The sequence below is a fragment of the Bacillota bacterium genome (assembly GCA_012842395.1).
Taxonomy (GTDB): Bacteria; Bacillota; SHA-98; order UBA4971; family UBA4971; genus UBA6256.
The window spans coordinates 1-84781 of the sequence record DUSX01000037.1; the positions used below are offsets into that span (position 1 = coordinate 1).

At 61.0% G+C, this 84781-nt stretch carries 64 protein-coding genes, 1 tRNA gene, 2 pseudogenes and 1 CRISPR repeat array; of the genes and pseudogenes, 44 read left to right on the plus strand and 23 right to left on the minus strand.

The genetic code is table 11. The features are described 5' to 3' along the window. The 9 genes and pseudogenes from GX515_12380 to GX515_12420 all read left to right on the plus strand — a co-directional run. Positions 1-197 (plus strand): CRISPR system precrRNA processing endoribonuclease RAMP protein Cas6 (locus GX515_12380; GenBank protein HHY33792.1); only part of this gene is annotated, 197 nt, incomplete at its 5' end. A 267-nt stretch (positions 198-464) separates the two neighbouring features. After that, positions 465-1490: a CRISPR-associated endonuclease Cas1 gene (cas1, locus tag GX515_12385; GenBank protein HHY33793.1), complete on the plus strand. Its 1026-nt coding sequence runs from the start codon at positions 465-467 to the stop codon at positions 1488-1490. Positions 1491-1533: 43 nt separating this feature from the next. Then, positions 1534-1857, plus strand: coding sequence for a CRISPR-associated endonuclease Cas2 (gene cas2 / locus GX515_12390; protein ID HHY33794.1), 324 nt, complete (start codon positions 1534-1536; stop codon positions 1855-1857). A 95-nt stretch (positions 1858-1952) separates the two neighbouring features. After that, positions 1953-2558: a CRISPR-associated protein Cas4 gene (gene cas4 / locus GX515_12395; protein ID HHY33795.1), complete on the plus strand. Its 606-nt coding sequence runs from the start codon at positions 1953-1955 to the stop codon at positions 2556-2558. Positions 2559-2574: 16 nt separating this feature from the next. Next, positions 2575-3491 (plus strand): annotated as a pseudogene (gene cas4a, locus GX515_12400) (type I-A CRISPR-associated protein Cas4/Csa1). Between the two features lie 703 nt (positions 3492-4194). Then, a CRISPR array of direct repeats spans positions 4195-5199; the repeat unit is 37 nt; unit sequence GTTGCACCGCTTGACTCGATGACGAGAGGACTGAAAG. Positions 5200-5494: 295 nt separating this feature from the next. Next, positions 5495-8182 carry a CRISPR-associated helicase Cas3' gene (cas3, locus tag GX515_12405; protein HHY33796.1) on the plus strand — a complete coding sequence of 896 codons (2688 nt, stop codon included), beginning with the start codon at positions 5495-5497 and terminating at the stop codon, positions 8180-8182. Between the two features lie 16 nt (positions 8183-8198). Beyond that, positions 8199-9989, plus strand: coding sequence for a hypothetical protein (locus GX515_12410; GenBank protein HHY33797.1), 1791 nt, complete (start codon positions 8199-8201; stop codon positions 9987-9989). Positions 9990-10037: 48 nt separating this feature from the next. Continuing rightward, entirely contained in the window at positions 10038-10967 is a 930-nt protein-coding gene (locus GX515_12415; GenBank protein ID HHY33798.1) for a DevR family CRISPR-associated autoregulator, read from the plus strand. An 11-nt stretch (positions 10968-10978) separates the two neighbouring features. Continuing rightward, positions 10979-11806 carry a hypothetical protein gene (locus GX515_12420; GenBank protein HHY33799.1) on the plus strand — a complete coding sequence of 276 codons (828 nt, stop codon included), beginning with the start codon at positions 10979-10981 and terminating at the stop codon, positions 11804-11806. Positions 11807-11895: 89 nt separating this feature from the next. On the opposite strand, the gene GX515_12425 is transcribed toward GX515_12420, so the two are convergent. Further along, positions 11896-11976 (minus strand): hypothetical protein, encoded by an 81-nt coding sequence (locus tag GX515_12425; protein ID HHY33800.1) that lies wholly within the window; start codon positions 11974-11976, stop codon positions 11896-11898. A 1598-nt stretch (positions 11977-13574) separates the two neighbouring features. On the opposite strand from GX515_12425, the gene GX515_12430 reads away from it, so the two are divergent. From GX515_12430 to GX515_12480, 11 genes are all read left to right on the plus strand, one after another. Continuing rightward, positions 13575-13814 carry a hypothetical protein gene (locus GX515_12430; protein ID HHY33801.1) on the plus strand — a complete coding sequence of 80 codons (240 nt, stop codon included), beginning with the start codon at positions 13575-13577 and terminating at the stop codon, positions 13812-13814. A gap of 1539 nt (positions 13815-15353) precedes the next feature. Then, a complete protein-coding gene (locus GX515_12435; GenBank protein HHY33802.1) occupies positions 15354-16394 on the plus strand; it encodes a LacI family transcriptional regulator in 1041 nt (346 codons plus the stop codon). Between the two features lie 253 nt (positions 16395-16647). Next, positions 16648-18021 carry an FAD-dependent oxidoreductase gene (locus tag GX515_12440; GenBank protein ID HHY33803.1) on the plus strand — a complete coding sequence of 458 codons (1374 nt, stop codon included), beginning with the start codon at positions 16648-16650 and terminating at the stop codon, positions 18019-18021. 70 nt (positions 18022-18091) lie between these two features. Beyond that, positions 18092-19339: a sugar ABC transporter substrate-binding protein gene (locus tag GX515_12445; protein HHY33804.1), complete on the plus strand. Its 1248-nt coding sequence runs from the start codon at positions 18092-18094 to the stop codon at positions 19337-19339. A gap of 76 nt (positions 19340-19415) precedes the next feature. After that, the gene (locus GX515_12450; protein ID HHY33805.1) at positions 19416-20300 is read left to right on the plus strand and encodes a sugar ABC transporter permease; all 885 of its coding nucleotides are present in this window, start codon (positions 19416-19418) and stop codon (positions 20298-20300) included. A gap of 1 nt (position 20301) precedes the next feature. Then, positions 20302-21147, plus strand: a complete 846-nt coding sequence (locus tag GX515_12455) for a carbohydrate ABC transporter permease (protein HHY33806.1) — start codon at positions 20302-20304, stop codon at positions 21145-21147. Between the two features lie 149 nt (positions 21148-21296). Then, positions 21297-22547, plus strand: a complete 1251-nt coding sequence (locus GX515_12460; protein HHY33807.1) for a zinc-binding dehydrogenase — start codon at positions 21297-21299, stop codon at positions 22545-22547. A 328-nt stretch (positions 22548-22875) separates the two neighbouring features. Continuing rightward, the gene (locus GX515_12465) at positions 22876-24126 is read left to right on the plus strand and encodes a hypothetical protein (protein ID HHY33808.1); all 1251 of its coding nucleotides are present in this window, start codon (positions 22876-22878) and stop codon (positions 24124-24126) included. A 28-nt stretch (positions 24127-24154) separates the two neighbouring features. After that, on the plus strand, positions 24155-25180 hold the full coding sequence (locus GX515_12470) for a zinc-dependent alcohol dehydrogenase family protein (protein ID HHY33809.1): 1026 nt from the start codon (positions 24155-24157) through the stop codon (positions 25178-25180). 180 nt (positions 25181-25360) lie between these two features. After that, positions 25361-25717 (plus strand): ferrous iron transport protein A, encoded by a 357-nt coding sequence (locus GX515_12475; GenBank protein HHY33810.1) that lies wholly within the window; start codon positions 25361-25363, stop codon positions 25715-25717. Between the two features lie 49 nt (positions 25718-25766). Continuing rightward, positions 25767-27605 carry a ferrous iron transporter B gene (locus GX515_12480; GenBank protein HHY33811.1) on the plus strand — a complete coding sequence of 613 codons (1839 nt, stop codon included), beginning with the start codon at positions 25767-25769 and terminating at the stop codon, positions 27603-27605. 114 nt (positions 27606-27719) lie between these two features. Here GX515_12480 and proC read toward each other — a convergent pair whose 3' ends face one another. From proC to GX515_12515, 7 genes are all read right to left on the minus strand, one after another. Beyond that, positions 27720-28583, minus strand: coding sequence for a pyrroline-5-carboxylate reductase (gene proC / locus GX515_12485; protein ID HHY33812.1), 864 nt, complete (start codon positions 28581-28583; stop codon positions 27720-27722). Between the two features lie 100 nt (positions 28584-28683). Continuing rightward, entirely contained in the window at positions 28684-29616 is a 933-nt protein-coding gene (locus tag GX515_12490; protein HHY33813.1) for a branched-chain amino acid transaminase, read from the minus strand. A gap of 80 nt (positions 29617-29696) precedes the next feature. Then, positions 29697-30794 carry a 3-isopropylmalate dehydrogenase gene (gene leuB, locus GX515_12495; GenBank protein ID HHY33814.1) on the minus strand — a complete coding sequence of 366 codons (1098 nt, stop codon included), beginning with the start codon at positions 30792-30794 and terminating at the stop codon, positions 29697-29699. Positions 30795-30961: 167 nt separating this feature from the next. Continuing rightward, positions 30962-31480 (minus strand): 3-isopropylmalate dehydratase small subunit, encoded by a 519-nt coding sequence (gene leuD, locus GX515_12500; GenBank protein ID HHY33815.1) that lies wholly within the window; start codon positions 31478-31480, stop codon positions 30962-30964. Positions 31481-31714: 234 nt separating this feature from the next. Further along, positions 31715-32974, minus strand: a complete 1260-nt coding sequence (gene leuC / locus GX515_12505; GenBank protein ID HHY33816.1) for a 3-isopropylmalate dehydratase large subunit — start codon at positions 32972-32974, stop codon at positions 31715-31717. An 18-nt stretch (positions 32975-32992) separates the two neighbouring features. Continuing rightward, complete coding sequence (locus GX515_12510; GenBank protein ID HHY33817.1) at positions 32993-34582, minus strand: 2-isopropylmalate synthase; 1590 nt, start codon at positions 34580-34582, stop codon at positions 32993-32995. A 949-nt stretch (positions 34583-35531) separates the two neighbouring features. Then, entirely contained in the window at positions 35532-35870 is a 339-nt protein-coding gene (locus GX515_12515) for a tRNA-binding protein (protein HHY33818.1), read from the minus strand. Between the two features lie 271 nt (positions 35871-36141). Between GX515_12515 and GX515_12520 the strand changes: the two genes are divergently transcribed. Continuing rightward, complete coding sequence (locus GX515_12520; protein HHY33819.1) at positions 36142-37590, plus strand: carbon starvation protein A; 1449 nt, start codon at positions 36142-36144, stop codon at positions 37588-37590. A gap of 404 nt (positions 37591-37994) precedes the next feature. Here GX515_12520 and GX515_12525 read toward each other — a convergent pair whose 3' ends face one another. From GX515_12525 to GX515_12560, 8 genes are all read right to left on the minus strand, one after another. Next, a complete protein-coding gene (locus tag GX515_12525) occupies positions 37995-38879 on the minus strand; it encodes a response regulator transcription factor (protein HHY33820.1) in 885 nt (294 codons plus the stop codon). Beyond that, positions 38785-40494: a sensor histidine kinase gene (locus tag GX515_12530; GenBank protein HHY33821.1), complete on the minus strand. Its 1710-nt coding sequence runs from the start codon at positions 40492-40494 to the stop codon at positions 38785-38787. Before GX515_12530 ends, GX515_12525 begins: the two co-directional genes overlap by 95 nt. Positions 40495-40830: 336 nt before the next feature. Next, positions 40831-43959 (minus strand): hypothetical protein, encoded by a 3129-nt coding sequence (locus tag GX515_12535; GenBank protein ID HHY33822.1) that lies wholly within the window; start codon positions 43957-43959, stop codon positions 40831-40833. Positions 43960-44011: 52 nt separating this feature from the next. Next, entirely contained in the window at positions 44012-44908 is an 897-nt protein-coding gene (locus GX515_12540; GenBank protein ID HHY33823.1) for a carbohydrate ABC transporter permease, read from the minus strand. After that, positions 44905-45831, minus strand: coding sequence for a sugar ABC transporter permease (locus tag GX515_12545; GenBank protein ID HHY33824.1), 927 nt, complete (start codon positions 45829-45831; stop codon positions 44905-44907). The genes GX515_12540 and GX515_12545 overlap by 4 nt, the downstream gene beginning before the upstream one ends. Positions 45832-46061: 230 nt before the next feature. Then, a complete protein-coding gene (locus GX515_12550; protein HHY33825.1) occupies positions 46062-47330 on the minus strand; it encodes an ABC transporter substrate-binding protein in 1269 nt (422 codons plus the stop codon). Between the two features lie 218 nt (positions 47331-47548). After that, complete coding sequence (locus tag GX515_12555) at positions 47549-48577, minus strand: Gfo/Idh/MocA family oxidoreductase (protein ID HHY33826.1); 1029 nt, start codon at positions 48575-48577, stop codon at positions 47549-47551. Continuing rightward, entirely contained in the window at positions 48574-49653 is a 1080-nt protein-coding gene (locus GX515_12560; GenBank protein HHY33827.1) for a Gfo/Idh/MocA family oxidoreductase, read from the minus strand. Before GX515_12560 ends, GX515_12555 begins: the two co-directional genes overlap by 4 nt. A 407-nt stretch (positions 49654-50060) precedes the next feature. Between GX515_12560 and GX515_12565 the strand changes: the two genes are divergently transcribed. The 8 genes from GX515_12565 to GX515_12600 all read left to right on the plus strand — a co-directional run bounded on the left by GX515_12565 (position 50061) and on the right by GX515_12600 (position 60240). Continuing rightward, the gene (locus tag GX515_12565) at positions 50061-51218 is read left to right on the plus strand and encodes an ROK family transcriptional regulator (protein HHY33828.1); all 1158 of its coding nucleotides are present in this window, start codon (positions 50061-50063) and stop codon (positions 51216-51218) included. A gap of 202 nt (positions 51219-51420) precedes the next feature. Beyond that, the gene (locus GX515_12570) at positions 51421-53064 is read left to right on the plus strand and encodes a hypothetical protein (protein ID HHY33829.1); all 1644 of its coding nucleotides are present in this window, start codon (positions 51421-51423) and stop codon (positions 53062-53064) included. Between the two features lie 64 nt (positions 53065-53128). After that, on the plus strand, positions 53129-54775 hold the full coding sequence (locus GX515_12575; GenBank protein HHY33830.1) for a hypothetical protein: 1647 nt from the start codon (positions 53129-53131) through the stop codon (positions 54773-54775). Positions 54776-54876: 101 nt separating this feature from the next. Next, a complete protein-coding gene (locus GX515_12580; GenBank protein HHY33831.1) occupies positions 54877-55908 on the plus strand; it encodes a hypothetical protein in 1032 nt (343 codons plus the stop codon). 4 nt (positions 55909-55912) lie between these two features. Beyond that, the gene (locus GX515_12585) at positions 55913-56797 is read left to right on the plus strand and encodes a phosphatidylserine decarboxylase (GenBank protein ID HHY33832.1); all 885 of its coding nucleotides are present in this window, start codon (positions 55913-55915) and stop codon (positions 56795-56797) included. Positions 56798-56928: 131 nt separating this feature from the next. Continuing rightward, positions 56929-57774, plus strand: coding sequence for a hypothetical protein (locus tag GX515_12590; GenBank protein HHY33833.1), 846 nt, complete (start codon positions 56929-56931; stop codon positions 57772-57774). 194 nt (positions 57775-57968) lie between these two features. Beyond that, positions 57969-58466, plus strand: coding sequence for a 4Fe-4S binding protein (locus GX515_12595; protein ID HHY33834.1), 498 nt, complete (start codon positions 57969-57971; stop codon positions 58464-58466). Next, entirely contained in the window at positions 58459-60240 is a 1782-nt protein-coding gene (locus GX515_12600) for an aldehyde ferredoxin oxidoreductase family protein (protein HHY33835.1), read from the plus strand. The genes GX515_12595 and GX515_12600 overlap by 8 nt, the downstream gene beginning before the upstream one ends. A gap of 387 nt (positions 60241-60627) precedes the next feature. Here the strand turns inward: GX515_12600 and GX515_12605 are convergent, their stop codons facing one another. Together GX515_12605 and GX515_12610 are read right to left on the minus strand one after the other, a co-directional pair. Then, complete coding sequence (locus GX515_12605) at positions 60628-60861, minus strand: hypothetical protein (GenBank protein HHY33836.1); 234 nt, start codon at positions 60859-60861, stop codon at positions 60628-60630. Positions 60862-60995: 134 nt separating this feature from the next. Further along, positions 60996-62111 (minus strand): hypothetical protein, encoded by a 1116-nt coding sequence (locus GX515_12610; protein HHY33837.1) that lies wholly within the window; start codon positions 62109-62111, stop codon positions 60996-60998. A 1471-nt stretch (positions 62112-63582) separates the two neighbouring features. On the opposite strand from GX515_12610, the gene GX515_12615 reads away from it, so the two are divergent. The 3 genes from GX515_12615 (at position 63583) to GX515_12625 (ending at position 66696) form a co-directional block, all read left to right on the plus strand. After that, on the plus strand, positions 63583-64653 hold the full coding sequence (locus tag GX515_12615; protein ID HHY33838.1) for an ATP-binding cassette domain-containing protein: 1071 nt from the start codon (positions 63583-63585) through the stop codon (positions 64651-64653). Between the two features lie 162 nt (positions 64654-64815). Continuing rightward, positions 64816-65661 (plus strand): ABC transporter permease, encoded by an 846-nt coding sequence (locus tag GX515_12620; protein ID HHY33839.1) that lies wholly within the window; start codon positions 64816-64818, stop codon positions 65659-65661. 159 nt (positions 65662-65820) lie between these two features. Continuing rightward, entirely contained in the window at positions 65821-66696 is an 876-nt protein-coding gene (locus GX515_12625; GenBank protein HHY33840.1) for an ABC transporter permease, read from the plus strand. Between the two features lie 89 nt (positions 66697-66785). On the opposite strand, the gene GX515_12630 is transcribed toward GX515_12625, so the two are convergent. After that, complete coding sequence (locus tag GX515_12630) at positions 66786-67622, minus strand: cyclase family protein (protein HHY33841.1); 837 nt, start codon at positions 67620-67622, stop codon at positions 66786-66788. Between the two features lie 689 nt (positions 67623-68311). Between GX515_12630 and GX515_12635 the strand changes: the two genes are divergently transcribed. From GX515_12635 to GX515_12655, 5 genes are all read left to right on the plus strand, one after another. Further along, complete coding sequence (locus GX515_12635; GenBank protein ID HHY33842.1) at positions 68312-69331, plus strand: molybdopterin-binding protein; 1020 nt, start codon at positions 68312-68314, stop codon at positions 69329-69331. A gap of 122 nt (positions 69332-69453) precedes the next feature. Next, positions 69454-70146, plus strand: coding sequence for a molybdate ABC transporter permease subunit (modB, locus tag GX515_12640; GenBank protein HHY33843.1), 693 nt, complete (start codon positions 69454-69456; stop codon positions 70144-70146). 207 nt (positions 70147-70353) lie between these two features. Further along, on the plus strand, positions 70354-71271 hold the full coding sequence (locus GX515_12645) for an ATP-binding cassette domain-containing protein (protein HHY33844.1): 918 nt from the start codon (positions 70354-70356) through the stop codon (positions 71269-71271). A gap of 26 nt (positions 71272-71297) precedes the next feature. Then, positions 71298-72080 carry a molybdate ABC transporter substrate-binding protein gene (gene modA, locus GX515_12650; GenBank protein HHY33845.1) on the plus strand — a complete coding sequence of 261 codons (783 nt, stop codon included), beginning with the start codon at positions 71298-71300 and terminating at the stop codon, positions 72078-72080. A gap of 409 nt (positions 72081-72489) precedes the next feature. After that, positions 72490-73338 (plus strand): hypothetical protein, encoded by an 849-nt coding sequence (locus GX515_12655; GenBank protein ID HHY33846.1) that lies wholly within the window; start codon positions 72490-72492, stop codon positions 73336-73338. Positions 73339-73466: 128 nt separating this feature from the next. On the opposite strand, the gene GX515_12660 is transcribed toward GX515_12655, so the two are convergent. The 3 genes from GX515_12660 to GX515_12670 all read right to left on the minus strand — a co-directional run bounded on the left by GX515_12660 (position 73467) and on the right by GX515_12670 (position 74931). Next, positions 73467-73919: a PIN domain-containing protein gene (locus GX515_12660; GenBank protein HHY33847.1), complete on the minus strand. Its 453-nt coding sequence runs from the start codon at positions 73917-73919 to the stop codon at positions 73467-73469. Beyond that, positions 73909-74253: a ribbon-helix-helix domain-containing protein gene (locus GX515_12665; protein ID HHY33848.1), complete on the minus strand. Its 345-nt coding sequence runs from the start codon at positions 74251-74253 to the stop codon at positions 73909-73911. The genes GX515_12660 and GX515_12665 overlap by 11 nt, the downstream gene beginning before the upstream one ends. Positions 74254-74475: 222 nt before the next feature. Next, positions 74476-74931, minus strand: coding sequence for a Uma2 family endonuclease (locus GX515_12670; GenBank protein ID HHY33849.1), 456 nt, complete (start codon positions 74929-74931; stop codon positions 74476-74478). A gap of 582 nt (positions 74932-75513) precedes the next feature. On the opposite strand from GX515_12670, the gene GX515_12675 reads away from it, so the two are divergent. The 7 genes from GX515_12675 (at position 75514) to GX515_12705 (ending at position 84289) form a co-directional block, all read left to right on the plus strand. Next, complete coding sequence (locus tag GX515_12675; GenBank protein ID HHY33850.1) at positions 75514-75936, plus strand: Rrf2 family transcriptional regulator; 423 nt, start codon at positions 75514-75516, stop codon at positions 75934-75936. A gap of 262 nt (positions 75937-76198) precedes the next feature. Next, the gene (cooS, locus tag GX515_12680) at positions 76199-78070 is read left to right on the plus strand and encodes an anaerobic carbon-monoxide dehydrogenase catalytic subunit (GenBank protein HHY33851.1); all 1872 of its coding nucleotides are present in this window, start codon (positions 76199-76201) and stop codon (positions 78068-78070) included. 366 nt (positions 78071-78436) lie between these two features. After that, entirely contained in the window at positions 78437-78823 is a 387-nt protein-coding gene (locus GX515_12685) for a 4Fe-4S binding protein (protein ID HHY33852.1), read from the plus strand. 588 nt (positions 78824-79411) lie between these two features. Further along, complete coding sequence (locus GX515_12690) at positions 79412-81340, plus strand: FAD-dependent oxidoreductase (GenBank protein ID HHY33853.1); 1929 nt, start codon at positions 79412-79414, stop codon at positions 81338-81340. 448 nt (positions 81341-81788) lie between these two features. After that, positions 81789-82616, plus strand: coding sequence for a glycerophosphodiester phosphodiesterase (locus tag GX515_12695; protein HHY33854.1), 828 nt, complete (start codon positions 81789-81791; stop codon positions 82614-82616). Between the two features lie 149 nt (positions 82617-82765). Next, complete coding sequence (locus tag GX515_12700) at positions 82766-84046, plus strand: SLC45 family MFS transporter (GenBank protein HHY33855.1); 1281 nt, start codon at positions 82766-82768, stop codon at positions 84044-84046. A gap of 168 nt (positions 84047-84214) precedes the next feature. After that, positions 84215-84289: transfer RNA gene (locus GX515_12705), tRNA-Thr, on the plus strand. Positions 84290-84393: 104 nt separating this feature from the next. Here GX515_12705 and GX515_12710 read toward each other — a convergent pair. Further along, positions 84394-84651: pseudogene (locus GX515_12710) on the minus strand (tyrosine-type recombinase/integrase). Positions 84652-84781: the final 130 nt, after the last annotated feature.

Consider the following 84781-nt stretch of genomic DNA (forward strand, 5'->3'; position numbering starts at 1 on the left):
ACTGGGAGAGGTACTCGAGCCGCCAGGATACCCGGATGAAGTTGGGTGGACTTGTGGGCACCGCGACTTACGAGTTCCACGACGCCAGCCTGGCCGAATTCTTTCTGCCGTGGCTGGTTCTCGGAGAGTACATCCATGTTGGCAAGGGGTGCACCTTCGGACTTGGGTGGCTGAACGTGACGTTTGATTCGAAGTAACCGTGCGGCAGGTGGTTCAGGTGGTGAGAGTGCAGCGTAGCGGGGCCTCGCATGTCACGCTGTCGCGGCTGATATCGCACTATCGTGATGCTGCATCGTTTCAGGCATTCTCCTCAGGCGGTACCGCTCTTGGTGACCCGGTCGTGCCAGAGTTGTACCTGGCTGCGACGCCTTTCCCGCGTGATCTATGGGAAGAGTGAAGGCCTGAACGCTGCCGGCAATCCGAGCAGCTCGCGACGGAGCTCTTCGAGAGGGGTCGAAGACTGCATGGGTGGACCAGAAGAGGGGCAGATCATCGTCTCCGAGTTCGGTGCCTTCATTGGGAAAAAGAGCGAGAGGCTCGTGATTAGGCAGGGCAAGGACGTCGTCCAACAGGTCCCGTTCCACGAGGTCCAATCGATCATAATCACGGGCCCAGGAGTCTCCATCTCCACCGACGTCATCCAGGAATGTATGGAGCACGGCATCCAGATCGATTTCCTGACGTTCTCGGGGAAACCTTACGCTAAGCTGACTTCGCCGTACCTGTCCGGAACCGTGATCACGCGTCGCGAGCAGCTCCTCGCCTACCACGAGAAGCGCGGGCTGAAGCTGGCCTGCGCCTTCATCGAAGGCAAGCTGCGGAATCAGCACGGTCTGCTTCACTACTTCGCGAGATATCGGAAGAGCGAAGATCCTGCCGCCTTCGAGGCGATCACCGAGATGGAAAGCAAGATACTCGAGATTGCGGGCGAGCTTGCAACGATCGAAGGCAACTGTGTGGACGACGTTAGAGAACAGCTCCTGTCTATCGAGGGCAGAGCCGGTGCTGTCTACTGGGAAGGCATACGGAAGCTCCTGGCCGGCAAGATCGACTTCGAGATCCGCGAGCACCGTGGTGCAAGTGATCCCTTCAATTCGCTCCTCAACTACGGGTATGGGATCCTTTATTCGACTGTATGGGGTGCCGTCGTGCTTGCGGGCCTCGAACCATTTGCCGGGTTCATCCACACCGACCGACCTGGTAAGCCGAGCCTCTGCCTCGACCTGGTCGAGGAGTTCCGTCAACGCGTTGTCGACCGCACCGTTGTGAGCCTTGTAAGCAAGGGAACTGCGATCAAGCTTCAGGACGGGATGTTGACCGTCCAAACCAGACGCAGACTCATCGGTAGCATTCAAGAGCGGCTCGAATCGCGCGAGACCTATCACGGCAAGCAGCAAAAGCTCAGGACCATTATCCAGCTTCAGGCTCGGCAGATCGCGAGTTTCCTGAGGGGTGAGACAAGCTACAAGCCGTTTATCGGGCGTTGGTAGGCGGCGACATTCTGCGCGGCCCGCAGGGGAGGGTGGACCGGCCGTGCACACTTTGGTCATTTATGATATTCCGAGCACCAAAATCCGAGGTAAGATCGCCGAGGCCTGCATGGACTACGGCCTCGACAGGATCCAGTGGAGCGCGTTTCTCGGGGACATCAACCATAACCGCCGTGAAGAACTTGAAGCCAGGCTTAGGAAGGTGCTCGGCAGGCGTGCGGGCACCATACAGCTGTTCCCAGTGTGCGAGAAGGATCTGAGCCTGCGGATCATCATTGAAGTCCGAAAGGAAGATGAAAAGAAAGACGACGGCGATGAACCCAAGAAACGGCAAAGGCGCAAGAGGAAACAAGAGGCAAAGGGATGAGGTTACACAGACAACTCGGAAGGCAGAAAGGTCAGGCACCATTCAACCGAGAGCGAGCCACCAGGGGGAGAACAGCGAGGAGGCGACTTCGCTCAATGCTGGCCGAGCTAGAGAGACCCGCACTACTTGAACTGCGCGTGACTGATGTAAAGCAGTTTGTTTACTGCCCGCGGGTCGTTTACTTCACATACCTGATGCCCATCGAGAAGAAGGTCACCCGGAAGATGGAGTACGGCAAAGAGGAGCACGTCCAACTCGATCAACTCGAGAAGCGGCGTACATTCCGCGCGTACGGGCTCACAGATGACACTGAGCGGAGGTTCCACGTTCACCTACGCTCGGAAAGGCTCGCACTCTCTGGGGTGCTCGATATGCTGCTTGTGCAGAGAGATATCTACTACCCCGTGGAGTTCAAGTACACTCGTCGCCCGCCCGAGTTGAACCATAAGTACCAACTCATGGCCTACGCCATGCTCCTTGAAGATACCATAGGCAAGCCCGTGAGGGCGGGCTTTGTGTATGTGACGGGGGACAGGAATGCCTATCACGTGGAGTTTACGCAGAACATGCGCGACTTCGTTCGCGCGACCCTCGCTTCGATCCGCGACATGATTCGGCGTGAGAGCATGCCACGGCCGACTCGGCAGAAAGGGAAATGCGTTGATTGTGAGTTCCGCCGATTCTGCAATGATCTCGCGTGAACAGGAGGTGCTCATGATGTATTTCCTGACCGATGAGGAGCGTCAGAGGCTTCTTAAGGGTATCCTCCCGAAATCGCGATCTATCGAAGTGGCCCCTGAGCTTCGCGGCTGGAACTGGCACCAGCCACCGCTCGAGCCCGTGTACGAGGCCAGACTGGCGGTCTACGAAGTCGCGGGCAAATACTGCTCAACCGGCCGCGACGTCTACCTTCGTCGCGTTCAGCGTGTGCGTGGGACGCCGAACAAGGATATGATCATGGGTTCGGCCTTCCATGAGACTCTGGCGAACATTCTAGTGAGGGCAAAGCGCCTTGTATACACCTACGGTGTGGATCATCTGTGCGATATACTCAAAGGGCTACAAGAGCCTGCAGAGGCGATCGTCGAGAAGCGAAAGTGTGATCTTTCGACCGAGGATTATGTCGAGCTTGTCCGGCGTGTCAACGCCGTGCATGGGTTCGAGACTGCGCGGCTCGCCACTCGGATCCAGGAGGCAGTGGCTAAACAGCCGTACATCAGAGAGGACTCTCTTGTCAGCACGGCCATCCCAGTCATGGTAGAGCAGAGACTCGACGGGTCGTTCCTGGGCCTTAGCCAGATGCTGAGCGTGGACGCGTTCGTTCTTCCGGAGCCGATGATTATGGACCTCAAGTACGGCGAGCCGCGGAAGTTCCACCGGCTCGGGACCACTGGCTACGCTCTGGTAATGGAGTCGCTCTACGAGTACCCGGTCAACCTCGGCTGTATTGTTTACCTCACGTTCAATGGTGACCGCATCACCATCTCAAAGGACATCCACATTGTCGATGACGAGCTCCGGCAGTGGTTCATAGAGGAGCGTGATCAGAGGCACGCATGATCTACGAAGAAATTGATCCCGGCATCGCGGGGGATTGCTATCCCACGTGCCCGTTCAGGAAACATTGCGCATAGACGGTTGGCTTAGCGCACGAAGCTTTGCTGCAAAACTGCCCGTGGTGCGTCCACGGGACAATCGGTACGCTGTCCAGGTGCGGATTTGTTGCGTAGTCCTTTAGTGTTGGAGTTCTGTGAGTTTCAGACCACGCTTCTAGTAGGGGTTCGTGTAGAATCTAATGGGGCGGGAGACCGGGGTCTTGGGGTAGCAATGTAGAGGGCTCGAACTTCCCTGTAAGAAGGCGAGGTCTCTATGCCAGCAAGTACCGGTAAAGCCAGCCTTGAGGCAATTGTACGTATATTGGATGGTACCCGCGATTTCAAGGCCCTTGAGCAGAAGTGCTTTGCTCTGGGGATGGCGCCTGGCGGCTCAGATACTCGAGGGTGTGCTTACGTGTCTTCTAGATAGGACGAGGCGTTGGCATTGCAGGAAAACTATACACAAAGTAGAATACGTATGACGAACCGGGCAGGTGGCAGGATTTGTCTCTTGAATCCCCCGGTTTTTGCACGAAACGACTGTCCGAATGCTCTTGGGAGTATATGGCAGAGTGGCCCTAAACCCTTGTGGGACAATGGGAAGAGGCTCTGAACCGACATGTTAGAATCCCCGGGGTTTTCGCGCACAGACGTGATTTTAACATGGAGGAGGTAATTGCAGATGTCTGGACGAACGCAAAACCCAATAGCGACGCGGGGTGGGCTCGCGCGCCGGGGTCGGGTTGCACCGCTTGACTCGATGACGAGAGGACTGAAAGTCTATAGGTATAGTACCACTGACCAGAACAGCGCGGGTTGCACCGCTTGACTCGATGACGAGAGGACTGAAAGGATTAGGGGAGCTTCGGTCAACGACCTTGCTGTTACGGTTGCACCGCTTGACTCGATGACGAGAGGACTGAAAGAACGTGGTGCATGCTGCCCTGCAGAGGCACGGACTGGTTGCACCGCTTGACTCGATGACGAGAGGACTGAAAGGATCGTCAGCGATAGCATACAGCGCAGTTAGGCATGCTGTTGCACCGCTTGACTCGATGACGAGAGGACTGAAAGCGCCTTGATCCGCGCGATCTCGGCCTCCGCAAGCTCGTTGCACCGCTTGACTCGATGACGAGAGGACTGAAAGTCCACGCCCCGAAGTGCCCGGCCCAGCCAAGTTCAAGGTTGCACCGCTTGACTCGATGACGAGAGGACTGAAAGCTGTCAGCGTGTCATCTCGCCACGCCGCCGCCCCTGGTTGCACCGCTTGACTCGATGACGAGAGGACTGAAAGTGTACAATCCTTGTGCCTTCGGTCCGCAGATTTTGGAGTTGCACCGCTTGACTCGATGACGAGAGGACTGAAAGGCCGTAGTGGGCGATCTGCTCTACGCCACGCGCTACGCGTTGCACCGCTTGACTCGATGACGAGAGGACTGAAAGACGTCTCACTTATCAACCCTGTGAGCTAGGGTCTGCAGGTTGCACCGCTTGACTCGATGACGAGAGGACTGAAAGGGCCTTGTGACCCAATCTTTCATTAAGGGTGACTCGATCAGTTGCACCGCTTGACTCGATGACGAGAGGACTGAAAGATTTGCTGAGAATGGCTGAGACCCGCGCTAAGGCACGAGGTTGCACCGCTTGACTCGATGACGAGAGGACTGTAAGCCTTGGTTACCTCATTGCGGTTTCCGGCTCCCTCGTCGGGTTGCACCGCTTGACTCGATGAGAATGGGCCTCAAAGAGGACCTAGACGGTATGACTATCAGCGCGTTAGTGGCCGCATGTTGTCCCTTAGCGCCCTGACTCCCCAGGCCCCCAGGACTTCCACTTGCCCCGTGGTGGATTCGTGCTGGATCCAGAAGGAAATCTAGTTCGGCTTAAGAACCTTCAGTCCAAGAGTGATCTACGACCTGTGTGCGGGTGCGGCACGTCCTGAACGTGAACGCCGCGCGCACGACTAGAGATGTCGGACGCTGCGGGCGCAGGTTGGAGCGCGTTGCATTCCGCTGGCTAGGAACGTAAGGTCGGCACAGCAAGTGGGCAGCGAGGAGCGGGTAGACGATCCAAAGATGCGACTAGCAGGGGATGCGTTCAGCAGAATGGGCCTCGGATTTGAGCCCTATGCTTTCCAGGAGAAAGTGGCCGAGCTCTTGGCCGCCGGCCGCAACGTCCTCCTCACGGCTCCGACAGGTTCAGGGAAGACCTTGACGGCGCTTGCTCCGGTGATTGCCGCGCGCAGCCACGGGAATAGATGGATCGACCGGGTTATTTACGCGCTTCCGCTTCGAACCCTTGTCTCAAGCATCGCAGAGGACGCACGCGGATATCTTGAGCCCTTGGGGCTCAAGGTAACCGTGCAGATGGGCTCTCAGCCGGACGACCCTCTGTTCGACGACGGCGACGTCATTTTCACGACCATCGATCAAGTCCTGAGTTCATACATCGGCCAAGCCTGCTCGGTAGCTCGTGGGCAGAGAAACATGGTGCCGGGTGCCCTTCTCGGGGCGCTCGTGGTATTCGACGAGTTTCACTTGATGGATGCAGCAGGATCTCTGTCCACTGCAGTCGACCTGGCGATCCGGCTATCAGCGGTTACACAGGTCTTGCTTATGACTGCTACCTGCCCATACGAGGTTGCCTGTGAACTTGCGCGACGTACCGCTAGCGACATCGTCCGTGTAGGGCCTCAGGAGCTGGCAAGGATACCCTCACAGGCCAACAAGGTGAGGAGTGTTCATACTTGCGACCGCGCGCTTACGGCGGAGGATGTCATCCGGTGCCATCGAGGCAGGAGCCTTGCGGTGGTCAACTCGGTGAAAAGGGCTCAGGAACTATACCAGGGTCTCAAGGATTGGGCAACCGGAAACGGAATACATCTTAGTCTAATCCATTCCAGGTTCTTGCCGAGAGACCGCATCACCAAGGAACGTGAGCTCAGGGAGTTCTTTGGCCGTGGCCGTTCCGGCAGAGGTGTAGTTATTGCGACTCAAGTGGTGGAAGCCGGGATGGATGTCTCGTTCGACACCCTTCATACTGAGATCGCACCAGCAAACTCGATCGTTCAGAGGATTGGTAGATGCGCGAGGTATGCCGGCGAAACCGGCACGGTCTATGTGTACCCGCTTACCACAGACGAAAACGGTCGGCCGCAATATGGGCCCTACGCTGACCTGAGAATCGAAGTAGATACCACCTTCAAGGCCCTTTGCGCTCTCCAAGGCTCGTCCATCGACTACGTCGCGGAATGCAACCTCGTTGACATCGTTCATACGCAAAGGGGACTGTCAGACCTGCACAGCATCCGCACAGAGGACTGGTCTACCCGCGTGAGGGCATCAATTGAGAATTCAACTGCCGGCGCAACAAGCGAGCTGGTTAGGGGCGCCTGGTCGGTGGCGTTCATCCTGTCAGATGACCCGTCTCGGATTCGAGACCCTTACGCGGTAGATCGTTTTTCTGTAGACCATGTGGTCTTGCGTGGTCTTTTGAGTGCCCTGGATCTGGCTGGTGACCATGCAAAGATGGTATGGTACCCTGAGGAGATCCCCGAAGAGAGCCAGGGCACGGAAGGGCCCGCGATACGGTGGAGGGCTGCAACCAGTGTGGCTGAGGCCCTTGTCCATCCGTTTCTGGCGGTGTCGCCGCGCATCGCCCGGTATGACCCTGACTTGGGTTTAGTTCTCGGGGTGCCAGGGGCATACGAATCCCAGCCGGACCCCGCAAGGGTAAGGACGCAGAAAACCTGGCGGTATATCAAGGAGTCCTACATGGAGCACGTGGACCGGAGTCTTCGGTGCTTTTGGCTAAGAAGTGCCAGACACCAGGTTGCCTTTGAGAAGGTCGCGTTCCTCGCTGCCTCCGACCCTTGGAAACTGAAGCTTTTGATGTCTTTTGCCGTAGCCCTCCATGATGTGGGTAAGCTTGACGAGTCCTGGCAGAGGGTAATATGGGCATGGCAGCGCGCGAAAGAGCGTGCGAAAGATCGACAGCTTGCGTCGGGCGAGGGGGAGTTGTCGGGTGCCGTGGCGGGTACTTTGGAAGACAGGTCGCCGGGTACTACCGAGCTAAGCACCGCGCCGCCCGTGAGACCGGCGGTTTTTGAGCCGCTGGCCCATGCCGACTATTTCTCCGATGCCGATGAGAACGAGGCTCGCAAGACAGAATACCGCAGGCCGCCGCACGCTGCAGAGGGGGCCTACATTGCTGCCGCGTTTTTCGAAGAGATGATCCGAGCCCTCACAACGGAACCTACGGCCGGTGGCTGCCGAGATGCAAGTGAGGACCTATGCGATGAGGTGCTACTTGGGGTACTGGCCGCTATCGCACATCATCACGGCGGTCGGGGGCGACCGGGGCAATTCAAGCTCGTGAGATCTGCCATCGACGTTGCAAGAAGATCTCTTAAGAAGGCCTTGCAAGTCTACACCGCCACGTATGCGAGCGCATATACTCACGGGTCTGCGGGCCCTACTTCGGCCGGATGTGCCCTTCCTGCTGGAGACGGCAGCGATCGTTCAGCGATGACTCCCCTGTCCGAGATTCGGAGCGTTGTCCGGGAGTTCCGGCTGAACGAGGTCCCGCCGGACGCCATTGCAGCTGCGGACTTCGCCGAAGACCTGTCTAGTGTTGCCCGGACCAGAGTGAGACTCATGGTGTATTGGCTTACGTCGAGACTGCTGCGCCTCGCAGACCATGAGGCGACGGCATGGGCGAACATGTTGTGAAAGGAGGGGTGCTGGTGTGTCGGGAACCGCGCTGATCTGGGAGAAACGTACGGGCACGTACGCTGATACCCTGGCGGCAATAGGACTAGCAGTGACGTTGAACACGCTGACAGGTGAGGATGTCGAGATCGGCGACCGTGGGCACGCCTTTTCGCTCCAGCTTGAAAGGGCGATCGACTTCGACCGGCTGGACTATCGGGTTCTTCAGCGAGCTCCGGGTTTCAGGTTCATCAAGACGCCCAAGTGGGAGGCCGATGCCCCGCCCGACTCGGTCGACTATGCGCGCGAGCGAGAGAGGCTTCTTGCTTATCGAAAGATGCGGGAGGGCCTCAGGAAGAATCCCGGTGCCGATGACGAGGTCCGCAGAATGGTCGAGGAAGCCGCCCCGCTCGGAGGCCGGTTGGGCCGTTGGTACACGATTCAAAACATTAACGTGCTTGGGGCCATAGACGGAGTTAACAAGCTACACAGGGCTATCCGGCAGGCTGATCCAGGCGAGTTTGCCCGCTATGTCACAGACCGGCTGAAGAGGCTTGCTGCATGCGGGCTTGAGCCAGGCCTGGCTGATCATGCAGCCTCACGGGGACGAGGGGGTCTTGACCTCGATGCTTCGTCACTTCAGGTTTTCAACCCAACTGTAGGCAAGGGTGTCTCCAGACCAAAGGCTGCTGCAGCGTCGCCGTCTTCGCTTCCAGGCTATTTCGTTGACTGGTTCGAGGAATGGATGAAGTACGTCGGGATGGAGAACGCTGGAAGGCTTCTCGGAATCGGCAAGGACGTAAAGGCGGCTGTGATCTCCCCCATGAGGGTGCGGGTCAGGGAGTTGAAGGTTCAGGCAGAGAGCTGGCTCGACTTGATGCCACCGTGGAGTCCAATCAAGTTTGACATCTTCCTTGTAATTGGGTTGGCCCGCATACTGTTGGAGCAATCCGAGTTTGCAGCCCGGGACGGTGGTGGGTGGAGAAGGCGCAGCCCGAGGTCCATCGTTGCCGGAATGCACACGGCGCACTTCAAGTCCATGGGACCATCCAGGTCGCTGTTCAACACGTCGTTCATAGCGCTTCCCGGCTGGATTCCGGCGCCGGATAGGGAAAGCGTTGCGACTTGGCTTGAGGTCCTGGATGAACATTGGGCGGTTCTTAGGCCGCTGGACGAGGACAAGTCTGAGGACGCCGAAATTCTCAAGTCCTACCGTGACTTCCTTTCCGGCCCCACGACGGAGACGCTTTGCGGCTTTTCCTCCGACTTCGGCGTGTACGCCATGCGCAAGCTGGCCGCAGGCAAACCATGCAAGCGTTTTTCGACGGAATCGTTTGAAAGGGTGGTGGAGCAAGTGGACAGCACACTGGCGGATCTCGTGAAGGACCCGGCCTTCCAGGAGATAGCGGGAGCGATCAGGAAAGCCACTGTGACCGAACAAGCTTACAAGCGGATGGGCAACCAGGAGTTCGAGATCCACTATGGGCTTCTGCCAGAACTCAGAAGGAAGGCACAATTCCCAGAGCAATTCATCGCAGCGCTCTCGGATTTCATTGCGAAGTACAATGCTGAGACGGCGAGGCACTTCGAAAGCGGTAGAGGTAAACGGAGGAGGGCCAGGGTATCTGAGGAGGCGCTGGAAGGGATAGTCCCGCTGATTCTGGAACACGGGCGCCCGGCAGCTCTACTTCTCATCGCCTATGCGACATGCAAGGCCAAGCGAGAGGAACTGGATGAATCCACGGCGTCCTACGAAAGCGACAGCATGGGCGACGAATACGGCGACCAAGTTGACGAGGGCATCCACGATGATGGCGAAGAATTCTGACATCTCAGCAGCCAGGGAGGGATCGTGATCATGATGGCTAGCCCGACGATGATCAGCATCAGCGCAAGGCTGACCCTGAACCTTCACGACCTGAACAACGAGGCGTCCGAGGGTAATCAGGTGCAGACGAGGATGGTCCATGTTGTGGACGAGCACGGGGAGCTTGCCGTGGTAAATGCGGTGTCCGGCGACATGCTCAAGCATGTCCAGGCAGGTTACCTCCAAAGGGTGGCCCTCGAGGAGGGGCTCCCTCTCTGCACCGGGTGCAGGCTCTTCGATGCCAACCGGATCAACAGGGATGAAGAGTTCTTCAAAGAGCTCGGGGATGAAAAGGACGCGTCGAAGACCCTGGACAGAGTGATCCCTGCATGCGTGCTGGACGACGCAGAGGGATTCCTTATCACAGTCGGCAAACGTTCGGTGCCGAGAAAGTCCACGGTGGAGTTCGGGTGGCTCGTAGGTATCCCCAGCCGGACACAGACAGAATCCTATTTCCATGTGAAGTACGACCCATCGCGAGCCGCTGGATCCGGAGATGAGACAGGCGCAAATCTTGGACAAGCTATCTTCTATAGGCCAGCTAACTCCGGAGTCTATGCGCTTGTAGCCACGTTCGAGGCAGCTCGCATCGGGTTCAACGACATATCCCGGCAATATGTCTTGAGCGAGTCCGAGCGCGCTTCAAGGGTAAGGGCGGTCTTGAAGAGTCTCGTCTACACTCTGGTGAGGACCGAGGGTGCGCAGCGAAACGCTCAACACCCGCATATCTCGGCTGCCGAGGGCGTTATCGCCATTTCCAGGGACGTGCGGCCTGCCCCTACCGCAAGCCCGCTCAAGGACGGTTACCGGGAGGACGTGATCGCCACTTGTAAGCAGCTTGACCGAATGGGGGGCAAGCACGAATTCGAGACCAGGACGTTCGATTCCATGAGCGAGCTTGCCTCAATCGCAGCCGACCTCGTCGACACGTTGGCGTAGGGGGCCTTCACATGTGGTTGCTTGCGAAATTCGAGCCTTCGGGGCTTTTCACGCTGAGGTCATCGGCTACCACAAGCATGGGCGGGAAGACTCTCCTCGTGCCCACCATGTACGCGGTCAAGATGGCTCTGCTGTCCGCCGCCTTCGCATCAGGGCGAGATGTCGAGGCTTTGTTTCCGACGATACGAGGTCTTGTCATAAGATTTCTTCCCCCTCGAAAAGCGGTTGTAACTCATAGTTTGGTCCGAATGCTCAGAGAAGACCGAAGCGGCAAGGCTGAGTTCATCTCGGCGCCTGTGTACAGGGAATTCGTCTACTACGACGGGGAGCTCACAATCGCGTTCTCAGCACGCCCGTCAGCGGACGGTAGGGGCGGGCCACGACGGACGATAGGAGTGGGACGTTCGCACAGCGAAGGCAGGATAGGGCCCGCGCCGGCCGCCGCGGCCGCCGCGGCCGCTGCTGACGCTGCTGACGCCGTTGGTGCTGCAGGGGATCAGTGCTCGGTGTCAGCTCTGCGGTCAATCGAGGATCTCCTTCCGATGGTCAACTACTTCGGGAAAAGGGCGAGCTTCTTCCAGTTCAAGGGATGCGAGTGGCGGGAAGACCTAGACGAGGCCTTCTCGTTTGTGATCGAAGATAACAGGCCATGGTTACCGGGGGACCACATCATCCAGTACCTGGATGATATGGCGGCAGCGATGACGCTTGAAAGAGCGAATGCCTATACGGACGCCGAGGTGAAGCTCGGTAGAGACCGGGTCTTCGTGGCAATGGCCGTACCGTATAGGCTTGTAGCGTCAGGCCACGCGTACACTGCCTATGAGAGGACAGCATAGCAAGCAAGTGCCCCTCGACGGAGGGGACTACGCCTTGGTAGACTCGACCATGTCTTGCGTATCCTGAACGAGCTGAAGTATGGGGATCTTTATCTGTTTTTGAAAACGTCCTGGAATGCAAAGAAACCGAAGCCGGAGTGGTTGAACAAGGCGTCGAGAATGACTCGGATGCCTCTCGTATGGCACTCGTCCCCGAGGCGCGGCGCCGGATTTCTTCAGTGAATCATACATTCTCAGGGAGTCGGCGAGAGTTCCGTACACGAACGCATCGTTATAGACCGAGAATATGTCCGGTATCTGGACGCAATTGGGGCAAGGGATGCAATAGCGGCATTCGCTGCAGGTGACCTTGATCCTCCGCTTATAGATCTCGCGGGCCTGCGCAATCAGGTCTAGTTCAGCGGCGGTGAGAGAGAGGGGGAGGGCGTCCTCGGCGACGCGGACGTTCTCCCTGACCTGGTCCAAAGTGCTCATGCCGCTCAGGACGACGGTCACCTCGGGATGGTTCCAGACCCAGCGAAGGCCCCACTCGGCTGGTGTCCTCTTGACAGGCGCGCGGTCCCACACGCCCATCACGTCGTCCGGCACAACTTTGGTCAGCCGACCGCCTCGAAGAGGCTCCATGACGACCACGGCGAGCCCTTTCGCCGCTGCGTATTTCAGCCCTTCCGTGCCGGCCTGGTAGTTGTCGTCGACGTAGTTGTAGTGAATCTGCGCGAGACTCCAATCGTAGGAATCAACTATCTCCCGGAACAGGGCGAAGCTGTCATGGAAGGAGAAGCCCGCGTATTTGATGCGGCCATCGGCAAGCGCGCGATCAAGGAAAGCGAGGGCGCCGAGAGCCTTCGCCTTCGCCCAGTGGTCCCTCGTGAGCGAGTGTAGCAGATAGAAATCAATGTAGTCCGTCTCCAACTTCGAGAGCTGTTCATCGAGGTACCGCTCGAAGTCGCCTGGCTCCTTACAGACCCAGACTGGGGACTTGGTGGCGATCTTGACTTTCCCTCGAAGTCCGCCACGAAGCGCCTTGCCGACGAGGAGTTCCGACTGGCCATCGTGGTACCTGTATGCGGTGTCTATATAGTCCACGCCTTGAGCGATCGCATACCGGAGCATGGCTATGGCCTCATCCTCGTCGATCCTAGGCGCGCTGGCGTGTGAGGCGCTTCCGGAGAACCCAGCGTTGGGCGCATGCAGAGTGGGAAGCCTCATGCACCGGAAGCCTCATGCACCCGAAACCCAGGGCGGAAACGGCGAAACCGTGACATCCGAATTTCCTATATTGCACGCCAAGCCCTCTCCTTTCGGTTTCAGGCTGGGTTTATCTATAGCTGGCCAGCTTGTAGCCGGTTGCTCTGGCCCGAGCGGTCGCCCGCTTTCATGCCAAGGCGGGGGCGCTGGCGACCTGTCGACGGTGGTATCGGCGGCGTCATCCTGCTGTCTCCTTGTCTTGGTGTCATCCGTTGTGACGTCATCCCGTCGGCCCCGCCCGTGCGCGTTGGGATGTGCCGGGCTGTGTCGTGTCGCGGCAGAGCGCCGCCGCCTCGAGCTAGCTCGCGGCGGTCCTGGTCGCGCGACGGCGCTACGCACATGATACCACGGATCTCGCCCACATGACAAAGGCTGACAAGGGCGCAGGAAGCGCGGCTGCGCACGCCTGCGGCGACGCTCGCCGACGGAAAAGCGCATACTTGAGCCTAGGCAGGGCAAGACTGTGGACGAGGGCGCGCAGCTGCGCGCGAAACGCTGCACAACGGAGGCACATGAGGGCATGGTCACGGCGGAGGTATCGCTGTATCCTATGGAAACCCCGCGGTCCGACGACATCATAAACTCCTCGCTTACAGCACTTGCGGTGGGCGGGCTTTCATACGACGTGGGGCCTCTGAGCACTCGGATATCAGGGCCCGAGGACGAGGTCTGGACCGCCTTGCGGTCTATGTTCGAGCGCGCTTGTGGTCATGGCACGGAGGTGGCAATGGTCATCACCCTTGCGAACTCCTCCGTGTAACGCGGCGTGGCTCCGTGGCACTGCGTGCGGCCGGTGAGCAAGCTCAGTAAGCTGGCGCGCAACATGGCTTCGGCCCTCGCAGCCTGGCTTGCTGCGGCGCTCAGCAGGGTGCGACCAGCTAGGCTCGAGGCTGGCTGAGAGACTCTGGCGTGTCTGTCCACAGTTGTTCCATGCGCCACTCCACGAGCTACGAGGCCGGACGGTGATGTAGGACATAGGTTCCTCGGCAGGCGTTCTGCCCGTCAGCGGAGTGCGTCGACAATGCTCGCGCAGCCTTCCTTCAGAACCCGGATACCGGCGAGGCCCTCGAATATGACCGCTACTACCCTTCCCATAAAGTCGCATTCGAGTTCCAAGGGTTGCCGCATTTCGGGCCCACGAGATTCTATCCGAATCAGGATCAATTTAGGGAAACCAGGAAACGGGATGTGATAAAGCGCGGTTTGAGCAGCGAGAACGAGGTCGTACTCCTGACAGTTGCCTCCGACGACCTCACTCTCCAGAAGATGCTTGAGAAAATCCCACCGTGCTACCCAAAGCCGTCGTCGACCCCAAGAGTCCCTACGTAGAAGCACTCGAGAGATTGTTGGCGGAGTATCGAGCTGGGCTAAAAAGGGCCGTGTTGAAGGAAGGCGGCGACGAGCGGAAGCCAGCCCGCGGAGACGACGGTCGACTGAGGTAGCCGGAGGCGGCGCGTCGAGCGATAGCGATTGTGAACTGTGACCGGCTTGTGTTGACAATTGGCGGAGCAACTGCCGCGTCTGGCGAGCTATTCGGACGAGACAGAGCAGCGCGTGTGCTCTGACAGGTGATGGGTTGAACGGGTTGCAGGGGACGCGTGACCTGGGAAACAAGCGGCCAGGCGGCAATGACGGCCGTCGCGAGTCAAGCGGGCTTGCGTGACCCACGTCACATTTCACGGCAAGAAATGTCAACGAACGTGCGAAAAAGAAATCGTGTCGTCCTGAAGGAGATCCGGGAAGGACGTCGAAGAAGAAGATACCGGTTACGTAACCGGTTACGTAACCGGTAACGTCGAGCGAGCAAAGCGCTTTCGACCAGCAGGTCCGCCGCAGCAGTCCATCGCGCCGGTATGCGAATGCTCGCCCGCGACGGCTCTTGGGTGTTAAATAACCGCAGCATGCTGACCGCTCGCTGGCCGGTTGGTCGGTCGGCCGGCAGATGGTGCCACGGTCACGATGAGCAGGACGGGCATGTTGGGAGCGACGGGCCGCGGGCGGGCGTGGACGCGCAGGGCGATGCTGCTGCGTGAGGTTCCTCAATAAAGCAATGGACATGTAGGACAAGTGGATACGTAGGAGACTGGAGACCTGTGATTGGAGATGGAAGCCGCTGAACTTTCCTAGTGCCCACGAGATGGACCGAGCACTGCGACGACTCTGCTGGCGCTGGCCCCAATCGGGCGGAGGTGACATGGGGCGGCACAATGTGGGAAAGTTCAACGGCCTCACGCGGAAAGACGCACCAGAGATCCCACCGGAGAAGATCCGGAGACCAAATGCACCGAGGTGTGATGCAATGGCCAACATCCGCGAGGTGGCGCGGCTGGCCGGGGTGTCAACAGCCACCGTATCGCGAGTCATCAACGAGTCCGGGTTCGTCGCAGAGGAGCTGAAGGAGCGAGTCAGGCGGGCGATGGCGGAACTCAACTATCGCCCGAACAACCTCGCGCGTTCCTTCAGGCAGAACCGCAGTTTCATGATCGCCCTCATGATCTCGGACATCTCTAACCCGTTCTTCACGTCGCTCGTCCGTGGCGTTGAGGACGTGGTGAAAGAAGGCGGCCTCAACCTCCTCCTTTGTAACACCGACGAAGACCCTGAAAAAGAGCGCTCGTATGTGGAGGTCCTCATCGGTAACCGCATCGACGGCGTCATAATGGCCCCTACCGGGAAGGCCCAGGCGAGCGTGGAAGCGTTCGGGCGGCACGGCATTCCGGTGGTCTTCATAGACCGGCACCTGCCAGGGATGAAGGTGGACGCGGTGCTCATCGACAACGTGTCCGGGGCTTACGAGGCCACCACCCACCTCCTCCGCCTCGGACACCGGCGCGTCGGGATCATCACGGGTCTCGAGAACGTGTCGACCTCCCAGGAACGTGAGGAAGGCTACCGCAGGGCGCTCGCGGATTTCGGCGTTACGCCAGACGAGCGGCTCATCGCCCGCGGTAACTCGCGCATCGAGGGCGGTATACGGCAGACTCAGGCGCTCCTCTCGCTTCCGCCTGACGTGCGGCCGACAGCCCTCTTTACTAGCAACAACCTCCTCACCATCGGTGCCATGCTGGCGTTACGCGAGGCGGGGGTAAAGGTGCCTCACGACATGGCGGTGGTCGGCTTCGATGAGTTCGAATCTACGCCGATCATCGATCCGCCGCTCACGGTGGTGGCGCAGCCCACTTACGAGATCGGCATGCGCGCGGCCAAGAGGCTCTTCAAGCACCTGCGCGGCGAGGTCCGCGGCGATCACAGACCGGTGGTGGTGCGACTCAGGCCGCAGCTAATAGTCAGAGAGTCGTGCGGGGCACGCCGGAGTTCGAGTCTTCCCCCCGGGCTCTAACGTACGCATCATTATGTGGACCTACGTATGCAACCATGATTCCTGCAGCCCGGGGGGATTGAGACGTGCACATATGCGTCGGAGGGGGTGGTATGTGATCCGATCTTGTGCACGCGTGCGGATGCAGCCGTTGAGGTTTCCAGCAGAGAGACGTGGGCTTGACGCAGGAGAGACTGTCTATCGAATGCCAGCACCATAGAGGTTTGTCAGTCGTCGAATGGATTGTCAGAGAATCTCAGGGAGGGGGCAAAGAATGCGCACTTACACGTTCCAGAAGATGATTCCTGTTCGAGACGGGATCGATGTGCTAGTAGTCGGCGCGGGTCCAGCCGGATTTGCTGCAGCTATTGCCGCGAGCAGGAATGGCGCCAAGACCATGCTCATCGAGAAGTATGGGTGCATCGGAGGCATGGCCACCGTCGGGTTGGTGGGTCCTTTCATGACGAGTTTCGATGCCACAGGAGAAACCCAGATAATCAGAGGGTTGTTCGAGGAACTCGTCACGCGACTTGAGGAACGCGGGGGTGCGATTCATCCCTCGAAGGTCCGCTGTGGCACATCCTATTGTGCCTTTATTACACCTGGACATGACCATGTTACCCCCTTTGACCCTGAGTGGCTCAAGCTCATTGCGACGGAAATGGTCCTCGAGTCGGGTGTGGAATTGCTTCTTCACACCCAGTGTCTGGACGCCATCAAAGAAGGAGACAGAATCACTGGGATCGTCATCGCTAACAAGTCAGGCCTTCAGGCGATAAGGGCCTCGGTCATCATCGATTGTACTGGCGACGCTGACGTGGCGGAATGGGCCGGGGTTCCTACGGTGCTAGGTAGGCGAGACGACCACGGAATGCAACCGGCAACGATGTTCTTTAGGATTTGTAACGTGGATTCGGATAGGGTCAAAGAGTACATTGAACAGAACCGGCATCTGGTCGGAAGGCCATTCCACGGTCCGTTCAGCTGGATCGTCAAAGAAGCGCGGGAAAGAGGTGAGTGGGACATCCCCCGGGGCGAGATCAACATGTACGAGACTCCAAATCCGGGGGAGTGGAGGGTCAACACAACCAGGATTCTGAACGTCGACGGGACCAAGACACAAGACTTGACAAGGGCGGAGATCGAGGGCAGAAAGCAAGCAAGGAAGGTCTTCGAGTTTATAAGGTCCCACATACCGGGATGTGAACAAGCAAGGCTCATGGACACTGCCGCTGTTGTCGGAATACGCGAGACCAGACACATTGTCGGCGAGTACGTTGTAACCAAGGAAGATGTGCTGAGTGGCCGGGTATTTGATGACAGCATCCTGTTGGCTTCCAACTCGATCGACATTCACTCCAAGGATGCCGAAAGCGGAGAATACACTACCATTAGCGGAAAGTGGTACGGCATCCCCTACCGATCTCTAGTACCGCTGGCGGTTGACAATCTCTTGGTGGCAGGGCGACCCATCTCGGCTACGTCGGAGGCCTCGTCGGCGTTTCGGGTTATGCCATGTTGTGTCGGCACGGGGCAGGCAGCCGGCACAGCCGCTGCATTGGCGGTCAAGTTGGGCTTGACCCCGCGTAAGGTGGATGCGGGCAGGCTCCGGGATCTCCTCAGAACACAGGGAGTTTATCTTGGTTAGGACGTGTTCCATTAGGGCATGTCATATCAGCGAAGAGGCACAAAGATTGGAGAGACGGAGGCGGTTCATTATGTTGAGAGTTCGGAGGCATAGACCATCGCTACTGCTGGGGTTCATCGCTCTTGTGCTGCTATCTGCGGTTTCGTTTGCCCAAGCCCAAGAAAAGGTGAAAGTGACGTTTTGGACTTGGCTTAGTAACGAAGCCATGGTTGAGGAGTTTAACCGTCTTCACCCGAATATCCAGGTGGAACACGTAAAGATGGGTGCCTACGATGCGCAGAATAAGTTCCTCGTGGCTCTGTCCTCGGGCACAGGAGCTCCTGACGTCATACAACTCATGGCGAGACACTTTAGTCTCTTCTCGACGACCGGAAAGCTCGTCGATATCACAGACAAGGTCAAGGACATAAGAGACGGCTATCCCGCGAACCTCATAGAATCCGTGAGCTATAACTCCAAGATATATGGACTGCCAGCTGATGTCAGTCCGGGCGTGGTTTGGTACCGAAGGGATATCTTCAAGAAGTATGGGATCCAAGTACCTTTTGCTACGTGGGATGACTTCGTGAAAGCAGCCGAGGTTCTGAAGAAGAACGGCGTTACCATGATGCCGTTGTTCTATCCAGCCGGAAGCTGGGGCGCCAACGCGCTGGTGATGTACCTGCACTCTCGCGGAGGGAACATCTACACGCCTGATGGTAAAGTCATTCGGAACAACAAGGAGCTCGAGTATACACTACAGTGGCTCTACGACCTCTACAAGGCTGGCATGGCCGAGGGGATTACCTTCTTCACACCGGAGTTCTGGGGTGCACTGAAGTCAGGCCAGTTCGCGTGTTGGCCTATGAATGTGGCCGAGGGAGCCAACATCAGGCAATACATGCCGGAGCTCTCTGGAAACTGGGGTGTGATGCCATTCCCGAGATGGTCAGACAAGAAGGAACAGACCACCGGAATATGGGGAGGCACTGTTCTGGCCGTCCCAACGCAGTCCAAAGTGAGAGACGCTGCCCTGACCTTCGTTAAGTGGGTAGCGGGAACTGTACAGGGCCAGGTATGGGCGAGCAAGACATGGAACGCAGTGCCCGCGTACTCCCCGGCCTACAAAGACAGCTTCTATGCGCTCGGCGACCCATATTACGGTGGCGACAACGTCTACAAGATGATCAATCCTGTGAAGCCCTTCTACTATTTCGATTGGGCGATTACTGAGCGGATCATCGGCAAACAGCTTGACCTGATGTTTGCCGGAAAAGTGACACCTGCGGCAGCGAGAGCCGCAATAGAGGCCGAGCTCATCGATGAGACGAACCGGTAATGCCGCGAACGAGCAGGCACTGTCCCGGGCCCAGCGTGGCTCGGGCCCGGGACAGTGTGCAGCGGAGGCAGAGCTGATGAAGCAAGTATCACTGACTATCGACAAGCACTGGGCACCCTATGTATTTCTCCTTCCATTCCTGGTGTTCTTCGTCGCTTTTCGTGTCGGCCCAATCCTCTGGTCACTCCTCGTCAGTTTCACGAAATGGAGTGGCATGGATGACGCGGTGTTCGTGGGGTTCCAAAACTACTTGCGAATCTTCAAGGACGGCCGGTTTTGGACAGCGACCTACAACACGTTGTACTTTGTTGTGGTTTACAACGCCATCATGATATTCCTCGCGCTTGTGCTGGCTGTTCTGCTGAACTCGTCCCTATTGAGGGCCAGGGGATTCTACCGTTCAGCTTACTTCATGCCTATAACCATGTCCCTCCCGGTGGTCGCTATGGTCTTTGACTTGATCCTTGCACGGGGATCAGGGTTACTGGCCGTTTTGTTGAGATACTTGGGCGTCTCGCTCAATGTTCGTTGGTTCAGTGACACGTCCCTGGCTATGTGGGGCATAATCATGATGAGAGTCTGGAGAGGGACAGGATACTACTCTGCGTACTTCCTGGCCGGCCTGTCCAGCATCCCAAGTGAGATCTACGAATCAGCAAGGGTAGATGGCGCCTCAGCCTGGACGGTGTTTACCAGGATATCTTTACCTCTCTTGAAGCCAATGCTAGTGTTTGTTCTGATCATGTCCACCATCCTGTCCTTTCAGATTTTCGATGAACCGTGGATCCTCACACAGGGTGGCCCGGCCGATGCTACGCTGATGCTCCAGATATACCTGTACCAGACCAGCTTTCTTGAGGGAAACCTCGGACGGGGCTGTGCCATATCGTACATGATGACCATCTTAATGATGGGAGCATCCGTACTATACGTTAAGGGACTTGAGGAGAGAAATGGCTAGCATGACTGTGCGAAAACGCATACGCGAGAGCTATCTCAAAGTGTTCTTGCATGTTCTTATGCTGGTAGGAGCCGTGATTGTCCTTCTGCCGTTTTACTGGATGATCGTGAGCTCGCTCAAAGACATGGGAGAATTCTTCAGTCCAAAACCGTCTCTATTCCCCGACAAGGCAACTGTCGCTAACTACGTGAAGCTCTTCCGGGAGACGCAGTTCGTTCGGTGGCTTTTTAATAGCGGCATGGTGAGCGTCCTGTCGTTGGTTCTCGGCTTGGTTATATGCTCGCTTGCTGGCTTTGGTTTTGCTGTATATGACTTCAAGGGTAAAGCGATCTTGTTTTGGACGGTCTTGGTCTCTGTTGCGATTCCAGAGATCGTCACGATCATACCTGTTTTCAGGCTTATGGTCTTTACCCGGATGGTGGATACATACTCCTCTCTGGTTCTACCATACTCAATGAATGTGTTTGGCATCTTCCTGATGAAGCAGTATATTGCCTCGACTCTGCCCAAAGAGCTCTTGGAAGCAGCAAGGATCGACGGCTGTTCGGAATTCGGCATCTATCTGCGGATCGCAATGCCTCTGGTTAGGCCAGGCCTGGGGGTTCTCGGGATTTACTTGTGGCTGAACTCTTGGAGCGGGTATTTCTGGCCACTCATTATGGTCAAGTCGCGCGAGATGATGACGTTGCCGCTCGGCCTCGCGACGCTTTATGCTGACCCATGGAACTTGCAGTACGGCATGTTGATGGCGGGCGCGTTCCTGTCCACCCTGCCGATCGTCATCATATTCTTAACCGCTCAACGACAGTTTATTGCTGGCCTGACGGGAGGGGCTCTAAAGGCGTGAACTCGAAAGCCCCACCGCAGGGGTTGCGATACCTTGGAGTATCCCCGTTAGATTAACTCACGCAAGCTCTCACGCGGGAGTGTGGCCGTACAAAGGAGTCTGCCCCGGGTGGTATATGCCGAAGAGGCTCGTGGGGGGGTTCTGCGCGCTTGAGAAAAATCAGGCTGTCGGTGGCGCGGGAGGACACTAGGAGGAAGGTAGCGGTCATGAAGCGAATGAGCATGGTTGAGCCGGGGGTGCTGCGCCTCGAGGATGCGCCGGTGCCTGCGCCGGGAGAAGGGGAAGCCCTTGTCGAGGTCAAGGTGGTGGGCGTGTGCGGGTCCGACGTGCATGCGTTCCGCGGGAAACACCCGTTCATCTCGTGCCCGATCGTTCCCGGGCATGAGTTCTCGGGCGTTGTAAGGGGTGTTGGCCCTCTTGGACCTGCATCCGCTGCGATGAACGCACTCGAGCCCACCCACGCAGGGAGGACAGACCGGGTTCTGCATCCCCAGGTTGACGGCGTTGGTGGTTCTCGCGGGAATGCCGGGGCGGCTGCGGAGCAACCCGGCCCAGGGACAGAGCCGAAGGCGGGAGAGATGGGAGTCATGCGCGACGCCGCCCTCATCGGCAAGCGGGTCACAGGCCTACCATCGCTAGTATGCGGCACGTGCTATAACTGCAGGCACGGCAGGTATAACATATGCAACTCCTTACGTGTCGTGGGGTGCCAGGCGGACGGTGCGTTGGCCGAGCTTGTGCGCGTCCCGGCCGAATTCCTGGTGCCCCTTCCGGACGGCCTTACCTTTGAGGATGGCGCTATGGTGGAACCCGTAGCAGTCGGCGTACATGCTGTGAGGCGGGCCGGGGCGGGCGTAGGGGGAGCGCGCGTGATGGTTCTGGGCAGCGGGACCATCGGGCTGGTCGTCGTCCAGGTGTTGAAGGCATACGGCGCGCGCGAGGTCATAGTCACCGACCTCAACGAACGGAGGCTTGCGCTTGCCAGCGAGCTTGGCGCGGACTACACGATCAACGTGCGCGACGTGGACCCTGTGGCACGGGTCCACGAGTGGTTCGGGCGTGACGGCATCGACCTTTCGTTTGAGTGTGTCGGCATCGGTCCTACGGTTCGTCAAGCCATCCTGGCGAACCGGAAAGGCACAAAGGTCATCATAGTCGGGGTTTTCGAGGAAGAGGTGCCGGTCCCGATGGGCCTCGTGCAGGACAGGGAAATCGAGCTCGTGGGCACTCTCATGTATACCTTGGACGATTTCATCGAGGCCGCGCGGCTTGTCGCGAGGGGGCTGGTGCACGTGGCGCCGCTCGTGACCCACAGGTTCCGCCTCGAGGAGGCGCAGCAGGCGTTCGAGACGGCGGCGGACCCGGCGAGCGGGGCCATCAAAGTGCTCATTACAGTGTGAAGGATGCAGTGCGAAGGATGCAAAGGGACGGGTGCTCAACGCCGGAAGCCGAGGCTGAAGCGAAAGCAGAGGCAGAACCGGAACCGGAAGCGGAACCGGAAGCGCAGGCGGGGACGGAGATGGAGGGGGGAGGGGGGAGGGGGGAGCTAAAGCGGGAGCGGGAGGCAGGGCGTCCACCGGGAGATGGTGAGGGAAGCGGACGGCGCTGCGCCCAAACCAACCGAGAAACGGCGGCGGCAGTGCAGGTGTTGACAGGCGCGCGCCACGTGGTGGTTTTGGTTGAGTCGTGCTATCTCCGGGCGCGTTTTTGGGGGGAGTAGATGATGCGTTGATTGATGTAGTGGCCATGGGAGAGCTTCTCATAGACTTTGTCTCCGTTGCTACCGGGGTGTCCCTCAAGGACTCACCAGGGTTCACGAAAGCCCCTGGCGGCGCCCCCGCGAACGTCGCAGTGGGAGTGAGACGGCTGGGCCGCACGTCCGGTTTCATCGGCAAGGTAGGGAACGATGATTTCGGTGTTTTCTTGTGGGAGACCCTCGCCCGCGAGGGCGTTGACACGCGCGGCGTAAAGTACGAGGACAGGGCCAGGACGATGCTGGCCTTTGTCTCGCTCCGGGACGACGGTGAGCGGGAGTTCATGTTCTACAGGCATCCAAGCGCCGACATGCTTCTCGAGCCAAGCGAGGTGGACGTCGACCTCCTCACGGAGGCTCGGGTATTCCACCATGGGTCTATCTCACTCATCACTGAGCCCTCGCGGTCGGCGACCCTCGCCGCTGCAAGAGCGGCTAGAGCCGCCGGGGCCTTGATCTCCTATGACCCAAACATACGACTTCCGCTGTGGCCCGCGCCCGACGAGGCCCGGGCCGTTATCCTCGCCGCAGCCTCCTCGGCCGATATCATAAAGGTTAGTGAGGAAGAGCTGGCTTTTCTCACAGGCACGGACGACATCGCAGAGGGTGTCGGAAGGTTGCGCACTGCGGCAAGCAGTGCAGCAAGGCCCGCCAAGTGTGCCATCGTGGTAACCCGCGGCAGGAAGGGGTGTGTGCTCGCCTTGGACGACAGCGACCCTGTGAGCGCGCGCGACGTCACGCGGCAACGCGAGGTCACGCAGCAACACGACGATGCGAGGCGACGACGCCTCACTGAGCCACAGGTGCCGCAAGGCAATGGCGCGCAGCACGACGGGAGTGGCGGGCAGGGCGGCGGCAGCGAGCGACACGACAGTGGGCGGCGAGGCCGCGGTGAGCTTTGGCTGGAGGTCCCTGGGTTCAGCGTCCAGACCGTGGACACAACGGGCGCTGGAGATGCCTTCGTGGCAGGTCTTCTCGTGGGCGTGATCGAGGAGGCGACCAGCCGCAAGGCTGCCGCTGCGGCGACAGCGAAAGAGATGATAGCAAAGGAGACGCTGCGCGCCCTCGGCGAGGCGGAATGGAGGCGGGTGCTCACGCTGGCGAATGCTGTGGGCGCCTTGTGCACTACGAAATACGGCGCCATTCCGGCTCTGCCTACCATGGAGGAAGTGCGGGCGTTTCTGAATGAATGCGAGAAGCGGGGTGCTAAGGATGCAAACCGGTGAGGCTGAAACGCGCAAAGTCCCTGGCAGGATGTCGGCGGCCGTGTTCAAGGAGCCTGGGAGAATCGACGTGGAAGAGCGCGCCGTTCCCACGCCCGGGCCTGGAGAGGTCCTTGTGAAGGTCGAGGCGTGCGGCGTGTGCGGCACCGACTTCCATATCTTCAAGGGCGAAGCCCCGGCCCGCCCGCCTGTGGTCCTGGGGCACGAGTACTGTGGCGAGGTTGTCGCAGTCGGGGAGGGCCTTGACCGCCCGCGTCCAGGGGACCGGGTGGCCGTGGATCCCAATATCGCGTGTGGGCGGTGCTATCAGTGCAGGCTGGGCAAGGTGCATCTTTGCGAGTCCATGGAGGCTCTCGGCGTCACCCTGGACGGCGGATTTGCCGAGTACTCCATAGCCCCTGCCGCGCAGTGCCACGTGTTGCCAGTAGACATGCCAGCTGCCCAGGGTGCATTTGTTGAGCCGGTCGCGTGCTGCGTCCACGGGATTGACCTCGCCGGGATCAGGCCCGGCTACAGCGTCGTTGTCATGGGCGGCGGCACGATCGGACTCATCCTGCTACAGCTCGCACGGATAAGCGGTGCGGCGACGCTCATCGTGAGCGAGCCGGTGCGCAAGAAGCGCGAGCTTGCTCTCGAGCTCGGGGCGACCCTCGCTGTGGACCCCCTGTCCTCGGATCTGGAGTCGGAGGTACGCGCGGTTTTGCCCGCGGGGGCCGACGTCGTCATAGAGGCGGTCGGGCGCCCGGAGACCGTCGAGGCCGCACTAGGCATCGCAACTAGAGGGGGATGTGTCCTTCTTTTCGGTGTTTCCCCGGAGGGTGCGAAGGTCACCGTCAGCCCATTTGCGATCTATAAGAAAGAGCTGCGGGTCCAGGGCTCTTATGTCAACCCGTTCACGTTTTCCCGGGCGATATCGCTCCTCGCAAGCGGCGCGGTTAAGGTTGAGCCGCTTGTGGAGCGGGTCGTGTCGCTCGGCGATCTGCCCTTGGTGCTGGCCTCCGGGCCGTCCGCGGGCGGCGCGAAGACGCTCGTCGGCGTAAACGCGGCTCGCGCGTGAGCTTGCGAGCGACGGGCGGACGCATTGCCTCTTGACAGGCTATGTGGGGCCTCATAGAATGGATATGAGAATGATTCTCATTACTTGCGGCGTCTAGGAACCACGCCAAAGACCCTAAAGACCTACGAGACGCAGTCCGAACACGTTGAAGGAAACAGATCAGGGAGTGGGTGACGAGAGATGGGGGAAAGAGATGGCGAGCTGATTCCCCTGGTCCATGTCCGGGCAGGCCAGGAGGTCCAGGTCGTTGAGATCCTCGGCGGGCACGGCCTGGTGGGGCGCCTTGAGGCCCTTGGCATCAGGCCTGGGACGCGGATGAGGAAGATAACCTCGGTGTTCTTGCGCGGGCCAGTCACGGTGGAAGTGCACGACACGAAAGTGGCTATGGGATACGGTATGGCTGGAAAGGTGCTCGTCCGGCCACTTGACCGTATCGGGGATGAAGAAGGTGTCACGCGTGAGGAAGGCGGGAAGGGGGCCGCGGCCCAGCACCGCCGTGCCGACGCCGCGGGCGCGCATCGCGAAACGTCGCGGTGAACGTTACGGTGATGAACGTTACGATCAATGAGCAGGGAGGACGGAGCGGATGAGGATCCTGCTGATGGGGAACCCCAACGTCGGCAAGAGTGTCGTTTTTTCCCGTCTCACCGGCACGCAGGTTATCACCTCCAACTACCCGGGCACCACGGTGGAATTCACGAAGGGCACGACGAGGCTGACGACGGGCGAGAGAGCGGAGGTCATCGACGTCCCGGGCACGTACAGTCTCGAGCCCACCTGCAAAGCCGAGGAGGTGGCGGTGAGCCTCCTGGACGGCCTGCAGGAAGGCGACGTCGTCGTGAACGTGGTGGATGCCACCCATCTCGAAAGGAACCTCCACCTGACCCTCGAGCTTCTCGAACGGGGTGTGCCGCTGGTCGTGGCGCTCAACCTATGGGACGAAGCGCGCCACGAGGGGATCACCATCGACGTGAGGAGGCTGGAAGCTCTCCTGGGCGTCCCTGTGGTGCCGACCGTGGCTCTTACGGGCGAGGGCATGGACGTATTGCTGGACAAGGTGGATAAGGCCAAGGTGCGTCGCGCCAGGGCTGGAGGGCCGAAGCGCACTGCGGACGAGCGTTGGGCCGAGGTCGGCCGCATTACACGCGCGGTTCAAGCCATTGCCCACCGGCACCATTCCGTGAGAGACGCGCTCGAGGATGCCAGCATGCGGCCGGTAACAGGCCTCATTGTGGCAGCAGTGGTCCTCGCCGTGTCGTTCGGGGCTATAAGGCTCATCGGCGAAGGCCTCATCACATATGTCTTCGATCCTGCGTTCGAAAGGCTCGTCCGCCCGCTCGTCACGGCTCTTGACGCAGCGCTGCGGCCGACGGGCTTCGTCCATGACATCCTCATCGGGCACCCCGTCGGCGGGCAGGTGGACTTCGTGGAGTCGCTGGGCCTTCTGACCACGGGTCTGTACGTGCCCATCGCGATGGTGCTGCCGTACGTGCTGGCTTTTTACGTCGTGCTGAGCGTGCTCGAGGACGTCGGATACCTGCCGCGGCTCGCCGTGCTCCTGGACAACCTCATGCACGTCCTCGGGATGCACGGGTACGCCATCGTTCCAATGATCCTAGGCCTCGGGTGCAACGTCCCCGCTGTTCTGGCCACGCGGGTCCTTGAGAGCAGACGCGAGAAGTTCATCGCCGCGACGATGGTGTCCATCGGTGTACCGTGCATGGCCCAGAGCGCCGTGATCGTAGGGCTCGTGGGACCACACGGCATCTCATACATCGCGTATATCTATGGGACCTTGTTCGTTCTCTGGCTCTCGCTTGGGCTTGTGCTGAACTCTGTTGTGCCGGGCCAGAGCCCGCCGTTGCTCATCGAGATCCCGCCCTACCGGTTTCCGTACCTTCCCGGGCTCTGGAAGAAGATCTGGATGCGCGTGCGGGCGTTCCTCACCGACGCGGTTCCGTATGTCCTGCTCGGCGTCCTTATCGTCAACGTGCTCTACGCGTCCGGCCTCATGAATGTCATAAGCAGCCTGCTAACGCCGGTTGTCACGGGGCTCCTCGGCCTCCCACCCGACGCAGCGGTGGCCCTGCTGATGGGATTTCTCAGGAAGGACGTGGCCGTCGGGATGCTGGGCGCGCTGGGCCTCACCGCGCGCCAGCTCGCGGTGGCGAGCGTGGTTCTGACCGCATACTTTCCCTGCGCAGCGACGTTTGTGGTGCTTCTGCGCGAACTAGGGGGCGCCGATATGGTCAAGGCAGCGGGGATAATGATAGTCGCGGCGCTGGGAGCAGGGACTGCGCTGAACCTCGTGCTGTCGGGAGCGGTCTCGGCCGGACTCGTGCTTGCGGCCGTCGCCGCTTTGGTCGCCTCGACCTACCTCGTCCGGCGCCGTGAGGGGCGCGACGCGAGTGCGGCAGGTCAATAGCAAGCAATAGCAAGCCCGTGCACCACCGTGGCATGTCCACCGCGGCATGTCATGCCACGCCCTGGCATGACATACCGCGGCATGTGCTATGCCCGGGGCTCTATGCCAGAAGCTCTATGCCAGGAGCTCGCGGGCTTTCTTGCGTTCCTCCGCGAGGATCTGGCCAAGCTCCTTGGACCGCTCCGCCGCGGCAACCACGGCGTCCATGATCGAGGCCCGGAGGGACCCGCGCTCCAGAGCGTGGAGCCCGGCGATGGCCGTTCCACCGGGCGAGGTCACCATGTCACGCAGACACGCCGGATGTGAGCCTGTTTCGAGGACCATTTTCGCCGCTCCCAACACGGTTTGGGCCGCCAACTGCAGCGCCACGCTGCGGGAGAACCCCACCCTCACCCCGCCGTCGGCGAGAGCCTCGATCATCGTATACACGAACGCAGGCCCGCTCCCGCTCAGAGCGGTCACCGAATCCATCAGGTCCTCTTGCACCGTCACGATCTTCCCGAGGGGCGCGAGGAGTTCGGAGAGCTCCGTGACATCCTTGGGCCCTGCGTGCCTTCCGATTGAAACCGCGATCACACCTTCCATTACGAGGCAAGGGGTATTCGGCATGATGCGCAGAATCCTTGGTCTGCGGGGGAACGCGCTCTCGAGGGACTCCGTGGTCACTCCGGCCACCGGCGACACCACGAGCTGGTCAGCCCTGACGTGCCGGGATACCTCGTCCACCACGCAATCTATGACTTGCGGCTTCACCGTGAGAAAGAGAACGCCTGCTGCGTCGACCACAGCCTTGTTGCTCCTCGCAGCCCTGATGCCCGTCTCCTCGACAAGCCGGCTGAGGCGGTCCGCGTCCACGTCACTTGCCACTATGTCCTCGGCCCTTGCCGAACCCGCCTTGATCATACCCTTGATGAGGACGTTGGCAAGGGTCCCCGAACCTATGAATCCGACAGTTCTTGCCATCTGGCGCGCCTCCATACCTGTGCATCAGCTTTTATGTATCACCTTTGCACTAACATCCTTCTCGGACTTGCCTTTCTTGTCTCGCTGTGGGCTCGCCCCCATTAGAACCCGCCGTTTAGACCGTCTTCCGGACGGGCGTCAGCCACGAGTGCGAGTCTGGAACCCGCCCCTGGACTATCGCAAAGAACGCTTCCTTCAACTTCAGTGTGATGGGCCCGGGCCGTCCGTTCCCCACAGGGATTCTGTCAACGGAGCGCACCGGGGTGATCTCCGCGGCCGTGCCCGTCAGGAAGACCTCGTCCGCGATGTACAGCATCTCCCTTGGGAGGGGCTCTTCGACCGCAGGGATTCCGAGCTCGCGTGCGAGCGTGAGGACCGTGCTCCGGGTTATGCCGCCCAGTATAGACGAGGCAAGCTGGGGAGTGTAGATGGTGCCGTCGCGCACCACGAAGAGGTTCTCGCCAGTGCCCTCTGATAACAACCCGTCCGTCCCGACGGCGATCGCCTCATGGTATCCGTCGACGATCGCCTGCATCTTCATGAGTTGGGAGTTGATGTAGTTCCCGCAGGCTTTGGCCATCGGAGGAATGGTGTTCGGAGCCATGCGGTTCCAGGAAGACACCACGACGTCAACGCCCTGGTCGTCGGCACCGGACGCGAGATACGTGCCCCACCCCCATACCGCGATGACCGTATGTACGGGGCTTGCGAGCGCATTCAGCCCAAGCTCGTGATACCCTCGAAACACGAGCGGCCTTATGTAGCAGGAGTCAAAACCGTTTCGCGCGACGGTCTCGGTTATCGCCCGGGCCAGGTCTTCCTGGGAGTAGGGTATGTCCATGCGGTATATCTTCGCTGAATCATACAGCCGTCTCACATGGTCGCCCAAGCGAAACACCGCGGTGCCGGCGGGGGTCTTGTACGCCCTGATCCCTTCGAACACCCCCGAGCCGTAATGCACGACATGGCTCAAAACGTGGATCTTCGCGTCCTCCCACTTGACGAACTCCCCGTCGAACCATATGTAAGTACCTTCCACCCATGCCATTTCGGCCTCACCTCGTTTTGTTAGTTGACAGTTGCAGATACCCTAGATGCCGGGGGCCTCGAGAGCCCCCCGAAACCTGCTCAGCCTAGGATCTCGTCCACTATGAGATCTCCCATCTCAGCGGTGCCGACGAGTGTCGTCCCCTCAGTGAAGATATCCGCGGTGCGATACCCTTTTCGCAGGACCGCCGTCACGGCGGCCTCAAGGGATTCCGCCTCTTTGCCCAGGCCGAAGGAATACCTCAGGAGCAGCCCTGCGGAGAGCACCGCCCCCAGCGGGTTGGCCACGTTCTTTCCCGCGATGTCGGGTGCGGAACCGTGCACCGGTTCGTACAGGCCCGTCCGGCCGCAGCCGAGGCTGGCGGAGGGCAGCATGCCGAGGGAGCCCGCCAGCGTGGCCGCCTCGTCGCTGAGGATGTCCCCGAACATGTTCTCGGTGAGTATCACATCGAACCGACCCGGGTCGCGGACGAGCTGCATCGCGCAGTTGTCTACGTACATGTGGGCGAGCTCGACGTCCGGGTAGTCCTTACCGACCTTCGTGACCACCTCTCGCCAAAGCCGCGAGCTTTCTAACACGTTGGCCTTGTCCACCGAGGTGACCTTCCGTCTCCGCTCAGAAGCCAACCGAAACGCCACCCTTGCGACGCGCTCTATCTCGTCCCAGGTGTAGACGGTCGTATCCACGGCCCTCACCACATCCCGCCCGCTGCCGAGGTCGCGTTCGCAGAAGCGGCCCCTGGGCTGGCCGAAATACGCGCCTCCGGTCAGCTCCCTCACCACCAGCAGGTCGACGCCCTCCACCACGTGGCTCTTGAGAGTCGAGGCCCCGACAAGCTCGGGGAAGACCCGCACCGGGCGCAGGTTCGCGAATACGCCCAGGGATTTGCGCAGGCCTAGAAGCCCGGCCTCCGGTCGCCTGTCCCCCGGAAGACCGTCCCATTTTGGGCCGCCCACCGCCCCGAGGAGCACGGCGCCGCACCTCCGGCAGGTCTCGAGAGTCTCCTCAGGCAGAGGCGTGCCGGCCGCGTCCAAGGCCGCTCCGCCCACGAGGCACTCCACGAAGTCAAACCTGCACGCGTGCTTCCTTCCGACCGCAACGAGCGCCTTCCTGGCCTCCCTTATCACTTCCGGCCCTACCCCGTCACCCGGCAGCAGGGCGATCTTGAACCCATCCATCGCCCGACCCAAACGCTACGCCTCCCTTGGTCCTTCACGCAACGCCGCGACACGCCGCCCGGCCCTCGCGTCGTCGGCCGCTCGCGCCGGTCGGCCGGCGCTAACAAGCCAGCATCCAACATCCAGCACCCAACATCTAACATCGAACATCCAACAGCCAGCTCTCGTCAGCCAGCACAGGATTTACCGCTCTCTATCCTTTCGCGCACGTAATTGATGATGCCCCCACAATCCACGATCCTTTGCATGAACTCGGGGAGGGGAGCAGCGCGATACTCTTCGCCTCGAGTCACATTCCGGATCAAGCCTTCGCCGGGAGAGACCTCGACGATGTCCCCCGCCTGTATCCGCTCGGCGGCTTCCGGGCACTCCAGGATGGGCAGGCCCACGTTCAGCGCGTTGCGGAAGAATATCCGGGCAAAGGACGCGGCAATGACGCAGGATACGCCAGCAGCCTTGATAGCTATTGGGGCATGCTCCCTGGAGCTTCCGCAGCCGAAGTTCCTGCCGCCCACGATGACGTCACCCGGCCGGACCTCGCTTGCGAACCTCGGATCGGCGTCCTCCATGCAGTGCTTTGCGAGGTCCGCCGGGTCCGAGGTATAGAGGTACCTTGCGGGGATGATCGCGTCAGTGTCCACATGATCTCCGAACTTCCATGCTCTCGCTCTGATGGTCGACGTCATCACTGCATCACCTGCCTGCTCGGCGTTTCCGTCTGCTTACCGCTCAACGTCTCTCGGCGTGTCTCGGCGTCGGTCCATGTTCCTCGGCCCTCGCTGCCGCTCCGCCGGGTCCCACCCTACATGCCGCGGGCGCATGGCGAGGTCGCCGACCTCGCGCGCCGAATTCGAACGATTCGCATTCCAACGTGCCGAGCCGCAAAGAGGCGCTAGCTTTTCCAGCGGAATACTCAGAGATCAGAGTTCGTCGGGGCCCGCTATGCGTCCCATGACTGCGGAGGCCGCCGCCACCGCCGCGTTTGACAAGTATACCTCGCTCTTCGGATGCCCCATCCTGCCCACGAAGTTCCGGTTGGTCGTGGATATCGCCTTCTCTCCCTCGGCGAGGATGCCCATGTGCCCTCCGAGGCACGGGCCACACGTGGGCGTGCTGACTGCCGCGCCCGCCTCGATAAAGATTTGGATGAGCCCCTCGCGTATGGCCTGCAGGTAGATCTCCTGGGTGCCAGGGAAGACCAGGAGCCGCACGCGCGGGTGGACTTTTCGCCCGCGAAGCACCTCTGCCGCAGCTCTCAAATCCTCCATCCGGCCGTTGGTGCAGGAGCCGATCACAGCCTGGTCTATCCACACCTTGCCCGCCTCGCTGATGGGCCTCACGTTTTCGGGCAGGTGAGGGAAGGCCACTTGTGGCTCGAGGCCGCTCACGTCGAATTCGTGCACAGCACTGTAGCGAGCGTCCGGGTCGCTCTCGAAGACCCGGTAACCTCCATTTGACCTCTCGCGCACGTACTCAAGGGTCTTCTCATCCGGCACCATGATGCCGTTTTTCGCGCCGGCCTCCACCGCCATGTTTGCCATGGTGAACCTTGAGTCCATCGAGAGGCTCCGTATCGCTTCTCCGGAGAACTCCATGGCCTTGTAGGCCGCGCCGTCCACGCCTATGCGCCCTATGGTGTGGAGGATGAGGTCCTTTCCGTACACCCAGCGGCCGGGTTTGCCGCGGTACACGAGCTTGATGCTCTCGGGGACCTTCAGCCATATCTCGCCGAGGGTCATGGCAGCGGCCATATCGGTGCTGCCTACCCCGGTGGCGAAGGCACCCAGTGCCCCGTACGTGCACGTGTGAGAATCCGCGCCGATGATGACATCGCCGGGACGCACGAGCCCTTGCTCCGGGAGAAGGCAGTGCTCGATGCCCATCCTTCCTACCTCAAAGTAGTTGGATATCCCTTGTTCTCTGGCGAACTCCCTCAATCTCGCGCACTGCTCGGCAGACCTTATGTCCTTGTTCGGCACGAAGTGATCGGGCACGAGCGCGATCCTATTAGGATCGAAGACCCGCTTTGCGCCGGTCTTCCTGAACTGCTCGATGGCAACGGGCGCGGTTATGTCGTTCCCCAGGACCATGTCGACCTTTACCGTGATAAGCTCGCCGGGCTCAACGGAGTCTCGTCCAGCGTGGGCGGCTAGGATTTTCTCGGTTATCGTCATCCCCAAGATGCGCCACCCCCTCCCCTAGCTTCCCGACGTTCCCAAGGCGTCTTGGACAGGTCGGGAGACTCCGGCGGCTCCGGCAGGCGCGGCTGCCTTGCTGAAGGTCCGCCGGTTGTGGAGAAGCTTGTTGATGGCCTGCACATACGCCTTGGCGCTGGCCTCTATCACGTCCGTGCTCGTTCCGCGGCCTACGTAGGTGTCTCCGTTGTCCTTTATCCGGACCGTGGCCTCTCCCAGAGCGTCCTTGCCGCCGGTGACCGCGTTTAGGGAGTACGACACGAGATGAGTCTCCAATTTCGCGGCAGCGTCCACCGCTTTGAAGACCGCCTCCACGGGCCCGTCCCCGCATGCGGCCTCTTCCACGGAGCCGTCCACAGTCTTGAGCCTCACCGTGGCAGTGGGCACGGCATGGTTGCCGCTAATCACGTGTATGTATTCCAGCTCGAAGAAGCCCGGTGTCGCAACGAGCTCATCCTCGACGATAGCCTCGATGTCTCTGTCGCTGACCTGCTTCTTCTTGTCCGCAAGCTCGATGAAGCGGTTGAACGCTTTCTCCATCTCGTCCCGGGTCAAAGAGTACCCGAGGGCCTTCAGCTTCTCGCTGAACGCGTGTCGCCCGGAGTGTTTGCCCAGGACCAGCCTGCTTTCGGGGAGGCCCACTGACTCAGGCGTCATGATCTCGTAAGTGGTCCTCTCCTTGAGGATGCCGTCCTGGTGTATGCCGGACTCGTGGGCGAAAGCGTTGTCGCCGACCACAGCCTTGTTGGGCTGCACGAACACCGCCGTAAGCGAGCTCACCAGGCGGCTTGTGCGATAGATGTGGGTCGTATCGATGCCCACAGAGACATCGAAGTAGTCTTTCCTCGTCCTGAGCGCCATGACGACCTCCTCAAGCGCGGCGTTCCCGGCCCTTTCGCCGAGGCCGTTTATGGTGCACTCAACCTGGGTCGCCCCGGCCGTCACAGCGGCCAAGGAGTTCGCGACCGCGAGCCCCAGGTCGTTGTGGCAGTGGACGCTGATGGTTACCCGGTCTATGCCGGCGGTGTTGGCTTTCACGTAAGAAACGAGATCCGCGAATTCCCAGGGCGTGCTGTAGCCGACTGTGTCGGGAATGTTGATGACCGTCGCCCCCGCCTCGATCACCGCCTCGAATATCTCACGCAGGAATCCCCGGTCGCTCCTGGCGGCGTCTTCGGCGGAGAACTCCACGTCGTTTGTGAGGCTCTTAGCGTGCCGCACCGCCTCCACGGCCATTCTCAGGACCTCGTCGGGGCTCTTGCGGAGCTTATACCGCATGTGGACGGGAGATGTCGCGATGAAAGTATGGATCCTGGGCCTCTCGGCGTATCGCAGGGCCTCCCAAGCCTTATCGATGTCCTTCTCCATTGTTCGGGCCAAGGCCGCGATGGTGGGCCCCTTTATCTGGGAGGCGACCGCCTCCACCGCCGCGAAGTCTCCGGGAGACGCAACCGGGAACCCCGCCTCGATCACATCCACCCGGAGCTTGGCGAGCTGCGTTGCTATCTCGACCTTCTCTTCCACGTTCAAATTGACGCCGGGGGATTGTTCTCCGTCCCTGAGCGTTGTGTCAAAGATGAATACCTGCCTCATGTCGCTCGCGATCCTCCTTCTTTCTCTTCTAGCTACTCTTCTGATTATCTGATTGCCCCTTCCAAGTGCCGCCGTCGTCCCATAACGTCCGTGACGTCAACGTCCACGACGTCGCACCCATGTCCGTGATCCCGCATCGCGTAACAAAAAACCTCTCCCCCCTGATAGCCATGGGCTTTCGGGCTATCAGGGACGAGAGGATGAGCGGCTCGTGGTACCACCCTGACTTCGTCGCCGCCTCACGGCAGCGACCTCACTGTCTCCGACCTCACCGACGCAGACTGCGACGTTTAAGCCGTCACCATTCTCCGGTCGTCTTCAGTCTTGGTCTCAAGGACACGAGAACTAGGCGGATAACGGGCGCCTCGTGGAAAACGCGGCCCGGCGAAGCCTACTCACCTGTGGGAAGCGCGACGCCTACGGCATCGGCCCGCGGACGTTCTTGTTCTGATGCCTTGAATGCGATGCGATGCATTGCGCGGCGTAAGTCGTGCCGGCAGCGGCCGCGAACCTGTCACGATGACCATCCCATCACAGTTTTCGGCTTGCGCGGTTCGAGGGCGAGTTCAACAGGGCCCGGCCACCGGTTCGCACCGGCCACCGGCTCTCTTGGGCCCGGCGCCCTGATTACTGCTCCCTGTCATGACCTTTGACAAGCCCCAGAATCGTGCTGGTCCCAAGTTATTACCGATAGTGTATAAAGATTCATGTGCGGTGTCAAGAGGCGGATTTGCATTTTCCGTGCCGCCGGTCTGTGATAGTGTCGCCCTGTAGGTGGTTTGAGAAAACGGTGCGCTGCAAGCAGTTGAGAGAAATCTGCCCCGCACGCTGCGTAGGAAGAGGTCACCTCACGCCCACGGAAGCGCCCCACTCCCCCCTGAGGACAAGGGCCCGTGAGGCTGCGAACGTATCGGTCAGATCAGTTTGGTCGGCGGCAGGGCATCATCCGTCAGAACACCCGCCTGCCGAGCGGGACCTCGCGGTCAGGCTGGATGAGGACCACCTCGGTTTCGTCGCTTAGAGCGACGCCCAGGACGAGGACCTCAGACATGAAATCAGCGATCTGCCGCGGCGGGAAGTTCGTAACGGCGATCACGAGCCTCCCCACTAGTTCGTCGGGCGAGTAAAGCTTGGTGATCTGGGCGCTTGACTTCCGTACGCCGTAGTCGCCGAAGTCGACAAGCAGTTTGTACGCGGGCTTTCGAGCTTTGGTAAACGGCTCGGCCTTGATGATCCTTCCGACTCGCATCTCGACTCTGTTGAAGTCTTCGTAAGTTATCGCGCTCACGTTCTCCATCCACCTTCTCTCCTTTTTGCAACTCAGGTCGTTTTTTATGCCATTCAGACGAGAACTCCTACCGTTCGGCCCGAATCTCTTTCCACTTCACTCCCAGGGGTTCTAGAATGACTCTGAAGACCCCGTACCGTGAACCTCCTCCAGCACCCTACTCGAGTGCGTCGTTGCGGAGCGCGGCTACGGAAAGACGGATGCCTGCAGCACAGTGGAACAGGGCCGGCCGGCTGCGGGACGGGTCCAACACAATAAGGAGGTGCTGTAATTGGTAACCTTCATTGGGTGTATCGTCGTTCTGATCCTCGGTTATCTCTTTTACGGGGCCTTTGTGGAGAGGGTCTTCGGCGTTGACCGCGAGAAGAGCACACCCGCTTATACCCTGAGGGACGGCGTGGATTACGTTCCGATGGACTGGAAGAAGGTCTTTCTCATTCAGTTCCTCAATATCGCGGGCCTGGGCCCCGTGTACGGGGCCATCCAGGGCGCGCTCTGGGGGCCTTCGGCGTTCCTGTGGATCGTACTTGGGGGCATTCTGGTCGGGGGCGCTCACGATTACATCTCAGGCATGCTGTCAGTCAGAGAAAACGGCGCGAGCATGGGTGATGTTATCGGCAAGTATCTCGGGAACAAAGTCCGCTGGTTGATGAATGTGGTTCTCGTGGTACTGCTTATCCTGGTCGGGGTCGTGTTTGCGACGGGCCCGGCGGCTCTTCTCCAGATGATCACGCCTTCTTGGATGACGTACAACTTTTGGGTAGCTGTCATATTCATCTATTACCTCCTTGCCACCCTTCTTCCAATTGACGCTCTAATTGGACGGATCTACCCCTTCTTCGGTGCATGCCTTCTCATAATGGTGATTGGCATCGGCGGGGGGATGATCGTCAAGGGCATGCCTGTGCCACAAATCACCCTCGCGAACCTGCACCCGAAGAACCTGCCGATATGGCCGCTGATGTTCATCTCGATAGCATGCGGCGCGATCAGCGGGTTTCACTTTACCCAGTCACCTATGATGGCCAGATGCATCATGAACGAAGGGTACGGACGCAGGGTGTTCTATGGAGCTATGATAGCCGAAAGCATCGTAGCCCTCACTTGGGCCGCGGCTTCGCTAACATTCTTCGAGGGGACAAGCGGTCTTTCGCAGGCGCTCGGGTCTCTTGGCGGACCAGGCGGTGTTGTGAAGGATATAGCCTTCAAGATGATGGGGACGGTGGGCGGCGTTCTCGCAGTCCTTGGCGTGGTGGTGCTGCCTATCACCACAGGCGATACCGCCTTCCGGGCATGCCGGATGATGATAGGAGAGATCCTGCACCTCGATCCCAAGCCGATAGCGAACAGGCTGAAGATAGCGATACCTATCTTCATCATCGCCATCATCTTGACCCAGGTAAACTTCGACGTCATCTGGCGGTACTTCGCCTGGTGTAACCAGACAGTCGCCATCTTCACGTTGTTCGCGTGTTCCGCATACCTCGCGAAGAACGGCAAGTTCCACTGGGTGACGACCATCCCCGCGGGATTCATGTGTTCGGTTTCGTTTACGTATATCCTTAACCAGCCCATCGGGTTCAATCTGCCGATGAGCATTGCTGCTCCTGTCGGCCTCGTCGCAGCGGCGGCGGTGTTTGTCCACTTCCTGTACTATCTAAAGCTCATCGCCCAGGGCACGGTGGTGTTCGAGCCGGCGTTGAAAGTGGACGGGCAGTAGAGCGGCTGCGGCGAGGATGCGATTCGTAGGTTCAAGGCTTATGAGATCCGGGCATGTGACTCGGGCGAACCAGGCTCCACGGCCGGACGAGCACGAGCCTGGCCACACGACCGGGCGGCCCGCGCGGCCCGGTTCTCTGTAGCTCTATGGCTCTATAGTGCGGGGGCAGCCAAGCGTGACGTATCGCCTGCTGCCAGCTGCCCCCGCCTTTAGGCAAGAAGGGAAGCGAAGGAAGGAAGAAGAAAGGAACGAGGCTAAGGGAACAACGAAACCAAGGGCTGCCTGCCGTCGGCGCCCGGCGCCCCTGGTGGCTACTACGGCAGGCGCGACAGCCACCTCTGGCTGCAGCTGCGACGAGTCTGTGGCTGCTGGGTGTGATGTGCCCGGCCTGGGCAACCACCCTACTATAGCCCGAACGCCTTCTTCAGCTCCTTCACCTGGGACCTTGAGACAGGCACCTTGTTCGCGTCCTTGTCCTTCACCGCTACCATGTATGTGCCCGAAAACCACGGGATGATCCGAGCGACCCTATCGAGGTTCACGATGAACCGCCGATGCACCCTGAGGAAACGGGGGCCAAGCCTGCGTTCGACGTCCTCCAGGGTCAGCTTGGTAACGTATTCCTTGTCAAAGGTCTTCAGCACGACCTTACCGTTCCGGGAGCAGACGTACACAAGTTCCGACGAGTCTACGAGTATCGTGGAACCGTTTTGCTCGGCGGGGAGCTTGGCTGGCTGAAATCTATGCAGGATCTCGCGCACAAGCTTCTCTGTCAGACGGTCGACCCCCTGGGAGTCGGGCGCTTGGTTCTCGTCTCTGAGCCCCTCAGCGAGCTTCTCGATGGATGCCCTGACCCGCTCCAATTCAAAGGGTTTCAGCACATAATCCACGGCCGACACCTCGAAGGCCTCCACAGCATACTCATCGTACGCCGTTGCAAACACCACCTTGGGCCGGTTAGGGTACCGTGCTGCGTGTTGCCGCCCTGACTGCCTGAGGGCCTTGGCGATCTCAAGACCGCTCTGGTCTGGCATCTCGACGTCCAGGAAAACCGCGTCGGGACTCGTCTTGGCGACTTGCTCGAGCGCCTCCACAGCATTAGCGGCTTCTCCCACCACCTCGACGCCATCGATCGACTCTAGGAGGAATCGTAGCTCGTCCCTTGCAGGCTTCTCGTCGTCTACTATGACTACTCTAATCACCGACGGGCGCCACCTTCCTTCGGGGGATCGTGAAAGCAACCGTAGTGCCGCGGCCTGGCTGGCTCGATATGGTGAACTCGCACGCATCTCCGAAGACATTGCGTAGCCTCTCCCTGACGTTCTTCAGACCTATGCCTGCACCACAGTCGCTATGCACACAGGTGCCGGCGAGAAGGGCACCAAGCCGCTCAGGCGGCATTCCAACGCCATCGTCAGCCACGGAGACCTCGACAACGTCACCCAGCGTGCGGGCGGATATCTTGAGCGTGCCGCCTTGCGGCAGCTTACCGATGCCGTGCTTGATGCTATTCTCCACGACGGGCTGGAGGGTCAGCGGGGGGATGAGCACCCCTTTGACGTCGGGTTCCATGTTCGTCTCAACCTTGAGCCGCTCGCCGTACCTCGCCCCCTGAATGGCCAGGTACGACTTGATGTGCTCCAGCTCGTCTTCAAGCGTGACCAATTGGTCGGATTGGCGGAGGTTGCGCCTGAAAAACTCGGATAGCTGGATGAGGAGGTCTCTTGCCTTCATCGGGTCCGTGCGGCAGAAAGACACCACCGTGTTCAGGGCGTTGAACAAGAAGTGCGGATTGATCTGGGCCTGCAGCGCCTTGAGCTCGGCCTGGCTCACGAGCGCGGCCATAGCCTGCAGCCGTGCTATCTCGAGCTGTGTTGCAAGAAGCTGGCCGATGCCCTTCCCGAGCTCCACCATGACCGGCGTGATCCGTTTCTTGCCGTCCTGGTACAGCTTCACGGCGCCGATGACCGTCCCGTCGGAGAAGAGGGGCACGACCACCCCGCTGCTCAACGGGCAGTTCTTGTACGGGCAGCCGACCATGTTCCTGTCTTCGAGGACCCGGAGCGCGCCTTCTTGCAGCGCCACCTTGGTGCCCTTTGTGAGCACTGGATCGCCAGGTTTGTGATGATCCGTGCCGGCTCCGACGAAGGCCAGGGTCTTCTCGGTGTCGGTGATCGCCACCGCGGCCACCCCGGATTCCTCCTTGATGATCTCCGCGACCTGCCGGGCCGACTCGAAGTTCAAGCCGCTCCTTAGATACGGCAGCGTCCTCGATGCGATCTTGAGGGCTTTCTGAGCCTGCACAGCCTCGATCTTCTCGTGCTCGGCGCGCGTGGCCCGGAGCAAGGCGAGGAACATCCCGACGCCGACCGCGTTCACTGTAACCATGGGGAACATGATGATCTTCACGAGCTCCAGGGCCTCGCCAAACGGTTTTGCGAAGGTTAGGATGATGATCATCTGCAGTATCTCGCCGGCAAAACCCCAGAAAAGGCCGAGCCTGCCGCTGATCTCGGCGTCTTTCATCCGCAGGTGCACGATCCCGCCGATGAGTCCCTCTACTGTGGTGGACAGACCACACGCGAACCCGGTGAACCCGCCTATGAAATACCTGTGAACCCCGCCGATGAACCCCGCGAGGAATCCGACTACGGGCCCTCCGAGGAGGCCTGCTGATATCGCTCCGATCGCGCGAGTGTTGGCAATGGCTCCTCGCACCGGAATTCCCGTGTATGTTCCGATGATGGACAGGATGCCGAAGAACGCCACCAGGATCGCCTTGTCTCTTGTGGTGGCCTGGCGGTTTAGGGCATTCTTGAAGGCTTGCGTCCGCCCCATCAAGCACGCAAGAACCGCTATGACGGACATCTCTTGGAGCAGCAGCACGAACAGCCTCGGCGCCATCGAGCCATCCCCCTTGCTTCGGAGGATTCCGAACTATTGTTTGATTCGCTTTCTCGACGAAGTTTCCTTCAAGCAAGGTGGTACACAGGCATTTTCCCTGCTCCGGCTCAACGCTCCGGCTCAACGAGGAAGGCGAACGGGCGGTACGGAAATGGAAGCCGTCGCGGGCAAGGTCAAGGACAAAAGCAGGAGCAGGGAAGTTGCGATCAGCAATCGTGCCTGCCGCCGTGGACAAGACGGCCCCGTACAGGCGGGCGCTGCCAGCGAGCGGGCCGGTCGCTAGTCGCCGGGCAGGCCTGCTGGCAGGGGACGTCTGTGAGGCGCCTCAGGGATGCGTCAGAAGTCAAGCTGTGTCAGGTACCTCAGGGCGTTGCTTGCAAATGACCGCACGGCAGGGTCGGAAAGCATTTCTCGCGTCAGTATGTCCGCGCCTATGTAGAGAGAGGCTCCCTTTGCTGCCACGGCAACGTTGAAGGGGTCGGGGTGCGTGGGGCTGCCGTCTGCGTCGACCCAAACGGCCAACTCGACCGAGCCCGGAAGGCACCTTGCTATCACACCCTGCGACGCGGGCAGGCGCAAGGGCGTTTCGATCCCCGCCCAGAGCGCATGAGCGGCGGCGCAAGGATCGGGGCCAGGGCCACCGGCAGTCCCGCAAGGGGCCATGGCAACGCCGGAGATGCCCGATGGCTGGCTAGCGACGGTCTGTCGTTCCGGGGCCAGCGCGTCGTCGCCAGCGCGGCCCGCCGTCGCGGGGGCGATAGCGCCGTGCAGCGGCGCGACACCCTGCCATCCTGCGAACGCCACGCCGAGAAGGTCCGCAAGCTGAAAGCCGTGGGATCCGCCCGGCTGCTCGTCGCAGGTCTTCAGGGACGTTTGACCTGTCGCTAGAAGGCGGCCCCCCGCGGCGACGAAGTCCCTCACAGCCTGTGCTTGGTCTGGCGACAAGCGGCGCAGGTTCGACAGGATCAGCACGGCCGGACGGGTCGGACGCATCCCGGCGATGACCGGAAGCCGGCCGAGGTCCTGCTCCGATATCTCCGCTAGGTCAAATCCGAGCGAGGTCACGAATTCGGCGAGGGCGCTCGTGTCATCCTCGTAGTCCCACCGCATGTCTTTGTACCAAGCCTTGTTAGCTTCGGTCGTCAAGATTACGACGAGAGGAGCAGGAGAGTCGCCTGCAAGGCCGCCTTGCGGTCCGGGTGCCGTCGTCGTGGGGGGCTTGGCAGCGGCCATCCAGGGGAGCTCGATCGTAGCGACGTAGGGGAGGTGGTCCGAGGCCAGGGTGCGTGGCACCCGGGCTGCGCCCGGCTCTGCCACTATCTTGATGTCGAATGACGTGAGGATGTAATCTATCCGCCTCGCGGGGTCGTATGCGTCGTACGTGTAGCCGCCTTTCAGATAATCCCTGGAGAATAGGCCTTCTTTTACGAGCTCCGCGCTGTCAACGAGCACCCGGTACACTTGCTGCGTGTCGTTGAAGTCGTGCAACAGCGTTGCGATCTCCGGGCTGCCCGTGGGGGGCGCGTTGAGATCTCCCATTACGACCTTTGGCCCTGCGGCGGTCGAAGCGGTCTCGGCGAGGGCGCGTGCCTGGGCACGCCTAGAGTCGGCATACTCCACGTCGAGGTGGGTCACGAAGACGTTCAGGATCGCGCCACCCCCAGCGCCTCCCAAGTCAATCTGCGCCTCGAGGACCCCTCGCGGCTCGTTCCCGTGGATGTTCGGGAGAGGGTGATTCACAGACGAGACAATCGGATAGCGGCTCAGGACCGCGTTTCCGAACGCGCCCCCGTCGTACCACAAATTCGGACCATACGCATAGTAGTAACCAAGCCTCTCAGCTATGTACCGGGCCTGATCCACCTGCCCGGAGCGCCTCGTTCCTTGGTCCACTTCGCACAAGCCCACGATGTCGGCTCTCTCGTTCCTGATGAGGTCGGCGATCCTGTCGAGATCCAGCTTGAGGTCGGCCCCTACTCCGCTGTGGATGTTGTAGGTCATGACGACAAGGCGCGTGGCTGGCGCCAGGCCCTCGGGTTTCACGGCTGATTCCTCCGTTGCAAGAGCGTCCGCACTCGCTGGGGATGCTACTTTGGCGCCGGCATCGGCTTGGGCGCTACCTTCAGCCCCAGCTCCGGCTTCAGTCTCAGCTTTAGATTCAAGTTCAGGCTTGGGTTCAGCTTCAACTCCAGGCCCAGGCTCAGGCTTGGGTTCAGGCTCAGCCCCAGCGTAGGCAGCATAAGCGTCCTGTGCGGTCGGCTCTTGCAGCGTTTCGAGGCCCGCGGCTGCCGCGATGATCTTGGGCACATCGGTGTTGTCGAGATGGCCTGCGAAGAGCTCCTGGCCCGGTCCCTCGGCGAAGAGAGACACTTCGATGTCCGTATGCCCGTCCGTTCCGAATGCGAACTCCCCACCGGCGCCCGCACCTGCACTCATGCTCAAACGGCCCGTCTCGTGATCCGCAGTCACGACGACGAGCGTATCATTCCTCTCCCGGGCGAAGGCCAAGGCTTGTGCGACGGCGTCATCTAGCGCCCTCATCTCGCCGAATAGAGCCTCGATGTCGTTGTCGTGGCACGCATGGTCCACGAGACCGCCCTCTACTATCAAGAGAAACCTATTATCGGTGGAGGAGAGAAGGCGGATGGCTTTCTGAGTCATCTCCGCGAGGCTGGGTTGACGGCCTGGGTCCCTGTCCCGCTCGTAGTCTAGGTCGGTCGTGGCGAAGAGGCCCAGGAACGGCAGGGAAGAGGCCTCGTCAAAGCCCTTGCGATCCAGGGCAACCGCGTAGCCCAAGTCGCGCGCGAGGTCTATCGGGGCTCTACCTTTGACGAACAACGTCGGAAGGAAATCCGCTGCCCCGCCGCCCATGATGAGGTCGATGCCGGCACCGACCATGGCCTCGGCTATCTTGCGCGTTTCGCGGCGGCTTTCGACGTGTGTGGCAAATGCTGCGGGGGTCGCGTCAGTGACCGAGCACGTGGTGACGATGCCCACGAGCCATCCCGCATCACGCGCGGCCTCGAGGATCGTGCGTACCGGCGTGCCGTCAGGGAGCACAGCGATGGCACTGTTCACGGTCTTGTGCCCGGTCGCGAGGGCTGTAGCGGCGGCCGCGGAGTCAGTGATGTTGCCTCCCCAGGACGTCGTCGTGACCGTGGCTCGCACAGGCATGGACTCCACGACGAGCGGTCCGCCCTTCGCAACCTGTCCCGCGGCGAGCTGGCCAGGGCCCATCCCGTCTCCGATGAAGAGTATGACGTTTCGTGCTGCCTCGCGCCCGGCCGCGCAACACATCGCGCACGACGCACACGGTGATCGCGTTGGCCGCAGCGATGAGGACGAGGAAGCGGCGGCCATGGCGTCTTGGCCCGGGACGCACACCTCGCACGAAAGCGTCAGGAAAGCCACTAGCCCCAACGCTGTGACGAGCAAGAGCGTGACCTGGGACCTTCTACGCAGCACGGTACTCAGCCTCCCGTCTTCCTGCCGTATTCCGCAAGAAGGGCCCACGTGTCTACGATTTGAGGCCCGTGAGGGCGATGCCTTGCACGAAATAACGCTGTGTGAACATGAACAGCACAAGCACCGGCGCTATAGACATGAGCGAGGCCGCGTTGATGAGGTTCTGGAAACTGAAGTACTGTCCCGAGAAATACGGAATCGCCAGCGGTAACGTGCGCAGCCGGTCGGAGTTCACCACTATGAGGGGCCAGATGTATGCACCCCAATGGCTCGTGAACGTGAACAGGGTCAGTGTCGCCACGGCCGGCTTCGTGAGCGGCATCACGACCTGAAGGAAGATGCGGAACTCGCTTGCCCCGTCTATCCTGGCTGCGTCGAGCAGCTCGTCAGGGATGCTCATGATGAACTGGCGCATCATGAAGATGCCGAACGCGCTCGAGAGGCCCACCACGATGAGCCCGGCGTACGTGTTCACGAGGCCGGCCCTCGAGACCATCACATAGAGCGGAACGATCGTGGCGGGGAATGGCACCATCATTGTGGAGAGGATGATCCAGAATAGGAGCGATCTTCCCGCGAATCGGTACTTGGCAAACCCCATTCCCGTCATGGAGCTGGTTAGAACGGTTGCCACCGTAGGGATGACCGACGTGATGATGCTGTTCAGGTAATACCTCCCGAAGGGGATCATGCTGAATACCTCTCGGAAGTTGGAGAACACGGGCTTTTTCGGAAAGAAGGTTGGCGGGAAGAGCACGACTTCTTGGAGCGACTTGAACGAGGATAGGATGAGCCAGACAAAGGGGGTCGCGGTCGCGACCGCACCGGCCGCGACAAGGACGTACGTGAGGATGCGTCCCAAGACCTGCACGAACGTGCGACCGCCTCGCCTGGATGTCTTAGTGCGTCTACCTGCCGCAGCTATGAGGACGCTGTCTGCTCGGGTCATTCGTAGCTGACCTCCCTTCCGACCAGCTTCCATTGGATTGCCGTTATTACGAGGATTATTGCGAAGAGCACGAAGGACGCCGCGGCCGCGAGGCCGAACTGCAGGTCTCCGAAGGCGCGCTTGTAGATGTAGTACACCACAACGTTCGTGGCGTCCAACGGGCCGCCCTGGGTAAGGACGTTGACGAGGCTGAAGACCTGGAAAGAGCTCATGACGCTCGTCACGAGCACGAAGAGCGTGGCGGGCTTCAGAAGCGGAAGCGTGATATGCCTGAACAACGCGAACCCCGAGGCGCCATCTATCATCGCGGCTTCGTAGTAGGTCTGTGGAACTCCTTGAAGTGCCGCCAGGAAGATGACCATCCGGTAACCCACGCCGGACCATATACCTACGATTACCACCGCAAGCATCGCCGTGCCGATCTCCTGGAGCCAGTCGTGGGTGGGGAGCCGGAGCACTCGCATCAACCAGTTAAAGAGCCCGACATGGGGGTGATATATCCACTGCCATATCACCGCTGAAATGGAGAGGGGCGTTACAACGGGCAGGTAATAAAGAAGCCGGAAGATGCCCCGTCCGCGCAGCTTGGTGTTCAAAAGGAGCGCGACCATGAGCGCAAGCGCCACCTCCACCGGCACAACGCCTGCCGTGTAGACAGCCGTGTTACGCAGCGAGGTCCAAAAGAGGTCCTCGGTGAGAAGGGCCCGGTAGTTGGCAAGGCCTACCCAGGGATGTGCAGGCCAGATGATGCTCCACTTGTGAAAGCTGATCCAAAACCCCCAGATCATAGGTATGATCGTCACCATCAGGTAAAAGATCACACCGGGGGATATGAAGACGTAAGGCGCTACCAGCTTCTGCAGCCGGTGCCAGGTGAATGGACGCCTCCTCACAGCAACCACTGCGGAAGAACCCGGGTTCATGTTCCGCCATCCTCCTTCCGGAGCCCAGTTCGGCGCGGCCGACGCGAAAGGCTCGGTGACAGATGCGAGCCGGGCCAGCCGGCGGACAGACCTGCCCTGACATGCCTTACATGCCTTGGTAGCGGTGGCAGGGTTGTTACGTGAGAGGGCCGTGGCCTATCCGCCGACTTGCCTTCGACAGTCTCTCGAGCCTGTTCAACGCAGACCCCTGAGCCTCTTCAACGCATCATCTAGGGCTGAGCAAGAGCCCTCTGCTCCTTCTCAGCCTTGACCGCCTCTTCGGAGAGCCACTTCATGGCCTGTGCCGGGGTCTCGTTCTTAAGAATGACGCGCTCATAAGCCTGGCGAGGAAGCTCGTCATCGAGTCGCCGCGTGGTCCACGGGACGGGAACGCTGTTCTTCATGGATTCCATGCACGGTCCGAGCAACGGGTCGTTCTTGTACTCCGGAAGGTCAAGGAGAGCCTTACGCGTGGGGAGGTCCCCGGTCTTCGTGATCCACCGCTTCTGAGCATCCGCCGAAGTGAGGTAGGCGACCCACTTCGAGGCCGCTTCAGAGGGCGCCTTCTTCGACACGACGTAGGCCCACGAGGTAAGAAGCGTCGTTCGCGGTCCGCCCGGCTTTGGCGCGGGGATCTGCGCAATGTTGAACACGAGGTCCGGCACGGTTGACCTGAAGCTACCTATCATGGCGGGGTGGGCGAATACCATCCCGAGCTTGCTCTGGCGGAAGGCATTCCATCTCGACCCCATCTGTCTGTCCTCGACCTTGTACGTGGTGACGAGGTCTGTCGCAAACTTCAGGGCTTCGATCGCCGCCGGGGAATTGAAATCGGGGAGATCGGTTTGGTTGTTCCAGAGTGACGCGCCATTCTGCAGCATGAGAGACGCGAGGACGGGTCCGTACCCGCCGGTGGCCACGCCCATGCACGTCGTCACGCCGTTTGCGTCTCGGCGCGTCATCGCCTTGGCGTACTCGATGAGCTCGGCCCACGTCTGCGGGGGCTTGGCCGGGTCAAGTCCGGCCTCCTTGAAGAGCTGTGGGTTGTAGAAGAGGACTATCGTCTGTGTGTCGATAGGGAAGCCGTAGTAGTTGTCACCCACCTTGAGGCGCTTTATGGCCGACGGCACAAAGTCCGCCTCAATCTGCGCAGCAGTCGCGACCTTCGGGCTGATCGGCTGGAGCACCCCAGTCGCTGCGTACGACGACACTTGGCCCGCTGGGATCTGGAACGTGTCAGGCCCAGAACCCGCTGCAAGGGCGGGGAGAAGCTTCTGGAAATAGTCGGCCTCAGGTATCGACTCGATCTGGATCTCAATGTCTGGGTTCTTCTCCATGAACTCTGCGGCGAATGCTTCCACCATTTCCTTGCGGGCCGGGGAGTGGTGCTGCCAGTGCACTATCGTGGTTTTCTTGGCGAGGACCGCCCCGCTTGCAATTCCCAAGACGAGCAGGGCGGCAATGCTGAACGCAAGAACCCGTCGCATCTTTCTGGTCACGGTTCATACCTCCTTGAAAGGCCCAGTGTAATGGCCCTGGTCTGCGGGCCAGGGCGCATGTCCTGATCCATGCTACGCACACCACTTCTTCTCGTTCCCGCAAGTCCGGGTGTTCTCATCAACCCCCTTTCGTTTCGTGGCCGCTTCCCTTTCGTCGCCTCGTCATCGCGCGCCGGCGTTCGAACTTCGAATGGTACCCGCGTGTTGCTTTCTCGTCCTCAAATGGGATGGGACAGCTCGACAGGCTCGCCGCGCCTCGCCGACTCGTAGGCTGCCAGGGCTATCTCGAGCGCTTTCATGCCGTCGAAGCCGCTTGCCGCGGGAGACCGGCCCTCCCGCACCGACTCTACGAAGTCCGTCACGAGCGCGAGGTCCATATCATCGCCCCAAGGCCTGTAAAGGACGGCGTTCCGCGCATCACTGGCGTGCACGAGGACCTGCGCGAAAACATCCAGCGACACCACGCCGGAGGTCCCCACTATCTCCATGGTCACGTCCCCCCAAGTGGGGTACGCTTTGGGTCTCGACCAGCTTGGGTCGAGCGTCGCGAACACGCCCTTCTCGAACTCTATGCTCAGGGTACCGCAGTCGTCGATCGCGATGTCGTGCATCCTCGTGTCTACCTCGGCATAGACGCGCCTGGCTTCGTCCGCGAGGAACCACCTCAGGAGATCGGCCACGTGGACCGTGTGATCAAGCACCGCCCCGCCACCGGACAAGGCACGGTCGATGAACCAGCCGCCGGGCATCCTTCCGTGGTTGGTGGCGCTTACCGCGATGACCCTTCCGATCTTGCCTTCGTCGATGAGCTGCTTGGCTCTGACCACAGGAGGCGCATGTCGAACGGGAAACGCTATGCCAAGCTCGACGCCCTTATCACGGCACTCGTTCACCATGATCGACGCGTCGTCCAGCGTGGTCGCTATCGGCTTCTCGCATAGCACGTGCTTGCCCGCCGCGGCGGCCGCAAGGACATGCTCCTTGTGGCGGGCATTCTCTGAACAGATTATGACAGCGTCGATGTCTGTGACAAGAAGATCGTCAATGCTGCGGTAATACGGTGCCTCGAACTCACGTGATGCTGCCAGCCCGCGCTCCTCCGAGTCATCTGTGATTCCAGCGAGGATCGCGCCAGGAATGGAGCGCACGGCCCGTGCGTAACTGTACGCGTGCATGTGGGCGAAGCTCACGATTCCGATGCGGACCTCGCTGTGCTTGCAGCCTCTGCAGCCTGTCGCGCGCGTCATGATACACTCACCACCTTGCCAGTGAGCGCCGAGCGGGTGGCAGCCAAGCTTATCTCGAGCGCGGCCACGGCGTCTTCCGGGAGGACTCGCGGCGTGCTTTCCCCACGCACATACGCGAGGAAATCGCGGATCTCGCGAAGGTAGGGCTCCCTGCTTTTCAGGGGGCTTTCGGGAACAGCAACGCCGCCCGGCGTTCCGCTTCCCGCTGCGCTCGCGCCTCCACGCGGACTTACCGGAGCAGGTGCGGTTACCACGGATAGCGGGCGGGCTTTTAGACTGTCATACTCGACCATCCCCGCGCTCCCGCATACCTCGAACTTGTAGGAGAACGGCCCCGGGTGAGCCCAGCTTCCTTCGACATGAGCGATGACTCCGTTTTTCATACGCACTACAACGAGGGCGTACTCGAGAGGTCTATCATTGCGTGCTTTGCGGGCGTACACATGATCCACCGGCCCGAAGCACCATCTGAGGAAGTCAAAATCATGAATGGAGAGGTCAAGCAGCAATCCGCCGCTTCGCGTTTCATCTGCGTACCAGTCCGTCCAACCCCTCGGGAACGGCCCCACCCTGGAGAGACGTACTGTGCCGATCTGCCCCAGCTCTCCGGAGGTTATCATTTGATGTACGGTCTCATACTCGGGGAAATAACGCACGACGTGGGCTACGCCGAGCTTCACGCCGCAGGCTCTGCATGTTTCTAGCATGGCCTTTGCATCGTCGATAGATAGAGCCGCGGGCTTCTCGCACAAGACATGCTTTCCTGCGCGCGCAGCCTCTTCCACGGCCTCTCTGTGGAGGTAAGTCGGTAGGCAGACGTCCACCACGTCGACCTCAGGGTCTAGGAGTGCGGCAGCCGGCTCGCCTATGGCGCGAGCCCCGCACGTAGCGGCGAGTTCTTGGGCTTTCGTTGGGTCCTGATCGATGACGTACGCCACGCGGGCTTCTTCACTGCGCTGGTAGCAGCCGGCATGCACTCGCCCCATGGTGCCGGCGCCCCAGATGGCAACTTTGTGCACCGTAACACCCCTCTCGCGTGAATTCCCCGGCTCGCCTGGTGCCCGTCCTTCCTTCAACCAGCGCGCCCTCGTCGACGCACGCTCGTCGTCCCCGGGGCGTCCTGTTGAGTCAAGGCTTGCGGGATGGGACGATAAGAGCCGCGCGGACCCCGAGCCTCCCTCCGCGTCTGCGACGGCAACCGCGTCGTCAGTCGGGTGAAGCGGCGAGCGGATTATTGCGAGGCTCGAACAAATGTCTTTCGTGTCGAGCCGTGCCTAACCGAAGTATATCAATAATACCCAGGAGAGTCAAGCTTGTCCTATGCAGGGCTGGTTGTCCAGCATAAGCGGAATATGGATGGCGATGCATTATAATGTTGAAATGCCAGCCAACGTGTCGTATGATGTGGATAGGAGCCTGTTCGCAGTATTTCTTGTGGTCTCGAACTATGCCACACAACGCCGGATCGGAGAGGTAATGTGCGATGGCCAGCCTTAAGCGGACCGCCGACTCGACCCTCGCCAAGAAGGTCAACACCATGCTTGTGCTGGATGCGGTCAGGAAGTACTCGCCCTTGTCCCGGGCCGACGTGGCGAAGCTCACCAAGCTCAGCCCGTCCACGGTCTCCGCAATAGTATCGGAGCTCGTGAGCGCCGGCCTCGTGACCGAGGCCAAGGGCGCTCCCACCGGCGTCGCCGGGAGGCGGCCCATCCTCTTGAGTCTAAACGCAGGCGCCAGCCTCGCTGCCATCATTGACGTCCAGGTGACGAGGATCCTATACGGCGTGATCGACCTCGCGGGGAATCCTGTCTCCATCATGAAGGAGGAGGCGGACCTCTCGAGCCCTGCCAACACGGTGGATCAGATCCTCAAAGCGGCCGCGCGGGCCCTCTCGCGTCTTCCGCGGGCGAGCGCCGGTGCCGCCGCCGGTATAGGTGTCGCAGTGCCCGGAATGGTGGATACAAGGACCGGCGTGATCTTGAGGTCAACCAGGCTCCGTTGGGTAAACCTCGCGCTCGCACAGCGACTTGAGCGCGAGTTCGGCCTGCCGGTTCTGGTGGAGCGCGATGTGCGCGCGGCAGCGTGGGGCGAGAGATGCTATGGGCACGCCCGGAACGTGGCCGACTTTGTTTACGTGACGGTGGGCGAGGGCGGATTCGGCGCCGGGCTCGTGATGAACGGAAAACCATACGTCGGCGCTCGAATGCATGCGGGCGAGCTCGGACACATGACCGTGGACATGCGGGGTCAGAGGTGCTCGTGCGGCAACATCGGGTGCCTCGCGGAGGTGGCTTCGTCGGCGATCCGCGAGTGGAAGGCCGGAGGGGCCGGCGATGCGCTCGTCGAATACACTGCTACTGGCCTCGTGAGCCTCATCAACCTGCTCGACCCGGAGCTCGCGGTGCTCGGCGGCGACATCGGTAGCTTGCCCGAATTCGCGGCGCGCGTGGAGGCAGTGGCCAGAGAACGAGCCCTCCTGGCCCCAGGCCAGATGCCTCGCGTTGTCTCGTCGCAGCTCGGAGACATGGGGGTCGCTCTCGGGCTTGCAGGCCTCGTTTTCGATAAGTTCTACTGGGGTGAGGCATTGGCTCACGACCTTCCTGCGGTCGCCGAACGCGCGACTGTGAGCTACCGCTCTTGACGGCGCCGCATCCGCGCTTCGCCTTCTACGCTGCGCGCGACCCCGCGCCTCGTGCGCGCGGTCGCCTCCTGGCAAGCTGCGTCGTGTCGTCGTCCCGTCATGTGCGGGGCTTGCCGAGCGCAGGGCTTGCCGAGCGGCTGCAGTGCAGCGTCGGGTTGCGCGGCGCGGCGGAGGAATCGAGAGGCGGTACGGCGGTGATAAGATGAAATGGCAGTTCAGACTGCTTTTGTTCGGCGCCGCGTGTGTGTTTCTACTCGGGGTCGCGCTCCTCTTGGCGAGCTCGTCGCCGGGGCGTCCAGCCGCGCCGGCCCTCGGGGGCTCGCTGGTGAGCGCGGCCGCAGACGTTGCTGTGCCGGATGGCGCCGAAGCCGCCGAGATCGGGGAGACAGGGGATATAGACGACAGCAAAGCTGGTGATGAAATGACACGTGAACCGGAGCCGTCTCGTGGCCCGGAAGACGCGACTGGCGCCCTTGCGGACTACGTGATATACATCAACTGGGACGGGTTCGCGTACGATTACTATGTATGGGCCAACTCCTCTGGTGGCCCCGGCACGCCCGTGCTCAACTTCCTGGCCTCGCGCGGCGTCCTCTTTACAGCTACCCGCAATGGTTTTCCGAGCATCACCAATCCCATGCAGACCAGCATCGTCACGGGGGCATGGCCCGCCACGCACGGGAACACATACCGCTATTACGACGCGGCCGAGAACATCGTGAAGCAGACTGGCAGGGAGAATGCCGCTGAGACGATCGCGGAAGCGGTCGAGGCCTCGGGAATGTCATGCGCCTCGGTTCAGCAGTTTACGCTGGACGGTCGCGGGGCCTACGCCCGAGACCCGTCTCATCTCTACATCCAGCCTGGCGGGCCCTGGCGTTCGAGAGTCGCCGAAGCCGTCAAGCTCTTGCGTAGGGAACCTGTCAACACTCCAGATGGTCCCGTCGTGGTGCCGGAGATCCCCAGATTTCTTGCCATTTACGCCGATGACCTCGACGCAGCCGGGCACAATTCGGGGATCGGGTACGGCCTGTCCCTGGTCTTCAACTACGACGCGTGGAAGACGAAGATGATCAAGCAGCTCGCGGCCATGGACCGGGATCTTGGTTCACTCGTGGATGCGTTGATGGATCTCGGGATCTTCGAGAGGACCGCCGTCGTGCTCACGGCGGACCACGGTATGTCGCCTGTTTCCGGAAAGTCCAGCCTGCCGGATCTTCTGGCCACCCTCTCCCAGCTCGGCTACACATGCGAGTTGCTTGCCCCCGGGGAGCGGGCGAGGGACGGGACCGACCTCGTTCTCGTGAGCTCGGGGCTTGCCGTCCAGTTCTACTTCAGGCGGGACATTACGCTCTCTCAATACGACGCAGTCATCGAAGCCCTGTCGGCCAAGCCGTACTTCGGGGGTTACATGTCCCTGCACGAGCTGAGGAAGGCCGGCGCCCACCCCATGCTCGGGCAGCTCCTGATATGGCCTGAGCCTCCGCATCACTTCAAGACCCAGGGATTGTTCTTCGGAATAGCCGGGCAGCACGATTCCGGCGACGACACGTCTCGCCACGTGTTCATGTTGTTGAGCGGAGCGGGCGTGAGGAACGGGGCCGTCGTTGACGGGCCGGTTGAGATAATCGACGTAGCGCCCACCATCTCACGGCTTCTCGGGATAAGGCCGCCCGCGAACGCCACAGGGCGCGTGCTGACCGAGGCGCTGCTGCCTGCGGGCGCTCCAGCGTCAGACCTCCAACGCGAGACACGCAGCGAGGAACGCAGTGGCCCCGGCGCGTTGCCTAGAGCCCAAGAGCTGCCTGGAGGGCGGACCACCCGGCGCGATTACATTTCGGATTGAGGCCCGGGCTGAGGCCGAACCGCGAGGATCGGAGCGTCGCGGGCGAAGTGCTATAATACGTACTATGCGAGTCCAGATGCTCGACCTCCGATCGAAGCCGGGAGTTGGGACGACCCGTGGTGGCCGCAAGGCCGGGGGCCCGACGATCGGGCCGGCTAGAGGCAGAGGAGAGGGAAGAGGGGCCGGCGCGATAGTCCGGGTTGCGACAAAGATGCTCGCCCGTGCCGCCCTCGTAGTCGTTGCCTGCTCGCTGTTGTACTCGTACGCTCTTTGGCGAGAACGTCCTACGACCGGGCCCTCGGGCGTGCCGCGGCTCTCGCTTGTCCCTCCTACGGCACACGACAGGATACTTGTGGTCGCTCCCCACTGCGACGACGAAACCCTCGGTGCGGGAGGGTTCGTTTTCGACGCCTCGAGGCAAGGCGCTACCGTGTACGTCGCGCTCATGACCAACGGAGACGGGTTCACGCTCGGGGCGCGGAGGGAGTTTCTGTCCCTGCGCACAAACCCGGCACGCCTCGTGGAGTTCGGGTACCTTCGACAGGCGGAGTCGTTGCGTGCCCTCGGTATCTTGGGCGTTCAGGCCAGCCACGTGTTTTTTCTGGGCTATCCCGATAGAGGGCTTGCCGCCATGTGGCACGAGCACTGGGACCAGCGGAATCCCTACGTATCCAAATACACCAGGACCTCGGCCAGCCCGTACGCCAATAGCTACCACAAGAACGCTCCTTACTACGGCGAGGACGTCGTGCGAGCCCTCGAGGACATCATCGTGAAGACGCACCCGACCACCATACTTGCCTCAGCTCCCGTGGACGGACACGCGGACCATTGGGCGACTTACAATTTCGTTGTGTATGCCTGTGAGGACCTACACGAGCGAGGCCTCTTGACGTCCGGGCAGCCGCGCGTCCTGTGGTATGTCGTCCATAGGGGCGAGTGGCCTTATCCCAAGGGACTCAGGCCGGACATGGAGCTATGGCCGCCGCGCGGCCTTGGGATCGAGGATGTCCCGTGGCTGTCGTACCGCCTTTCGAGAGACGCTGTTCTGGCGAAGGCCGACGCCATCAGGAAGTACAGGAGCCAAATGCTCATCATGGCGAGGTACCTGTTAAGTTTCGCCCGCACCACAGAGCTGTTCGCCGAAGCGACCACCGAGCGCGTCCCGTGGGTGACGGATCCTGGGCCCGATGTCGATGGGCGCTTAGCTGACTGGACATCAGCGGTGGGGGCAGCAATGCACGTGCACGCTGAGCCCACCAGCGATTCGCTTCTGAGGCAGTTCGGAGGCGCCGGCGATTTCACCGGGATGGTGGTGGCTCGGGACAAGGCCGACCTCTACATCGGCCTTCTCGTGAGGCGGGCGGCGTCGAGGGAGATTGTGTACCGCCTTCATCTTCATCCAGTTGACGCCGCACGCAGTGGCCATGTGGGTTCGGAGGGCGACATTGACGTTACTTTCAGGCCCGGGCGCACGGCGGCTGTTTCGGTAGAAAGCTCCGCAGGATCTGCTGGCGGTGGCCGGGACCTTTCGGCCGTCGAGGCAGCGAGCCAGGGCAGAGAGATCGAGATGAGAATACCCCTCGAGCTTCTCGGAGATCCCGGGACGCTCTTCGTAGCTGTGGAAAGTAGGTTCCAAGGGATCATGATCGACCAAACCATGTGGCGCGTCCTTGACCTCAGACAGCCTAAGGAGGCAGGAACCCACTAGACCGCAGTTGTGGCGGAGGTGAGATGCCCCTGGGCCGTCTTTCGGGGCCTTGCCGCCGATCCTTCGAGGAACGCTGCGCTATGGGAGGATGAAATGACGCCATGACCGTTCTGCCCGAGGTGCTGCTTGGTCTCGAGGAAGAGATCTTCATAACCGAACCTACGCTGCCTTCCATCGCGTCGCTGTGGTATCTCGCAAAGCTGCTCTGGAGCCGCCCGTCGTACTACTACACGCACTCGGCCTCGAACTTCGCGCGCGGCAAAGACCTCCGTCAAGGCGTGATGAGCGGAGTGGAGGTCTCCACCGCGGTCCATTCGAGCGCGGCTGACCTGGTACGCGACCTCGCCGAGAGGAGGAAGGAGCTCGCCGGGGTTTCGGGAGGGCTCATGGTGGCCACAGGTCACCTTTTTGACATCGACGCACCCACGAACACGTGTGGCTTGCATATACACGTAGGGCCGGTGGACGAGAAGGACCTGGAGCGCACATACTCCACCCTGGCCCGGTTCTTGCCGCTTCTGTCGCTCCTCACCGCGAGTTCGCCGCTGCGAGGAGGACGCCGGTTCGGCCAGTCCTACCGCGTGGCGCGATCGTATGCCATAGGCCCGCTGCGCGCGACCGACAAGAAGTATCGTTTTCAGGACATGATCATTTCGAAGCGCCTCGGGACCATCGAGCTCCGGGTGTTTGACCCGGTATGGGACCTCGAGAGGATCCGAGTGCTTGCCGAATGCATCCAGGGTCTGGTGAGGGCTGCGGCGGAGCCGGGGTGCGCCTTTTCGTGGGACGAGCATACCTATGCGGAGGAGAGACGTGTTGCGGCGACGCGGGGCTACGCGGGAAGCCTGCGGCAGCGTTACGCAGAGCTGCGTGACGTCGTGGACGTGCCCGAGCAGCTGTTTGCTCGGACTGTCTCGGATGAGCTGTATGAATGCTGGCGCCGCTACGGGACGCTTGTCACCTATACAGCCCTAGACCGCGCGTACCGGCACGGCGTGTTCGACCCTGGCTGGGCGGCTGCTGCGACCTGTACGCCCGGCGCGTTGGGCCTTGTCCGAGGTCTGGCTGGATTCGCATGTTACTATGTTCCGAAGTTGCCGTATATAATCTTCAAGGGACTGAAGGAGCACTAAAGAGATGAGCGTTGGTGCAGTGATGTTGATGGTAGTGGGGGTCGGAGCCGCGCTCGTGGGCGCGCTGGTTCTTTTCTTGAGGCGCGTATGGTTTTACCGGGACCCCGTGAGGGTCCCGCCTGACGACCCTGCGGCCATCCTGGCGCCGGCGGACGGCAAGCTCATATACGCCCGCAGGTTCACGGGCGGGAAGGTCTTTGTGGAGAAGCTGGGGAAGACGATTCCCGTGACCGAGTTATCCGGAACTGATTTCGGTGCGGGCGAATCCGGCTGGATCATAGGGGTATACATGACGCCGCTCGACGTTCATTTCAACTACGCTCCCGTGGCAGGCACCGTGTCGCGTGTGGTTCACACTCCCGCGGCGGTGAACCTGCCGATGTTGGACCTTTGGGAATACGTCAAGCTCACTTACCTGAGGCAAGCCATCGATCTTTTCGGGCGCAGGTACCACCTGTCCAACGAGCGCAATACCATATTCATCAACGTGGAGCGGCCGTGCTCGCAAGGCCCCGGGGCTGCGGGTGGCACGGTGGGTGTGCCTGGCGCCAGGCGGACCATGATTGCCGTAGTCGAGATCGCTGATAAATTCGTCAACAAGATACGGTGCTTCGTGAAGGAGGGCGACATCCTGCGGCCCGGTCAGAAGCTGTCGTTCATAGAACGTGGGTCGCAAGTGGACCTCGTGATCCCCGGGGATGACGTCGAAATCGTTGCAAAGGTGGGGCAGCAGGTATACGGCGCCCGCACGGTGATAGCGAGGTTCAGAAACAGGGGGACGACGGGAGAGACGGGAGAGGAAGTGCCAGAAATGGCGGAGGCGGGGCGAAGGATAGAGGGGACTACGGGGACTGCGGCGGCGGCGGGGCCGGCGGAGCCGGCGGGTTAGCGAACGGGGGCCGCGCAAGGGGCTGCAACGACGATGGTGGGAGCGTTGGCGACGGCCGCCCAGCACGAGGCTGAGGCCTGAGCCCGTGAGACCCGGACGGGCGCGGGGCGCGGGGGCGCGAGGGCGTCGGGATGCTACAGGATACGGCGGTGCTGCTGCACCAATACGGATACCTTGTCATATTCGTGGTTCTCGCCATAGAGGGAACAGGAATGCCGGGCATTCCCTTGGAGATCGTGTTCCTCGGAGCGGGTTATTTGATCCAGCACGGCCAGATGAGATTTGAATACGCCGTTGCTGCGGCGGCGCTTGGGAACACTTTTGGCAACCTCCTGGGTTACATGATGGGCGCTGCTGTACGGGTGATTGCCGGCCGTCGCAGGGATGCCCTTCACCGCCCGGGTGACCGTCAGAGCGGCGGCAGGGGGCGGCGCGGCGGGGGCGCGGACCCGGGCGAGTGCGCCGTTAACGCCCTCAAGGGAAGTGACGAGCGCCGTGCGAGGGATGTGGGCGAGCGCTACACCCGCTGTCTTTCTAAAGGTGCACCGCTCGAGGCATCCGGCCCTTCCTCCAAGCATGAGACACAAAGGCTGCCTCGACGGCTTGCTCGGGAGGGCATCCTGTCCCGAGTCGATCTCTCAGGAGTGGAGGACTGGTTCTGTAAGTACGGCGCCGCCACCGTGTTCATCGGACGCTGGTTCGGGCCCATCAGGACGCCCGCTATACTGGCGTCGGGTTTCATAGGGATTGACATACGGAAATACCTGGCGGCATCAGCCTTGGCTTCCTTCTCATGGTGTCTCACGTGGCAACTCGGCGCATGGAAACTCGGCGAGGCGGTGGTTCGCCTGCTTGAGCCCCACGTGCTCGGGGCGCTCTGGCCGTGGCGGTGGGAGCTGTTGGCAGCCGGGGTGCTCTTTGCCACCGTCGCGCTATTAGCCCTGCGACTTATCCCCAGACCAGGTGCGTCCAAGTAATTTTGCTTGATGTGCGAGGCTACAACTGACGGGACAGACATCATCGGGGCGGCAGGATCGTGCGTTGTCCGTGTCGAAAGGTACCATTGTGCTTAGGTACTAGCGGTGGCTTCCTCTTGAAATTGAAAGGATGAGGATAGCTCGTGAGATTGTCTGTGGTCGATACGGAGAGGTGCATCGGCTGCCAGAGCTGCATGTTCGCGTGCGCGAGACGACTCGGGAAAGGCGGCCTCGCTGGCACGTGCATTGGGGTGAGATCCATCGGCGGCATGGAGCGGGGTTTCAAGGTGGTCGTGTGCCGAGCATGCGACGACCCACCGTGCGCGAGGGTCTGCCCTGTGGGCGCGCTTCAGGTCCGCAGGGGCGGGGGTGTGCGCCTCGATGAAGCGCGGTGCATCGGGTGCGGCCACTGCCGTGACGCCTGTGTCATCGGCGCGGTTTTCTGGGACGACGAAACGGGGAAGCCGATGATCTGCGTCCACTGCGGCTATTGCGCGAAGTTCTGCCCGCACGGCGTGCTTACCATAGAGAGGGCCGACACGACTGAGAGCGCTGCTGCGCGCGTTGGCATGGCCACCGGAACCAGAGGAGAGAGGGCGGAGGGGCAGGAGAGCCTGGAGAGGGCCCTTGAGGCGAGCAATGTGGCACACGCAACAGAGAAGAGTGCGGAGGGGGCTGGAGCAAATGCTTAGGGGCGATCCTCTCGCAAACGTCCTCTACATAGACCTTTCCAAGAAGAAGCATTGGGTCGAGCGGCGGGAGGACCTCTTCGAGAAGAGCATAGGAGGCGCGGGCGCGGCGGTCGAGCTCCTGCACGAGGAGTGCCCCCGGGGTGCCGATCCGTTTTCCCCCGAGAACCCAATCGTCTTCGCCGTGGGCCCGTTGACGGGGCTGTTTCCCCTGGCCTCGAAGACCGTTGCCATGTTCAAGTCCCCCCACACCGGTAACCTCGGCGAGAGCCATGCCGGAGGGCGAAGCGCCGTCGCCATTCGCACGGCAGGGTACGGGGCGATCGTCATCCGGGGGGCGAACGATATCCCGGGGTATGTGGCTATCCACGGCAGCGAGGTCCACTTCCGCGACGCCCGTACCCTCTGGGGCATGAGGGACAGCTTCACCGTTGGTCGCATCATCCGGGAGAACGAGCCGGCGGCCGGGCTTCGCAGCATCATGCGCATCGGCAGGGCGGGCGAGAAACTGATACCGTACGCTTGCGTTACCACGGAGAGCTACAGACATTTTGGCAGGCTGGGGCTCGGCGCGGTCTTCGGCAGCAAAAAGCTGAAGGCGGTCGTGGTGTCGGGCAAGCACTCGCTGCCGGTGGGAGGGGGAGAGGGCGCGGGGGGCGCCGCGGAATACCGGCGCGTGTACGACCAGATATACCAGGAAGCCGTTGCCTCGCCGGTCATGAAGAAATACCACGACCTCGGGACGCCGGAAAACGTCCTGCCCTTGAACGCCCTCGGTGGACTGCCAACACGTAACCTGAAGGACGCCAGGTTTGAGGGGGCTGACCGCATCTCCGGGGAGGCGCTGGCCGAGCATTACCTGGGGCGGAGGCTGGCCTGCTCCCACTGTCCGGTGGGGTGCATACACATTGCGGCGCTCCGGGAGCCTGACGAAAACGAGCCTTACTTTTACAAGACCAGCATGATCTCTTACGACTACGAGCTTATCTACGCGCTTGGCTCTATGCTCGGCGGCTCGGACCCCGAGGGCCTTCTGAAGCTCATCGACCGCATCGAGGTCTACGGGCTTGACGCCATGAGCACAGGCGTGGTGCTGGCCTGGGCGACCGAGGCCCAGGAGCGCGGCCTCGTATCTGAGGACGCGGCAGGCGGCCTTCGGCTTGCCTGGGGCGATTATCCCGCCTACCTCGAGGCGGTGCGGCGGATCATCGAGCAGCCGAACGAGTTCTACGCGGCGCTCGCGCGCGGCGTTGAGCACGCTGCCTCGGTATACGGGGGCGAGGACTTTGCCCTCGCCTTCGGTGGCAACGAGATGCCGGGATATCACACGGGCCCCGGGGCGCACTTGGGGTTTCTGGTGGGAGCGCGGCACAGCCACCTGGACAGCGCAGGTTACAGCGTGGACCAGAAGGTGCTCATGAAGAGGCAGATCCCTCCGGACGAACTCGCGCGCGAGATCCTCAAGGAGGAACGCTGGAGGCAGGTCCTGTCCAGCCTGGTGGCGTGCTTCTTCGCGAGGGGCATATACAGCCCTGAGAGGACCGCCGCGGCCCTGCGGGTGGCCGGGTTCGAGTACACCGCCGATGACCTCAAGAGGATCGGCGCAGACATACACAGACGGAAGTACGCCTTCAAATTCCGCGAGGGGTTTTCGTTCGAGACGCTCCGCGTGCCTGGGCGGATTTTCGAGACTCCGAGCCCAGTCGGCGCGTTGCATGAGAGGTACCTGCAGGCGGCCATTTCCAGCATCGGGGAGACAGTCGGGGCTGGTGACTAGGCTCTTGAGAGGCCATTTGCCGCTGCTGTCGTGCGGAGGCGGGGACGCAGACCATTCTCCTCCCAGGAGGACGTGCCTCAGCAATAGCCCGACAGGGGCACGGGGGATGCCACCGCGTTGCTGAGACATTGCGCTGCTTGCGTACCTGCTGCTCCCCATCCTTGTCATGCGGCGCTTCATCACCGCGTGTGGGTTGGACCCTTGTGCTCGGAGCAGTGACAGACCGACGGAGACTAGGGTACCTTCGCCCGAAAGCGTGAAGAACGACAATCCACAGTCGTCTTGCACTCCGTTAAGGACTTCGAAGAGACCGTCCCAGTCACCTTTGAGCATATCCTTGTTCAGCTCGAATACCACAGTCTGGACTGCTGCCTTGCGCAGGAGTCATTACATCCCGAGGAGCGCATGGTACTCCCTGCCTTCGGTGTCTGTCCTTATCAGGTCTATATGGTGGACGCGACCTAGTAGGCTGTCTAGTGGTTCAGACGGCGTTTCGATGGTTTCGATGCCGTCCACATAGTTCTCGAAGTAATCGTCCCCGTGTTCATGAATCGACGAGTTGCCTACGAATCGGTTGGCGAAGTGGGAAACGACGGTTCCTTCTGAAGAGTACACGGCCATGTTGATGACATGACATCATTCGCACAAGTAGTTTATCGACAGGTTGTCCTTGACTATCAGGACAATGTGAGGATTAGCTTCGTACGCAAGTACCCGTCCTGTCCGACCCACAAGATGCCCCGACAGATTCACCACTAGTCAATCCACTCTACCAAACTAGGATGCGGGTCGAGGATGGATTCGTATTGCTGCTTGATACCGTATCGTGCGTTTGGATCCAGCATCTTGTATCTCCGGTACTTGAGCTCTCGGTCAGCAGGCGTTGCCCAGCCGAAATGCTTCACTCGCAGCTCTGACCGGGCGCCGGGCAGAGCGGTCACGTTATTCGGAAGCCTGCCACAGTGCAGCGGGGTCTCTTGCCACGTGTACTTGAACCTGGGTTGGTAGCGCACGAGGAAGACCCTGTAGGTCTTGTGAGCCTGCCAGTACGGATCTTCACGATAGTGTGTCGGATCCCAGAAGTCGTAGAGTCGGAATGAGTAATAGTCGTAGAACGGCTGGTTGATGAGGTCGCGTATGGCAGACGTGGCCCTGTCCTCGAGCATTTCGTCTGCATCGAGAACGAGGATCCAATCCGGATTGGTGCTCACGGTGAGCTCCCACTGCTGCCTCCTCAGTTCGACCTCGTTGTGAAAACCGTGCTTCGAGTTCGAGACGATTGTCGTGGGAATGTTGCTTAGCGCCTGTCTGCACACTTCGACGGTGTCATCCTCGCTCGCGTCATCGAGAATCACGGCGGCGTCGATGTATTGCGCGGCGTGTTCGAGTACTCTGCGGAGATACCTGCCAGCTTCGTTCCGAACCAGCATGGACAGGGTGAGCCTGTTACCCTCGTACTTTGTTACTCTGGTCTGCATGAAATCTGGCAAATCGGGCTCGGGCACCCTCGTGAACTCCACCCCTCTTACCAGCCACCTTGTTTCCTTCTCAGGTCTGGTTACGAGGACCCGGCAGTCATACAACTCGCGGAAATACCTGTCTTGTTCGACACCATGAGTCAAGACGCGGCCGGTCACAAGCGCTTCCGTTGCCTCGGAGTCTATCAAAGCCAGGCGGGAGCTCAGCACGTCAGTCCTCGAGATGAGTCTTGCTTGCATGGAAGCTCTCAGATCGTCTTCAAGACCCTTTGAGATCTCCGACCAATAGTCTGGTGCGAGAAGCTCCATTCCGTCGTCGCGTCTTGGGTCCCTGAAGTCGAAACTCCAGAACCGTTCGACCGCTCGTTTTGCTGCAGAGAGAATCTTGTTCATCTCGCTGCGAATCCCGTGGGATTTCAGCAACGTAGCAGCGGCCTTATGAACCGGGGCTTGCGCTTCGGTGCGGTTGGCTTCTCGGTAGTCCTTGACACGTTCGAGATCTGACTCCCTGTAAATGTGATAGGCGGGATAGCATGTGTCAACATAGAGCCTCAATCCGAGTGCTGCCGCCCGTATGCAGAAGTGTCTGTCCTCTCCCCAGAAAGACACGTTAGGGACTTCCCGAAACGAGACGCCTTTCTGAAGAGCCTCTCTCGATATCAATGTGCACGCGCCCAACCCGCCCACCTCGTACAATCCGGGCGTCTTCAGACTCTCCAGAAACGCCCGAGTCCTGGACTGGGCCTCTTCTTGGGAAATACGTTCCCCGCGTGCGTGCTCGAACAGAGTGTATTGGTCCTGGAGCCAGACCTGGGGCAGCGGAGGCGAGTCAGGCTGCCACTGTGTCCAGAATATCTCGGACACAATCGCCCTCCCACAGGTGATGAGGTGTCGGAGGGTATCCGGGTGCAGAACGAGGTCGGAGTCGATCAAGAAGAGGTAGTCATACTCGTTTTCAAGAGCGAACCGAATCATCCGGTCCTTGTGCTCTGCGACCCTCCACACGAGGTCTTCGTTCCATCGATGGGTCTTGTCATCACAGACATAGTCTTGTCTGCCTGTCCCCACTGCACCGGTTGCACTCTCCAAGATGAAGACCCGGCTGCCTTCCCGGTGGAACGCAGCGAGCATGGCGGATGAGTCCGGATTCTGGTTGTCATCGACGAAGGCGAAATCGGTCAATGTACCGGAGACATCCAGCTCGGACAGGGATTTGAGGAACTCGGCCAAGATTGGCGGCTTCTGGTTTACTGGGCTTCCGATGAGCACCCTCTGAACGGTCAACGGCTGTTCACACACCTTTGGTCTAGTTGGATCTCTCGGCAAGTCTCGCGCCTGAGCTACATCGACACGACCGAGTTGATGGCACCTGCGCCGAACGCACACGGGGCATGACGCCGGACCTGTGCGACGGGCCTCAAAAACACTGAAGGCATGCAAATGACGTGCCATTCTAACGGGGGAGGGCTTCGAACTCGCAAAGTCCGGGAGTCCTACGTCTGCCAAGTGAGGATACGCATCAACTCGGCCCCTGCGCGTTGCGGCCAGTGAGAAATACCTGCGCGTTGCTGATCCCAAATGTATCACCTAGTTCGTGTGACTCTGCCGCCCTGGGAGATCCGCTTCCTTCCTCGCTCCCTCCGCTCGTGCGGCGGTACGATGTCTTGTCTGGGAGGGCGTACGTCGCGGGGCGACATATCATAGAAGTTAATCTGCATGTCAATAATATTAATATATGCATTGACAATGTTTGGGGCGAGATCTATGATTGATTCCGGCGGCATCAGGAGGCGCCGAGGGGCAGCACGAGGAGGCGTGCCTTGGTTTAGATCAATCCAGGTGGTCCCGCGGAGGCGATGGGCAAGTGGCGGACATGCGAGGAAGAGCGGCGTTCGCAGTGGAGGCGATACACCTCCGTAAGGAATTTCCGAAGCGCCATACAAGACTGAGCGTGTGGGGGCTGTGGATGCGCCGGGAGGGAAGGGACGGCCAGACTGGGCGCAACGGAAGTTGCAGGCAGGTTGTCGTCGCCGTACGGGACGTGTCGTTCGCGGTGCAGCCGGGCGAGGTGTTCGGGCTCCTCGGCCCGAACGGCGCGGGCAAGACCACCACTATCCGGATGCTCTGCACGCTTCTCGAGCCAACCAGTGGCAGCGCGACCGTCAACGGCTACGATACTGTTCGCGAAGCCCCCATGGTGCGACGCAGCCTGGGGACGGTACTCACAGGCGAACGAAGTACATACTGGAAGCTGACAGGTCGCGAGAACCTCGAGTACTTCGCCGCCCTCTACGGACTGTCGCGCAAGGAGCAAAGGGCCCGGGCAACGGCCATCCTCGAGCGGCTTGGCCTCGCCGACAAAGCGGACCAGCTGGTGGAGACATACTCGTCCGGCATGAAACAGAGGCTCGCATTGGGCAGGGCGCTCCTTGCGGGCCAGCCCATCCTCCTCCTTGACGAGCCGACGATCGGGCTTGACCCGGCCGCCGCACGCTCCATCCGCGAACTCATACGCGAGCTTCGCGCGGAAGGCCGCACCATTCTGCTCACTACCCACTACATGGAGGAAGCCGACCAGCTCTGCGACAGGGTGGCCATCATCGACCAAGGAAGCATCATAGCGCTCGACAGTCCGAGGCGTCTCAAGGACTCCCTTGGGGAGGGTACGAGCTTGCAGTTGGAGGTAAGTGACTGGAACGACGACGCGAGCCGGAGCGTGAGCGCGATCCGAGGGGTTGCTGGGATAACGTCCAGATACGCCGCTGAGCAGGAGGCCTGGCAGGTGAGCGTCGTGACGGATAACGGGCCTGTGGTCCTCGCCGAGATCATCGCGGTCTTGGCGCGATCCGGAGTCAGGATACGAAGGGTGCAAGCAGTGGAGCCGACCTTGGAGGACGTGTTCTTGAAGCTCACCGGCAAGGGCCTCAAATCGTGAGCGGTCATACGCGTTTGAGAAGGGGGGACCCCTGTGGGCGGTAGCACTTCGGCTCGCGGAACGGGATCTTGGCGCAAGGAGTCCAGCGAGAGGGTCCCCGCGGGATCCTCTGGATCGCCTTGCACATGGCAGTGTCTGAGACAACCGGAGGCAGCGTCTGCCGTGGAGGAAGCGTCTCCCGTACCGAGCTGGGGCGCAGCCATCCTGGCGGTGGCTCGCAAGGAATGGCTCATCGTAAGGCGCTATCCGAGTTGGATCCTGTCCATGTTTGTGTGGCCCATCTTGCTGCCCCTTTCGTTCGCTTTCGGAGGCAGGGCAATGGCTGGTCCGAGCGGAGAGAGCCTTGCGGCCTTCGTGAGGCATACGGGGACGGCCGACTACACCGGTTACGTCGCGGTCGGCACCATTCTTTGGCTGTGGATGAATGCTGCACTGTGGGATTCGGGGTCGTTCTTCCGCGACGAGCAGATGCGGGGGACTCTTGACAGCAACTGGATGACACCGGCTCCGCGCATCTGCCATCTCCTAGGGGCTGAGCTTTTTAGCCTTCTCGTAGGTTTCGTGATGACGACCATAGCCATCCTGGAGTTCAGGTTCCTGTTGGGTGTACGGATCACTGGTTCACCGTGCGTTCTCGCCCTTTCGGTGGCGGCGGTCCTTCCGTGCGTGTATGGGCTGAGCCTGCTCTTCGCAAGCCTCGTGGTGTGGGCGAAGGACGTGTCCACGATGGTAAACGTCGTTCGAGGCACTTTCCTGATCTTCTGCGGAGTGAGCTTTCCTTTGGCTGTGCTTCCCGGGTGGATGCGCGCGGTCGCGTCGGTCTTGCCACTGACGTACGCGATAAACGCCGTGAGGACGGCCGCGCTTACGAAAGTGGGTGCCGGTGCGATCTGCCGGGATCTTGCGGCACTCGTTGTGTATGGGTGCGTCTTCGTGGTATCTGGCGTGACCGCCTTCAACTACACAGAGCGGCAGGCCAGACGACGCGGAACGCTTTCGCACTACTGAACACCGACGGAATCAGCGGCGCGCCGCAAACGTCGCAAGGGGCGGCCGTCATCGGACGGCAAGACGGGCGACCCTGGAGAGGACTCTCACGCTGAAAACTGGCGCGGACTCGCGGCGACCTACTACGTTGCGGTTTAGTTCCGATGGAGGACGGTGCGGATGAAACGTCCAACAGCGAACGCAGCGGGCCACACAAGGGCGGTCGCGTCCGGAGTGCGCGAGGCGCTCTGGGCCATTGCTGCGATATTCCGTCGCGACTGGCTGACATACTGGCGTTATCCCATGAATGCTCTCTTCTGGCTCATGCAGCCTTTCATCTGGTTCACTCCGGTCTACTTCATGGGGCTGAGTTTCGTGGAGGGCGGAAGGGCGGCCGGGTTCGAGGCGTTCACAGGGACGTCGGATTTCATGGCCTTCGTGATGCTGGGCGGCATAATGTCCAACTACGTGAATGCGGTTTTCTGGAGTATCGGGACTACCCTCAAGAACGAGATGAGCGCCGGGGTGCTCGAGTCCAACTGGCTGGCGCCAGTGCCCAGAGCAGTGCACTTGGTGGGGCGTACGGCTTTCAGCCTCGTGAGCGTAACGTGCGAATCCATCGTCTTGATGACGGTCATGCGGTTCCTCTTCCGCTTCGATCTGGGGCGGGACATCATCCCTGCCCTGGTGACGGCTCTGCCCATGGTCGTCGGCATCTACGGTTTCGGGTTCGGGTTCGCTGGCCTCGTGCTGCTCGTGCGCGACGCCAATACCATGATAGACATATCCAGCTATCTCGTAAACCTACTCAGCGGCAGCACGGTGCCGGTCGCAGCCCTTCCGAGGTTCCTGACGGTGATCGCCATGGCCATCCCGCTGACCTACGGCTACGACGCGGTGAGGGCCATTCTTCTTGGCACTCGAACCCTCCTGCCCCTCGGTGTGGAACAGCTCATACTTGTGGGATTCATGGTTGTCATGATCGCGTTGGGGCTCTGGGCCTTCGGCGTCGTGGAACGTCGTTGCCGCCGCCTGGGGACTCTCAGCATGCACTGAACGGAGCGGACAAGGACGGGGCGCATCCTTGGAGAAAGCGTGTGGCGATGCGCCCCGTTGCGCCTTTCGCGGACAGGACGGGAATCAGCTCACGGGAGGATGGCGAACACTCTTGCGGGGAAGCCGGAGCCGTACTTGGGTTTCGGGAACGCCACCACCACGAGTGCGCCATGCTCCGGCACTTTATCGAGGTTCGTTAGTAGCTCGACTTGGTAGCAGTTCTGGCTCAAGACGTAGGTTTCGAGGGAGTAGTCTCCCTTGCTTGTAGCGAGGCCGGGGTCCGTGTCGGTTGTCTCATGGCCGGACGCCGTGATCTTGCGCTCCTCGTAAAGGTATTTTAGAACGTCCATGCTCCAACCGGGATAGTGGGCGACACCGTTCTCGTCCCTGTTCTGCATGGCTGCGGCGTCAGGCCAGCGTTTGGACCAGTCGGTCCTGAGAGCGACGAAAGCGCCCTCAGGGATCTCTCCGTATTTCCTCTCCCACGCCCGAACGTCATCCATGGTGACGCAGTAGTCCGGATTTGCCGCGACTTTTTCGTGTATGTCAATGACCACGAGAGGCAGGATCATCTCTTTGACGCCGATTTGGTCGAGAGTGCGGAGCCCCTTGATGAAGTGCGCCGGCGGGTCAGCGTGCGTGCCCCACTGCCCAACGTGGGTAAAATACTGCGCATAGAAGCCCGAACCCATCGTGCCGATGCCCGGCTCATAGTAGTATAGAGTCTCGCGCCTTTCGTCTGGGAAACCGGGCCAGTGCGGGATGCCAGGCTCGAACGCATGGGTTAGGTCGACGAACTCCTTGGTCTTGAGAATCTCGTAGATATCCAGAAGCGTTGTCGGTGCCGCCCACGCGCATGAGACTATAGCCGCCCAAACCGCCGAGGCAACCAAGGTTGCTATGAAAACCTTCTTCATACTTCTCATCGCTTCTCACTCCTCTTGTCTTAGGTGTTCTCATTCATACCTTGTGTGTGACCTGCCGGCTCGTGTAACCCGTCGGCTGTCGACCCAGCTACCCAGCTTGCAGGTGGCTCAAGGGTGCCACCGCGCGTCCCCGTAGCTCTTCGCTCGATCCCTCCTTGGGTGACATGGATTTGGGTTAGGATTCACACGACGTTGGGATGTGCATGATAATTCTACATACTGCGAATAGTTCCTCCCTTCTTGGGACGCGATGTTCCGCCCATCTAAAACCCATCCAATAGACGAGCCCAGGGGTGGCTCTTCTCGTGCCGATGGTGCGGGCTTTGTGCTCAACGCATGGACGTTATAATAGTGGAGGACGGGGCATATGCCGCGCGTCACAGAAGGATCTTCTTGTAGCGCGTCGAAGGTTGTGACAAATGTCACATTAAGCAGGGTATACGCATACGGCCGCTCTGACCGATGAGCCCTCGCGTCGAAGCTCGAGGTCGTCAGCGTATCGTCACAGCGCACGAGAAGGCGAGACAGGGGAGGGACAAGCAGGGTCGGGCGGTGAGGAGAAGGCGAATCCAGGCAAGAGCAAGGCGGAGTTAGGCCCGGCGCCAGTTCTGGAGCTAGGCTCGGAACAGGACGGGGCAGGCAGTGCAGACAGACGTAACGGGTGTAAAGGGGAAAGGCAAGATGCATGTATGAGACTGCGTGAGGTGCATATAGAGGACGCCGTGGGGCTTCCTCTTGCATACGACATCACGGAGATCGTCCCAGGTCGACGAAAAGGGGCGGTTTTGAGGCGTGGACACCGGATCTCTCGGGAAGACATCCCCACGCTCAAACGAGTGGGTAAGTCCGTGGTATACGTCATGGAGTTGGATAAGGGCGAGGTGCACGAGGACGATGCCGCCCTTCGCCTCGCGTCCATGCTCGCGGGACCGGGTGTCAAAGTTGAGATGCCTGGAGAAGCGTGGGCAGACATACGTTCCACTCTAAAGGGCCTGCTCAAGGTAGATGTGCGACGGCTGCTTGCGATAAACGCCATCGGGGATCTCCTTGTTGCCACCCGGCACACCAACTCTAGCGTGGCCCCCGGGGACCTTGTGGCGAAGGCAAAAGTAAGAGGGCTCGCCGTAAATGAGGAGCGCCTCTCAAGCGCGGCCGCTCTCGTAGGGGACGACCCGGTCATCAGGGTCGTCCCGTTTCGGTCCGCACGTGCCGGTGTTGTCGTGACGGGGCGAGAAATCTACGAAGGGCGCGTCCGGGACGCGTTCGTCCCTCTCCTCACGAGCAGGCTCGCTGAATATGACAGCACGATTGCCGTTTCCGAGATAGTTCCCGATGAAACTGCCGAGATCACTCGGGCCATTCAAAGCGTGCTCGAGCGGGGAGTGGACATGGTGCTCGTCACGGGCGGCATGTCGCCTGACGACTGCACCCCGCGGGCCATCGAGTCTAGCGGGGCGCGCGTGGTTTTCTACGGGGCGCCGGTCTCGCCAGGAGCCATGACCCTGCTTGCGTACCACGGCCGCGTTCCCGTGCTCGGGGTGCCTGCCGGCATTTTGGCGCGCCCGAGGGCGTTTTTCGACCTCATCCTCGCGCGGCTTCTCGCGGGCGAGAGCCTGAGCGCCACAGACGTGGCGCAATATGGTCACGGTGGGCTGTGCCTCGGATGCGAGACCTGCTCGTTCCCACAGTGTCCCTTCGGTAAAGGGTGAGCGAGTCTAAGGGAAGCGGGGGGCGGGCTCTGGACCAAACGCGGGACCGGGACCCGGATGGGCGGACGGACGATAGTGCAAGGGAACGCGAATGCGAAGGACATGTGGGAGTATGAGACTCAATGTCAGCAGACTGGGTTACGCCGATGTTGCTTTCAATGCGCGTCGCCGCGGTGGCGACCGTGGCCGTGGCATGCGTTGCCACCCTGGTAGCTTGGGCCATGCGAAGGTTCTCCTTTGTTGGGAAAGCAGCGGTCGACACGCTGCTTACCCTGCCGATGGTGGTGCCACCTACGGTCACTGGGTTCGTCCTGCTAGTCCTCTTGGGGAGGAACGGGCCAGTTGGACGGTTCCTCCAAGCCTGCCTGGGCGTCCAGGTGCTATTCACGTGGTGGGCGGCGGCTGTCGCGTCAGCGGTGGTGGCCTTTCCGCTCATGTACGGCACGCTCAAAGCAGGGCTTGACTCGATCGACGAATCCCTGGAGAAGGCCGGGCGCACGCTGGGCGCTTCGGAGGTGAAGGTGTTCTTCACGATCACTCTGCCTCTCGCGTGGCCGAGTCTGGTCGCCGGCCTTCTCCTCACGTTCATGCGCGCTCTCGGAGAGTTCGGCGCGACCTTGATGGTGGCGGGGTCCATCCCTGGGCGCACGCAGACGATGCCGACAGCGATCTACGTCGCGACCGAGTCCGGCGACATGCACACGGCGGGCCTCCTTGTCGGTGTTATGCTCGTATTCGGGTTCGCTGCCACGTACGTGAGCCGGATGTGGTCGGAAAGACAGCTTGGCAGGTTCCGGCGGGCGCGGCGACGCTGAGCAGCCTACGCTTTGGCGCCGCAGCGCTGTGGCGCGTGATGCCGTGGCGGGGGCGCCGGGACGGTGGCGCGGCGGCACGCCACAGCATGGCGAGTGACCGGGCGGGCCTAGCCAAAGGCTGTCGTGGCAAGCTGCGCAGCCTGTGTGTTGGCGGCAGGGCTCAGACCAATGCCGTGGGAACGTGGAAGTGAAGAACCGAGCTTGAGGATGGCAGGCGCCACTTCAACAATAGGGTGGTGTGTTCCGCAAAATGGGGTGATTAATGGGGTGACTTCACCTTCTCTTCAGGTAAACATAGTGAAGCGCCTTGCGGATTTTACGCTTGAGGCATCCTTCTCGTGGGGTCCGGGCATCATCGTCATATTCGGACCGTCTGGCGCGGGTAAGACGACGATCCTCGACTGTATAGCGGGGCTGCAGAGGCCGGACAGGGGTTCCATTGCGCTTGGCGGGAGGATGCTTTACTCCTCCGAACACGGCATAAACCTGCCCCCGCAACGAAGGCGTGTCGGGTATGTCTTCCAGAATTACGCTCTTTTCCCTCACATGACGGTCAAGCAAAACGTGATGTATGGCATCGGGGGCCGGTGCAAGCGTGGACGGGGCTTTCGCCTGACGGTCCTCGATATACTCCAAATGCTGCGCATAGTGCACCTCCAGGATAGATACCCGTGTCAGCTCTCTGGAGGCGAGCAACAGCGGGTGTCGCTCGCACGCGCCCTGATGACCGAACCTGAGGTGCTGCTGCTCGATGAGCCGTGGAACGCTCTAGACGAAGAAACGCGCCGCGCGGTTCAGGACGAACTCCTCGCGCTGCACCGCCAGTGGTCGATTCCTTTCGTCCTCGTGACCCATGACCGCGAGGAGGCTGAGAGGCTCGGGGATGCGATCCTTTACCTAAATCGCGGAAAACAGGACCTGCGGGTGAGGGCGGGCCTTTGTGACACGGCGACGACCACGGCGGCGGCAGCCGCTACAGTTGGCGGTGGTGCTACGGGGGCTGTCAACGCTAGTGTGGCCGCGGCCCCAGGTGCGGTGGTTGTGGAGGGCGGGGCCAAATCGGGCCGGAAGACTAGCACGGGTACTATGGCCGAGGGATGCGGCAAGATTACCAGCTCGGATTGAGAATGACGATGCGGAGGTGGAGGAACATGCGGCGGATCCTGGTTTTCTTAGCTATGATTTCGATGTTAACGTTACTTATTGCTTCCACCGGCGTCACCGCTGCCACGCGCCGGGAAATAACGGTTGGGGCAGGCGCAGGCTTGCTCGATGCCCTGCAGCTCATCAAAGCCTCGTTCGAGGCCGCTAATCCAGACGTCTCCGTGTCGCTGACGTTCGCGAGCGCAGGAGCGATAACAGCTCAGGTGAAGCAAGGTGCCCCGCTCGACGCAGTGATATTCCCCGCGGGTGGCGGCCATATGGACACTCTCGGGCGCGAGGGGTTCATCGTACCCGAGACACGGTTCGTTGCAGCGTGTGACATAATCGTCCTCGCGGTTCCGAGCGGCACGAAGGTGGCCGGTGACCCTTGGAAATGGCTCGCAAGCCCATCGGTCCAGAGGATAGCCATCGGCGATCCCCGGATCGTTCCGGCGGGGACATATGCCATGCAGGTCCTGCAACACATGGGGCTCGACAAGTTCCTCGCGGAACGGCTCGTGTACGCGAGGACCGTGCAGCAGGTACTGACGTACGTTGAGTTGGGAGAGGCTGACGCCGGGTTTGTGTACGGGAGCACCCTCTATAAGTCAACCAAAGCCAAGGTGCTCGCGAAGGCGCCGTCCGGGTCGTACGAGGACGTAGTATTTGAGGGTGCGATGGTGAAGGCCACGCAACACAAGGAGGAGGTCCAGGAGTTCCTCGCGTACCTGCGGTCGCCCGAAGCGAGGAAGGCGTTCGAGGAGTGCGGGTTCGGGCTCCCCAGGGAATGAGGCGGACCTGAATAATCCGAGCGGGCGGGCGAGCGGGCGCGGGCAGTTCTTCCGAGTCCGACTTCGCGTCATGTTGCAGTGGCTTACGCTGCCTTTGGGCTTCGGGAGGTCAGACGGGCGTTGCGCACGCAATGATCCGGCCTGTAGGCTATCCGGGTGTCCTCTCTCAAGGGTGCCGGAGTTGCCGGTGCTTGAACGACGGGGCGCGGAGGATCTGGCCATCTCGCGCGCCGAATTCAGACGAGGCTTGCCTCGGGCGCCGTCGCTGGAGGACAGGACGGATTAGCCTCAGGAAAGACCTGCGAGCTAGAGAGTAGAGAGCGGCGCCGACTTCCGGCCGATCCACTTGGCGCGGCTCAGCGGTGTAAGTCAGCACGTGTGGTGTGCCCAACGGAGGAGGACGATTTAGGTGCAGGTTCTAGACTTGTGTAGGGACAAGCTCAGAGTGCTAATACATTCCCACGACCTTGCCGCCCATGAGGTTGAGGTGGTCACTGCGCGGCCCCTCGCGCCGGAGGAGGCCATCGGTTCGCCGACCAGGCGCGACTTCCCACTGCTTAAGGGGAAGGAGGTCATGATCCAGGCGCGGTTTCACGATAGCAGCGGTCAAGCCTACACGGACATGCCCGCGCCGTTTCGAGGCAGTTTGGGCGATGTCATGGCGCTGCCGCTGCACACGAACTACGAGCGGGCCGTCTTCGTAGCCACCTGCAACGCCGTGATGCGCCACCTCGGCCTCATCGACCACACGATTCACTGCCGCAACAACGAGCCCGAGGAGTGCGCAAGGCTTCTTCGCGAGCACGTGAAGCAGCTCATAGCCAGCCACGCCAGCTCTGGCGCCCGGTCCAGGCCTAGCTGCGCCACTAGAGCTGAGCAGCCCGATGAAGGGACTGATGAGACCGAAGGGGCTCCCGGACGGAGGCCGGGTCTGCCGCGCGTGGCGGTCATCGGCCTTCAGCCCGCAATGGTGAATGCCCTGGCGACGGCGGGGTGTTTCCTGGTCCGTGTCACCGACATGGATCCAGCAAACATCGGGACGACCCGCGAGGGCGTGGCCATCGAAAGCGCCGATCGCAACCCGGAGGTCATCTCTTGGGCCGACCTCGTCCTCTCCACGGGGACGGTTCTGGCCAACGGGACGGTTGAGGATCTCCTCGCAGTCTTGGACGACAAGCCGATCATCTTCTACGGCGTTACCGCTGCCGGGCCCGCGAAACTCATGGGCTATGATCGGTTCTGCCCGTGCTCACGCTGATGCGGGGGCGGCGCTTCGAAGCGCCTTTCCAAGTAACAGGCGATTCTTGTTCTTGCTCTCGGCTGTCTCGGGATGTGGCCGCTACGAGCGACTGCATGGGGAATGGGAGGCTTGGCCGGGGCAACGGGCTAAATCGCCCACTCCGCGGGCTCGAAGTCGTTCGCGAACGGGTTCACGAAGAGCACTCCGTCCAGTGTCGCGCCCGGACCAAAGTCTTCGCTGAAGATGACCGGAACTTGATTCAGCCTTGCGGTGGCCCAGATCTGGGCGTCCCAAAAGGTGAGGTGGTGATCTCTCACGCCCCTGACAGCTTCGAGGATGACTAAGGTCGTAACGTCGAGCACCTGCCATGCCCGGGTGTGGTTTTCCACGCTCACCATCGCATCCTCGATGGCGAGCGGCATCTTGATCTTGCGGGTGACCGCGTTGAAGAACTCTGACAACACTTGGGTGCTGATGACGCCTTTACCGGAGGCAATGAGACGGTCGAGGACTTCAAATGCTCTTTGCTGCTTCACGGCCTCGCTCCGGTCGTAAGCGTAGACGAGCACATTGGTATCTACAAAGATCTTACCTCTCATGGAGCTCATCCCGCGTCCAGCCCCTCTGTGCCACGGCGCGTTCCACGCCTTCTGCGTTTTTCCTTGTGTCGGCGTCCCCTGCGCTTCTTTCCATCTGGACTTTCTCGGGCCGCGTCGCGGACGGCGACGCCTTGCTGACAAGGGCCTCAATGAACGCCTTCTCACGCTGCCACGCTGTGGGATCAAGGCGCGCGACTATGGCCTCGCTTGCATACGCATCCAGCGCCTCGCGTACAAGTTCTGCTTCTGTAATGCCTAGGTGCCTCGCGCGTTGTTTCAGAAGAGCATCTTGTCTTGGTTCTATATAGAACTGCTTCCGCACCATTTCGGGCATTGGTGATCACATCCTAACGGGACATCTCTATACATCATCATATACATCATGGGAATGATTGTCAACTCGGTTCCCCCGCGCTCGCGCGTTCGGCTCATCGGGCTCTAGAAATTGGTCCTCGTGTCTATTAGTTGTACGCCGCTAGCTTCGCGGTCGCACATGAATCGGCCTTCTCAGATGAACTGCTTTCCGCGGGCGGAGAGGGCCAGGCTGGAAGGAGGGCTAGGCAAATAGACGTTCTACGTCCAGCGTGAACCCTGGCAGCAGGGGGCTAGCCACGGTGACGCCGGGGTAATACACCTCCGAGGTCAAGAGGACCCCGTCTCTGGGAGTCGCAACCTCAATCGTGCGGGCCTGGGGGTCTACGAGCCAGAGCTCTTGCACTCCGAAACGCGCGTAGAGCTGGCGTTTGACGTCGGCGTCCCACTTGGCAGTGCCAGGCGAGAGGATCTCCACCACCAGGTCAGGAGCGCCCCAGATGTTTGCCTCTTTGATGATACCCGAGCGTTCCTTCGATACATACACAAGGTCGGGCTGGCCCACATCATACTCGCTCAGGACGACATCAAGAGGTGCACTGTACACTTCTCCGAGGCCGTGGTTCTCGATCCACTGAGCCAGCGCCAGCAACAGGCGTTTAGAGACCCTTTGGTGAGACACGGTCGGCGACGGAACCACTCTTATGGCCCCCCCCTACAAGCTCGTAGCGCTGATGCCCCGGCGGTATCTGGCAATAGTCATCGTAGGTGAGGCGCGGAGAAGGGCGGGCATATTCAGGGGTCTCCTCGCCGACGCGGTCAGGACGGGTCACGTTACTCCCCTCCACTGAGGCTGGTGTCGTGTTCTTCATGCCAAGTTAATTCTATCATGATGATGGCAGCCATACCATCCTCTGATCGGGTGGTTGTCAGTCCTGAGCCTTCTTCTCGCCTCGTCTCGTCTCAGCAGGGAGCCTCCTCGATGGCACTCCATGGAAGCCGCGAGGGATCGTGTGGCGTGTCCAATCCTGAAGTACATCTATCACCGGAGCGCTGCAGGTAGCGAGACTTGAACCAGCGTTTTGCCGGCTGGGCATGTGCTGCTAGAACCTTGTTTGTCGGGTGTCGTTTCGTCTTTCCAGGTCGAGCTTGTTTGTCCACAATGCACGTGCGTTTGCCGGGTGAAGAGGTGATTGACATCCGGAACGTATAGGACTAAAATAGTCCTGTAATTGCGTGACGGTCCGGCAACGACTCATCAGAAGGGAGCCTTCTGTGTCACATGGAGTTCATTAAGAGAAATACCGATTACGCGCTGCGCGCGCTTTCCTACATGGCGACGCATCCCACAGGGACGGTGTTCCGGGTGTCCGAGGTCGCTTCGGCGGAGGGGATCCCTGAGGGATTCCTGCGCAAGATCTTTCAGAAGCTGGCGGTCGCGGACATCGTCTCCTCGCATCGCGGTCCCCACGGCGGCTTTTCGCTCGCCCACGAACCCGGTGAGATCACCGCTCTTGAGATAGTCGAGGCCATTCAAGGACCAGTTGCAGTCAACCGCTGTCTGCTCGGGCGGGATGCATGCGAACGCTGGGAGGTTTGCGGTCTGAGACAAAGCTGGGTCGGCATTCAAGAGAAGTTCGTGTCGTTCTTGAACGACGTCACACTGGAGTCCCTTGCTCGGCAGCGGGCAAGGCCGGAACTGTAACCGTGAGGCAAGGAAGAGGCGAGACACGTCTCGGCGAGATGGCACCGTGGACCCTGAGCGCCGTGACCTGACGGCGTGATGCCTGGAAAGCAGGGCGAGGGTCAGCCTCCATGGCCGCGAGGTGGTGAACGTTCTTCGGTGCAAAGGTGGTCGGCTTCCGGTTTCAGTGACATGCGTGCGTAGAACAAGCGAATGCCTTCGTACGGGGAACAAGCGGATGACAGAGTCTAGGGGGACACATCTGGTGAGGGGGAGGAGAGAAATGGTAGACCCGATAAGCGAGCACGAGTCTGTGAGGAGAATGCACGATGAAATGGAAGGAGCCGGAATGGAGAGCGTCGTGGAGCGGTTCGAAGCACAAGGGCTGCGTTGCACGTTCTGCGACCAAGGAATCACCTGTCAGCTATGCTCTATGGGGCCTTGCCGCATCACGAAGCGCGCTGAAAGGGGAGCGTGCGGTATCGACGCGAACGGGATGGTAATGCGGAACATGGTCCACCGCGCAAACATGGGAGTAGCGGCCTACTCGTTCCATGCGCGCGAGGTGGCGAAAACCCTCAAGGCTACAGCGCAGGGCAAGACGCCGTTCGAAATTCGCGATAGGGCCAAGCTCGATCTCCTCGCGCACGCCCTTGTCGTTGAGCCGGGGAGCGAGGGATACGAGGCGGCGACGGCTGACGCCATGCTTGCGGCGCTCTATCAGGACAGCGCGGAGGAGTCGGTGGCGGTGGCGGCTTTCGCTCCGGAGACGCGAAAGAAGGTATGGCGCGAGCTCGGCATTTTCCCTGGAGGGCCCATAAGCGAGCTCGTGGACTCGACGGCTCGAGCCATGACCAACATCGACGGTGACTACGTGTCTCTTGCCAAAACGGCGCTGCGTCTTGGGGTGGCAAGTTGTTACGGCGCGCTCGTGCCGCTGGAGATCGCGCAGGACGCGCTGTTCGGCACCCCGACTCCTCACGAAGCTTACGTGGACCTCGGGATCCTCGACCCTGACTACGTCAACATCCTTCCCAACGGTCACGAGCCCTTCGTGGGAATGGCGCTGGTCGAGGCCGCTCGGTCCGAACAGGTGCAGCGTCGCGCGCGCGAGGCTGGAGCGAAGGGCCTTCGCATCGTTGGGTCCATCGAGACGGGCCAGGAGATGATGCAACGCATCCCGTGCGACGACGTGTTCGTCGGTCTCACCGGAAACTGGTTGAATCAGGAGTTCGTGCTCGCCACAGGCGCGGTTGACGTGTTCGCCATGGACATGAACTGCTCGTTGCCGTCGCTCGCTCCGATTGCCGAGAAGTACGGCGCGACTCTCGTGGCCGTCTCTAGGCTGATAGGCGTGCCGGGAGTGGAAAAACGCGTCGTGTACGTTCCCGAGAACGTTAGCGATCAGGTTCAGGAGATAATCAGCATCGCCATCGAGAACTTCAAGCGACGGAAGGCATCAAGCCGGGCGACACGCGACCTCAAGCGCACGAAGATCCTGACAGGGTTCTCGACGGAGGCCGTTGTAGGCGCCCTGGGCGGCACGCTCGAACCCCTGCTAGAAGTGCTCAAGAAAGGTGATGTGAAGGGCGTAGTGGCCCTCGTGAGCTGCACCACTCTGAAGGGTGGTGGCCAGGACACGATGACAGTGGCGGTGGCGAAGGAGCTCATCCGCCGGAACATCCTGGTTCTGTCGGCCGGGTGCGGCAACGCAGCGTGCCAGGTGGCCGGGCTCAACTCACTGGAGGCTCAGGAGCTAGCGGGCGACGGCCTGAGAGCTGTGTGCAAGGCGCTTGGCGTCCCGCCTGTCCTTAGCTTCGGCACGTGCACGGACACCGGTCGGCTCGCGCTCCTCGTTGGAGCAGTGGCCGGTGCGCTCGGGGTGGACACCGCCGCCCTGCCCGTGGCCGTGACGGCGCCCGAGTATATGGAGCAGAAGGCCGTGATCGATGCATTCTCCGCCGTGGCCCTCGGGCTATACACCCATGTGGCACCGGTCCCGCCCGTGACGGGCGCCGCGGACGTGGTGAACCTGCTCACGAGAGACGTCGAGGGGTTGACCGGGGGCAGGCTCGCCGTGGAGACCGACCCCGTGGCAGCGGTGGACGGTATCGAGAGGCACATCGTCGCGAAGAGGCGCGCGCTTGGCATCTGAGCGCCGTAGCCTCGCTGACTGGCGGCTTGCGCGCGGCATGTGGCCAGCCGGGGCTGTGAGGGCCGACGTCTGACCGGCTGAGGCTAGCGGGCGGCGCCTGTCGAGGGGACAGCACCGGAGGAGCGGCATCTGACGGGAGAGGGACGCCTGCCAGGGAAGCGTCGAAGCGTAACGTCCGCGTTGCGGGCGCAGCGAACGTCCGCACGGGCGTGGCGTACAGCAGACATCCGGCGCGGTGAGCACCCGGGCGCCGGGCAGGAGTCCCCTCCCGTCGCGCCGTAAATACCAAATTGAATTGAAACGCGGTCCCGCAGTGAACGGCGGCACTGCCAGAGGGCCACGGAGAGCTTGAAAGGGGGACGAAACATGCCCGTAAGGAAAGTCGTGCGAATCGATGACGAGAAGTGCAACGGGTGTGGCCTCTGCGTGACCCCGTGCGCTGAGGGCGCCATTCAGATCGTGGATGGCAAGGCCAAAGTGGTCCGCGAAGAGCTGTGCGACGGCGCGGGTTTCTGCCTAGCCGTCTGTCCCACGGGTGCGCTGTCCATCGAGGAGAGGGAGGCGCCGGAATTCTCTGGAGAGGCCGCGAGAGACCGCACCACGCAACCGATGGCCGGGTCGAAGCAGCACATCACGCAGCGCTGTTTCTTGTGCGGGTCCGGCGAAGGGGCAGAGCTGCTCATGCCGTGCCGCTTCAAGGGCGACAGCCTCTGGGTGTGCGCGCGGTGCCTGCCCCGGCTAATCCATGGTTAGGCTGAAAGGTCTAGGTATACAGCCACGAGAGTGCTGGACATCCCAAGCAACTGTCAATTACGCGACCCCGGCGACGGCTTTGCGGGCTTCAACTGGGCCGGGATGCCATGACGGGACGTCATGATGTGGGAGAGCTCGATGGTCTCCGCCAGAAGTCCGTGCTGCTTTGCGGCACGCGGTTCTGCCTATGGTCATCGGCCTTGCCCTCCGGGGAGGGCGCGCTCGCGCGCGGCGTGCCCGTTCGAACTTGGCCCGCGGGATGGCCAATGCGGGACTACCAAATCCTCCACGCCACCTCATCCCGCAGCCACCGACGTCCTCGCGCGATCAAGGAGAAGCGAGGACTTGCGGCGATACCATACTCGGGCACCACCACGTCCTGATCGCTGAACGCTCGTCGTTGAACGCCCGCCGCCAGGGGCCCTCGGCGTGAGGCACCGCATGGGACCTTGCGCCAGCGCATGTTCTCGTCGCCTTGGGACGGATTGCGCGTGCCATCAGCATACGCTCCCGCATATTGGCAAAACCTATCTGAGGCACCTCTAATGGCGCTAACCCGAAGATACTAGGAAAGGGAGCGAGTGCTTCATGGCAGGTTATCCACATCTCACAAGCCCGACGAAGATCGGGAACATGGACCTCCGGAACAGGATCGTCATGCCACCCATGGTCACCAACTACGCCTACGAGGACGGGTCGGTCACCGACAGGCTCCGCGCTTACCACGCGGAGCGCGCGAGGGGAGGGGTGGGGCTCATCATCGTGGAGGCCTCGTTCGTCCACCAGTCCGGCAAGGGATTTCAGAACGAGGTCGGCATCCACTCGGATAAGCTCATCCCCGGCCTTCGCAGCCTGGTGAACGCTGTCCACGCCCACGGCGCGAAGATCGCCATCCAGCTTTACCACGGCGGCAGGCAGACTACCTCCGCCGTGACGGGCGAGCCGCTCTTGGCACCGTCGCCGATACCGGACCCCACGAAAGGCGAGACTCCAAAAGAGATGTCGAAGGACGACATCGCCATGATCGTGAGAGCCTTCGGCGAGGCGGCGCGCCGCGCGAAGGCCGCAGGCTTCGACGCCGTGGAAGTGCATGGCGCCCACGGCTACCTTATCAACGAGTTCCTGTCGCCTTATTCCAACAAACGAACCGACGAATATGGTGGGCCCCTCGAGAACCGGCTGCGCTTCCCACTCGAGGTGGTGCACGCCGTGCGGCAAGCTGTCGGACCCGACTTTCCGGTGTTGTACCGGATGAGCGCTGACGAGAAAGTGGCGGGCGGGCTCACCTTGGACGAGACGAAAGAGGTGGCAAGGCGGCTCGAGCGTGAGGGCATCAACGCGTTGCACGTCTCTGCGGGCGTGTATGAGTCCGCAGTATGGATAATTCAGCCGATGTCGCTGCCGCGTGCGTGCCTAGCCGACCTTGCGAGCGGGATAAAGTCGGTCGTGAGGATCCCGGTCATAGCGGTGGGCCGCATCAACGACCCGGACGTTGCGGAAGGGCTGATCGCTCAAGGGAAGGCCGACCTCGTCGCCATGGGACGACAGCTTCTCACGGAACCGGACACGCCGCGCAAGATCGCTGAGGGACGGGTGGCCGAGCTGCGGAGATGCATCGGCTGTTGCCAGGGCTGCATCGACGAGCTGTTCCAGGACCATCCCATAGGATGCACGGTGAACGCCAGGACAGGGTTCGAGGCCGCGTTCACTCTCGCAAAGGCGCCGGCCGCCCGCAAGGTCCTCGTTGTGGGAGGCGGGCCGGCAGGGATGGAGGCCGCGCGCGTAGCGGCGCTCCGGGGGCACCACGTCACCTTGTGGGAGAAGGGGCCCAGCCTCGGAGGGCAGCTGCCGCTTGCGGCGACGCCGCCCCAGAAGGGTGAGATCGCAACGTTCAGAGAGTTTCTCTCGACCGAGATGAGTAGGCTCAAGATCAGCGTCCACGTGAACAGGGAGGCGACCCTCGATGCCATCCGCGCCGAGAAACCTGACGTGGTGGTAGTCGCGACCGGCGCACGTCCGGCGCGTGTGAACGTGCCAGGGGCTGACCGCCCCGTGGTGGTGATGTCCTGGGATGTGCTGGCCGGCAAGGCGACCGTAGGGAAGAGGGTCGCAATCATAGGCGGCGGCCTTGTGGGGTGCGAGACCGCGGAACACCTCGCCGAGAAGGGGCACGAGGTCACCATCATCGAGATGCTGCCGCGTGTAGCTTCTGACGTCGGGCCTCTCGTGGGGGCTCTCCTGCTGGACCGCCTGGCGAAGCGGGGCGTGAAGATCGTGACCGGAGCCAAGCTTTCCGCGATCGGGGAGCACGAGGCCACGGTGCAGAAAGACGGGAAGAGCGAGACCCTTTCGGGCTTCGACTCCGTCGTCATCGCGGTGGGATCGGCACCGGAGGACGGCCTCGCGAAGCAGCTTGAAGGTGCCGGGATAGACTATTACGTGATCGGGGACGCCTGGAGGCCACGCCGTATAACCCATGCAGTGTTCGAGGGCATGCGCGTGGCGCACGAGATCTAAAGCACGCGGCCGGGCGGGCCGCGGAGCCCGGACCAGTCGCGGACACGATCACTGTGAAGCTGAACGGGGAGCGACCAGGCCAGGAGGCGCCGGGAACGACAATGGGAGGAATGCAACAAGGCCGCGAAAGAGGCCAGGAGGGATCCTGTGCCCTCCGTTGAATAGAGAAAGGGCCATGCTTCGCAGGGCGCTGCGTGCAAGCGGCGCCCTGCGCGTGCGATCAGGGCTTTGGTGGTAGCGGCTCTCCCACGAGGGCTTTGTGAGGAGAGCTCTATAGGGCTCCAGGCGGAGGTGCGAAAATGCCTCCGACGGCACGGCCACGTCAACAAGAGGACGGGGCCTTGTCAACAGAACGGCTGGAGAGAAGGGAATTTGCGCTTGCGAGGAAGGGGTGGACGTGGAGGTGGGGGACGTGACGGCAGAAATGAGGGGAAGCTCGGGTTGCAGGGTGAGACCGCTTATTCTGGGCCACCGAGGTGCGCCGCGCCTTGCGCCGGAGAACACCCTAGCGTCATTCAAAGCCGGCCTCGAGGCGGGGGTGGACGGTTTCGAGCTTGACGTGCAGCTTTCACGTGACGGGAGGTTGGTGGTGATCCACGACGAGCGCGTCGATAGGACGACGGACGGCAAGGGGTGGGTAAAGGACATGACCCTCGCCGAGCTGAAGGCGCTTGACGCAGGCTCGTGGTTCAGGCCGGAGGGCAGCGGCTCGACCAGCGGCTCACCGGGCGCGAGCTCGAGCTCAGGCGGTCGTCGAGTCGGCGGCACCGGTGGCGGCACTGAAGCCTCCTTTGCGGGAGAGAGGATTCCGACTCTCGAAGAGGTCCTCGAGCTTGTGGCTCCGAAATGCAGGCTCATTAACATCGAGATCAAGAGCGGCCTTGTCCTGTACCCCGGCATAGAAGAGAAAACCATTGCCTTGCTGAAGGACTTCGGCATTGTCGAGAAGACCGTGCTCTCGTCGTTTAATCACTTCTCGTTGAGAACGGCGAAAGCCGTGGATTCGTCGGTGAGGACGGGCGTCCTCTACATGGAGGGACTTGTGGACCCGTGGGTGTATGCGAAGCACGTGCCGGCGGACGCCCTGCATCCGGCGTTTTATGCGGTCGCCCCGGAGATCGTCGCCGGCGCGCACGCCGCGGGCCTGGCGGTTAACACATGGACCGTCGACGATCCGAACGACATGCGTAGGATGATGACATGGGGCGTCGACGCGGTGATAACCAATCAACCTGCGGTGGTGGTAGAGATTGCCAGAAAACTGGCTGGTGCCTAAGTTCTGGAAACCAGGATCTAGAGACCAGGATGATGGAAGCGTAGGGGTCTTGCATCCTGCAAGGGCGAGGAACAGGCAGAGATGCAAGGATGCTTGGGAGGGGTTGTAAAACAGCGAACGCGCTGTAATGGCGAAGGGAGGATGCCCCAGTGAAGCTCGATTATTGGAAGACGTTTGTCCTCGGTCTCGGCTTCTTCAGCATCTCCTTGAGCTGGTCCATCTATAACTCGTACGTCCCAATCTTTCTTTCGGAGCTCTTGAAGGACGCCGCCTACCGCACCACGCTTGTCGGCATCATTATGACTTTCGACAACATCGCCGCCATAACGCTCCAGCCGTATTTCGGTGCCTTGAGCGACAGGACATGGACAAGGATCGGGCGCAGGATGCCGTTCCTCGCGGCAGGCATGCCTGTGGCCGCGGTGTTCTTCGCCCTCATTCCGGTCACGAAGTTCGCCCTCGCGGCGATGATCCCGGTCATCATTGTGATGAACGTCGCCATGACCGCTTTCCGCGCGCCGACCGTGGCATTGATGCCCGACATTACGCCGTCACCGCTCCGCAGCAAGGCGAACGGCGTAATCAATTTCATGGGAGGGCTAGGCGCGCTTCTCGCGTTCTTCGCCTTCTCGCAGCTATTCAAGATCAGCCCTGCCCTGCCATTTGTGGTGACCAGCGCTCTCATGGTCGCGGTCCTCTTCATACTATTGAAGACCATTCATGAACCCCGCGACGCGGGCGACATCGGCGGCGGTGCGGGCGCCGACGCCGGCAGGGAGAAGAGCGTGGGGATCCTGCGGGCAATGGGGGAGGTCGTGGCCGATCGGGACAAGAGCGCACTGTGCCTCCTTCTCGCGATATTCTTCTGGTTCGTGGGGTGGAGCGGCGTCGAGGCCCTTTTCACGCTTTACGGGGTGGAGGTCTGGGGCATGACCCCGGCCGCTGCATCCTTCGCGCTCGGGTTCTTCTCGCTGTCGTTCCTCGTGTTTGCCATCCCAAGCGGGTTCATCGCAACAGCCATCGGACGGCGCCGGACCATACTTGCAGGGATCGTGGGTCTTTCGGTTGTGCTTGCAGCGATGACGTTCGCGCGCCCTGGCGTGACTCTTACCGGGCTGCTACTTGTGGGTGGAATCGCGTGGGCGCTCATAAACATCAACTCCTATCCGATGGTCGTGGATATGACGAGCCCGGCGAAGATAGGTGCGTATACCGGCCTGTATTACTTCTTCTCGGCGCTTGCAGCGATCGTCGCCCCTCCTGTCTTCGGATGGTTTATGGACGTGCTGGGGAGGCGAGCCTTGTTCGTGTGTGCGTTCGTGAGCTTCGTGGCGGCGTTCGCCCTCATGTTCGGGGTGAGACGCGGAGAGGCCGCGCAGACGGCTTCAGCTGAGCGTGAGGCGGGCGCGCCCGTGGACGCGGGCGTATAGCGCGTATGGAGTTGACGGCCTCGTGACCCTTATGGCGTTGTGTGTGTCGGCTTCGGGGCAACACGCTCCCGTGCCGTGCGCCTACAGACCTTTACACGGCGTTGAGGCTATGCTATACTCTCAGTGCGAGGCGGTTTCCGCGTTCAATAAGAGAGTCTTGGTTTCGGTGCCGACGTAGCTCAACGGTAGAGCAGCGCACTCGTAATGCGCAGGTTACCGGTTCAAGTCCGGTCGTCGGCTCCACGTTTTTTCAAGCGCTGCAAGGGTTTGCGGTGCTGTGGCAGTTCCTGCCAGGAAGCCGAGAACGTCAGTTGGGGATAGTTTGGGGATAGTTTTTGACCCATCTCCTATCGCGCCTCCCTCTTCCCTCTGGAGAGTATCCGATCTAGTTTCTTGGCGGCGGCCCTATCCACGCTCTGCAAGGCATGGGCATAGATGTTCACCGTGGTGCCGATGTTGGAATGTCCCATACGGCTGCTAACGCTCTTGAGGGGCACGCCTTCGGCGATGAGCAGCGTCGCGGCTGTATGCCGAAGCCCTAATATGGTTATTGACGGCAGATTGTGCTTGCGAATGAACTGCCTGAACCACTTGGTGATGGTGTCAGGCTGGCGTTTGACACCTCATTTCTGTGAGGCCTCGTCATCATTGGGTTTCGAGGCATACGAGTCTCGCGTACCACAACATTCCTCCCCCGGGTCGTTCTGTCGGCGTGGCAGTTCGGTCACCCGTAGA

Bases quoted from the DNA above. Each gene is read 5' to 3' on its own strand.
- cas1 (HHY33793.1), top strand. From the start codon at position 465: ATGGGTGGACCAGAAGAGGGGCAGATCATCGTCTCCGAGTTCGGTGCC.
- cas4 (HHY33795.1), top strand. From the start codon at position 1,953: ATGCTGGCCGAGCTAGAGAGACCCGCACTACTTGAACTGCGCGTGACT.
- GX515_12415 (HHY33798.1), top strand. From the start codon at position 10,038: ATGATCAGCATCAGCGCAAGGCTGACCCTGAACCTTCACGACCTGAAC.
- GX515_12420 (HHY33799.1), top strand. From the start codon at position 10,979: ATGTGGTTGCTTGCGAAATTCGAGCCTTCGGGGCTTTTCACGCTGAGG.
- GX515_12430 (HHY33801.1), top strand. From the start codon at position 13,575: ATGGTCACGGCGGAGGTATCGCTGTATCCTATGGAAACCCCGCGGTCC.
- GX515_12435 (HHY33802.1), top strand. From the start codon at position 15,354: ATGGCCAACATCCGCGAGGTGGCGCGGCTGGCCGGGGTGTCAACAGCC.
- GX515_12440 (HHY33803.1), top strand. From the start codon at position 16,648: ATGCGCACTTACACGTTCCAGAAGATGATTCCTGTTCGAGACGGGATC.
- GX515_12445 (HHY33804.1), top strand. From the start codon at position 18,092: ATGTTGAGAGTTCGGAGGCATAGACCATCGCTACTGCTGGGGTTCATC.
- GX515_12450 (HHY33805.1), top strand. From the start codon at position 19,416: ATGAAGCAAGTATCACTGACTATCGACAAGCACTGGGCACCCTATGTA.
- GX515_12455 (HHY33806.1), top strand. From the start codon at position 20,302: ATGACTGTGCGAAAACGCATACGCGAGAGCTATCTCAAAGTGTTCTTG.
- GX515_12470 (HHY33809.1), top strand. From the start codon at position 24,155: ATGTCGGCGGCCGTGTTCAAGGAGCCTGGGAGAATCGACGTGGAAGAG.
- GX515_12475 (HHY33810.1), top strand. From the start codon at position 25,361: ATGGGGGAAAGAGATGGCGAGCTGATTCCCCTGGTCCATGTCCGGGCA.
- GX515_12480 (HHY33811.1), top strand. From the start codon at position 25,767: ATGAGGATCCTGCTGATGGGGAACCCCAACGTCGGCAAGAGTGTCGTT.
- proC (HHY33812.1), bottom strand. From the start codon at position 28,583: ATGGAGGCGCGCCAGATGGCAAGAACTGTCGGATTCATAGGTTCGGGG.
- GX515_12490 (HHY33813.1), bottom strand. From the start codon at position 29,616: ATGGCATGGGTGGAAGGTACTTACATATGGTTCGACGGGGAGTTCGTC.
- leuB (HHY33814.1), bottom strand. From the start codon at position 30,794: ATGGATGGGTTCAAGATCGCCCTGCTGCCGGGTGACGGGGTAGGGCCG.
- leuD (HHY33815.1), bottom strand. From the start codon at position 31,480: ATGACGTCGACCATCAGAGCGAGAGCATGGAAGTTCGGAGATCATGTG.
- GX515_12510 (HHY33817.1), bottom strand. From the start codon at position 34,582: ATGAGGCAGGTATTCATCTTTGACACAACGCTCAGGGACGGAGAACAA.
- GX515_12525 (HHY33820.1), bottom strand. From the start codon at position 38,879: ATGCGTGCGAGTTCACCATATCGAGCCAGCCAGGCCGCGGCACTACGG.
- GX515_12530 (HHY33821.1), bottom strand. From the start codon at position 40,494: ATGGCGCCGAGGCTGTTCGTGCTGCTGCTCCAAGAGATGTCCGTCATA.
- GX515_12540 (HHY33823.1), bottom strand. From the start codon at position 44,908: ATGACCCGAGCAGACAGCGTCCTCATAGCTGCGGCAGGTAGACGCACT.
- GX515_12545 (HHY33824.1), bottom strand. From the start codon at position 45,831: ATGAACCCGGGTTCTTCCGCAGTGGTTGCTGTGAGGAGGCGTCCATTC.
- GX515_12555 (HHY33826.1), bottom strand. From the start codon at position 48,577: ATGACGCGCGCGACAGGCTGCAGAGGCTGCAAGCACAGCGAGGTCCGC.
- GX515_12565 (HHY33828.1), top strand. From the start codon at position 50,061: ATGGCCAGCCTTAAGCGGACCGCCGACTCGACCCTCGCCAAGAAGGTC.
- GX515_12570 (HHY33829.1), top strand. From the start codon at position 51,421: ATGAAATGGCAGTTCAGACTGCTTTTGTTCGGCGCCGCGTGTGTGTTT.
- GX515_12575 (HHY33830.1), top strand. From the start codon at position 53,129: ATGCGAGTCCAGATGCTCGACCTCCGATCGAAGCCGGGAGTTGGGACG.
- GX515_12580 (HHY33831.1), top strand. From the start codon at position 54,877: ATGACCGTTCTGCCCGAGGTGCTGCTTGGTCTCGAGGAAGAGATCTTC.
- GX515_12585 (HHY33832.1), top strand. From the start codon at position 55,913: ATGAGCGTTGGTGCAGTGATGTTGATGGTAGTGGGGGTCGGAGCCGCG.
- GX515_12590 (HHY33833.1), top strand. From the start codon at position 56,929: ATGCTACAGGATACGGCGGTGCTGCTGCACCAATACGGATACCTTGTC.
- GX515_12595 (HHY33834.1), top strand. From the start codon at position 57,969: ATGTTCGCGTGCGCGAGACGACTCGGGAAAGGCGGCCTCGCTGGCACG.
- GX515_12600 (HHY33835.1), top strand. From the start codon at position 58,459: ATGCTTAGGGGCGATCCTCTCGCAAACGTCCTCTACATAGACCTTTCC.
- GX515_12605 (HHY33836.1), bottom strand. From the start codon at position 60,861: ATGGCCGTGTACTCTTCAGAAGGAACCGTCGTTTCCCACTTCGCCAAC.
- GX515_12610 (HHY33837.1), bottom strand. From the start codon at position 62,111: ATGAACAAGATTCTCTCTGCAGCAAAACGAGCGGTCGAACGGTTCTGG.
- GX515_12625 (HHY33840.1), top strand. From the start codon at position 65,821: ATGAAACGTCCAACAGCGAACGCAGCGGGCCACACAAGGGCGGTCGCG.
- GX515_12630 (HHY33841.1), bottom strand. From the start codon at position 67,622: ATGAGAAGTATGAAGAAGGTTTTCATAGCAACCTTGGTTGCCTCGGCG.
- GX515_12635 (HHY33842.1), top strand. From the start codon at position 68,312: ATGAGACTGCGTGAGGTGCATATAGAGGACGCCGTGGGGCTTCCTCTT.
- modB (HHY33843.1), top strand. From the start codon at position 69,454: ATGTCAGCAGACTGGGTTACGCCGATGTTGCTTTCAATGCGCGTCGCC.
- GX515_12645 (HHY33844.1), top strand. From the start codon at position 70,354: ATGGCAGGCGCCACTTCAACAATAGGGTGGTGTGTTCCGCAAAATGGG.
- modA (HHY33845.1), top strand. From the start codon at position 71,298: ATGCGGCGGATCCTGGTTTTCTTAGCTATGATTTCGATGTTAACGTTA.
- GX515_12660 (HHY33847.1), bottom strand. From the start codon at position 73,919: ATGAGAGGTAAGATCTTTGTAGATACCAATGTGCTCGTCTACGCTTAC.
- GX515_12665 (HHY33848.1), bottom strand. From the start codon at position 74,253: ATGCCCGAAATGGTGCGGAAGCAGTTCTATATAGAACCAAGACAAGAT.
- GX515_12675 (HHY33850.1), top strand. From the start codon at position 75,514: ATGGAGTTCATTAAGAGAAATACCGATTACGCGCTGCGCGCGCTTTCC.
- cooS (HHY33851.1), top strand. From the start codon at position 76,199: ATGGTAGACCCGATAAGCGAGCACGAGTCTGTGAGGAGAATGCACGAT.
- GX515_12685 (HHY33852.1), top strand. From the start codon at position 78,437: ATGCCCGTAAGGAAAGTCGTGCGAATCGATGACGAGAAGTGCAACGGG.
- GX515_12690 (HHY33853.1), top strand. From the start codon at position 79,412: ATGGCAGGTTATCCACATCTCACAAGCCCGACGAAGATCGGGAACATG.